Annotated in this window: 105 protein-coding genes and 2 other RNA genes (2 of these 107 only partly in view); 66 read left to right on the top strand and 41 right to left on the bottom strand. The window is 59.0% G+C overall.

Going from position 1 to position 113,289, the window contains the following annotated elements; genetic code table 11:
- The 5 genes from AC5SEO_RS10780 to AC5SEO_RS10760 all read left to right on the top strand — a co-directional run.
- A protein-coding gene (locus AC5SEO_RS10780; RefSeq protein WP_003513312.1) for an iron-containing alcohol dehydrogenase crosses the window boundary here: on the top strand, window positions 1–1,042 show its 3' portion. The gene continues 104 nt to the left of window position 1, outside the view; 1,042 of the gene's 1,146 nt are visible here — the last part of the coding sequence; its start codon lies off the left edge, out of view; the stop codon is at window positions 1,040–1,042.
- Between the two features lie 9 nt (window positions 1,043–1,051).
- Window positions 1,052–1,435 (top strand): hypothetical protein, encoded by a 384-nt coding sequence (locus AC5SEO_RS10775; RefSeq protein ID WP_013636538.1) that lies wholly within the window; start codon window positions 1,052–1,054, stop codon window positions 1,433–1,435.
- 161 nt (window positions 1,436–1,596) lie between these two features.
- Window positions 1,597–2,313: an AAA family ATPase gene (locus AC5SEO_RS10770; protein ID WP_019565260.1), complete on the top strand. Its 717-nt coding sequence runs from the start codon at window positions 1,597–1,599 to the stop codon at window positions 2,311–2,313.
- A gap of 59 nt (window positions 2,314–2,372) precedes the next feature.
- Window positions 2,373–3,020 carry a TetR/AcrR family transcriptional regulator gene (locus AC5SEO_RS10765; protein WP_026330777.1) on the top strand — a complete coding sequence of 216 codons (648 nt, stop codon included), beginning with the start codon at window positions 2,373–2,375 and terminating at the stop codon, window positions 3,018–3,020.
- Window positions 3,021–3,066: 46 nt separating this feature from the next.
- Window positions 3,067–4,272, top strand: coding sequence for an MFS transporter (locus AC5SEO_RS10760; RefSeq protein WP_019565262.1), 1,206 nt, complete (start codon window positions 3,067–3,069; stop codon window positions 4,270–4,272).
- A 70-nt stretch (window positions 4,273–4,342) separates the two neighbouring features.
- Here the strand turns inward: AC5SEO_RS10760 and AC5SEO_RS10755 are convergent, their stop codons facing one another.
- The gene (locus tag AC5SEO_RS10755) at window positions 4,343–5,734 is read right to left on the bottom strand and encodes a L,D-transpeptidase family protein (protein WP_003513302.1); all 1,392 of its coding nucleotides are present in this window, start codon (window positions 5,732–5,734) and stop codon (window positions 4,343–4,345) included.
- A gap of 156 nt (window positions 5,735–5,890) precedes the next feature.
- Here AC5SEO_RS10755 and AC5SEO_RS10750 point away from each other — a divergent pair, with 156 nt between their 5' ends.
- The 3 genes from AC5SEO_RS10750 to AC5SEO_RS10740 all read left to right on the top strand — a co-directional run bounded on the left by AC5SEO_RS10750 (window position 5,891) and on the right by AC5SEO_RS10740 (window position 7,596).
- Window positions 5,891–6,724 carry an aldose 1-epimerase family protein gene (locus AC5SEO_RS10750; RefSeq protein WP_141193313.1) on the top strand — a complete coding sequence of 278 codons (834 nt, stop codon included), beginning with the start codon at window positions 5,891–5,893 and terminating at the stop codon, window positions 6,722–6,724.
- A gap of 142 nt (window positions 6,725–6,866) precedes the next feature.
- Window positions 6,867–7,205, top strand: coding sequence for a protein tyrosine phosphatase family protein (locus tag AC5SEO_RS10745; RefSeq protein ID WP_003513297.1), 339 nt, complete (start codon window positions 6,867–6,869; stop codon window positions 7,203–7,205).
- A 49-nt stretch (window positions 7,206–7,254) separates the two neighbouring features.
- Window positions 7,255–7,596, top strand: coding sequence for a RidA family protein (locus tag AC5SEO_RS10740; protein ID WP_003513295.1), 342 nt, complete (start codon window positions 7,255–7,257; stop codon window positions 7,594–7,596).
- A 210-nt stretch (window positions 7,597–7,806) separates the two neighbouring features.
- Here AC5SEO_RS10740 and AC5SEO_RS10735 read toward each other — a convergent pair whose 3' ends face one another.
- From AC5SEO_RS10735 to AC5SEO_RS10720, 4 genes are all read right to left on the bottom strand, one after another.
- The gene (locus AC5SEO_RS10735) at window positions 7,807–8,571 is read right to left on the bottom strand and encodes a HugZ family pyridoxamine 5'-phosphate oxidase (protein ID WP_174068535.1); all 765 of its coding nucleotides are present in this window, start codon (window positions 8,569–8,571) and stop codon (window positions 7,807–7,809) included.
- Between the two features lie 67 nt (window positions 8,572–8,638).
- Entirely contained in the window at window positions 8,639–10,306 is a 1,668-nt protein-coding gene (locus AC5SEO_RS10730) for a thiamine pyrophosphate-binding protein (RefSeq protein WP_038491656.1), read from the bottom strand.
- Window positions 10,303–11,505 carry a succinate--glutarate CoA-transferase gene (gene caiB / locus AC5SEO_RS10725; RefSeq protein WP_174068534.1) on the bottom strand — a complete coding sequence of 401 codons (1,203 nt, stop codon included), beginning with the start codon at window positions 11,503–11,505 and terminating at the stop codon, window positions 10,303–10,305. Before caiB ends, AC5SEO_RS10730 begins: the two co-directional genes overlap by 4 nt.
- 100 nt (window positions 11,506–11,605) lie before the next feature.
- A complete protein-coding gene (locus AC5SEO_RS10720) occupies window positions 11,606–12,577 on the bottom strand; it encodes an alpha/beta fold hydrolase (RefSeq protein WP_174068632.1) in 972 nt (323 codons plus the stop codon).
- A 127-nt stretch (window positions 12,578–12,704) separates the two neighbouring features.
- Here AC5SEO_RS10720 and ettA point away from each other — a divergent pair, with 127 nt between their 5' ends.
- The 3 genes from ettA to metF all read left to right on the top strand — a co-directional run bounded on the left by ettA (window position 12,705) and on the right by metF (window position 16,438).
- Entirely contained in the window at window positions 12,705–14,354 is a 1,650-nt protein-coding gene (ettA, locus tag AC5SEO_RS10715) for an energy-dependent translational throttle protein EttA (RefSeq protein ID WP_003513287.1), read from the top strand.
- A 163-nt stretch (window positions 14,355–14,517) separates the two neighbouring features.
- Entirely contained in the window at window positions 14,518–15,531 is a 1,014-nt protein-coding gene (locus AC5SEO_RS10710; RefSeq protein WP_019565268.1) for an ArsR/SmtB family transcription factor, read from the top strand.
- A gap of 1 nt (window position 15,532) precedes the next feature.
- Window positions 15,533–16,438 carry a methylenetetrahydrofolate reductase [NAD(P)H] gene (gene metF / locus AC5SEO_RS10705; RefSeq protein WP_065662300.1) on the top strand — a complete coding sequence of 302 codons (906 nt, stop codon included), beginning with the start codon at window positions 15,533–15,535 and terminating at the stop codon, window positions 16,436–16,438.
- 464 nt (window positions 16,439–16,902) lie between these two features.
- On the opposite strand, the gene AC5SEO_RS10700 is transcribed toward metF, so the two are convergent.
- The 7 genes from AC5SEO_RS10700 to AC5SEO_RS10670 form a co-directional block, all read right to left on the bottom strand.
- Window positions 16,903–18,129, bottom strand: a complete 1,227-nt coding sequence (locus AC5SEO_RS10700; protein ID WP_003513276.1) for a lytic murein transglycosylase — start codon at window positions 18,127–18,129, stop codon at window positions 16,903–16,905.
- 122 nt (window positions 18,130–18,251) lie between these two features.
- On the bottom strand, window positions 18,252–19,031 hold the full coding sequence (locus AC5SEO_RS10695) for a glycoside hydrolase family 25 protein (RefSeq protein ID WP_013636525.1): 780 nt from the start codon (window positions 19,029–19,031) through the stop codon (window positions 18,252–18,254).
- A gap of 245 nt (window positions 19,032–19,276) precedes the next feature.
- The gene (locus tag AC5SEO_RS10690; protein ID WP_013636524.1) at window positions 19,277–19,993 is read right to left on the bottom strand and encodes a class I SAM-dependent methyltransferase; all 717 of its coding nucleotides are present in this window, start codon (window positions 19,991–19,993) and stop codon (window positions 19,277–19,279) included.
- The gene (locus AC5SEO_RS10685; protein ID WP_174068533.1) at window positions 19,990–21,240 is read right to left on the bottom strand and encodes a BtaA family protein; all 1,251 of its coding nucleotides are present in this window, start codon (window positions 21,238–21,240) and stop codon (window positions 19,990–19,992) included. The genes AC5SEO_RS10690 and AC5SEO_RS10685 overlap by 4 nt, the downstream gene beginning before the upstream one ends.
- A gap of 294 nt (window positions 21,241–21,534) precedes the next feature.
- Window positions 21,535–22,614, bottom strand: a complete 1,080-nt coding sequence (locus AC5SEO_RS10680; RefSeq protein ID WP_141193310.1) for a lytic transglycosylase domain-containing protein — start codon at window positions 22,612–22,614, stop codon at window positions 21,535–21,537.
- Window positions 22,615–22,739: 125 nt separating this feature from the next.
- A complete protein-coding gene (locus AC5SEO_RS10675; protein ID WP_025594056.1) occupies window positions 22,740–23,375 on the bottom strand; it encodes a LysE family translocator in 636 nt (211 codons plus the stop codon).
- A gap of 51 nt (window positions 23,376–23,426) precedes the next feature.
- Window positions 23,427–24,638, bottom strand: coding sequence for a pyrophosphate--fructose-6-phosphate 1-phosphotransferase (locus AC5SEO_RS10670; protein ID WP_174068532.1), 1,212 nt, complete (start codon window positions 24,636–24,638; stop codon window positions 23,427–23,429).
- Between the two features lie 318 nt (window positions 24,639–24,956).
- Here AC5SEO_RS10670 and AC5SEO_RS10665 point away from each other — a divergent pair, with 318 nt between their 5' ends.
- The 6 genes from AC5SEO_RS10665 to rnpB all read left to right on the top strand — a co-directional run bounded on the left by AC5SEO_RS10665 (window position 24,957) and on the right by rnpB (window position 30,353).
- Complete coding sequence (locus AC5SEO_RS10665) at window positions 24,957–25,697, top strand: J domain-containing protein (protein ID WP_013636520.1); 741 nt, start codon at window positions 24,957–24,959, stop codon at window positions 25,695–25,697.
- Window positions 25,694–26,473: an N-acetylmuramoyl-L-alanine amidase gene (locus AC5SEO_RS10660; protein WP_174068531.1), complete on the top strand. Its 780-nt coding sequence runs from the start codon at window positions 25,694–25,696 to the stop codon at window positions 26,471–26,473. Before AC5SEO_RS10665 ends, AC5SEO_RS10660 begins: the two co-directional genes overlap by 4 nt.
- A 247-nt stretch (window positions 26,474–26,720) precedes the next feature.
- On the top strand, window positions 26,721–27,260 hold the full coding sequence (locus tag AC5SEO_RS10655; protein ID WP_174068530.1) for a lytic transglycosylase domain-containing protein: 540 nt from the start codon (window positions 26,721–26,723) through the stop codon (window positions 27,258–27,260).
- Window positions 27,261–27,446: 186 nt separating this feature from the next.
- Window positions 27,447–28,634, top strand: coding sequence for an NAD(P)/FAD-dependent oxidoreductase (locus AC5SEO_RS10650; RefSeq protein ID WP_174068529.1), 1,188 nt, complete (start codon window positions 27,447–27,449; stop codon window positions 28,632–28,634).
- A gap of 66 nt (window positions 28,635–28,700) precedes the next feature.
- On the top strand, window positions 28,701–29,891 hold the full coding sequence (locus tag AC5SEO_RS10645; RefSeq protein ID WP_003513256.1) for an FAD-dependent oxidoreductase: 1,191 nt from the start codon (window positions 28,701–28,703) through the stop codon (window positions 29,889–29,891).
- 56 nt (window positions 29,892–29,947) lie between these two features.
- Window positions 29,948–30,353: RNase P RNA component class A (gene rnpB, locus AC5SEO_RS10640), an RNA gene on the top strand.
- 26 nt (window positions 30,354–30,379) lie between these two features.
- Here rnpB and AC5SEO_RS10635 read toward each other — a convergent pair.
- From AC5SEO_RS10635 to AC5SEO_RS10625, 3 genes are read right to left on the bottom strand one after another with little or no spacing between them, the layout of a single operon-like run.
- Entirely contained in the window at window positions 30,380–31,537 is a 1,158-nt protein-coding gene (locus AC5SEO_RS10635) for a glutathionylspermidine synthase family protein (protein WP_003513255.1), read from the bottom strand.
- A gap of 1 nt (window position 31,538) precedes the next feature.
- Window positions 31,539–32,135, bottom strand: coding sequence for a DUF1190 domain-containing protein (locus AC5SEO_RS10630; protein WP_174068528.1), 597 nt, complete (start codon window positions 32,133–32,135; stop codon window positions 31,539–31,541).
- Between the two features lie 9 nt (window positions 32,136–32,144).
- Window positions 32,145–32,546 carry a DUF350 domain-containing protein gene (locus AC5SEO_RS10625; RefSeq protein WP_174068527.1) on the bottom strand — a complete coding sequence of 134 codons (402 nt, stop codon included), beginning with the start codon at window positions 32,544–32,546 and terminating at the stop codon, window positions 32,145–32,147.
- A 621-nt stretch (window positions 32,547–33,167) separates the two neighbouring features.
- Between AC5SEO_RS10625 and mraZ the strand changes: the two genes are divergently transcribed.
- From mraZ to AC5SEO_RS10560, 13 genes are all read left to right on the top strand, one after another.
- Complete coding sequence (gene mraZ / locus AC5SEO_RS10620; RefSeq protein WP_003513235.1) at window positions 33,168–33,608, top strand: division/cell wall cluster transcriptional repressor MraZ; 441 nt, start codon at window positions 33,168–33,170, stop codon at window positions 33,606–33,608.
- A 14-nt stretch (window positions 33,609–33,622) separates the two neighbouring features.
- Window positions 33,623–34,648 carry a 16S rRNA (cytosine(1402)-N(4))-methyltransferase RsmH gene (gene rsmH, locus AC5SEO_RS10615; protein ID WP_013636514.1) on the top strand — a complete coding sequence of 342 codons (1,026 nt, stop codon included), beginning with the start codon at window positions 33,623–33,625 and terminating at the stop codon, window positions 34,646–34,648.
- 1 nt (window position 34,649) lies between these two features.
- The gene (gene ftsL / locus AC5SEO_RS10610) at window positions 34,650–35,216 is read left to right on the top strand and encodes a cell division protein FtsL (protein WP_174068526.1); all 567 of its coding nucleotides are present in this window, start codon (window positions 34,650–34,652) and stop codon (window positions 35,214–35,216) included.
- Complete coding sequence (locus AC5SEO_RS10605) at window positions 35,216–36,958, top strand: peptidoglycan D,D-transpeptidase FtsI family protein (protein ID WP_003513230.1); 1,743 nt, start codon at window positions 35,216–35,218, stop codon at window positions 36,956–36,958. The genes ftsL and AC5SEO_RS10605 overlap by 1 nt, the downstream gene beginning before the upstream one ends.
- Window positions 36,959–37,017: 59 nt before the next feature.
- Window positions 37,018–38,478, top strand: a complete 1,461-nt coding sequence (locus AC5SEO_RS10600; protein WP_003513228.1) for a UDP-N-acetylmuramoyl-L-alanyl-D-glutamate--2,6-diaminopimelate ligase — start codon at window positions 37,018–37,020, stop codon at window positions 38,476–38,478.
- Complete coding sequence (locus tag AC5SEO_RS10595) at window positions 38,475–39,908, top strand: UDP-N-acetylmuramoylalanyl-D-glutamyl-2,6-diaminopimelate--D-alanyl-D-alanine ligase (protein WP_026330779.1); 1,434 nt, start codon at window positions 38,475–38,477, stop codon at window positions 39,906–39,908. The genes AC5SEO_RS10600 and AC5SEO_RS10595 overlap by 4 nt, the downstream gene beginning before the upstream one ends.
- Window positions 39,909–39,931: 23 nt before the next feature.
- Window positions 39,932–41,032, top strand: coding sequence for a phospho-N-acetylmuramoyl-pentapeptide-transferase (gene mraY / locus AC5SEO_RS10590; RefSeq protein WP_003513226.1), 1,101 nt, complete (start codon window positions 39,932–39,934; stop codon window positions 41,030–41,032).
- 3 nt (window positions 41,033–41,035) lie between these two features.
- On the top strand, window positions 41,036–42,445 hold the full coding sequence (murD, locus tag AC5SEO_RS10585; RefSeq protein ID WP_174068525.1) for a UDP-N-acetylmuramoyl-L-alanine--D-glutamate ligase: 1,410 nt from the start codon (window positions 41,036–41,038) through the stop codon (window positions 42,443–42,445).
- A 4-nt stretch (window positions 42,446–42,449) separates the two neighbouring features.
- Entirely contained in the window at window positions 42,450–43,604 is a 1,155-nt protein-coding gene (ftsW, locus tag AC5SEO_RS10580) for a putative lipid II flippase FtsW (protein ID WP_003513223.1), read from the top strand.
- 6 nt (window positions 43,605–43,610) lie between these two features.
- Window positions 43,611–44,747: an undecaprenyldiphospho-muramoylpentapeptide beta-N-acetylglucosaminyltransferase gene (murG, locus tag AC5SEO_RS10575; protein WP_026330780.1), complete on the top strand. Its 1,137-nt coding sequence runs from the start codon at window positions 43,611–43,613 to the stop codon at window positions 44,745–44,747.
- Window positions 44,744–46,159: a UDP-N-acetylmuramate--L-alanine ligase gene (gene murC / locus AC5SEO_RS10570; protein WP_019565282.1), complete on the top strand. Its 1,416-nt coding sequence runs from the start codon at window positions 44,744–44,746 to the stop codon at window positions 46,157–46,159. The genes murG and murC overlap by 4 nt, the downstream gene beginning before the upstream one ends.
- Complete coding sequence (murB, locus tag AC5SEO_RS10565) at window positions 46,156–47,121, top strand: UDP-N-acetylmuramate dehydrogenase (protein ID WP_003513214.1); 966 nt, start codon at window positions 46,156–46,158, stop codon at window positions 47,119–47,121. The genes murC and murB overlap by 4 nt, the downstream gene beginning before the upstream one ends.
- A 187-nt stretch (window positions 47,122–47,308) precedes the next feature.
- Window positions 47,309–48,163 (top strand): GGDEF domain-containing protein, encoded by an 855-nt coding sequence (locus AC5SEO_RS10560; RefSeq protein ID WP_236771231.1) that lies wholly within the window; start codon window positions 47,309–47,311, stop codon window positions 48,161–48,163.
- Between the two features lie 68 nt (window positions 48,164–48,231).
- Here AC5SEO_RS10560 and AC5SEO_RS10555 read toward each other — a convergent pair whose 3' ends face one another.
- Window positions 48,232–49,536, bottom strand: coding sequence for an MFS transporter (locus AC5SEO_RS10555; protein ID WP_025594039.1), 1,305 nt, complete (start codon window positions 49,534–49,536; stop codon window positions 48,232–48,234).
- A gap of 542 nt (window positions 49,537–50,078) precedes the next feature.
- Between AC5SEO_RS10555 and AC5SEO_RS10550 the strand changes: the two genes are divergently transcribed.
- The 7 genes from AC5SEO_RS10550 to recN all read left to right on the top strand — a co-directional run bounded on the left by AC5SEO_RS10550 (window position 50,079) and on the right by recN (window position 59,111).
- Window positions 50,079–51,005, top strand: coding sequence for a D-alanine--D-alanine ligase (locus AC5SEO_RS10550; RefSeq protein WP_115062179.1), 927 nt, complete (start codon window positions 50,079–50,081; stop codon window positions 51,003–51,005).
- On the top strand, window positions 50,993–51,925 hold the full coding sequence (locus AC5SEO_RS10545) for a cell division protein FtsQ/DivIB (RefSeq protein WP_003513210.1): 933 nt from the start codon (window positions 50,993–50,995) through the stop codon (window positions 51,923–51,925). The genes AC5SEO_RS10550 and AC5SEO_RS10545 overlap by 13 nt, the downstream gene beginning before the upstream one ends.
- A complete protein-coding gene (gene ftsA / locus AC5SEO_RS10540) occupies window positions 51,922–53,253 on the top strand; it encodes a cell division protein FtsA (RefSeq protein WP_003513208.1) in 1,332 nt (443 codons plus the stop codon). The genes AC5SEO_RS10545 and ftsA overlap by 4 nt, the downstream gene beginning before the upstream one ends.
- Window positions 53,254–53,345: 92 nt before the next feature.
- Complete coding sequence (gene ftsZ, locus AC5SEO_RS10535; RefSeq protein WP_065659193.1) at window positions 53,346–55,091, top strand: cell division protein FtsZ; 1,746 nt, start codon at window positions 53,346–53,348, stop codon at window positions 55,089–55,091.
- Between the two features lie 271 nt (window positions 55,092–55,362).
- On the top strand, window positions 55,363–56,319 hold the full coding sequence (gene lpxC / locus AC5SEO_RS10530; protein WP_003513204.1) for a UDP-3-O-acyl-N-acetylglucosamine deacetylase: 957 nt from the start codon (window positions 55,363–55,365) through the stop codon (window positions 56,317–56,319).
- 236 nt (window positions 56,320–56,555) lie between these two features.
- Window positions 56,556–57,422: an outer membrane protein assembly factor BamD gene (locus tag AC5SEO_RS10525; RefSeq protein WP_003513201.1), complete on the top strand. Its 867-nt coding sequence runs from the start codon at window positions 56,556–56,558 to the stop codon at window positions 57,420–57,422.
- Window positions 57,423–57,437: 15 nt separating this feature from the next.
- The gene (recN, locus tag AC5SEO_RS10520; RefSeq protein WP_174068524.1) at window positions 57,438–59,111 is read left to right on the top strand and encodes a DNA repair protein RecN; all 1,674 of its coding nucleotides are present in this window, start codon (window positions 57,438–57,440) and stop codon (window positions 59,109–59,111) included.
- On the opposite strand, the gene AC5SEO_RS10515 is transcribed toward recN, so the two are convergent.
- On the bottom strand, window positions 59,108–59,722 hold the full coding sequence (locus tag AC5SEO_RS10515) for a LysE family translocator (RefSeq protein ID WP_174068523.1): 615 nt from the start codon (window positions 59,720–59,722) through the stop codon (window positions 59,108–59,110). The two genes, recN and AC5SEO_RS10515, sit on opposite strands and share 4 nt — an antisense overlap.
- 130 nt (window positions 59,723–59,852) lie before the next feature.
- Here AC5SEO_RS10515 and ligA point away from each other — a divergent pair, with 130 nt between their 5' ends.
- Window positions 59,853–62,027, top strand: a complete 2,175-nt coding sequence (ligA, locus tag AC5SEO_RS10510; RefSeq protein ID WP_115062176.1) for an NAD-dependent DNA ligase LigA — start codon at window positions 59,853–59,855, stop codon at window positions 62,025–62,027.
- A gap of 64 nt (window positions 62,028–62,091) precedes the next feature.
- Window positions 62,092–62,985 carry an aminoglycoside phosphotransferase family protein gene (locus AC5SEO_RS10505; RefSeq protein WP_174068522.1) on the top strand — a complete coding sequence of 298 codons (894 nt, stop codon included), beginning with the start codon at window positions 62,092–62,094 and terminating at the stop codon, window positions 62,983–62,985.
- A 4-nt stretch (window positions 62,986–62,989) separates the two neighbouring features.
- Here the strand turns inward: AC5SEO_RS10505 and AC5SEO_RS10500 are convergent, their stop codons facing one another.
- Together AC5SEO_RS10500 and AC5SEO_RS10495 are read right to left on the bottom strand one after the other, a co-directional pair.
- The gene (locus AC5SEO_RS10500) at window positions 62,990–63,520 is read right to left on the bottom strand and encodes a GNAT family N-acetyltransferase (protein WP_162705163.1); all 531 of its coding nucleotides are present in this window, start codon (window positions 63,518–63,520) and stop codon (window positions 62,990–62,992) included.
- A 187-nt stretch (window positions 63,521–63,707) separates the two neighbouring features.
- The gene (locus AC5SEO_RS10495; protein WP_025594031.1) at window positions 63,708–64,640 is read right to left on the bottom strand and encodes a DMT family transporter; all 933 of its coding nucleotides are present in this window, start codon (window positions 64,638–64,640) and stop codon (window positions 63,708–63,710) included.
- 197 nt (window positions 64,641–64,837) lie between these two features.
- Between AC5SEO_RS10495 and gcvA the strand changes: the two genes are divergently transcribed.
- The 3 genes from gcvA to AC5SEO_RS10480 are packed head-to-tail and all read left to right on the top strand — an operon-like array spanning window position 64,838 to window position 66,930.
- Window positions 64,838–65,740 (top strand): transcriptional regulator GcvA, encoded by a 903-nt coding sequence (gene gcvA, locus AC5SEO_RS10490; RefSeq protein WP_174068521.1) that lies wholly within the window; start codon window positions 64,838–64,840, stop codon window positions 65,738–65,740.
- 43 nt (window positions 65,741–65,783) lie between these two features.
- Complete coding sequence (locus AC5SEO_RS10485) at window positions 65,784–66,392, top strand: 3'-5' exonuclease (RefSeq protein ID WP_013636498.1); 609 nt, start codon at window positions 65,784–65,786, stop codon at window positions 66,390–66,392.
- Between the two features lie 46 nt (window positions 66,393–66,438).
- A complete protein-coding gene (locus AC5SEO_RS10480) occupies window positions 66,439–66,930 on the top strand; it encodes a CreA family protein (RefSeq protein WP_003513184.1) in 492 nt (163 codons plus the stop codon).
- A 213-nt stretch (window positions 66,931–67,143) separates the two neighbouring features.
- On the opposite strand, the gene AC5SEO_RS10475 is transcribed toward AC5SEO_RS10480, so the two are convergent.
- Complete coding sequence (locus tag AC5SEO_RS10475) at window positions 67,144–67,611, bottom strand: chemotaxis protein CheW (protein ID WP_003513183.1); 468 nt, start codon at window positions 67,609–67,611, stop codon at window positions 67,144–67,146.
- Between the two features lie 85 nt (window positions 67,612–67,696).
- On the opposite strand from AC5SEO_RS10475, the gene AC5SEO_RS10470 reads away from it, so the two are divergent.
- The 3 genes from AC5SEO_RS10470 (at window position 67,697) to AC5SEO_RS10460 (ending at window position 69,710) form a co-directional block, all read left to right on the top strand.
- Window positions 67,697–67,993 carry a hypothetical protein gene (locus AC5SEO_RS10470; protein WP_236762109.1) on the top strand — a complete coding sequence of 99 codons (297 nt, stop codon included), beginning with the start codon at window positions 67,697–67,699 and terminating at the stop codon, window positions 67,991–67,993.
- A gap of 143 nt (window positions 67,994–68,136) precedes the next feature.
- Entirely contained in the window at window positions 68,137–68,736 is a 600-nt protein-coding gene (sco, locus tag AC5SEO_RS10465) for a cytochrome oxidase assembly protein Sco (protein ID WP_003513179.1), read from the top strand.
- A 95-nt stretch (window positions 68,737–68,831) separates the two neighbouring features.
- On the top strand, window positions 68,832–69,710 hold the full coding sequence (locus AC5SEO_RS10460) for a 50S ribosomal protein L11 methyltransferase (protein WP_174068520.1): 879 nt from the start codon (window positions 68,832–68,834) through the stop codon (window positions 69,708–69,710).
- Window positions 69,711–69,860: 150 nt separating this feature from the next.
- On the opposite strand, the gene AC5SEO_RS10455 is transcribed toward AC5SEO_RS10460, so the two are convergent.
- Window positions 69,861–70,034, bottom strand: coding sequence for a hypothetical protein (locus tag AC5SEO_RS10455; protein WP_003513176.1), 174 nt, complete (start codon window positions 70,032–70,034; stop codon window positions 69,861–69,863).
- Window positions 70,035–70,371: 337 nt separating this feature from the next.
- Between AC5SEO_RS10455 and AC5SEO_RS10450 the strand changes: the two genes are divergently transcribed.
- On the top strand, window positions 70,372–72,213 hold the full coding sequence (locus AC5SEO_RS10450; protein ID WP_174068519.1) for an aminopeptidase P family protein: 1,842 nt from the start codon (window positions 70,372–70,374) through the stop codon (window positions 72,211–72,213).
- Here the strand turns inward: AC5SEO_RS10450 and AC5SEO_RS10445 are convergent.
- Both AC5SEO_RS10445 and AC5SEO_RS10440 read right to left on the bottom strand, forming a co-directional pair.
- On the bottom strand, window positions 72,210–72,524 hold the full coding sequence (locus tag AC5SEO_RS10445; RefSeq protein WP_003513172.1) for an AzlD family protein: 315 nt from the start codon (window positions 72,522–72,524) through the stop codon (window positions 72,210–72,212). The genes AC5SEO_RS10450 and AC5SEO_RS10445 overlap by 4 nt on opposite strands.
- On the bottom strand, window positions 72,521–73,240 hold the full coding sequence (locus AC5SEO_RS10440) for an AzlC family ABC transporter permease (RefSeq protein WP_174068518.1): 720 nt from the start codon (window positions 73,238–73,240) through the stop codon (window positions 72,521–72,523). The genes AC5SEO_RS10445 and AC5SEO_RS10440 overlap by 4 nt, the downstream gene beginning before the upstream one ends.
- Before the next feature lie 181 nt (window positions 73,241–73,421).
- Between AC5SEO_RS10440 and AC5SEO_RS10435 the strand changes: the two genes are divergently transcribed.
- Complete coding sequence (locus AC5SEO_RS10435) at window positions 73,422–73,658, top strand: DUF2164 domain-containing protein (RefSeq protein WP_065687191.1); 237 nt, start codon at window positions 73,422–73,424, stop codon at window positions 73,656–73,658.
- A 7-nt stretch (window positions 73,659–73,665) separates the two neighbouring features.
- Here AC5SEO_RS10435 and pncA read toward each other — a convergent pair whose 3' ends face one another.
- The gene (gene pncA, locus AC5SEO_RS10430) at window positions 73,666–74,292 is read right to left on the bottom strand and encodes a bifunctional nicotinamidase/pyrazinamidase (protein WP_013636493.1); all 627 of its coding nucleotides are present in this window, start codon (window positions 74,290–74,292) and stop codon (window positions 73,666–73,668) included.
- A gap of 456 nt (window positions 74,293–74,748) precedes the next feature.
- Between pncA and AC5SEO_RS10425 the strand changes: the two genes are divergently transcribed.
- Window positions 74,749–76,035 carry a DUF2778 domain-containing protein gene (locus tag AC5SEO_RS10425; protein WP_495363844.1) on the top strand — a complete coding sequence of 429 codons (1,287 nt, stop codon included), beginning with the start codon at window positions 74,749–74,751 and terminating at the stop codon, window positions 76,033–76,035.
- A 52-nt stretch (window positions 76,036–76,087) separates the two neighbouring features.
- Here the strand turns inward: AC5SEO_RS10425 and AC5SEO_RS10420 are convergent, their stop codons facing one another.
- The 4 genes from AC5SEO_RS10420 to choX form a co-directional block, all read right to left on the bottom strand.
- A complete protein-coding gene (locus AC5SEO_RS10420) occupies window positions 76,088–76,513 on the bottom strand; it encodes a DMT family transporter (protein WP_003513163.1) in 426 nt (141 codons plus the stop codon).
- On the bottom strand, window positions 76,510–76,992 hold the full coding sequence (locus tag AC5SEO_RS10415) for a DMT family transporter (protein ID WP_003513161.1): 483 nt from the start codon (window positions 76,990–76,992) through the stop codon (window positions 76,510–76,512). The genes AC5SEO_RS10420 and AC5SEO_RS10415 overlap by 4 nt, the downstream gene beginning before the upstream one ends.
- A 110-nt stretch (window positions 76,993–77,102) precedes the next feature.
- Window positions 77,103–77,933, bottom strand: coding sequence for an alpha/beta fold hydrolase (locus AC5SEO_RS10410; RefSeq protein WP_038491582.1), 831 nt, complete (start codon window positions 77,931–77,933; stop codon window positions 77,103–77,105).
- Window positions 77,930–78,868: a choline ABC transporter substrate-binding protein gene (choX, locus tag AC5SEO_RS10405; protein WP_162736128.1), complete on the bottom strand. Its 939-nt coding sequence runs from the start codon at window positions 78,866–78,868 to the stop codon at window positions 77,930–77,932. Before choX ends, AC5SEO_RS10410 begins: the two co-directional genes overlap by 4 nt.
- A 101-nt stretch (window positions 78,869–78,969) precedes the next feature.
- Between choX and betI the strand changes: the two genes are divergently transcribed.
- Window positions 78,970–79,566, top strand: coding sequence for a choline-binding transcriptional repressor BetI (gene betI, locus AC5SEO_RS10400; protein WP_003513156.1), 597 nt, complete (start codon window positions 78,970–78,972; stop codon window positions 79,564–79,566).
- Between the two features lie 163 nt (window positions 79,567–79,729).
- Here the strand turns inward: betI and AC5SEO_RS10395 are convergent, their stop codons facing one another.
- The 3 genes from AC5SEO_RS10395 to AC5SEO_RS10385 form a co-directional block, all read right to left on the bottom strand.
- Window positions 79,730–80,542 (bottom strand): glycosyltransferase family 25 protein, encoded by an 813-nt coding sequence (locus AC5SEO_RS10395; RefSeq protein WP_174068517.1) that lies wholly within the window; start codon window positions 80,540–80,542, stop codon window positions 79,730–79,732.
- Between the two features lie 103 nt (window positions 80,543–80,645).
- Window positions 80,646–83,120, bottom strand: coding sequence for an ATP-dependent helicase (locus tag AC5SEO_RS10390; protein WP_174068516.1), 2,475 nt, complete (start codon window positions 83,118–83,120; stop codon window positions 80,646–80,648).
- A gap of 101 nt (window positions 83,121–83,221) precedes the next feature.
- Window positions 83,222–83,632: a carboxymuconolactone decarboxylase family protein gene (locus AC5SEO_RS10385; protein ID WP_112290531.1), complete on the bottom strand. Its 411-nt coding sequence runs from the start codon at window positions 83,630–83,632 to the stop codon at window positions 83,222–83,224.
- Between the two features lie 225 nt (window positions 83,633–83,857).
- Here AC5SEO_RS10385 and AC5SEO_RS10380 point away from each other — a divergent pair, with 225 nt between their 5' ends.
- Together AC5SEO_RS10380 and AC5SEO_RS10375 are read left to right on the top strand one after the other, a co-directional pair.
- Window positions 83,858–85,024 carry an efflux RND transporter periplasmic adaptor subunit gene (locus AC5SEO_RS10380; protein WP_174068515.1) on the top strand — a complete coding sequence of 389 codons (1,167 nt, stop codon included), beginning with the start codon at window positions 83,858–83,860 and terminating at the stop codon, window positions 85,022–85,024.
- The gene (locus AC5SEO_RS10375) at window positions 85,021–88,170 is read left to right on the top strand and encodes an efflux RND transporter permease subunit (RefSeq protein WP_112682105.1); all 3,150 of its coding nucleotides are present in this window, start codon (window positions 85,021–85,023) and stop codon (window positions 88,168–88,170) included. Before AC5SEO_RS10380 ends, AC5SEO_RS10375 begins: the two co-directional genes overlap by 4 nt.
- Window positions 88,171–88,224: 54 nt before the next feature.
- Here AC5SEO_RS10375 and AC5SEO_RS10370 read toward each other — a convergent pair whose 3' ends face one another.
- Complete coding sequence (locus AC5SEO_RS10370; RefSeq protein WP_495363841.1) at window positions 88,225–89,127, bottom strand: hypothetical protein; 903 nt, start codon at window positions 89,125–89,127, stop codon at window positions 88,225–88,227.
- Between the two features lie 295 nt (window positions 89,128–89,422).
- Here AC5SEO_RS10370 and AC5SEO_RS10365 point away from each other — a divergent pair, with 295 nt between their 5' ends.
- Both AC5SEO_RS10365 and AC5SEO_RS10360 read left to right on the top strand, forming a co-directional pair.
- A complete protein-coding gene (locus AC5SEO_RS10365) occupies window positions 89,423–90,835 on the top strand; it encodes an FAD-binding oxidoreductase (RefSeq protein ID WP_174068513.1) in 1,413 nt (470 codons plus the stop codon).
- A 91-nt stretch (window positions 90,836–90,926) separates the two neighbouring features.
- On the top strand, window positions 90,927–94,637 hold the full coding sequence (locus tag AC5SEO_RS10360; protein ID WP_174068512.1) for an AsmA family protein: 3,711 nt from the start codon (window positions 90,927–90,929) through the stop codon (window positions 94,635–94,637).
- A gap of 119 nt (window positions 94,638–94,756) precedes the next feature.
- On the opposite strand, the gene AC5SEO_RS10355 is transcribed toward AC5SEO_RS10360, so the two are convergent.
- The 5 genes from AC5SEO_RS10355 to ssrA form a co-directional block, all read right to left on the bottom strand.
- Window positions 94,757–95,086, bottom strand: coding sequence for a hypothetical protein (locus AC5SEO_RS10355; protein ID WP_174068511.1), 330 nt, complete (start codon window positions 95,084–95,086; stop codon window positions 94,757–94,759).
- 236 nt (window positions 95,087–95,322) lie between these two features.
- A complete protein-coding gene (locus tag AC5SEO_RS10350; RefSeq protein ID WP_003513131.1) occupies window positions 95,323–95,532 on the bottom strand; it encodes a ribbon-helix-helix domain-containing protein in 210 nt (69 codons plus the stop codon).
- Window positions 95,533–95,648: 116 nt separating this feature from the next.
- Window positions 95,649–95,852 (bottom strand): DUF4169 family protein, encoded by a 204-nt coding sequence (locus AC5SEO_RS10345; protein WP_112752153.1) that lies wholly within the window; start codon window positions 95,850–95,852, stop codon window positions 95,649–95,651.
- A gap of 44 nt (window positions 95,853–95,896) precedes the next feature.
- Window positions 95,897–96,409: an SspB family protein gene (locus tag AC5SEO_RS10340; protein WP_003513127.1), complete on the bottom strand. Its 513-nt coding sequence runs from the start codon at window positions 96,407–96,409 to the stop codon at window positions 95,897–95,899.
- 229 nt (window positions 96,410–96,638) lie between these two features.
- Window positions 96,639–97,011, bottom strand: a transfer-messenger RNA (tmRNA) gene (gene ssrA / locus AC5SEO_RS10335).
- A 141-nt stretch (window positions 97,012–97,152) separates the two neighbouring features.
- Between ssrA and AC5SEO_RS10330 the strand changes: the two genes are divergently transcribed.
- The 7 genes from AC5SEO_RS10330 (at window position 97,153) to AC5SEO_RS10300 (ending at window position 103,708) form a co-directional block, all read left to right on the top strand.
- On the top strand, window positions 97,153–97,461 hold the full coding sequence (locus tag AC5SEO_RS10330) for a DUF2853 family protein (protein ID WP_003513125.1): 309 nt from the start codon (window positions 97,153–97,155) through the stop codon (window positions 97,459–97,461).
- Between the two features lie 93 nt (window positions 97,462–97,554).
- Window positions 97,555–98,349: a thymidylate synthase gene (locus AC5SEO_RS10325; RefSeq protein WP_013636479.1), complete on the top strand. Its 795-nt coding sequence runs from the start codon at window positions 97,555–97,557 to the stop codon at window positions 98,347–98,349.
- Complete coding sequence (locus AC5SEO_RS10320) at window positions 98,346–98,873, top strand: dihydrofolate reductase (RefSeq protein WP_019565314.1); 528 nt, start codon at window positions 98,346–98,348, stop codon at window positions 98,871–98,873. Before AC5SEO_RS10325 ends, AC5SEO_RS10320 begins: the two co-directional genes overlap by 4 nt.
- Window positions 98,874–99,016: 143 nt before the next feature.
- Window positions 99,017–100,138: an FtsH protease activity modulator HflK gene (hflK, locus tag AC5SEO_RS10315; protein WP_003513120.1), complete on the top strand. Its 1,122-nt coding sequence runs from the start codon at window positions 99,017–99,019 to the stop codon at window positions 100,136–100,138.
- Window position 100,139: 1 nt separating this feature from the next.
- Window positions 100,140–101,063, top strand: coding sequence for a protease modulator HflC (gene hflC / locus AC5SEO_RS10310; protein ID WP_003513118.1), 924 nt, complete (start codon window positions 100,140–100,142; stop codon window positions 101,061–101,063).
- A 261-nt stretch (window positions 101,064–101,324) separates the two neighbouring features.
- Window positions 101,325–102,869, top strand: coding sequence for a Do family serine endopeptidase (locus AC5SEO_RS10305; RefSeq protein ID WP_003513113.1), 1,545 nt, complete (start codon window positions 101,325–101,327; stop codon window positions 102,867–102,869).
- Window positions 102,870–102,958: 89 nt separating this feature from the next.
- Window positions 102,959–103,708, top strand: a complete 750-nt coding sequence (locus tag AC5SEO_RS10300; protein ID WP_174068510.1) for an SDR family oxidoreductase — start codon at window positions 102,959–102,961, stop codon at window positions 103,706–103,708.
- Window positions 103,709–103,732: 24 nt separating this feature from the next.
- On the opposite strand, the gene AC5SEO_RS10295 is transcribed toward AC5SEO_RS10300, so the two are convergent.
- Complete coding sequence (locus AC5SEO_RS10295) at window positions 103,733–104,305, bottom strand: GNAT family N-acetyltransferase (RefSeq protein WP_003513109.1); 573 nt, start codon at window positions 104,303–104,305, stop codon at window positions 103,733–103,735.
- Window positions 104,302–105,192, bottom strand: a complete 891-nt coding sequence (gene serB / locus AC5SEO_RS10290) for a phosphoserine phosphatase SerB (protein WP_495363839.1) — start codon at window positions 105,190–105,192, stop codon at window positions 104,302–104,304. The genes AC5SEO_RS10295 and serB overlap by 4 nt, the downstream gene beginning before the upstream one ends.
- Here serB and miaA point away from each other — a divergent pair.
- Window positions 105,191–106,087, top strand: a complete 897-nt coding sequence (miaA, locus tag AC5SEO_RS10285) for a tRNA (adenosine(37)-N6)-dimethylallyltransferase MiaA (RefSeq protein WP_174068630.1) — start codon at window positions 105,191–105,193, stop codon at window positions 106,085–106,087. The genes serB and miaA overlap by 2 nt on opposite strands.
- Before the next feature lie 9 nt (window positions 106,088–106,096).
- Here the strand turns inward: miaA and AC5SEO_RS10280 are convergent, their stop codons facing one another.
- Window positions 106,097–108,103, bottom strand: coding sequence for an ATP-binding protein (locus tag AC5SEO_RS10280; RefSeq protein ID WP_174068509.1), 2,007 nt, complete (start codon window positions 108,101–108,103; stop codon window positions 106,097–106,099).
- A gap of 381 nt (window positions 108,104–108,484) precedes the next feature.
- Between AC5SEO_RS10280 and AC5SEO_RS10275 the strand changes: the two genes are divergently transcribed.
- From AC5SEO_RS10275 to AC5SEO_RS10260, 4 genes are all read left to right on the top strand, one after another.
- Window positions 108,485–110,278 carry an acetolactate synthase 3 large subunit gene (locus AC5SEO_RS10275; RefSeq protein ID WP_013636474.1) on the top strand — a complete coding sequence of 598 codons (1,794 nt, stop codon included), beginning with the start codon at window positions 108,485–108,487 and terminating at the stop codon, window positions 110,276–110,278.
- Between the two features lie 19 nt (window positions 110,279–110,297).
- Entirely contained in the window at window positions 110,298–110,870 is a 573-nt protein-coding gene (ilvN, locus tag AC5SEO_RS10270; RefSeq protein WP_003513099.1) for an acetolactate synthase small subunit, read from the top strand.
- Between the two features lie 133 nt (window positions 110,871–111,003).
- Window positions 111,004–111,372 carry an ArsR/SmtB family transcription factor gene (locus tag AC5SEO_RS10265; protein WP_003513097.1) on the top strand — a complete coding sequence of 123 codons (369 nt, stop codon included), beginning with the start codon at window positions 111,004–111,006 and terminating at the stop codon, window positions 111,370–111,372.
- A complete protein-coding gene (locus AC5SEO_RS10260) occupies window positions 111,365–111,895 on the top strand; it encodes an SRPBCC family protein (protein ID WP_065659217.1) in 531 nt (176 codons plus the stop codon). The genes AC5SEO_RS10265 and AC5SEO_RS10260 overlap by 8 nt, the downstream gene beginning before the upstream one ends.
- 154 nt (window positions 111,896–112,049) lie before the next feature.
- Here the strand turns inward: AC5SEO_RS10260 and AC5SEO_RS10255 are convergent, their stop codons facing one another.
- A complete protein-coding gene (locus AC5SEO_RS10255) occupies window positions 112,050–112,895 on the bottom strand; it encodes an aldo/keto reductase (protein WP_013636471.1) in 846 nt (281 codons plus the stop codon).
- Window positions 112,896–113,057: 162 nt separating this feature from the next.
- Here AC5SEO_RS10255 and AC5SEO_RS10250 point away from each other — a divergent pair, with 162 nt between their 5' ends.
- A protein-coding gene (locus AC5SEO_RS10250) for a LysE family translocator (RefSeq protein WP_065659219.1) crosses the window boundary here: on the top strand, window positions 113,058–113,289 show its beginning. The gene runs 362 nt beyond the window's last position; the window shows 232 of its 594 coding nt (coding positions 1–232); its start codon is at window positions 113,058–113,060; its stop codon lies off the right edge, out of view.

Below are 113,289 nucleotides of genomic sequence, written 5' to 3'. Positions count from 1 at the left end.
GCTTCTCGTCACGGATCGCGGCCTTGCCAATATGGCGATTACCGCGCATGCGCTCGATGTACTGGAAGAGGCTGGGCTCGGCCGGGCGATCTTCGCCGACGTCGATCCGAACCCCAACGAAATCAACATGGAAGCCGGCGTAAAAGCCTATCGCGATGGCGGCCATGACGGCGTCGTCGCCTTCGGCGGTGGTTCCGGCCTCGATCTTGGCAAGACCATCGCATTCATGGCCGGGCAGACGCGCCCGGTCTGGGATTTCGAGGATATCGGTGACTGGTGGACGCGGGCGGACGCCTCGAAGATTGCGCCCATCGTCGCGGTTCCGACGACGGCGGGCACCGGTTCGGAAGTTGGCCGCGCCAGTGTCATCACCAATTCGCAGACCCATGTGAAGAAGATCATCTTCCATCCAAAGCTTTTGCCCGGCGTCGTCATCTGCGATCCGGAACTGACTGTCGGCATGCCGAAGGTCATCACGGCAGGCACGGGCATGGACGCCTTTGCCCATTGCCTCGAAGCCTATTCGTCGCCGTTCTTCCATCCGATGAGCGCCGGCGTTGCGCTTGAAGGCCTGCGTCTGGTCAAGGAATTCCTGCCACGCGCCTATAAGGACGGCACGGATATCGAAGCGCGCACCAATATGATGGCGGCGGCTGCGATGGGGGCGGTTGCCTTCCAGAAGGGTCTCGGCGCCATTCACTCGCTCTCGCATCCGATCGGCGCTGTCTATAACACCCATCACGGCATGACCAATGCCGTGGTCATGCCTGCCGTCCTGCGTTTCAACCGCCCGGCCATCGAAGACAAGATTGCCCGCGCTGCCGCATATCTAGGCATTTCGGGCGGTTTCGATGGTTTCTATGATTATGTGCTGGAGCTTCGCAAGGAACTCGGCGTGCCTGATAACCTGACCGCCATGGGCATTAAGCCTGACCGCATTGACGAACTGGCGGCAGAAGCGATCAAGGATCCGAGCTGCGGCGGCAATCCGGTGCCGATGACGCTGGAGAATACCAGGAAATTGTTTGAGGACTGCTTTTAAAGGGTAGTTATGGCAGCCATGAGATTTTCAGTTTTTTCGCCATTGCTCGCAGTGGCGTTTCTAAGCCTGCCCCTTGCGGCGCAGGCCGCTTCTTTCAAGGAACTTTCCGGTCAGGGTTACAAAGTCGGAGCTCTGTCGAGCACTAAGGCGGGAATCCGGGGATGGAATTTGTCCAGGGGTTCAGACCGCTATTTCTGTGAAATGCGCGCGACTATGGCGTATTCTGGAAAGAACGGCATGGTGTCCTTCACGAGCGCCGGACGCATGATTACGCTTGATCGTGCAACCGTTGAGAAAAGGCTGGGCAGTTCCCTGAACTTGCCGAAGTACGAGGATCTAAAAGCCGGTCGCCTGCGTGCGGACGATGTGGGTTCCTGCCGAAAGCTGGCGTGATCAATCAGATGGCAAAAGCCCGCGATTTATCGCGGGCTTTTTGTTGTCCACACAAACGATCTTAGTCTTTTCTTAACCATGTTCGTTAAGGTTATGGAAAGCACCATGATTGGTTCGGTGCGTGAATGAGCATGAAACAGCTCTGATCATCAGGGGATATCATGCCTGTCATTACTTTTGCCAACACCAAGGGCGGCGCGGGAAAAACAACTGCCGTATTGCTTCTGGCAACCGAACTTGCCCGCAGCGGCCACCGCGTGACGGTTCTGGATGCCGATCCGCAATTGTGGATTTCCCGCTGGCACGAATTATCAGGCGAGATCGAAAATCTCTCGGTAATTTCGCATGTGACGATGGCGTCTCTCGAGGGGCATATCCGCGAAAACAATGCCAATACCGACTGTTTCATCATCGATCTGCCGGGAGCGAAAAACCCGCTTCTGACCATGGCGCTTGGTATTTCCGATCATGTGCTGATACCGGTGCAGGGCTGCGCCATGGATGCGCGTGGGGCTGCGGAGGTTCTTGACCATATCGAGTTCCTGAACCGCAAGATGGGCAAGGCGATCGCCCACTCCATCGTGCTGACGCGGGTCAACGCCATGGTGGCGACCCGCTCGCTGCTGCTTGTCAAAATGCTGCTGGCCGAGAAGAACGTTTCGGTTCTGAATACGCCGATTGTCGAAAGAGCGGCTTATCGCGATATCTTCGATTATGGCGGAACGCTTCTCTGTCTCGACAAGGACAAGGTCAGCAATATCGACAAGGCGGTGGAGAATGCGAAAGCATTCGCGAGCGAGTTGCTAGGCCTTTTGCCGAAACCCCTGTCGCGGTTGGGCACCCAACCCGCGCGCTTTTTCACCCGCAAGGCGGCTTGAAAACACTCCCAATGCCCGGACTGCTGGAGGTGCGGGCATTATTTTTGCTTGATTTGGAAATGATCATTTCCTATATTGCGATCATGACCGATACCAGCCACACCAATTCCCCGGAACAACGCCATCGCGGCAGGCCGCGCGAGTTCGATATTGACCGCGCGCTTGATGGAGCAATCCGTGTTTTTTCTAGGCGCGGGTATCACGCCACCTCTGTCGGTGATCTTACAGATGCGATGGAACTGGCGCAGGGCAGTCTCTACAAGGCTTTCAAGGACAAGAAATCCATCTTCATCGCGACGATGGAGCGCTACAGGACCTTGCAGACGGAGCGGTTTGAAGCCGCCGTTGCCGGTTATGATACCGGTTACGAGCGTTTGCGAGCCGGCCTGATGTTTTATGCGGAACGGTCGCACGGTGCCACCGGTTCGGATGGATGCCTCGTGGTTGGCGCTGCCGCCGATCTCGCCGCACTGGACGACGATATCGCTGTCGTGGTCGAGCGGGCGGTGAAGGCGAGGGAGCGGATCGTTGCCCGGCTGGTGGCTGAGGGGCAGAGGGATGGTTCCGTGCAGTCGAAGACTGATCCCGATGATCTCGCCAGAGCGATGTTGTGCATGATGTACGGGATGCGGGTGGTGGGAAAGACCGGGCGCAGTCTGGAAGAGATGACGGCCGTGGTGGATATCGCCCTGAAACTTGCCGAATAATTTCGTGGCTATTTAGGAAACATTCGTTTCCATTTTGGAGAAAATGATGACGACGCGTGTAGTTGAAGGGGAGGATGTTTACGAAACATCCATTTCCCCGGCCCTGACTTTTCTGCTGGCTACCGCCTGCGGACTGATTGCGGCTAATCTTTATTATGGCCAGCCCCTTGCCGGCATCATCGGGGCGGAGCTTGGCCTGTCTGCCGGCGCAACCGGTCTGATCGTGACCCTGACGCAGATCGGTTACGGCGTCGGCCTGCTTTTCGTCGTGCCGCTTGGCGATCTGGTCGAGAATCGCAGGCTGGTCGTCAGCACCGTTTCGATGGCGGTGCTTGCGCTCCTCGCGGCGGCTTTTGCCCCGCATGCGGCACCTTTTCTGATTGCGGCCTTTCTGGTCGGTATCAGTTCGGTCGCGGTGCAGGTTATCGTTCCCTATGCGGCGCACATGGCGCCGCACGCTGTTCGAGGGCGGGTGGTCGGCAATGTCATGAGCGGATTGATGGCCGGTATCATGCTGGCGCGCCCGGTTTCCAGCCTCCTGTCGGAAGTCGTCTCCTGGCGCGGTGTGTTCCTGACTTCGGCTGGCGTCATGGCAATTCTCGCCGTTGTGCTCTATCGCCTTTTGCCCGTTCGTGTGCCTGAGGCAAGGCTGGGTTATGGGGCGTTGATGGCCTCCATGGGCAGGCTTGCCGCCCATACGCCTATCCTGCGGCGGCGGGCGATCTATCACGCCTTCCTGTTTGCTGCCTTCAGCCTGTTCTGGACGACGACGCCGCTTTATCTGAGCGGGCCGCATTTCAATCTCAGCCAGGGCCAGATTGCGCTGTTTGCCCTTGCCGGTGCAGCAGGCACCGTCGCCGCGCCGATTGCGGGGCGCATGGCTGACCGGGGCTGGACCTATGCCGCTACTTTTGCCGCGATGGTGGCAGCGGCGCTGTCATTCGCCGTCACGCATCTTGCGCCGGAAGGATCGCATCTGGCACTCGGCATTCTCGTGGTCGCCGCCATCGTTCTCGATTTCGGCGTCACCACCAATCTGGTGCTGGGTCAGCGCGCCATCTTCACGCTCGGCGCCGAATTCCGCAGCCGTCTGAACGGCGTCTACATGGCGACATTTTTCATGGGCGGTGCGATTGGCTCTGCCGTCGGCGGCTGGGCCTATTCCGTTGGGGAATGGGGTGCTGCGTCCTGGGTCGGCTTTGCTCTACCAGCGGCAGCGCTGCTTTACTTCCTGACTGAAAAGCGCGGATAACATTCAGCAACGAAAAAGCCCGGCGGAATGACATCCGCCGGGCTTTTGCAATTCGTCTTCGCGGTCATTCCTATTCCGCGAACTCAACCACGACGCCGGGTCGGACCATTTTTGCCAGCTCCGTCGCATCCCAGTTGGTGAGGCGGATACAGCCGTGGCTGTTGGTCTTGCCGATCTTCGAGGGTTCCGGCGTGCCGTGGATACCGTAGGTCGGTTTGGACAGGGCAATCCAGACTGTGCCAACAGGGCCGTTTGGACCGGGCGGAATTTGCAGGATCTTGTCGTTCTGGCCCTGCCTGAAGTTGATCTTCGGATTGTAGGTGTAACCCGGATTAAGCGCGACGCGCTCGACGGTGTGCGTGCCGCTTGGCGAAGGCGTGTCGGTAGAACCGATGGTGGCGGGATAAGCGGCGATCAGAGCGCCATCCTCTCCATAAGCGAAGACCTGCTTGATGCCCTTATGCGCGACGATGCGGGCCACCTGGCCCTTTTTGGGTTCCCCCGGATTGACGACCTTGATGATGGTGCCGGGTACGGAGAAATCGATGCCGGGGTTCAGTTCTTTCAGATAGGTCTCGTCCATGTGGAAGCGCTCTGCCAACGCCTCCGATGTGGAGGTGAAGGAGAGGGCGGGTAGCTGCGACTTCTCCGCATAGTCATCCGGAATGGAAGCGACATAGGGGCCGGCTGCATCGGCTGCGGTGATCGTATAATCGACGATCGGCATGCCGCCGGAGGCGCGCAGACGCTCGAGAATGTCCTCGGAATTGTTCGGGTCGAGCTTTTCGCCGGTCATGTCCTGCCAGGCGGCAATCGCCTTGTTGACGTTGTCGCCCATCTTGCCATCGATCACGCCGGGCGAGATGCCTTCGCGGTCGAGGAAAGTCTGAAGTGCTACGATCTCCTGGCGGGAGCGGTTGACCGGTGTGGTGACGGGCGTGTGGCGCTCGATCAGGTGCTGCGGCTGCGGAACGGCAGCCGTGGTGCTTTCTTCGGGCATCGGCTGGTTGAGCGGCGCGCTTTCGACAGCGCCCGGGCCGGGAACCGAGCCGGTATAGACATCGTCGCCGGAACCATTGCCGCGATATTCGCGATAATCGCGCACGCTTCCATTATCCTGATAACCGTAATCGCGCTGCGGCTCACGATATTCACCACCGGGGGCCGGGGGATAGTAGGTGGTGTCGCGTTGCTGTACCTGTTGCCGCTGCTGATAGCCTGACGGCATTTCAGTGGCCAGCAGGTTGCCGTACCGGTCATAAAATACCGTGCGGCCCATATTGTCGCGACTGATGACGATGTCGCCACGTTGGGGCACGAAATCGAGAACACGGCCATCCGGCGTCACCAGAACCGGCTGTTCCTGATAGCCATAACGCTGCTGCGCGCCAGCCTGTAGAGGCGCGCAAACCGCCGCCAAGGCAATCGCCAGACCCAGAGCTGCGTTAACAAACTGTTTCACGATTCTGCTATCCCTTACTTCGTTCACCGATAAACACACCGTAATCTTGACCCTATTGTGAAAAAGGTGAATTCACGGTTAAAGCAATCTTAATTTACGTCACGGTTAGTAGCGTTTCCGTGATTATTGCGCTTTTACTGCCACAGGGAGGTTGTCTTGCGTTCGTTTCAGGCCGGCAAATCGCCGCGCATTTTCCTCGATGAAACCTCCGTTTTCGATATTGGCGCCTGTGTTGTCGATGGTATCGACATCGCGCCCGGCCGTGCCATTCCAGATGATGGCGATCCGCGCATCGACCATTCGCTGGAAGGCTTTCTGTTCACCTGCGGTCCCGATCATATCCGCCATCCCGAACCGATCGGCGGTGAGGGCGAGGGGAGTCGATATCCGTTGCATGGGGCCTTCTCCGCGCATCCCGCCAAGATAGTTGCCTTCGACGTTCATGAGTCCAATGCATTGGCGCGTGCCGAGGTTCCCGTGAACCTTGCCGATGGTGGCACGGCCCTTCTCGAGCGGACATGGCGCATCGATGGCGAAAGCGGCGAAGTCAGCCTCGATGACCGGATCGTCAATACGAGTTCGCGGCCGATCCCGGTTTTTCTGATGTACCACATGAATGTCGGCGCGCGGCTGTTTGACGAGGCCGTTCGTCTGGAAGGTGCCATGCTTGATGGCGGTGGTCATGGCTGGCGCTTTGGCGAGGAGCCGGGCACGGTGTTCTGTGTACCTGCCGGTCAGGACGAATGGGCGGAACTAGCTCTCGGTCCGATTGCCGCAATTGGCGGCAAGACGCTGAAAGTACGTTTCGGCACGGAGACGTTGCCCTATCTGCAGATGTGGCGGAACCAGAAGGATCCGGCCAATGTGCTTGGCATCGAACCGGTTTCGCACCGCTGGGTGGGGCGCGGCGAGCTTGAGGCCGCCGGCGAGTTCAATATGCTGCAGCCGGGCGAAAGCCGCTCCTATGGTCTTCGCTTTTCCATCCTCTGAATAGGGGACTGAATGGCGTACCGAATGAAGGCGCCGTATCATTGACGCAAGAGTTTTGAGCCCTTACATCGGATGCGGATTTCAGACAGTGGCGACAGCGTGCCAGCGGCGCCAAGGCGCCGGTTTAAGCGGAGGCATTAATATGGATATCAGGCGCATAGACGACGAATATTCGGTCACGGGACAGATCAGCGTTGCCGATCTCGACGAGGTCAAGGCACTCGGCTTCAAGTCGATCGTCTGCCACCGCCCGGATGGCGAAGAAGAAGGCCAGCCGCTTTTCGCCGATATTGCCGAGCGTGCCGAACAGCTTGGCCTGACCATCGTGCATGTACCGGTTGGCCGCTACGGCGTCGATGCGGATGCGGTTACCGGCATGGTGGATGCGCTTGACGAATTGCAGCGCCCGATGCTCGGCTATTGCCGTTCCGGCGCGCGCTCGACCGCGATCTACGAAAAGACCCACCACCTGCGCGGCTGATTTTCCGCGGATAATTCGATTTTCTAAAGCCAATCAACAGGAGTTTTCCATGACCATCAAGCGTATCGAACCGGGCAAGCGCATGAGCGGCGCCGTCATCCACGGCAACACCGTTTATCTGGCCGGCCAGGTCGGTGAGGGCGTGTCCGTGACCGATCAGAGCAAGTCGGCGCTGGCTGAAGTCGATCGTCTGCTGGCCGCTGCCGGTTCCGACAAGTCGAAGATCCTGCAGACCATCATCTACCTCTCCGACATGTCCACCTTCGGCGAAATGAACGCCGTCTGGGAAGGCTGGATCGACCCGGCAAACCCGCCGGCCCGCGCCACCAGCGAAGCGGCGCTTGCTACTCCGGACTACAAGGTTGAGTTCATCGTTACCGCTGCTCTCTGAGTAACGGTTTGATTTTGAAAAAGGCCGGGTTGCGGAATGCAGCCCGGCCTTTTTTGTTGGGAAAATTCGAAACGCTCGTTTTGTCATCCTCGGGCTTGTTCCTAGGATCCAATCACTTATCGCAAATTGATAGGTAGCAGATGCTAGGGGCAGGCCCGAGCATGACGGAGGAGAGGCGATTGTCCCAGGTTTGTGAATCGCTTGCGCCCATCACTTCACTGGCTGGGCGAGCGCCTTCTCAAGCTGCTTCAACGTCCTCACCCGTTCTGCAAACCACAGCCGTGCCAGGTCGTTGGCTGAGGCGAGGTCGATACCATCAGGGTCTATGGAAGTGATTTTCCAGCGTGCGGTTTTCGCACCCGCAAGAGCGGCCAGCCGTGATGCCTCGCCCTTGATGGCGTTGAGGCGCGCGGCCTCGTCCGCTGCCGCAGCCATCAGCTGTTCCACGCCGGAAAGGTCACTGCGCAGATCGGCAGGTGTGATGTTGCTGGCGTTGCGGGCCGGGCCACCATTGATCTGAACGCCCTCTGTCCGCAGCCGGTAGAGCCTTGTATCGGGAAGAGAGAGGTAGAGTTTTGCCTTGGGATAGCGGTCGATGTAGCGCTGTCTGGCAAGCGGCACTTCTTCCGGATCGATCAGTTCCGCCTTGCCTACCAGTGTCAGCCGCGGCAGCGTCAGCGCGTCGCCCTTGCCGAAGGGGGCAAGTGTCAACGAGATGCGCGGGTCGGCCTCCATGTTGCGGGCATGCAGCGTCAGGCCCGCCGCGAAGAAGAACGGCTTACCATCCGGCTCGATGCCGATATTGGTGGCGGTCGTATAGGGATAACCGCTGACCGGATCGAGGGTCGCGAGCGCCGCCGTGCGGGATGTGTGCAGGACATCGCGTGCCACGCGCACGGCCTCGAATGGCGCACCGGCCGAAGGTTCGATCTTTGCGCCGCGTGGGGTGATGACGGGAGGGGCTGCATCCGGCATGTCGTTTCCTAACCTGTATGTTCTAGTCAGGATTTACACCATGCCGGAGCCATGTCCATGCGCAATATCAGGTCCGGCTTCTGATCTGGGTCAGCGTGCGGGTTGGCGTGATCGCTTCGGCATCCAGCTTCACCTCGATGATGGCGGGCTTGCCGCTTGCCCGGGCGCGTTCGAAGGCGGCGGCGAAGTCTTGCGTCTTTTCGACCGTTTCGCCGTGGCCACCATAGGCCTTGGCGAAGGCCGCGAAATCCGGGTTGACGAGATCGGTGCCGCTGACGCGGCCGGGATATTCCCGCTCCTGATGCATGCGGATCGTGCCGTAGGTACCGTTATTGACCAGCACGGTGATGATAGGCAGTCCATACCGCACGGCGGTGATGAATTCCTGCCCATGCATCATGAAGCAGCCATCACCGGCAAAGCAGATCACCTCGCGCTCGGGAAACAGGTGCTTGGCGGCCACGGCCGCCGGCAGGCCGTACCCCATCGAGCCGGAGGTCGGCGCCGATTGAGTGTTGAAGCGGCGGAAGCGGTGGAAGCGGTGCACCCAGGTGGCATAGTTGCCCGCGCCATTGGTGAAGATGGCATCATCCGGCACGTTGGCCTCGATCCAGTCCATGATCGGACCCATCTGCACCGCGCCCGGACCGGTCTGCGGCGGTGTCGACCAGGTAAGGTAAGCCGAATGCATGGTGGCCGTGCGGTCCGCCCAGGCGGCGTTATCGGGGAGCGTTACGGAAGAAAGGGCGGCGACGAAATCATCCGGTGAGGCGCAGATTGCGAGATCGGGGCGATAGACGCGGCCAAGCTCTTCGGCTTCCGGGTAGATGTGGACAAGTTTCTGCGACGGGTAGGGAATGTCGATCAGCGTGTAGCCGGAGGAAGGCATTTCCGAGAGGCGACCGCCGAGCAGCACCACGAGGTCGGCTTCCTTGATTTCCTTCGCCAAGGCCGGGTTGATGCCAATTCCGACATCGCCCGCGTAAGATGGGCTCAAGTGATCGAACAGCATCTGGCGACGGAAGGAGCAGCCGACGGGCAGTTTGTTCCTTTCGGCAAAAGCCGTGAAGCTTGCGACGCTTTCTTCGGACCAGCGTGTGCCGCCGATGATGAAGATTGGCCGCTTGGCCTCGCCCAGCATTTTTGAGAAAGCGGCGATCTGCGACGGGCCGGGATGCGCTTCGACCGGGGTATAGGGCTTTGCCTTGGGGGCTTCAACCTCTTCAACCAGCATGTCTTCGGGTAGCGTCAGCACCACGGGGCCGGGGCGGCCGGAGGTGGCGACGGCAAAGGCGCGGGTGACGAATTCCGGAATGCGGCGCGCATCGTCGATCTCGCCCACCCATTTGGCGAATTCGGTAAAGGCGCGGCGATATTCCACTTCCTGAAACGCCTCACGCTCGCGGGCTTCGCGCTGTACCTGGCCGATGAACAGGATCATCGGAATGGAATCCTGCCTTGCGATATGCAGGCCGGCCGAGGCGTTGGTTGCGCCGGGACCGCGCGTTACCATGCAGATGCCGGGTTCGCCGGTCAGCCTGCCCCAGGTGTCGGCCATCATGGCAGCGCCGCCTTCCTGGCGGCAGACCACGGTTTCAATGCCGCTTTCATAAAGCGCGTCCAGCACCGCCAGATAGCTTTCACCGGGAACGCAGGAAACGCGGGAGACGCCATTGGCTTTCAGCGCTTCGACGATCAGTTGTCCGCCTGTTCTTTTCATTCCGGTTGCTTTCATGGCGCCGTGGTCCTTTCGATGTTTTCCAGTTCGGCCAGCACTTGCGCCTGATGCTCGCCAAGCTTCGGGCTCGGGCGTTCGTAACGCAGCGGCGTCTGTGACATGATAATCGGTGTCCGCACACTGGGGATGACGGTGCCATCCTGCGCCTCGAGATCAACACGCAGGCCGCGTGCCTGAACCTGTGGATCGGCGAACATTTCCTCGATGGAGTTGATTGGCCCGGCCGGTACGGCGTTCTGCTCGCAAGCGGTCAGAAGATCGCGCTTCTGCCATTTCAGCGTTTCGGTGGAAATGATCTGCCGGACCTCGACCTTGTGCGCCACGCGGGCCTTGTTTGTCGCGTAACGCTCGTCATCGGCAATCGCGCCAATGCCGAGAATATTACAGAGGCGGCGGAACTGGCCGTCATTGCCGACCGCGAGGATCAGGAAACCATCAGCCGTCGGCACCACCTCATAGGGGGAAATATTCGGATGGGCGTTGCCGAGCCTGACGGGGGCATTGCCGGAAATCAGGTAATTCATATTCTGGTTGGCGAGCACGGCCGACTGCACGTCCAGAAGCGCCATGTCGATATGCTGGCCTTCACCTGACCGCATGGCGTGGATCAGCGCGGCCTGAATGGCTGACACGGAATAGATGCCGGTGAAGATATCGGCAACGGCAACGCCCGCCTTCATAGGCTGACCGTCGGGTTCGCCGGTGATCGACATGAAACCGGACATGCCCTGCACGATATAGTCGTATCCGGCGAAATCGGCATAGGGTCCGGTCTGGCCGAAGCCGGTGATGGAGCAATAGATCAGCTTCGGATTGAGAACCCTGAGACTCTCATAGTCGAGGCCATATTTGGCAAGCCCGCCGCGTTTGAAATTCTCGATGACAACATCGGCGGTGCGCACGAGCCGCCGCACCAGCGCACAGCCTTCCACCGTCTTGAGATCGGCGACGATGGAGCGTTTGCCGCGATTAGTGGCATGGTAATAGGCGGCGGAGAGGTTTTCACCATCTGCGCTTTCGACAAAGGGCGGACCCCATGCGCGGGTATCGTCTCCACCTTCAGGGTTCTCGACTTTGATGACATCCGCACCCATATCGGCCAGCATCTGCCCCGCCCAGGGACCGGCCAGAACACGCGCCAGTTCGATGACGCGAATACCTGATAGTGGCGGTTTCCTGTTCGGCGTTTCGGTCATTTGTCCCCCGGTGTTTTCTGCTTGCCGGTTTATAGACGTCTCCCCGCATTGCCGCATGTGATTTTATCTCATGGACTTATTCCGTTTCGGCAAAGGCTCGTCATTTGCCAACGACGCGGCCGCACCAGGCGGCGAAATCCGCAGCCACGGCATGCCAGCCGATCTCGTTCAGGGTTTCGTGGCGCATGCCCCGATAGATCGTGTGTTCGACATGGCCGAAACCCGCTTCGCGGAAGCGTTCGGCAAGCCAGACGATCTCCTTGCCGTCATTGGTCGCGGCATCCTGATCGCCGCTGACAAGCAAAATCGGCAGCGTCTTCGGCAGGCGTTCGATGAGCCTCGGCGCACGATAGGACAATTCAAAGACATCCTGCCACAGGGAGACGCTGGCCTCGAACTGGCAAAGCGGATCCTCCACATAAGCGTCCACCGCTAACCTGTCATGGCTCAGCCAATCCGCATGAGTGCGTTTTTCCGGCATTCTGGCATTCCAGGCACGGAAGGTTGCTTTGGGCAGGATGGCGCTCGGCACATCAGAGCCTTTCAGCATCTTTTCAAGGCGCAGCACGATCTGTGCAAGACGGCCCATGACACCGGGATTGAGGTTGGAATTCCAGATGGACAGACCATCAAAGGCATCCGGATGGCTGACGGCGGTGTTGAGCGCCACAAGGCCGCCCATGGAATGGCCGAACAGGATGACCGGCAGGCCGGGATGTCTTTCGCCGACCATCATGCGCATCGCCATGACATCGGCAACGACCTTGCTGGCTCCGTCCTTCCAGGCGAAGCGGCCAATCGGCGCATCGGCAGCCTTTGTGCGGCCATGGCCACGATGATCGTGGGCATAGACCTCGAAACCCTGCTTTGCCATGACATCGGCAAAACGGCGGTAACGGCCGGCGTGCTCCACCAGGCCGTGGCAGATCATCAGCACGCCGCGCGCCGGAGAAAGGGCAGAGGGCTGGTGGCGAAAGGCGATGGATGCGCCTGATGGAGCGTCGAGCCTCTCAATCCGGCTGAACGTCAAGTCATCCGTCGTCTCATTCATGCTTTCACCCGTGCCTGCCATGGTATCCCTTGTCATAATCATGGGGTCAAAATCGTGCCAGAGGTTGCCCCAAGGTCCTATTTACCCTACATAGCGGCAAATTTCCCGATACGTACTCTTTAAAATCCGATGTGGAGCATTCGCTACAATGGCACGTCAATTCATCTATCACATGGCCGGGCTGAACAAGTCCTATGGCGCGAAGAAGGTTCTTGAGAACGTCCATCTCTCCTTCTACCCCGATGCCAAGATCGGTATCCTCGGTCCGAACGGTGCCGGTAAGTCGACCGTTTTGAAGATCATGGCCGGTCTCGACAAGGAATATACCGGTGAGGCCTGGCTCGCTGAGGGTGCGACGCTCGGTTATCTCGAGCAGGAGCCGAAGCTCGACGAAAACAAGACCGTGATGGAAAACGTCATGGAAGGTGTGGCGAGCAAGACGGCAATCGTCGACCGCTACAACGAGCTGATGATGAACTATTCCGACGAAACGGCGGATGAGGGCGCAAAGCTTCAGGACATCATTGACAGCCAGAACCTGTGGGATCTGGAAAATCAGGTCGAAATGGCCATGGATGCGCTGCGTTGCCCGCCTGGCGACTCGGCAGTAACCGGCCTTTCGGGTGGTGAGCGTCGCCGCGTGGCGCTCTGCAAGCTGCTGCTTTCGCAGCCTGACCTGCTGCTGCTCGACGAACCGACCAACCATCTTGACGCTGAAACCATCGCCTGGCTCGAAAAGCACCTGCGCGACTATCCCGGCGCCGTGATGATGATCACCCACGATCGCTACTTCCTCGACAACGTCACCGGCTGGATTCTCGAACTCGACCGTGGCCGTGGTATTCCCTACGAAGGCAATTATTCCGCCTATCTGCAGGCAAAAGCCAAGCGCATGCAGCAGGAATCCCGCGAAGACGCCTCGCGCCAGAAGGCCATCAGCCGCGAACAGGAGTGGATCGCTTCCAGCCCCAAGGCTCGCCAGACGAAGTCCAAGGCGCGTATCCGCGCTTATGACGAACTGGTGGAAGCCGCTGAAAATCGCCGTCCCGGCGACGCGCAGATCGTCATTCCGGTCGCCGAGCGTCTGGGCCGCGTCGTTATCGAGGCGGAAAACCTCACAAAGTCCTATGGTGACCGGGTTCTGATCGAAAACCTCACCTTCAAGCTGCCTCCGGGCGGCATCGTCGGCGTCATCGGCCCGAACGGTGCTGGTAAAACCACGCTGTTTCGCATGATCACCGGTCAGGAAAAGCCCGATAGCGGTTCGGTGACCATTGGTGAGACCGTGCACCTTGGTTACGTCGACCAGAGCCGCGATACGCTGGCGGGTGACAAAACCGTCTGGGAGGAAATCTCCGGCGGCAACGACATCATCAAGCTCGGCAAGTTCGAAACGAACTCCCGCGCTTATTGCGGCGCCTTCAACTTCAAGGGCGGCGATCAGCAGCAGAAGGTCGGCAACCTCTCCGGTGGTCAGCGTAACCGCGTTCACCTTGCCAAGATGCTGAAGGCAGGCGGCAACGTGCTGCTGCTCGACGAACCGACCAACGACCTTGATACGGAAACGCTGGCAGCGCTCGAAGAAGCGCTGGAAGCCTTCGCCGGTTGCGCCGTTATCATCAGCCACGATCGCATGTTCCTCGACCGTCTGGCCACTCACATCCTCGCCTTCGAGGGTGACAGCCACGTGGAATGGTTCGAAGGCAACTTCGAAGACTATGAAAAGGACAAGGTCCGTCGTCTCGGCCCGGAAAGCATCAAGCCCGGCCGCGTCAGCTACAAGCGCCTGACGCGCTGATCCTGTTCTCGGATCACTTCATAAAGGCCCGCCCAAAAGCGGGCCTTTTTTGATGCAATAAATGGGGCTTGAGGGGAGAGCGTGGCAAATTGCGCTTGCATCTCGCGTGACGCCGACATAAAGATATCTTTATATGTTGATTAGATTGCAAGGTGCGGCAGACGTGGCGTTCGGTTTGGATAAATTGGTGGATCTCTTGAAGGCGGCCGGCGAGCCGACGCGCTTTCGCTTGCTGGCGCTTCTGGCGGCCGGCGATCTGACCGTCACCGATCTCACCGAAATTCTCGGCCAGTCGCAGCCCCGTATTTCCCGTCATCTCAAGCTTTTGACGGAAGAAGGGTTGATCGAGCGCTATCAGGAAGGCGCCTGGGCCTATTTCCGCCTGCGGCAGGATGGCGAGCCCGCCGTTGTTATCAGGCAGCTGCTGGGCGCCGCATCGCCCTCTGACGCCGTTCTCCAGCGCGACAGCGAACGCCTTGCCACCGTCAAGCGGGTAAGGGCGGAGCGGGCGCAGGATTATTTCAGCCGCAATGCCTCCGCCTGGGACGAGCTGCGCCGCCTGCATGTGAGCGACGAGGCCGTGGAAGGGGCATTGCTGAAGCTGGTCGGAACCACCCCGATCGACTCGCTGCTCGATCTCGGTACCGGCACGGGCCGCATCCTGCAGCTTCTGAGCGGTATCTATCGCCGGGCAATCGGTGTCGATGCCAGCCGCGACATGTTGTCGGTGGCGCGCTCCAATCTGGACAAGGCGGGCGTGGTCAATGCATCCGTTCGCCATGGCGATATTCTCAACCTGCCGCTGGAAGGCCAGGATTTCGATCTGATCGTCATCCATCAGGTTCTGCATTTTCTCGACCAGCCGGAGATCGCGCTTTCCGAAGCCGCCCGCATGCTGCGTCCCGGTGGCCGGCTGATCGTCATCGATCTTGCACCCCATTCCTTCGAGCATCTTCGCGACGAGCATGCGCATGTGCGGCTTGGCTTTTCGCATCCGCTTATGGATGAATGGCTGAAAAAGGCCGGGCTCGTGCTCGACCGTGCCGTCGATCTTCATTCTGAACGGGCGTCCGATGAATCCTTGGACGTCACGATATGGGTTGCCCGCGACCAGCGGCTGCTGATGGCAGACGATGTGGTGCAAGAGGCCGTTTTACTTGCTGCCGGGAGGGCATGATATGTTGAGGTCGGAAACCGCGCGCCAGAATGGCGAAATCCGGGGGGATATCCGGTTATCTTTCGAGTTTTTCCCGCCCAAGAACCCCGAGATGGAGAACCAGCTCTGGGAAACGGTTGCCGAGCTGAAGAAATGGGATCCGGATTTCGTCTCCGTCACCTATGGCGCGGGCGGTTCCACCAAGGCGCCGACGCTGGATGCGGTGCGCCGGATGATCGGTGACAGTCATCTGCCGACCGCCGCGCACCTGACCTGCGTTGATGCCAGCCGTGACGACGTGCATCAGGTCGTTGAAGAGTTTCGCAATGCTGGCGTTCGCCATTTCGTGGCGCTGCGCGGCGATCCGTCGACCGGTATCGGCACGGATTACAGGCCGCATCCGCAAGGTTACGAGAATGCCGCCGCCCTGGTGAAGGGGCTACGCGATATCAGCGATTTCGAGGTTTCAGTTTCTGCTTATCCCGAAAAGCACCCGGAGAGCGCCAGCGATGCGGTCGATATCGATATGCTGAAGCGCAAGGCGGACAACGGCGCAACGCGGGCGCTGACGCAGTTCTTCTTCGATAATGACGTGTTCGAGCGCTACATGGAGCGGGTTACGGCTGCGGGCATCACCATTCCGGTCGTTCCGGGTATCATGCCGATCCAGAACCTGACCCAGCTCAAGCGTTTCGCCGGCCGCTGCGGTACCAGTGTGCCCAGTTTTCTGGATGAGCGTTTTGCAGGTTATGATGACGATCTCGAGGGACGCGCCCGCGTTGCGGCGGAAGTTGCTGCCGAGCAGATCGCCGATCTTCAACGGCGCGGTGTCAACGAGTTCCATCTCTACACCATGAACCGTGCGCCGCTGGTCGATGCGGTGCTTGAGAACCTCGGTCTTGAGCGTTTGCGCCGCAGCGCCGCCTGATTTCAGATATTCCATTTACGACAGGAAAAAAGCGCAGGCCCGACAGGACCTGCGCTTTTCAAACTCGTGTCATCTACGGTTCTTTTCTGCGTTTGGTCTTCACGTCTCGTCAGATGAAAAGCATCATCGCTACGAACAAAAACGCCAAACCGACTGCCAAGGCATTGAGAGATTTTGTAAGTCCCATGGGTGCCTCCTGTTGTTGACAGGTTCGATAATATGACCGTTTTGTGGCACTTGAAAAGCGGTTTCTGTGATGCGGTGCAGCATGCTTTGTCGCCGCTAAAAAAAGTAACTTCTGTAATTCATTGAAAATAAAAGATTATTTTCTCATCACGCAGTGCTTCATATCTTTAAAAAAAGTAAATGACCGGGGTGTTATCCCCAGTCATCCGGTCGAGATTAACAGTTTAAGCCTTGATTCCGGCGATAGATTAAAGGCCCGAAGGTGCGATTAACACAGGTTAAAGCGCCTGGAGAAGTGCCTGGGTCGGCCATCCATCCGCAGGGATTCCGAGACGCTGCTGTTCCTTCTGGATGGCGACGCGGGTGCCGGAACCGAGAATTCCGTCCACCTTGCCAACATCGTGGCCGCGCGCTTCAAGCTTTGTCTGCAACTCTTTCATCGTAGCGTCATCGAAGCCCGGATCGGGATTGCCCTTGTTATAAACAGGGGCGCCCATCAGACGGTTGGCGAAATAGGCAGCCGAGGTCGTGTAGATGAACGACTGGTTCCATTCCAGATAGATGTTGAAGTTGGGATAGGTGAGGAAGGTCGGTCCCTTGCGGCCCTGCGGCATGATGAGGGCTGCGGGCAGGGAGGCGAAATTTTTGTTACCGTCGCGCGGGGTCACGCCGAGGGTAAACCAGTCACCGGCGGTAAGCGAACCGCCGAGGCCGGATTTCTCCCAGGGCAGGTTTTCCGGTACGGAAACTTCCTGCATCCAGGGTTCGCCCTTCTTGAAGCCGAGGTGCTGGATGAATTTCGCCGCCGTGAGGATCGCATCCGGTGCGCTGCTCTTGACGTTGACATGGCCATCGCCATCACCATCGATGCCGAAGGCGATGATGTCCTTGGGCAGCATCTGTACCTGGCCGATTTCACCGGCCCATGCACCCGTGTTGGACGTGGGGTCGAGATCGCCGTGCTGGACCATTTCGATGAGGGCCAGCAATTGCGGACGGAAGAGTTCCGGGCGGCGGCAATCGTGCGAGAGGGTCACCAGCGCGTTACGGGTGTTGAAATCGCCCTGGACGGCGCCGAAATCGGTCTCCATGGCCCAGAAGGCAGCAATGACGCCAGCCGGTATGCCGAATTCGTTCTCGGCACGGGCAAAGGTCGATGACAGCTCCTGCAGCTTTTTGCGGCCGATATCGAGACGGGCCTGGCTGACAGTGCGCTGGGAAAATTCGAGGAAGGTCTGGCGGAAGACGCCCTGTGCGCGGTCACGCGAAAGCACTTTGGGGTCTATCTGCGCGCCGGCCAGCGCCTTTTCGATGGCAGCCGCCGGAACACCCTTGGCAGCGGCCTCAGCCTTCACGCCCTCAAGAAATGCGCCTAGATCACCGCCGCACGCAACCTGCTTTGGATCGTCAGGCGAGGCCACAGGCGGTGTGGCAAGGGCGGAGCCGGTGGAGAGAAGCGACAGAGCGGCGGCAAAAATGATGCTGCGCGACCGAAAAGTGGGCATGGGAATTTCCTCGATAGGTTGTTAGCCCGCTTTACCCACATGTTTGCGACAAAAAAACGGGTCCAGCGATCTGCCGGTGCAGAAGAACGCCGATTTTTCGAATGTGTTGCTTCTTGGCCGTATTATTTGGCCGAAGCGATCCATTTCCGCCAGTTTTTCTCACTTCCGGCGAAGACATTGATGTCGGTTGGGCCGTTGACGCCGGGCACGACGCCGGTGGCCGTATATTGCCAGAAGGCCCACTGCCGGTCTTCGTAAATCTTGGCGGGATGCGCGGCGACGGAGCGCACCCAGAAATGGTAATTCTTGAACTGGCCAACGAGGTTGTCGCGGTGGAAGTCGACCGATGTGTAGATGATCGGGCGCTTGCCGTAGTGGGCCTCGAGGCGGTCGAGGAAACGCTGCATCTCGGCACGGACGATGCCAGGGGCCGGGCGCGTCTTGCAGGTGGGGGAGGAGGGGTTCCATTCAACATCGAGAACCGGCGGCAGGGTGACGGCTTCCTTTGGCACGTTGCTGATGAACCAGTCGGCCTGAGCGTCCGCCGTCGAGCAGAAATAATAGAAATGGTATGGCGCGTGCAGGATATCTGCCGCCGCCGCACTGCGCCAATGGTCGCCGAATTTCGGATCGATGCGGTCTGAGCCTTCGGTGGCCTTGATGAAGACGAAGGAAACGCCGGATTTGCGCACGGTCCGCCAGTCGACGTCGCCATTCCATTTGGACACATCGATACCATGCACCTCGTGGCGATGCGGGTTGTTCGTGCCAAAATCCTGTGGGTCGGTATCGGAGAATTTCGGCTTGGAAACAGAAGCCGTTTCAAGCAGGTCATAGCTCGTGGACGTACAGCCGCCGATCAACAACATAGCCGACAAAAGTGCCGATAGACGCAGCCGCATTGGAACCCTGATGAATTATTGTTGCCCATCCACGGCCGCAAAATGGCGCGCCGCGTCTCCCGATTTACCCATAACATGGTAAACAAGCCGTTATGGCAAGGGGCAGTGGCGTTTTTTCGGCTCGCAAGTCGCTGGATTCCAAGAGATTTGCGGTCTTTCAGTCCCAGTGGCGTATACTTGTAGGACCGCTGGCTGGCAGCGTCTCGCCCGCATTTGCAGAGGCGAGGCGCCTTAACCCTTGAGGATCAGGCGTCTGCCAGAATACGGCTGACTTTTGGCTGCACTTCGGCGACCGGAAGCGTGATGATGGCCCGCCAGGCGTAACCCCGGGCAATCTCTTCGAATTCGAGATTACCGTCAAAACGGCCTGCCATGTTGGCCAGAACGTAACGGAGATTGGCGCGGGGCGTGACGTGGAAGCGGGTGAGCCATGCTTGCAAAAGTGCGCGGAACCACTTGGGCAATTGTTCCTGCTGGCCGAAATCGACGATGTGCAGCGAGCCGCCGGGCTTGAGAGCTGTCAGCGCCTGTTCGATCGCCTTTTCCCAGTCCGGTATCATCGAAAGCGCATAGGGGATCATGACTCGGTCGAAACCGTCCGGCTGACCGAATTCTGCGGCGCGGAAAGCGGTGGCGTCGGCCACGCGCAGAACGGGGCGTTCCGTCTTTCCGGTAAAATTCTCGGATGCGGTCAGCAGCATTTCGGCGGAGATATCGAGACCGAACAGTCTTGCTTCCGGAAACTTGCGGCTGGCCAGCAGCAGGTTGCGGCCGGTACCGCAGCCGACTTCAAGCAGCGTGCCACCCTTGGGCACGTCGAGGCCGGAAATGGTCCTGTCGCGGCCCAGAAGGTAATATTTGCGGGTAATATCGTAGATATGCCGCTGGTGGCGATACATGCGGTCCATCAGGCTCGCATGCGCCTCATCCGCAAGGCCGACATTCTCGCCGATGGTTTTCATGCCAGAGCCCTCTGATAGATATGGAAGCCGCCATAGATGGCCGAACGGTCCATGGCGTTGAGCTCATTGGAGCGTTCCTCGAGATAGATCCACTGGTTGCGGATATCTGCCGAGAGACGGCCTTCGATCACGCTGTTTTCGGCAGCGGTGCGGAAGATGACGCGGGCGCCGGGAGCGGCGGTGCGGCTGATCTGCGACCACAATTCGTTGAGCTGCACGTCCGTCATCCAGTCCTGCGCATCGAGCAGAATGTAGCGATCGACGCCGTTTGCCGGCTTTTTGGAAAGCAGCTCGGTATAGGTGGCGTGGTGCACGGCAACGCGGGCGGTGTTGTCGCGGATCGTCTCGTAATATTCCCGCTTGAGATAAGCGGGCAGAGCACCCTCATGCGGCTCGGGATAACGGCGCGCGAAGGCCTGCCAGGCGAAATAATTGTCGCTGAGCGGAAAGTTGCAGGCAAGCTTTTCCAGCCGCTCCTTGAGGACGGAGGCGACTGTGCCGTCGTTGGAAAGGCTTGCCAGCTCGTCATATTGGCGGGGCGGAATGCCAAGGCCGAACAGCGAACTTTTTCGCTTCGTCAGCCAGCGCACCACCGGCTTGTCGAACAGCGGTGCGACCTTGCTGTCGAAGAACCGACGCTGTTCATCCAGCGTGCGGCTATTGGCCATTTCGGTCAGCTTGACGCCATGCAGGCGGGCCATAAGGTGGCCGGCGCCGATGAAACGGCCGAGCAGACCGGTGCGGTATATGTTCCTGTCGAATACCGAGATGCGGCGACGGCCGGACAGGGTGCGCTTCGACCAGTAGGCCTTGGTCGTGTCGTCGAGATGGTCGGCGATGAATCGGTCGTAGCCGTGACTATTGCTGCGCGTATTGGCGCGGCCGAACTGACGAACCACATCCTGATGGGCCGGGAGATGGCGGAAGGCGGCAAGCTTCAGCTTGTTGAGAGCGATGTGATGCGGGTTGAGATCCACCACATCGATGCTGGCAGGGTTGCGGGAGAGGTAGGCCAGCATGTTGCAGCCGCCCGAGCCGATGGTGACGATGCGGTGGCCTTCAGCAAGCTCCATCGCTTCCATATCGATTTCCGGGTCTTCCCAGATTTGCGGATAAACCAGACCGGAAAAGAGAACCCCGAAGAACCGTTCGGAAAAACCGCTTTTCGAGAGCGCCTTGTGCTGGAGCAATGCGGACTTCAGTTTCGTATTCTTGCTGAAGCCGGTCTTGGGTGCCGCACTCGTCATATGTTCACCTCTCAATAGATTGAGAGGCGTCTACAGTCACGACGCTACAGTTTGATGACAGGGGTTGTGGGCCGACGTAACGAATCGAAAAGGCGGTGTGAAACCAACTCAGGTCTCAAGCTTAGATTTGGATGTGACGTCATCCTCGGGCTTGTAACGAGGATCTAAGCACATATCGTAAAATCAAAAGCTTGCAGATCCCAGGGACAAGCCCGAGGATGACAAAAGTGACGTGCTCGACGTTTTTAAGAAAAGCCGCTTTGCCGCATTGCAGTCCCGGCTCTGCTCAAAGGCTTACTTGCGCAGAACGTGCAGCATGCCCTTGCGCTTGGCATCGTAATAATAACCGCGTGCATAAAGCCTGACAGCATTGTCCCGGTTGTTGTCGGCAACAAGCCAGGCGCCGCTCAGATATTTGACGGCATATTTGAGGTTGGTTTCGGCATCGAACAGGCCAGAGGCGGGGCCATCAAAGCCCATGGAGCGGGCCGTGGCGTGCTTGATCTGCATCAGGCCGAAGTGGCCGCCATTATAGGCGCCGGGATTGTATCTGCTTTCACGCTGCACCACGCGATGCACCAGATCTTCCGGCACATTATACATGACAGCGTATTTCGAAATAAGCCCGCTCAGCTTTTCACGTCCGGCCGGCGCGGATTTGTACGGCGCCGTCATCGTTTCGTTCTGCCGGATAGCGGCAAGGGCGGCGTTGGTCGGACCGGCCGCATAGGCCAGAACCGTGCTGTCCGGCTTCGGCAGGGGAATGACTTTCCGTTCCGCGGTCAGTTCGGTACCGATCGACGGCGTTCCGGGCGGCGGCGGTGCGGGCGGGAAGCTGCCCTTGACGGCAACCACCTGCGGCAGGTCGGCGGCAGAGTTGTGGGCCGCCGGTTTCGCGGCGGCACTTGCGGTTTCGATCGCTGCGGCTGCCGGCGTTGCGGCGTGCGGTGCAAGAGCCGCAGCCGTCGTCGGCGCGGCTGTCGTTACCGTTGCCTGCGCGACCTCTGTCTGTTGTTGCTGTGGCTGCATTTGGGTTGGGCTCGCCACTGCCGCTGCAATTTCCGCTGCCGGCGGCAGCGCCACGCGGCCACCCTTGACGGCGGCGACGGTTGGAAGCGATTCGGGCTGGGAAGAGGCTGCCACGTCAGTGGCATGTGCTGCCGGTGCGGCGGTATCAGCCGGGGTACCAGCCGTTTCCGACTGTGCGGAGGCTTGTGCCGGTGCGGTCTGGTTGACTGCGGCTATTTTCGGGCCGTTCGGCCCTTCCTTTGCGGCATATTCTACGCTGGTGCATCCGGCCAAAGCCAGTGCAAGGCCCACCGTGGAAGACAGAAGAAGTGCGCTTCTTCCGCGGAATTTTGCCGAATTTCGCATGTTGCCGCCTTCGTTATGCCTGTCTGTCGATACCCCCGCGTCGAGCGAAGCAGGCAGTGTCCCATCGAGCCTTCATTAACCTATTGTAAGGATAGCGGCAAGCCGGGACGTGGCGTCGCGGTTTTTCAGGCGGCGATGCGGCGGTATCCGGCGCTGACGGCACGGCCAGAAATGAAGTGAGTGCGGTATTTCGGCCGGATTTTTTTGTTGCCGGACATGCGGCGCACCAGTGCCAGCGTGGAGCCGGCGAAGAGTGCCTGCGCTGCCAGAATGCCAAGTGCCAGCAACAGGATTGCGGCCTGCGCTACGGCCAGCGTTTCGACCGCATTGCCGGAGGTGGAAACGAATTGCGGCAACAGTGCCAGGAAGAACATGAAATAGCGCGGACGCAACGCTGCAATGGCGTAGCAATCACGGAAAATGCCGCTGGATGATTTGCCGGGCAGATTGTCATTGTCTGCATTGGCTGCCTGGGCGGCGGGGGTGGCAAAGGTCCATAACAGGAAAAGAATCAGCCAGCCGATACCAGTCCACTGAACGATTTCCACAAAGGCATGCGGCAGATAGGCAAGGCCAGCCGCTGGAATCGCAGATATCGTCATAGCTGTGACGATGCCAAGCGCGCCGCCAGTGACAGAGGCAAACACCGTTTTTCTGCCGCGGATAGCGGCATAGGAGGCGACAGAGAATACAAGTGGAGAGGGAAGTGCGAACACAACGGCACATGCTGCACAAAAAACCAGCCACGCCTGTCCAGACATTCTCTTCCTCCTTGCCCTCCCTGTCGCCGCTTTCTCCAGCCTATCGTAAAATTAGGCCGCTGTGAACGGTTGACCGACGTGTTCCATCACTTCGGTAAACCATTTTGCAGACAGGTCGAAATGCTTTCCGCCCTTGATACGCGGAAACTCGATGGTCCGCAATTTACCCTTTTGGTCTTCGTCGTGGCCGGTGACGCCCGAAACCTTGTTCAGCGCGCTTTCGACGGCAAGATCGACCATGCCCTGGATGAGGCGCAGATCATCGCCATTGGCGGGAGCGGAGCGGGCGAAGTAACCGGATTTCTGGACCATGGAGCGTTCGGCGCCGATGAGGCCGGCGAATTGCTTCTGGAACCAGCCGCCGACATTGATGGTGTCGATCTTCACATGGCCGAAGGCATCGCGCTTGACGGCTTCACCGGCGGCTTCGCGTTCGGCAACGATGGAATCGAGCCCCGCGCCTTCGGAAACGAACAACGTGACGTAGCCGTGTTTGTCCATGATCGCCTTCAGCCGTTCGGCTTCCGCTTCGATGTCGAACGCCATTTCCGGCAGGTAGATGCCGTCTATGTTCTTCATCTGCGTGTTCATCATCAGTCCTTCGACATATTCATTGCCGTTGGTCTTCTGGATGTAGGCGCGGGCGGTCGCAGCCGTCAGCCAGCCGCAATGGCGGCCCATGACTTCGTGGATGACAAAGGTCTTCGGCGCAGCACTCTGCTCGTTGCTGACATTGTCGAAGAAGGAAGCGCCCACTTCGGCCGCGGTCCATGCGCCGAGCGACTGCCTGATCGGAACCACGTCGTTATCCACGGTCTTCGGCAGCCCGACGACGGTCAGATCGTAACCATTGGCGCCGAGATAGGCGGCAAGGTCGGCGGCCGTCGTGTTGGTGTCGTCGCCGCCGATGGTGTGGAGAATGGTGATGCCGTCGGCAGCCAGCCGTTCGGCGGCAACGCGCAGCGGATTTTCACCCTCTTTCACCAGCCCGCGCTTGGTACAATCGGCAGCGTTGGTGAGCTTTACGCGGCTGTTGCCGATCGGTGATCCGCCATAACGGTGCAGCAGATGCGCCTTTTCGCGCATGTCCTTGTTGATCTCGATCCGGTCGCCCAGAAGCACGCCCTGATAGCCGGAACGATAGGCCACAATGTCAATATCAGGCGCGACGTCGCTATAACGCTCGATCAGGCCGCCAACGGCTGAAGAGAGACAGGGAGCAAGGCCACCCGCGGTCAGCATTGCGACTTTCTGTTTGGCCATTGTGGCTCTCCTTTGCTTGGATAGAAAGATATGTCTGGCAAATGGATGCGACAGCCACGTGTAGGTGTAAAGTGAATTTATCACGAAAAATGCCGATTTCTCGCGGTTTTTCAGCAGCTTGGGCAAAGAAGCCGAATATAATCGTTTCAATCGCCTCCAACCTTGCACCAGGCTTCGCCGTCTGTGGAAAACCGTTGCTCTCCCGTTTGCCGCCCCCTTGCTCCTGAAGAAAAACTGTCGCAAAAATGAATAAAAGTTAATGCCGTAGCGGCGCCGCGCATATTGCATTCACGGCGATATGCCGTCATGCTTGGCGTCATGATGTTCGATTTCGCCTGTTTGCATATTTCATCCCTGTGGGAACGGCTGCTCGGCGCGATCGGTGACGCGGCAGGCAGCACGCTCGGTCGCGTGGTAGAGGCGATCCGCACCCTTTTCGAGGGAGATCCGGAGACCCGCCGCAAGGTTTCTTTTTCCGTGGCCATTATCGCGCTGTCGGCAAAGATGGCCAAGGCAGACGGTGTCGTGAACGATGCCGAAGTGCGCGCCTTCCGGCAGATTTTCGATTTTCCTGAAGAAGAAGCCAGAAACGTTGCCCGCCTTTATAATCTCGCACGCCAGGACGTTGCGGGATACGAGGCCTATGCCGAACGTCTTGCCGGTCTTTGCGGCTCCGGCCATGACAATTGCGAGATGCTGGAAAGCGTCATCGATGGCCTGTTCCACATCGCCAAGGCAGACGGCTTGATCCACGAGCGGGAACTGGCGTTTCTCGGCCGTATCGCGGAAATCTTCCATATTACCGAAGATCATTTCGAAACGATCATGGCACGGCACGTTCATATGGATGGGCGCGATCCCTATCGCGTGCTTGGCGTTTCGCCCTCGGACGACTTTCTGGATATTCGCAAGCGTTACCGTTCGCTGGTTGCCGAGCACCACCCGGACAAGCTCATCGCGCGCGGTGTGCCGATGGAATTGCACGCTGCCGCGAATGAGCGTATGGCGGCTCTCAATGCCGCCTATGAGGCCATCGAGAAAGAACGCCGCGTCGCATGAGTGAATTTCTGCCGGATTTCAACCCGGATTTCGGGGGCGCAACCGTTGCGCCTTCTCCCAACCATGGCGAAAGACAGGGCGTGGCGGGCCCGGATATCATTCTCCTGCACTATACCGGCATGACGACCGCCGATGGCGCCCTTTCGTGGCTCTGCAATCCCGAAAGCCAGGTCTCCAGCCACTATTTCGTTTTTGAAGACGGGCGTGTCATGCAGCTTGTTGCGGAAACACGCCGCGCCTGGCATGCGGGCAAAAGCGGCTGGGCGGGGGAGGCGGACATCAATTCCCGCTCCATCGGGATTGAAATCGCCAATCAGGGCCACCCGGGCGGCCTGCCGGAATTTCCGGAAAAACAGGTAGCTGCCGTCATCGAATTGTGTCGCGATTGCGGCCAGCGGTGGTCTATCGCCCCTGAAAGGGTCCTTGCGCATTCCGATGTGGCGCCGATCCGCAAGGTTGATCCGGGTGAAAAATTCCCATGGGACATCCTGTCGCGGCACGGTGTCGGTCATTGGGTAGAGCCAGCGCCGATCCGCGGCGGACGTTTTTTTCAGCGCGGCGATCACGGCCAGCCGGTGGAAGCACTCCAGTCCATGCTATCCATTTACGGATATGGCGTTGAAATAACAGGCGCATATTGCGAAAAAACAGAAGGTGCCGTGGCCGCCTTTCAGCGGCATTTCCGCCCGGCGCTGGTGGATGGTATCGCGGATTTTTCCACGATCGACACGCTGCATCGGCTGATTGCCAGCCTTCCGAAATTTTCGGCCGTTTGAACGCCGTTTCTGGAAAAGCCTTCCCCGTTTCCCGGTCGCGCAAGTCGATTTTTTTGTTGTGCCACAGTTAATCCGCATTGAGGAAGTCTAAGAGCCGCAGTGGACGCGGTGCTGTTCTTCAGGGGAGCTTGCCGTCAATATCAATCAAGGAGACTGGACGGTAGAAGGTCGTAATCGACTTTCCGCGCGCTGGACGTTTTTATCGTTTCATTGTTCCGGTTATCCGATCTGGAGACTATTTCAACAGATGAACAGAGTTTTTGTTGCTGTCGCAGCGGGCGTTGCTATGCTCGTTTCGCAGGGGGGGATTGCTTTTGCCAAAGACGAGGAAGTGAAGACCAAAACCGTGACGCTGGGGACCTTCTTCCGTACGCCCGGTTATCCCGTTCCCGAAAAGAGCCTGCCTTCGTCGCTCAAGAACGACTATTCCGATCTGATCGTCAAATATGCCAAGCGTTACGGCGTCCCCACCAATCTGGCCCATGCCGTCGTTTCTGTAGAAAGCAAGTTCAACCCTAGGGCTCGCGGCAGCGCAGGCGAGGTCGGGCTGATGCAGATAAAGCCGGCAACGGCGCGCATGATGGGCTTTCGCGGCACGACCAAAGCCCTCTTCGACCCCGAGACCAATATTCGCTGGGGCATGCAATATCTGGCAACCGCACACCAGCTTGGTGGCGGTGAGGTTTGCAGCACGATCCTGCGTTACAATGCCGGCCACGGCGCCACCCGCATGAACCCGGTGTCCAAGCGTTATTGCGGCAAGGTCCAGGCGCTTCTGGCCAGCTGAGGTCCTTTGCTCAAGCGTGTCGTGATGTTTAAGATTGGCGATAAGCCTTAAGTCCTTGTTTTATCGCATCTCGTTATTGCAAAACCGCTGCACGCTCTTGCGCGACATGTTTCGGACGTCACGAAAATCGATTCCGGTTTATGCGTGCATGCTGTAGTCAGGAGCAAACCTGATGCGGAGCATGACATGCCGGATTTCAAATATATCGTTGTCGGTGCCGGAATGATGGGTGCGGCGGCAGCGAGGCACCTTTCGGCGCAAACGGATGGCGTGGCGCTGATCGGGCCGGATGAACCCGCCGATCGCAAGACCCATAACGGTGTGTTTTCAAGTCACTATGACGAGGCGCGCATCACCCGTGGTTTCGATGGCGATCCCGTCTGGGCGGAGCTGGCGCAACGCTCCATCCGGCGCTATTCCGAGATCGAAGCAAAAAGCGGCATCCGTTTCTTCATCGAAGCGGGCTGTCTGTTTACCGGAAACGGCAAGGGGCTTGCCGGAGACTACGTTTCGCGAGCCTTGGTCTCGACCGACCGTCTCGGTCTTGGCGTGGAAACGATCGGAAGCGATGCGCTGGCTGGCCGGTTCCCGATGTTTTCCCTGCCGTCGGATCACGACGGTTACTTCGAGGCGCAGAATGCCGGCCACGTCAATCCGCGTGCGCTTGTGAGGGCGCAATGCACGATTGCTACTGCGCAGGGCGCGCGACTGATCCGCGAGACGGCGGTGCATGTTCACGATACCTCCCAAGGTGTGGAAGTTTGCACCAGGGAAGGGGCCGTACACACGGCCGAAAAGGTCATAGTGGCCGCTGGCGGTTTCACCAACATGGCTGATCTTCTGCCTTCCCCGGTCGATATGGCGGCAACGGGCCGCACCATCGTGTTTTTCGAACTCGACGAAGCAAGGCAGGCCCTCTTCGGCTCCATGCCCTCGACCATCGTGCTGGCGGAGACCGAGGACGATATCGTCTATATTCTGCCGCCTGTGCGTTACCCCGACGGCAAGGTCTATCTGAAGATCGGCGGTGAGAGCGAAAAGGGCAGGCTGGAAACGCTGGCCGAAGCAGTCGGCTGGTTTCATTCCGACGGCACGCCGGGCGAAGTGGAATTCCTGACGAAGCGGGCGCTATCGCTCATGCCGGAACTTGCGGGCTGCCCCGTGACCTCTGGTTCCTGCGTCGCATCCATTACCCGTAGCGGTTATCCATATATCGGCTATACGCAATCTTCCAATATCGCGGTTCTGACCGGTGGCAATTTCGTTTCCGCCAAGTCTTCCGACGAAATCGGGCGGCTAGGCGCGGTGCTGCTTCTGCATGGCCAGCTGACCGAGAGTGATTTTGCTGCCGAAATGTCGCCCGTTTTTATCTGACATTCAGCAGCGAAGCGGCTACAAAATCGCGGCTGTATTAGAGCGGGTTGAGGCGAAGAGGGCGGCATGTCGGGACATTTCAAATATATCGTTGTCGGTCGTGGCATGATGGGTGCTGCCGCCGCCCGCCATCTGGCGGAAAACACCGAAGGTGTGGCCCTGATCGGCCCCGGTGAACCTGCCGACATCAAGTCACATCCGGGTGTTTTCGCCAGCCATTACGATGAGGCGCGCATTACCCGCACCATTGATGGTGATGCGGACTGGGCACTGCTCGCCAACCGCTCGATCGCGCGCTACACCGACATCGCGGCAAGGAGCGGCGTGGAATTTTACGCTCCCGTCGGCTGTCTGATGGTTGGGCCTGAACGCGGTGGCGACAATCCCTTTGTCGACAACGTCTGTGAGGCAGCGGCGCGTCTGCGGGTTTCCACGGAAATGCTTGACGATGCAGGTCTGAAAAGCGCCTTTCCCTATTTCTCCTTCGAGCCGGGCTGCGAGGGCGTGTTCGAAAAGGACAACGCCGGTTACGTCAATCCGCGCGCGCTGGTGAAGGCGCAGAGCGTTCTGGCAGACAAAGCCGGCGTTACGCTCATCGACGATATAGTCGTCTCAACGCGGGAAGAGGCTGGCCGTGCACGCGTCGAGACGGCCTCGGGTGCGGTTTATACGGCAGACCGGGTGCTGGTCGCTGCGGGTGGCTTCTCGATCACGAAGGATTTGTTGCCGCAGCCCGTCGCTCTCAATGTTTATGCGCGCACCGTCGCCTTCTTCGAGGTAGACGAGGCGGAGCTGGGACAATATGCGGGCATGCCGTCGCTGATTTACGAGCCGCGCGACACGACGAAACATATCTATCTCCTGCCGCCCGTCCGTTATCCCGATGGCAGGTTCTATCTGAAAATCGGCGGCGATCCCGATGATAAGAAGCTCGATAGCGATCCCGAAATCCGCGCATGGTTCCGTTCCGGCGGGCGCGAAAGCGTTCGCGACCATCTCTCCGCCATCGTCGGGACCTTGGTGCCATCCATCGACCGGTCGCGCATTTCCATGGCCGCCTGCGTGGTGTCCAAAACGCCGGGCGGTTATCCGGCCATCGGCTTTACGACGTCACCGCGCATCGCGGTTCTGACTGGCGGCAACGGTACGGCAGCCAAGAGTTCCGACGAGATCGGGCGGTTAGGCGCCCTGTTGCTGCGGGATGGAAAAATTGGCAACGACGCCTATGCAACGGATTTCAAGCCTGCATTTCTTTGATCTTCCGTTACGCTTTTCGGTGGCTTTCGCCAAAGAACATGGGTATTGACGCCATGCCAGTTGGCTGGGCAGCCGCGCTTTACCAATGTCGAAAGACGGTAAGGTGAGGAAAGTCCGGGCTCCACGGAAATACGGTGCCGGATAACGTCCGGCGGGGGCGACCCCAGGGAAAGTGCCACAGAGAGCAAACCGCCATGCCTGGCATGGTAAGGGTGAAAGGGTGGGGTAAGAGCCCACCGCGCCGCTGGTGACAGTGGTGGCAAGGTAAACCCCACCGGGAGCAAGACCGAATAGGGATGACACGGGGCGCGGGCGAAAGCCTTCGTCTACAGCCGGTTTCCGGGCCCGTCATCCGGGTGGGTTGCGAGAGGCGGCATGCAAATGCCGTCCCAGATGAATGGCTGCCACGTTCCGGGTCAAACCGGGGCCATACAGAACCCGGCTTACAGGCCAACTGGCGATTTTCCTGCCGCTTTTTTCGGTGGCGATCAGCCCTCGATGATATGGGGAACGTAGCGGGAGAGATTTGCGGTGATAGGTGACGCGTCCTCGCGAATCCCGAGCCCGCAGGGCCGATCGGCGACGATCCAGCTTCCTAACACGGCGTATCCGAAATCGCTCTTGAACAATGGTGCGTATGCCTGAAAAACATACCCCTCTTGGCCATAATTGCCGGGGGCCGATAAAATTTCGCGTCGGTTTCGGTAAAGGCTGACATTTTCGCCTTCACGCGAGAGAAGCGGCTTCACCACGTAATCCCGTAATTCATATATTTCAGGATCGTCCGGGAAGAAACTCGGGAGCAGATTCGGGTGATTGGGATGCCGCTGCCAGAGCAAAGGCAGCAGGCCTTTGTTCGACAGCACGGCTTTCCAGGCCGGCTCGATGAAAATATCGCCTTGTGCAGGCAGATGCGTGGCAAAGGATTCTCGTAACATGTATTCCCAGGGATAAAGCTTGAAGCAGCGTTCGATGACGCGACTTTGAAGGTCAGCATAACGCCCGCACGCATCGATGCCGATGTCTCTGATATCGAGGAATTGGGCACGGTGGCCCGCCTGAATGGCGCAGTCCATGAGATAAATCGTCGTGCCGCAATCCTCGGCGTTGTCGCTCACCGCCGCGAAATGGAAAATCCTGTCTCGCGAGAATTGACCGAAGGCCTCAATCAAAGCTTCCTGAACCGAGTTGAACTGGTCGGTTTGCGGCGGGAGTGTTCCAAGGGCGACCTGATCGGTCAGCCAGTTATATTGGAAATATCCCGTTTCGAATACGGAAGTGGGCGTGTCGGCGTTGTATTCCAGCAGCTTTGCAGGGCCATGCCCGTCATAGGCAAGATCGAAGCGGCCATACAGGTGGCGGTCGCACCGCCGCCAAGAATTTCGAATGACATCATGGTGATCGCGGGGGATGGCAAGACGGGTTAAAGCCTCCTCACTGTGTACGATGTCGGCGACGAGATCCATGCACATGTCGTGCAGGATCTGGCTCGGTTCTTCGATGTCGCGCTCGATTTCAGCCAGTCCAAAGCAATAGGCTGCATCGTCCACCCAGTAAGGCTCGCCATGCATTTCATGGAAGGAGAAACCGACAGCATTGGCTTTCTCGCGCCAATCCGGGCGCGGCGGGACTGTGATGCGGCGCATGTCAGCTTCCTGAAAAGGAGTGGCCGCCGAATCCACCACGGCCCTTGACGTTCGTTTTGGCGTTGGACGTCTTCACGTCATTCGCCAGCGCGCCTCCTCCTGACGTGATTCCCCCGCCGCCTTGGTCCTGTTCACTGGCCGTCACATCCGGTATGACGAGGTCGCCGTTGCGTTTTCGATAGGCCGACATCGCACCGTTGGAACCCGACTCGCTGTTTTTCTGCCTGCGGCGATAGTTGCTGTAGTCTGCAAAGTTTTCGATGGACCGAGGCATAACAAAACCGGCGGGTGAGGGTGTGAAGACGCCTATGCCGGTGGAGTTAGTGGAATTGAGATTTTGTTTCAGCTCAAAGCAGTTTCCCGCGCCGTATTCCATTTCACATGCGACCATATTGAGAAATTTAGGTGCAGTGGCGAGATGATGTTGGCCGGCGTCTTCGGATGCCGCTTGGCAAGCCTTGGGATAGACACCGGAGGCAACGCATTTTTCAACTGAGGTATAAAGAACCTCTTCCTCCGATGAAAAAGCCATAAAAAGGCCTATTGCGGCAATCGTACCGAGGGCGAGACGCGGGTGTTCTGTCACGTCCAAATACATGTCTGTTCCTCAATAGGCCATGCAGGCTGCGTTTAAAATCCCGATGACCACAGCGATACCGCCGCTCCAGAGCCCGGCCGCAACGTTATCCTCGGTGATTTTCAGGTGCAGGTCGGTCATGGAGAGTTTGGCGATGTAGAATGCGAGAACCTGTACCAGCAGGCCGATCACTGCCCAGACGATATAGTCGGGGAGGCTGACGGAATTAGCTGCCGCCGAGGCGAGCGGCAGGCTGAAGCCGATCAGTGCCCCCAAAAAAGCGACGACGGCGGCAAAGTTGCCGGCCTTGATCAACTCCCCCTCGCGGTGGGGAGTAAGGCGGGTGTAAATAGCGGAAAAGGTTACCAGGCAGAGCAGGCCGATCAGAAAATAACTTAAGAAGGCAGGTAAGCCTGCCACGCAATTCGGCATTATTGTCTCACAATGAAAAACACAACTTCAGAAATCAAAATCAATTGAAAGTTTAAAAAGTCAAGCGTCGCGGCGTTGTTGTTTGTTGAGAATGACGGTTCTGGCTGAGCGCAACATGCGCATTGCTTCGGCGTCAAATCGAACCTCTGCAACTGGTCTATCGCTAAATCACACAGATAGCCGTAACGCCAACCAAGCTGGCATTCCCGCGGCAGCATCAGAGCGCCTTTTGCGATTTAAGTGGCGCGTGTTTGGAGAAGGTCGCCAAGTGTCTGGTTCGCAAACACAAAATGGGCATATCGACCCAAGTTTTATTTGTTTCCGCTGGCACATGAGTTCGCGAAGTAAACCAATCGTTAAACTTAACGGCTTATGAATTTCCGATGCGGAGTCGGTATCGTGCCGGCTTCTCCCATTGACGCCCATAGTGTCCCATGGTATCCCAAATGCACACCACACTGGGTCGTGTTTTTGACCCGCAATCGCTGAAACGAGTGAGGAGCCTGCAACGGGCTGCTGCAGGGCATGTCGCCCTGACGCTTGGCGATGTGTCGTGCGTACCGGTGTTGTCTGTGGGGCGGATGATTCGCTTTGCGGAATGCGGTTTTGGCGAGTTGAGTAATGGACCGCTTTTTATCGAACGTAACGAACAGGATCGACGCCAAGGGGCGCGTTTCGGTTCCGTCTCCGTTTCGTTCGGTGCTGGCACAGCGTGGGATTCAGGAGCTTTATTGTCTTCAGGATTTCGCGTTTCCGGCAATCAGTGTCGGCGGTCCGGATTTGCTGGAGCGCTACGAGCGGCAGATCGCGTCCATGGATGCCTTCTCGCCGGAGGCGAACGCAATGTCGCTGCTGGTACACGGCGGCGGCGTTTTCATGAAGCTCGATCAGGAAGGTCGGTTGATGGTGACGGATTTCGTCCGGGAATTTACCGGCATATCCACGGATGTCACCTTCGTTGGACGAGCGGATCATTTTCAGCTTTGGCAACCGCAGGCGTTTTTGGCGGCGCAGGCGGCAGCAAGAGCGGGGCGCGGTTTTTCGGCTGCACGCCCCGCATAGGACGGGGACACGGAATGGCGGCGAATTCTGGCGGGCGATCTTCTGATGCCGGTGAGGGACCTCAGCGTCACATCCCGGTCCTGCTTCGCGAAGTGATCGCTGCGCTCGAACCCGCATCCGGTAAGGTCATCCTCGACGGCACTTTCGGCGCCGGCGGCTACACCCAGGCAATTCTCGATCAAGGTGCCAATGTCATCGCGCTTGACCGCGATCCGAACGCGATCGCCGGCGGCCAGGCCATGGTTGCTGCAAATGGCGGCAGGCTTACCCTCATTCAATCGCAATTTTCCGATCTGGCAAGGCACGCGCCGGAAGGCGGTCTTGACGGCGTGGTTCTCGATATCGGCGTTTCCTCCATGCAGATAGACGAGGCAGAGCGCGGTTTTTCCTTCCAGAAGAACGGTCCTCTCGACATGCGCATGTCCAGCTCCGGCGTTTCGGCGGCGGATGTCGTCAATCGCGCCAAGGTCGGCGATCTCATCCGCATCTTCGGTTTTCTCGGCGAGGAAAAGCAGCCGGGCCGCATCGCCCGCGCCATTGAAAAGAGGAGGGCGGAAGAGCCCTTCCGCACCACGCGCGATCTGGCGGGCCTCATTGAAATCGTTACGCCGCGCAAGGCTAAAGACAAGATCCATCCCGCAACACGGGTGTTTCAGGCGCTGCGCGTTTTCGTCAACGACGAACTCGGCGAATTGGCGCAGGCCCTGTTTGCTGCCGAGCGGGCTTTGAAGCCCGGCGGCCGGCTGGTTGTCGTCACGTTCCATTCGCTCGAAGACCGCATCGTCAAGAAATTCTTCTCCGAACGTTCCGGAAAGGCGGCGGGTTCCCGCCATCTGCCGATGGTGGAGGACAAGCCCGCCATTTTCGAAAATATCGGCAAGCCGATGGTCGCTGCAAGCGACGAGGAGGCGGAGATCAATCCGCGGGCCCGTTCGGCCAAGCTGCGCGCCGGCCTGCGCACGGCGGCACCTGCCCGGGCGGCAGATTTTTCGATTTTCGAACTTCCCGATCTCGCCAGCCTTGAAAAGATGGGAGGCTGATATGCTGCGCACATTCGATGTCGTGTTGATGGGGGTCATGGTCGCTGCGGCGGTGGTGACCTATTCGATCAAGCACAAGACCGATCTCAAGCTGGAACAGGTCCGCAAGCTCGAGACCGAAATCAAGCTCGAAAAAGACACGATCGATCTTTTGCGGGCCGACTGGGCACTGCTGACGCAGCCGAACCGCCTTCATCGTCTCGTGAATGCCTATCAGGACGAGCTTGGCCTTTCGCCGACGCTGCCGACACAATTGGCGCAGCCGCGCGAATTGCCGATGCTGCGCTCGCAATTGCCGCAGCCGCCCGAGCCGGAAGGCATGAGCGTTGCGGATGTCATCGCCGCTGCCGTCAACGGCTCCAAGCCGGGCGCTACGCTTGGCGGAGCTGCCAAGAAGAAATCACCGCCCGCCGGCCAGATTGCCGCCAATGGCGCTCCTGTTCCAACACCGCGGGCGCGTGTTTCCCGCCCCACGGCGGCTCCGGCTCCGGCTCCTGCCGTCGCCGCTGTCGCAGGCGATGAAGATGGCGAAATGGATGAAACCATAACTGGATCGGTGGACCGCTGATGTCTTTTCTCTCCCGCGTCATGGTTCTGAAGAGCAAGGCTCACTTTTCCGCCAGCACCACCGGCATTCACACTGACCATGCTGCTTTCGAGGGCGCTCGCAAGAAGAGGGCGGCCCAGGCGAAAAGCCGCGTCGGTCTCATCATTTTCGGCTTCATCGCCTTTTACGGCGTCGTGGGCGGCCGTCTGGTGCAATATGGCCTTGCCGAGCAGGAGACGGTTTCGAGCATTGCCCCTGCCGACCGGCTGATGGCGTCGCGTCCCGATCTTCTTGATCGTAACGGCGAGGTTCTGGCGACCGATATCCGCACCGTGTCGCTGTTTGCGGAGCCGCATCGCATCGTCGATATCGACGAAGCCATCGAGAAGCTGCGCACTGTATTGCCAGATCTCGACCAGCGCGGCACCTATCAGAAGCTTTCCTCCAATTCGCGCTTTCAGTGGCTGCGCCGTCAGTTGACGCCGAAACAGCAGAGCCAGATCCTGGCGCTCGGCATCCCCGGTGTCGGTTTCCGCCCGGAAAAGCGCCGCTTCTACCCTGGCGGGCCAACAGCTGCCCATGTTGTCGGTCACGTCAATATCGACAATCGCGGTGTTGCCGGAATGGAACGTTACGTCGACAGCCAGGGACTGGCCGATCTGACGGCGCTCGGCATGACCAGCGATCAGCCGCTGGAGCCGGTGAAGCTTTCCATCGATCTACGCGTCCAGTCCATCGTGCGTGAAGTCGTGACCTCAGCCATTACCAAGTTCCAGGCGATCGGCGCGGGGGCTGTGGTTCTGGATGTGCATACCGGCGAAGTGCTCGCTATGGCCTCCGTGCCGGATTATGATCCGAACAACCCGGCAGAAGGTGCCAAGGAAGGATGGCTCAACCGCATGTCGAACGGCACGTTCGAAATGGGTTCCACCTTTAAATCCTTCACCATTGCCATGGGTCTCGATTCGGGTCGCGTCCGCCTGGGCGATATGTTCGACGCGCGTTATCCGATCCGCATCGGTGGCTTCACCATCAAGGATTTCCACGGCAAGGGCCGCATGCTCTCGGTGCCGGAAATTTTCCAGTATTCGTCGAACATCGGTACGGCAAAAATCGCCGACACCGTGGGGACCGAAGGACACAAGGAATTCCTGACGCGGCTTGGCCTTCTGACGCGCATGCAGACCGAACTGCCTGAAGTGGCGCTGCCTTCGCAGCCCCGCGAATGGAAGAAGATCAACTCGATCACCATTTCATTCGGCCACGGCGTTTCAACAACGCCGTTGCAGACAGCAGTTGCCGGTGCCGCGCTCGTCAATGGTGGGAAGTTGATCGAGCCGACATTCCTGCCGCGCACGCGCGAACAGGCGGATCAGGTCGCAAAACAGGTGCTGAAGCCCGGCGCCAGCAAGGATATGCGCTTCCTGTTCGAATGGAACGGTGTCAACGGTTCCGGCCGTAATGCGCGCGTCGACGGTTTCAATGTCGGCGGCAAGACCGGTACGGCTGACAAGGTCGTCAATGGCCGTTATGTGCATGACAAGAACTTCAATGCCTTCCTTTCGGCATTCCCGATGGACGACCCGCAATATGTGGTGCTCTCCTTCATCGACGAACCGAAGACGGACAAGGGCAATGGCGCGGCACTTGCAGGCACCTCGGCTGCGCCGATGGTGCACGATATCATCAGCCGCACGGCGGCAGTGCTGGGCGTGAAGCCGAAGTTCGGCAAGGATGGCTCGGCCTTGCTCGTGTCTTATTGATTGTTAGAGCTTATGGTGTTCCGGCGAATCGCGCCGGGGGGACAAGACGGACACAGTCGATGAATTTGCGAGATATATCCGGGACGGCGTTTCCGGAATTGAATGAATTGCTCCTGTCTGAGATAGGGGCAATCGAAATCGGGGGAATTACCGCAGACAGCCGCAAGGCTGCGCCCGGCAGCCTGTTCGTGGCGGTTGCGGGAACCAAGGCGGATGGCGCGGCCTATGTGAAGGACGCGGTCGCCAAGGGTGCGGTCGCCGTCGTTTCCGGGCATGCGGTGGATGCCGATGTGCCGGTCCTCGCTGTCACTGACCCGCGCCTCTACCTTTCGCTCGCCGCTTCCCGTTTTTATGGAAAACAGCCGGAAACCATGGTCGCCGTTACCGGCACCGCGGGAAAGACCTCCGTTGCCTCCTTCGTGCGGCAAATCTGGGCTTTCGCTGGCCATGCCGCCGCCCAGATCGGTACGACGGGTGTCATCGCTCCCGGCCGCGAAGATTATGGCGCGCTTACCACACCGGATCCGGTGACGCTGCATGCGCTTCTCGCCGAGCTTGCTGCCGAAGGCGTGACCCATGCGGCCATGGAAGCTTCGAGCCACGGCCTCGACCAGCGTCGCCTTGATGGCGTGAAGCTCGCTGCGGCCGGTTTCACCAATCTCGGCCGTGATCACATGGATTATCACCCGACAATCGAGGACTATATGGCCGCGAAGATGCGGCTGTTTGACACGCTGATGGAAAAGGGCGCGCCAGCCGTCATTTTTGCCGACGACCCTTGGTCGGATAAGGCCATTCGCGCCGCCGCGGATGCAGGCCTCAATGTGCGCACCGTTGGCCGGAAGGGCGATTATCTAACGCTGAAGCGTGTAGAGCATTTCCGTCACAAGCAGCTGATCGAAGTGCACCATGACGGCGTGATCCACGAAGTCGACATTCCGCTGGCCGGCGATTTTCAGGTAGCCAATGCTCTCGTCGCCGCCGGTCTTGCCATGTCCACCGGCGTTTCCGCCCCAACGGCCATGAAGGCGCTTGAAAAGCTGATCGGTGCTGCCGGTCGCCTGGAACTTGTGGGCCAGACGAAGAACGGCGCGCTTGCCTATGTGGACTATGCCCACAAGCCGGATGCGCTTGAAAATGTTCTGACCTCGGTCAGGCCCTTCACCTCCGGCCGCATCATCACCGTCTTCGGCTGCGGCGGCGACCGTGACAAGGGCAAGCGCCCGATCATGGGCGAAGTGGCGACACGTCTTTCCGACATCGTCATCGTTACCGACGACAATCCGCGCTCGGAAGACGCTGCAACGATCCGTTCCGAAGTCATGGCGGCTGCGCCGGGTGCGTTGGAAATTGGCGATAGGGCAGAGGCGATCCGTCATGCGGTGTCGCTGCTTTCGAACGGCGATACGCTGATCGTCGCGGGCAAGGGGCATGAAGAGGGGCAGATCGTCGGTTCCGTGACGCTGCCGTTTTCCGATCATGAACAGGTGCGTACCGCGCTGGAAGGATTGAAGATTTGAATTGGTTATGGACAGTCGCCGACATGATCGCCATCACGGCAGGGCGTCCCGTCGGGAACCTGCCGACCGGTATCACCGGCATTTCCATCGACAGCCGGACTGTGAAGGCTGGTGAAGCATTTTTCGCCATCAAGGGCGATAGGGTCGACGGCCATGACTATACGAGTTTTGCTGTCGCCAATGGTGCGGGCCTGCTGGTAGTCGCCGAAGGCAAGCTGCCGGCCCTCGGCCGCCTGACCGTGCCCATGATCGTCGTGGAGGATGTCCTCGCGGCGCTTGGCAAGCTGGCCATTGCGGCGCGTGAAAGGACCACGGCGCGGATCATCGCGGTGACCGGTTCTGTCGGCAAGACGACGACGAAGGAAATGTTGCGGCAGGCTCTGGCGCCTTCGGGCCGGGTTCATGCGGCGGTGGCGTCCTTCAACAATCACTGGGGTGTGCCGCTGACGCTGGCGCGCATGCCCGCCGATACTGAATTCGGCGTTTTCGAAATCGGTATGAACCACTCCGGCGAAATCCGTCCGCTGGTCAAGATGGTACGTCCGCATGTCGCGATCATTACCACCATCGCGCCAGCTCATTTGGGCAATTTCAAGAACATAGAAGAGATCGCAAGCGCCAAGGCGGAGATATTCGAAGGGTTGGAGGAGGGCGGCTTCGTCATCCTCAACCGTGACAACGCCCAGTTCGAGCAACTTGAAGAAGCGGCGCAGGACCAGGGTATCGAGCATATCCTGACCTTCGGGCAGCATGCCAAGGCCGATTTCCGGCTGGCCGATTTCGAAAGCACGTCCACGGGCTCGACCATCTGGGCGATCCTGAACGGCGAAACGAGCGAATTGCACCTGAACATTCCCGGCAGGCATATTGCCGACAACGCCATGGCGGTGCTTGGCGCTGTTGCCGTCACTGGCGCCAATCTCGACCGCGCCTTCGAGGTGCTAGGAACGCTCGAGGCAGTCAAGGGGCGCGGACAGCGCCATCGACTGACGATTGAAAGCGGTTCCTTCCTGCTGATCGATGAGAGCTACAACGCCAACCCCGCCTCCATGCGGGCGGCGATTGCCGTGCTTGCGGAAACAGAAACGCAGGGTTATGGCCGTCGCGTTGCCGTTCTCGGCGACATGCTGGAGATGGGTGAATTCTCAGCCCAGCTACACGAGGAACTGGCGGGGCCGCTGCTAGCCGGTGGTATCGAACATGTCTGGCTGGCTGGGGAGGCGATGGCCGCCCTTCGCGATGCGCTTCCGGACAGTGTAACTGTCATCTGGTTCCCGACGACAGCTGAACTTGCCGATTTTGCCCTGCAATGGGTGCAACCGGGCGATGCGCTGATGGTAAAATCGTCACTTGGGCTGGGTTTCGGCAAGATTGTCGCGGCACTGCTTGACAAGTATCCGGCATTCCCCGAGACGGAACGCCAAGTCTGAAATAGCCTTTTGAAAGGGCAATTATGCTGATCTGGCTCGTCGAACTGTCGGATAAAATTCAAGTCTTCAACCTCTTCCGGTACATCACCTTCCGGGCGGGTGCGGCGATGTTCACCTCTGCGTTGATCGTCTTCCTTTTCGGACCGGCGATCATCAATTCGCTGCGCGTGCGCCAGGGCAAGGGCCAGCCAATCCGCGCCGACGGGCCGCAGACGCATTTCAAGAAGGCTGGCACGCCGACCATGGGCGGGCTGATGATCCTTGCCGGTATTCTCGGCGGTTCGCTGCTCTGGGGTGACCTGTCGAACGTCTACGTCGTCGCCGTTCTGATGGTGACGCTCGGCTTCGGGGCTATCGGCTTTTACGACGACTATCTCAAGGTGACGAAGCAGAGCGACAAGGGCTTTTCCGGCAAAGCCCGTCTCGGCATCGAATTCCTGATTGCCGCGATTGCCGTGTTCTTCATGATGAAGGTGGCGCTTGCTTCCGCACCGCATGGCGGCACGCTCGGAAGCTCCATCGCCTTTCCGTTCTTCAAGGAACTCGTGATCAATCTCGGCTATTTCTTCGTGCTGTTCGGTGCTTTCGTGATTGTCGGCGCCGGCAATGCGGTTAACCTGACCGACGGTCTCGATGGTCTCGCCATCGTGCCTGTTATGATTGCAGCCGCCACCTTCGGCGTGATTGCTTATCTCGCCGGTAACGCGGTTTTCGCCAATTACCTGCAGATCAACTTCGTGCCCGGAACGGGTGAGCTCGCTGTCATCGTCGGCGCGGTGGTCGGGGCTGGTCTCGGCTTCCTGTGGTTCAACGCGCCGCCCGCCGCCATCTTCATGGGTGATACGGGTTCGCTGGCGCTCGGCGGCCTCATCGGCTCCATCGCTGTCGCCACCAAGCACGAGATCGTCATGGTCATCGTCGGCGGCCTGTTCGTGATGGAAACGCTCTCGGTCATCATCCAGGTTTTCTGGTTCAAGCGCACCGGCAGGCGCGTTTTTCTGATGGCGCCCATCCACCATCATTTCGAGAAAAAAGGCTGGACGGAAAGCCAGGTGGTCATCCGTTTCTGGATCATTTCCGTCGGTCTGGCGCTGCTCGGCCTCGCTACGCTGAAGCTGAGGTGAGCGATGATCCCGGTCTCGTCGTTCAGAGATAAGAAGGTCGCGCTTTTCGGGCTTGGCGGTTCGGGCCTTGTCACGGCCCGGGCGCTGGTTGCCGGCGGGGCGGATGTCGTTGCTTTCGACGATAATCCCGACAGCGTCGCCAAGGCTGAGGCCGAAGGGATAACGACGGCTGATCTTCGAACGATAGACTGGCATTCCTTTTCGTCTTTCGTGCTCGCACCCGGCGTACCGCTAACGCATCCGAAGCCGCACTGGTCGGTCGATCTTGCCCGGGCGGCGGGTGTAGAGATTATCGGCGATATCGAGCTTTTCATTCGCGAGCGCCGGGCACATGCGCCGGATTGCCCCTTCATCGCCATCACCGGCACGAACGGCAAATCCACGACGACCGCACTGATTGCCCATATCCTCAAGGCTTCGGGCCGCGATACACAACTCGGCGGCAATATTGGCACTGCCGTGCTGAGCCTCGATCCGCCGAAAGCGCAACGTTTCTATGTCGTTGAATGCTCGTCCTACCAGATCGATCTGGCGCCGACGATCAATCCCACGGCCGGCATTCTGCTCAATCTGACGCCCGACCATCTCGACCGGCACGGCACCATGCAGCATTATGCCGATGTCAAGGAACGGCTTGTGGCCGGCAGTGGCACGGCAATTGTCGGCGTTGATGACAGCTATTCCACGCTGATCGCCGACCGCATCGAGCGTGCCGGCGTGAAGGTGGAACGCATTTCCAAGCGCAATGTCGTTTCCGAAGGTCTTTATGCCGAAGGCAGCCGCATCCTGCGGGCGCATGGGGGCAAGTCCTCGCTGCTGGTCGATCTCGACGGCATCCAGACGCTTCGCGGCAGCCACAATGCCCAGAATGCAGCGGCTGCAATTGCCGCATGCCTTGCCGTCGGCGTTTCCGAAGAGGACGTTCGCGCAGGTCTCAAGTCCTTCCCCGGCCTAAAACATCGCATGCAGCCGGTCGGTCGGCGCGGCAATGTCACTTTCGTCAATGACAGCAAGGCCACCAATGCCGATGCAGCAGCACCCGCCTTGTCGAGCTATGAGCGCATCTATTGGATCGCGGGCGGTCTGCCGAAGGCCGGCGGCATTGCCAGCCTTGCGCCCCTGTTTCCGCGCATCGCCAAGGCCTATCTGATCGGCGAGGCGGCGGCGGAATTTGCAGCGACGCTAGGCGAAGCCGTGCCTTATGAAATATCCGGCACGCTGGACAAGGCGGTGCAGCATGCGGCGGCGGATGCGGAAAAAGATGCGACGGCCGGCAATATCGTGATGTTATCCCCGGCTTGCGCAAGCTTCGACCAATATAAGAACTTTGAAATCAGAGGTGATTCGTTCGTCGCGCAGGTTGCGGCGCTCGATGGCGTGACGATGCTCGTTCACTCTGGAAAAGGGGGCTGAGGCCATGGTAAGCCGAGTTGATCGCGGTCCGGTCGCGGAATGGTTCTGGACCATCGACCGTTTCTTTCTGGCGGCGTTCATCGCGCTGATGGGCATCGGCCTGATGCTGTCATTTGCGGCATCGCCGGCGGTTGCCGAACGCATCGGTCTCAACAGCTTCTTCTTCGTGGAACGTCAGGCGATGTTCATGGTGCCTTCGCTGGCGATCATGATCGGTCTTTCCTTCCTGTCGCCGCGTCAGGTCCGGCGCGTGGCGGTGATGATGCTGATCGCGTCGCTGCTGATGATGATTTTCGCGCTGTTCTTCGGTATCGAGGTCAAGGGCGCACGGCGCTGGATTTCCATCGGCAGCTTCTCGATCCAGCCATCGGAATTCATGAAACCCGCCTTCGTCATTGTCTGCGCCTGGCTGTTTGCCGAACGCGCGCGTCACCCCGAAATTCCCGGCAACCTCTTCGCTATCATCACCTTCGGTATCGTGGCGGCACTTCTGATCGCCCAGCCCGACTTTGGCCAGACCATCCTGACATCGGTGGTGTGGGGCGGCATGTTCTTCATGGCCGGTGTTCCGTGGTTCTGGATCATCGTGCTCGGCGGCCTCGGCGTTCTCGGCATCGTCTCCGCCTATCTGCTCCTGCCGCACGTCGCCGGCCGTATCGACCGTTTCTGGACCGGTGAGGGTGATACCTTCCAGGTGGATACGGCGCGCGAGGCGATCATTCGTGGCGACTGGTTCGGTCGCGGCCCGGGTGAGGGCATCGTCAAGCGTATCATTCCCGACAGCCATACCGACTTCATCTTCTCGGTGGCGGCGGAAGAATTCGGCATTGTTTTCTGCATGTTCCTTGTGGCGATCTTCGCCTTCATCGTGTTGCGCGGCCTCTCGCACGCCTTCAGGGAAAAAGACGATTTCTGCCGCTTTGCCGTGGCCGGTCTGGTCCTGCAGATCGGCATGCAGTCAATGATCAATATCGGCGTTAATCTGGAGCTGATGCCCGCCAAGGGCATGACGCTGCCACTGATTTCCTATGGTGGTTCGTCGATGATGGCGATCTGCGTCACGGCAGGCTTCCTTCTGGCGCTGACACGCCACAGGCCGGAAAAGAGGGCGCAGGAGCGCAGCTTCTTCCGCGTCGGTTCCGGCGTTCCTGCGGAGTAAATGATCATGAGCAAGGGTATTGTTCTGCTCGCCGCCGGGGGTACCGGCGGCCATGTCTTTCCAGCCGAGGCCTTGGCGCACACGCTGAAAGCGCGCGGGTATCAGGTGCATCTGGTCACCGACAGCCGTGCCGAGCGTTATGCGGGAAAGTTTCCGGCGGAAGAAATTCACGTCGTTCCATCCGCCACCATTGGTTCGAAAAACCCGATTTCCGTGGCGCGTTCGCTGTGGAAGCTGTGGACAGGGCTGCGTTCAGCGCGCCGGCTGATCTCGAAGCTGAAGCCGGTTGCGGTCGTCGGCTTTGGCGGTTATCCCACCGTGCCGCCGCTGCTTGCCTCGACCGGGCTTGGCGTGCCATCGATCATTCACGAGCAGAATGCGGTGATGGGTCGTGCCAACAAGGCGCTGGCGGCCCGTGTGAAGGCGATTGCCGGCGGTTTTCTGCCGCCCGCCAACGGCCAATATTCCGACAAGACGGTTGCGACCGGCAATCCCGTGCGCCCGGCGGTGCTGGCGGCGTCAGAGATACCCTATACGCCTTCGCAGACCGGCGAGACGTTCCAGCTCGTGGTTTTCGGCGGCAGCCAGGGAGCGCAGTTCTTTTCCAGCGCGGTTCCGGCGGCGATCTGCCTGTTGAAGGACGAGCAGCGCAAGCGCATCGTCGTGACCCAGCAGGCGCGCCCGGAAGACAAGGACAGTGTGATCTCCTCGTATCAGAAGCTGGGCGTGAAGGCGGATGTCTCGCCTTTCTTCGGCGACATGGCCTCCCGCATCGGTGAGGCCGATCTGGTCATCAGCCGTTCGGGTGCATCGACGGTATCGGAGCTTTCGGTCATCGGCCGACCCTCGATCCTCGTGCCTTATCCGCATGCGCTGGATCACGATCAGGCGGCCAATGCGGCAGCGCTTTCGGCAGCCGGCGGTGCAAGCGTTATCAAGCAGGCGGAACTGTCGCCGCAGAAGCTCTCCGGCCTTCTGTCCTCGGCGCTGTCCGAGCCGGATCGGTTGTCCGCAACGGCGGCGGCGGCCAAGGCGACAGGAAAACCGCATGCGGCAGATGTACTGGCCGATCTGGTCGAGGCGATTGCGAGCGGAAAGTCCGTACAGGAATTCAAGAAGAACATTGAAGGAGTTGAGGCATGAAGATGCCGAAAGCCATAGGCCTTGTCCATTTCATCGGCATAGGCGGGATCGGCATGAGCGGCATTGCCGAAGTGCTTCACAATCTCGGTCATCGCGTACAGGGCTCCGACCAGGCCGACAGCGCCAATGTGCAGCGCCTGCGCGACAAGGGCATCGAGGTCTTCGTCGGCCACACGGCGGATAATCTCGGTGATGCCGAGGTCGTGGTCGTTTCCACCGCGATCAAGAAGAACAATCCGGAGTTGATCGCCGCGCGGGAAAAACACCTGCCGATCGTTCGCCGTGCCGAAATGCTGGCTGAACTCATGCGTTTCCGCAACGCCATTGCCATCGGTGGCACGCACGGCAAGACCACGACGACCTCGATGGTCGCGACCCTGCTGGAAGCCGGCAATCTCGACCCGACCGTCATCAACGGCGGTATCATCAACGCCTATGGCACCAACGCCCGCATGGGCGAGGGCGAGTGGATGGTGGTGGAGGCCGATGAATCCGATGGCACATTCCTGAAGCTTCCGGCCGATGTGGCCGTGATCACCAATATCGACCCGGAACATCTTGACCACTACGGCAATTTCGACGCCGTGCGCGCTGCTTTCCGGCAATTCGTGGAGAATGTTCCGTTTTACGGCTTTGGCGTCATGTGTCTCGACCATCCCGAGGTGCAGGCTCTGGTTGGGCGTATCGAAGACCGTAAGGTCATCACCTATGGTGAGAACCCACAGGCCGACGTGCGTTTTTCGAATGTGCGCATCGATGGCACACGGTCTATCTTCGATGTGGAAATTCGCCGGCGCCGCACCGGCAAGATATTCTCCTTCACGGACCTCGTCCTGCCGATGCCCGGTCGCCACAATGTTTCGAACGCAACGGCCGCGATTGCCGTCGCCAATCGTCTCGGTATTTCGGAAGCGGACATCAAGAAGGGCCTTGCCTCCTTTGCCGGCGTCAAGCGTCGTTTCACGCTGACGGGCGAAGCCAATGGCGTGCAAGTCTTCGACGATTACGGCCACCATCCGGTTGAGATCAAGGCTGTGCTCGCGGCTGCGCGCGAAGCCTGCAAGGGCCGCATCATCGCCGTGCACCAGCCGCACCGCTACAGCCGCCTTTCCAGCCTGTTCGATGATTTCGCGCATTGTTTTAACGATGCCGATACGATTATTCTTGCTCCGGTCTATGCAGCGGGCGAAGATCCGATCGAGGGCGCAAGCTCGGAAGCGCTGGTCTCCGCAATCAAGGCTGCCGGCCATCGCGATGCCCGTTTTCTCGAAAAACGGGAAGATCTCGCGTCAGTGGTTGCAGGCATTGCGAATCCGGGCGATTTCGTGGTTCTCTTGGGGGCCGGAAATATCACGCAATGGGCGGCAGTGCTGCCTTCGGAATTGAAGAGCATATCAGGAAAGTCTGAATGAGACAGGTCGATGGGGTTAAATTGCTGGGGAGGCTCGGCGACGGGGTAAAGGAATTGCGGGGACGTCTGACACCGGATGCGCCCATGGACCGCGTGACGTGGTTCAGAGCCGGCGGTCTTGCGGAAGTCATGTTCCAGCCGCACGATACCGACGATCTGGTTACATTCCTGAAAATCCTTCCGGAGGACGTGCCGTTGACCGTGGTCGGTGTCGGCTCGAACCTTCTGGTGCGCGATGGCGGCATTCCAGGTGTCGTCGTCCGTCTTTCCGCCAAAGGTTTCGGCTCGGTGGAGCTTTCGGGTGAAAACCGCATCAAGGCAGGCGCGATCTGCCCGGACAAGCATATTGCCGCGATGGCCATGGATAATGGCATTGGCGGTTTCCATTTCTATTACGGTATTCCCGGCTCCATCGGCGGCGCTCTGCGCATGAATGCGGGCGCCAACGGCGGTGAAACGCGTGAGCGTGTCGTGGAGGTTTATGCGGTGGACCGTCAGGGCAACCAGCATGTGCTCTCCAATGCGGATATGGATTACAGCTATCGCCACTCCGGCGCCGATGCTGGTCTGATCTTCACCGGCGCCCTGTTTGAGGGTTATCCGGAAGACCGCGCGAAGATCCGCGCCGATATGGACGCCGTGCGTCACCACCGCGAAACCGTGCAGCCGATCCGTGAACAGACCGGTGGATCAACCTTCAAGAACCCCGAAGGTCATTCCGCCTGGGAACTGATCGACGAAGCGGGCGGTCGCGGTCTGGTCATCGGCGGTGCGCAGATGTCATCGCTGCATTGCAATTTCATGATCAATACCGGCCATGCGACCGGTTACGATCTGGAATATCTGGGCGAGACCATTCGCAAGCGCGTGTTCGAGAAGTCGGGCATTCGGCTGGAGTGGGAAATCAAACGGCTTGGGCTATTCATGCCGGGTCGTGAAGTGGAGCCCTTCCTCGGCGCCTGAAATTTGCGATGCCTCGCGATTGCCATGAGCAACTGCGTTAGCCGTTTCATATCTCTCCTGGCAGCACCAAGCGGCCAGGAGTTTTTGTTTCATATCACCCTTGGCGACGGGTAACGGTCGATCAATAGTTTTTATCTATAAGCAGTATTTAGATTACGGGAGAGGCAGCGTTGCGCCACTCTACTGCTTGGGTGATATTTATAGCATTTTCATTGCCGATCGCGTAAGCGGACAGCTGTCACGTTTTTTAAGCGAACTCGTCGCGATAACGACATTCACCGTGGCGACACCGGATGGATGGCGTCGGCTTGACCCGGTACAGTCATCATTTCGATTGGCTTGCCTGATCGCTTCCATAGCCGCCGTTATCTGTGTCGTTGCGATCCTGACGATGGCGCAGTTGGACCTGGTCTCGGACTTGAGCAATGGGCTCACAATCGGCCTGGTCCTTAGTACGACAATCTCTTTCACCGTCGGTTTTTTAATTTGCTGGCTCAATGCTAGGCAGATGCAGTTACTGATCCAGTCACACGAGCGTTTTGCGCAGCTCAGCCAGACTGATGCTCTGACAGGTCTTCACAACCGGCTAGGTCTTTATTCGAATTGCGTTCACCTGAGCACGCCGTATTGCGTCGCATTTATCGACATTGATCATTTTAAGTCCGTGAATGACAGGTATGGCCATTTGGCTGGTGACATGGTTATCTCCAGTGTTGCCAAGACAATTCGGGAAGGTTTCGATGAAGCCGCTCATGTGGCGCGGATGGGCGGTGAAGAGTTTGTCGTCGTCCACACCCTTGCCCCGGACCGGTTCCTGGAACTGTGCGAAGGCGTCCGTGAGAAGATCGCGACGACAACGGTTCATTTTCAGGATTTGCAGATCAGTACCACCATCTCGATAGGTGTGGCCTTGCGCGGGAACAGGGAGATTTTCGAGAAGGTCATGCACAGTGCGGATATGGCGCTCTACGAGGCGAAACGTAGCGGGCGTAATCGCATCTGTTCGTCGGGCGCGAAAGGTGGCCGTCAAATTATCGCCTAAGGATCATCACAGACGAAAAAAGGCCGCGAAGGTAATTTCGCGGCCCCGATCTTTTAGTGGCCTGTCGCTCAGACTTCATCCTTGCGGGACAGAAGAATGCAGGCGAGCGTGATGAGGGCGGATACGCAGAGGTAATATCCGACATATCCCATGCCGTAATTCACCTGCAGCCATGTGGCGATGTAGGGTGCCAGCGATGCGCCGAAGATGCCGGCCATGTTGAAGGTGATGGACGAGCCGGTGTAGCGCACCCTTGTCGGGAAGGGGGCGGCAAGCGCCGTTCCAATCAGGCCGTAGGTCATGCCCATCAGCGTCATCGCAAGGGCCGCGAAGATGAAGATCGAGCCTTCGCCGCCTGTCATCAGGGTAGGCAGCAAGAACGAGAACAGGCCGATCAGCACCGTCGTCAGGATCAGGATTTCGCGACGGCCGAAGCGCTCAGCGAGCTTGCCGGCGATCGGGATGAAGATGCCGAAAACGATGGAGCCCATGATCTGCACTTCAAGTGCGTCGAGGAACGGGATTTTCAGAACCTTGACGTTGTAGGACAGCAGGTAGGCGGTACCGATATAGAACAGCACGAAGGTAGCCAGCGCCACGAAAGTGCCGAGCGCGAGGCTGCGCTTGTGGTTGCGGAACAGTTCCACGACCGGCACGGCAACACGTTCTTCCTTTTCGATCGCCTTCTGGAAGGCAGGCGTTTCGGTGATCGACAGACGAACCCACATGCCAACCGCGATCAGGATGATCGAAGCGACGAAGGGAATGCGCCAGCCCCAGCTCAGAAGCGCTTCCTGCGACATGAAATGCAGCAGGATCCAGAAGACGCCGGAGGAGAGGAACAGACCGACGGGCGCGCCGAGCTGCGGAAACATCCCGTACCAGCTGCGCTTGCCGGGAGGAGCGTTTTCCGTGGCCAGCAGGACCGCGCCACCCCATTCTCCGCCAAGACCGAAGCCCTGACCGAAGCGGCAAAGCGCCAGCAACAGAGGTGCCAGAACACCGGCTGTCTCATAGGACGGCAGAAGGCCGATCACGACCGTCGATACGCCCATGGTCAGCAGAGCGGCGACCAGCGTAGCTTTACGGCCGACGCGGTCACCATAATGGCCGAAAACGACGGCGCCGAGCGGGCGGGCGAAAAAGGCGATGGAGAAGGTGGCGAAGGATGCCAGAAGTGCCGTCATCGGATCATTGTTCGGGAAGAACAATGTCGGAAACACGAGCACTGCGGCCGTGGCGTAAACGTAAAAATCGAAAAACTCGATGGTCGTGCCGACCAGGCTGGCAGTGAGAACTCGTGCAGGCGAATTTGTCTTTACAACGTTCGAATTGCCAGCTGTCGGCGATACCTGAGATACCGCGTCAGTCATGGTTTTGGTCCCATTTTTGGATGATTGCATGTCATGCCTTGGGAGGCATTGACTGCGTTAACGCAATTTTTGTTCTTTTGGAATGCTAAAAAAGAAATAATGCGGACAATGTGATCGGCTGGTGCGACAGGCACCGCAGCGTGTGCGAGGACGCAGTCTCAAGATTGAGAGACTGATTCAGGCGAAGGATTTAAAATGCTGAAACGTCAGATAATTTTCGCTGGGGAGAAGCGTCATCCGTTAACGTTTTCGCCTTGTCTTTATCAGGGATAGAAGTGTGCGGCACCCCCGTTCTATTTCCGATCATTGAAAACCTGCATGTTGCAATCCGTCCAACTCTCTGATTCCAAGGAGGTAATTCGGATCGATGCTGATTCTTTAATGGAACTGGCATGTTGGGCGCGGCGGTTAACGAAAGTAAACGATTCATTAACCTTAATGGCGTTTAACTGATCTCAAGGATCATGTGCCAGAATCACCGTTCGTCAAATTCGGTTGGTTCCGGTGCGGATCGTAGCGGAGATTTGGTGTCAGAGGTATCGATGGGCGGCAAGCACGTAGCTGTTCTTTTGGGTGGGTTTTCGTCGGAGCGGCCGGTCAGCCTCTCGTCCGGGAACGCTTGCGCGCTCGCCCTTGAGGGCGAGGGGTACAAGGTCACCCGGGTCGATGTGGGGCGCGATATCGCCGCCGTACTCGGCGAGCTGCGCCCGGATGTCGCCTTCAATGCGCTGCATGGCCCCTTCGGTGAAGACGGCACCATTCAGGGCATTCTCGAATATCTCGCCATTCCCTATACCCATTCCGGCGTGCTCGCTTCTGCACTTGCCATGGACAAGGCGCAGGCCAAGAAAGTGGCTGCGGCTGCTGGCATTCCGGTGGCTGACGAACGCGTCATGAACCGGTTCGAATTCACCAGCGAACATCCGCTTGCGCCGCCCTACGTCGTGAAGCCGGTGCGCGAAGGCTCGAGCTTCGGTGTGGTGATCGTCAAGGAAGACCAGTCGCATCCGCCGCAAATCCTTACCTCGTCCGAATGGCGTTACGGCGATCAGGTCATGGTCGAGCGTTACATCCATGGTCGCGAACTGACCTGCGGCGTGCTCGACGGCGAGGCGCTAGGTGTGACGGAAGTGGTGCCGCTGGGTCACAATTTCTATGATTATGACGCTAAATACGCAGCCGGTGGCTCAAAGCATGTCATTCCAGCAGAAATTTCACCAAAAATTTACCAAAAAATTCAAACACTGGCGGTTATGGCGCATCGGGCGATCGGGTGCCGTGGCGTAAGCCGTTCAGACTTTCGTTACGACGACCGCTTCTCAGAAGATGGCGAAGTTATCTGGCTTGAAGTGAATACGCAGCCGGGCATGACGCCGACCTCCCTGGTGCCGGAAATGGCGGCGCATGCTGGCCGCTCCTTTGGTAACCTTGTCAGCTGGATGGTGGAGGACGCTTCGTGTTTGCGGTGACCGGCAAAAAGTCGACGGCAAAAAAGCGCGAGCAATTCGTGGCGACGGCAAATGCCGACGATCGCAGGGTGCTGCCGCGTCCGCTGCGTCGTTTCGTGCGTTTCGGTGTCAGCCTTGCGACCGGACGCATCCACATTCCCGCCCATACCGGCACGATTTCGGCTGTTGCCTTTTACGCGGTGATCGGGCTTTACGGCATGTCGCTTGGCGGACATACGAATATCGTCACCCAGACCACGACCTCGGCCGCCGGTTTTGCGGTTGAGGACGTCAAGGTATCCGGCAATTTGCAGACATCGGAAATCGAAGTCTTCCAGCTTCTCGGCCTTGACGGCAGCACCTCCCTGATTGCGCTTGATATTGATGCGGCACGCCGCAAGCTCGTCCAGCTTCCCTGGGTCGAAGATGTCGATATCCGCAAGGTCTATCCGAAGACGGTTGAGGTTCGCCTGAAGGAGCGTGAAGCTTTCGGCATCTGGCAGCATGGCACGGAACTGTCGCTGATCGAAAAAAGCGGCAGCGTGATCGCGCCGCTGCGTGACAATAAATTTGCCGCCCTGCCGCTTTTCGTCGGACGTGACGCGGAAACGGGTGCTGCCGGTTTCGTCGCGCAACTGGCCGATTGGCCGGAAATTCGCAACCGCGTTCGCGCCTATGTTCGCATTGCCGGCCGCCGCTGGGATCTGCATCTCGACAACGGCATCGTCGTCAAGCTGCCGGAAGAGAACCTGCCGCAGGCACTGCAATTGCTGGCACGGCTCGATCTCGAGGAAAAGGTTCTGTCGCGTGATGTCGCTGCCGTCGATCTGCGTCTGACGGACCGCACCACGATCCAGTTGACCGAAGGCGCAGCAGAGCGCCGCCAGACGGCGGTAGATGCACGCACGAAGGCACTCAAGAAAGCGGAGAAGAACACATGAGCTTTTTTGGTTCTTCCCATTTCGGCCTGCCTCGCCTGAAGCCGCTGTCTTCCAAGCGCAGCCACATCGTCTCGGTGCTCGACATCGGCTCGACCAAGGTCGTTTGCATGATCGGACGGCTGACGCCGCGCCAGGAAAGCGAAATCCTGCCGGGTCGCACCCACAAGGTGGAAATCATCGGCATTGGTCACCAGCGCTCGCGCGGTGTGAAATCCGGCGTGATCGCCGATCTTGACGCGCTCGAAGGCGTGATCCGTCTTTCGGTGGATGCGGCCGAGCGCATGGCGGGCCTGACCGTCGACAGCCTGATCGTCAATGTTTCCGCCGGCAGGCTGGCAAGCGACATCTATACCGCGAGCATCGATCTCGGCGGACAGGAAGTGGAAGCAAGCGACCTGCGCAAGGTTCTGGTGGCGGCGAGCCAGCAGTCTATGCGTCAGGACCGGGCGATCCTGCATTCGCTGCCGACAGGCTATTCGCTGGATGGCGAGCGCGGCATTCGTGATCCGCTGTCGATGTATGGCGATCTTCTCGGTGTCGACATGCATGTGGTGACTGTCGAACGCACGGCGCTGAAGAACCTCGAGCTTTGCGTCAATCGCGCGCATCTCTCGGTCGAGGGCATGGTGGCAACGCCCTATGCCAGCGGTCTTGCGGCATTGGTCGATGACGAGGTCGAGCTTGGCTGTGCAGCCATCGACATGGGCGGCGGCACCACGACGATCTCGGTTTTCGCCGAAGGCCGTCTCATTCATACCGACGCGATCGGCCTTGGCGGTCATCACGTTACGACAGATCTTGCACGAGGCCTCTCGACACGAATCGAAGATGCGGAGAGACTGAAGGTGGTGCATGGTTCGGCTTTGCTGAATGGCGCGGATGAGCGCGACATGATTTCGATCCCGCCGATTGGCGAAGATGATCGCGATCAACCATCGCAAGTTTCAAGGGCACTTGTTACCCGCATCGTGCGGGCGCGTATCGAAGAGACGCTGGAATTGATCCGTGATCGTATCCAGAAGTCCGGCTTCAGCCCCATCGTCGGCAAACGTGTTGTCCTGACGGGCGGCGCGAGCCAGCTGACGGGGCTGCCGGAAACGGCACGGCGCATTCTTGCCCGCAACGTTCGTATCGGCCGCCCCATGGGGGTTGCGGGTCTTCCGGTTGCGGCAAAGGGACCGGCATTTTCAACCGCATGCGGACTGATGATTTATCCGCAGGTGGCGGACATCGAAATTCATGCGGCGCAAGGCGGAATGTTCTCGCCGTTTGGTACGGGTAGCGGCCGGATAGCCCGGGTAGGGCAATGGCTGAAAGAGAGTTTCTGAGTGGCCTCGTGGCGTGAGCCTGAGGTTTCCAAGTTGAGTTTTCAAGAATCGGCCAGCGGGGCGATGCGGCCAGAGAAAGAAGGAATGGTAAAATGACGATACAGCTGCAAAAGCCTGATATCACCGAGCTGAAGCCACGCATCACTGTTTTCGGTGTCGGCGGCGGTGGCGGTAACGCTGTCAACAACATGATCACGGCTGGCCTCCAGGGTGTCGATTTCGTCGTCGCCAACACGGATGCACAGGCTCTGACCATGACGAAGGCAGACCGGGTCATCCAGCTCGGCGTCAACGTCACCGAGGGTCTCGGTGCCGGTTCCCAGCCGGAAGTCGGACGCGCCGCCGCTGAAGAATGCATCGATGAGATCATCGATCACCTGAACGGCACCCACATGTGCTTCGTCACTGCCGGCATGGGTGGTGGTACAGGCACCGGTGCTGCACCTGTCGTTGCACAGGCTGCCCGCAACAAGGGCATCCTGACGGTCGGCGTCGTTACCAAGCCTTTCCATTTCGAAGGCGGTCGCCGCATGCGTCTTGCCGAACAGGGCATCGAGGAACTGCAGAAGTCCGTCGATACGCTGATCGTCATTCCGAACCAGAACCTCTTCCGCATTGCCAACGACAAGACGACCTTTGCCGATGCCTTCGCCATGGCTGACCAGGTTCTCTATTCCGGCGTTGCCTGCATTACCGATCTGATGGTGAAGGAAGGTCTCATCAACCTCGACTTCGCTGACGTTCGCTCGGTCATGCGTGAAATGGGCCGCGCAATGATGGGTACTGGCGAAGCTTCCGGTCCGGGCCGTGCGATGCAGGCTGCGGAAGCGGCAATCGCCAACCCGCTGCTCGACGAAACCTCGATGAAGGGCGCACAGGGCCTCCTGATCTCCATCACCGGCGGTCGCGATCTTACCCTGTTCGAAGTCGACGAAGCGGCTACCCGTATTCGCGAAGAAGTCGATCCGGATGCGAACATCATCCTCGGCGCAACCTTCGACGAGGCACTTGAAGGTCTCATCCGCGTCTCCGTCGTCGCGACCGGCATCGACCGCGTTGCGGGCGTTGGCGAACAGAACATTGCCGATATGCGCGCCGCAGCCGCCAAGCCGCTTATCCGTCCTTCCGCGGCCGTTGCTCCCGCTCCGGCCGCAGTTCAGCCTGCACAAGCAGTATCGCAGGCACCAAAGACCGTAGACCAGATCGCCCAGACCATCCGTTCGGCGGAAGCCGAAATGGAACGTGAACTTGGTTTCGCAGCACACCAGCAGCCTTCTCAGGATTTCCGTCCGCAGAGCAAGCTGTTTGCATCCGCTCCGGCTGAAGCACCGGCAGCTCTCCGTCCGGCCCAGCCGGTTCAGCAGGCTGCTCCGGCACCTGTTGCCCCGGCACCGGTCTATCACGCGCCGGAACAGGTTGCCGCTCCGCGTCTGCAGCAGCCGCAGGCTCCGGTCTATCAGGAGCAGGCTCCTGTTGCCCGCCAGCCCGAGCCTGTCCGCATGCCGAAGGTCGAGGACTTTCCGCCGGTCGTGAAGGCCGAGATGGATCACCGTGCCCACGCAGCTCCTGCAGCCCAGGAAGAGCGTGGCCCGATGGGTCTTCTGAAGCGCATCACCAACTCGCTTGGCCGACGCGAAGAGGAAGAAGTTCCTTCCGAGATGATGGATGCGCCGAGCATGGCGCCGCAGCAGCGCCGCGCACTTTCGCCGGAAGCCAGCCTCTACGCTCCGCGTCGTGGCCAGCTTGACGATCACGGTCGTGCGACGCCTTCTTCGGCAAGCCACCATGACGACGACCAGCTGGAAATTCCGGCGTTCCTGCGTCGCCAGTCCAACTAACAGCGATTCCGTTCGCCTCTCCAAACGCCCGGGTCACACGACCCGGGCGTTTTGTTTTATTGTGCGTTATTAACAGTAAATTAATTCATCTTTTCAATGGCTTGTGCGTGTAACAATCCGAAACGAACAGTGATTTGTCCTGGCACTTTCATGTGCGTATGTATGAGGCTGGGTAAGGGAAAACATTGACCTTGCCGGTTGTTGAAACCGGCTTGAAAAACTTGAACGGCGCTGAATATACGGCGCGGTTTTCAAAACAAGGCATATACGCATGACTATCGGATTGCTCGGATTTCAGACGACTATCGCAAATGCTGTTCAGCTCAAGGGCATTGGCGTGCATTCCGGCAATCCGGCTTCGATGACGTTCCAGCCCGCAGAAGCAGGAACGGGCATCGTGTTTCAGCGCCTTCATGAAAATGGCAGCGTAACCGAGTTGAAGGCGGTGTCTTCCAACGTCGGCAATACCGATCTGTGCACCGTGCTCGGCCGCTCGCTATCCCAGTCAGTGGCAACGGTCGAGCACGTCATGGCCGCCATCTACGCCATGGGCCTAGATAACCTCGTCGTTGAGGTCGACGGTCCGGAAGTGCCGATCATGGACGGCAGCTCTGCGCCATTTATCGATGCGATCGAATCGGCTGGCATCAAGAACCTTGGTGTGAAGCGCCGCTATATCCGCGTCATCAAGCCGGTGCGCATCGATTCGGGTGCGTCCTGGGCGGAATTCCGCCCTTACGACGGCACGCGGTTCGAGGTCGATATCGATTTCGACACGCCACTGATCGGCAAGCAGTCCTGGAAGGGCGACCTGACGGCGGATACGTTCAAGAACGAGCTTTCGCGCGCCCGCACCTTCGGCTTCATGCGTGACGTGGAGCGCCTGTGGGCTGCTGGTTACGCACTCGGCTCCTCGCTTGAAAACTCTGTTGTCATCTCCGACGACAACAGCGTCATCAACATGGAAGGCCTGCGTTATGCCAAGGACGAATTCGTTCGCCATAAGACGCTGGACGCCGTGGGCGACCTGGCACTTGCCGGTGCGCAGTTCATCGGTTGCTATCGCTCCTATCGCGGCGGCCACAAGGTCAATGCCAACGCGCTGAAGGCTTTGCTGAGCGACCGCTCGGCCTATGAGATCGTGGAGGCTCCGGCCGCCCGCAACCAGGTACGTGCCCGCGAATTCGTCCCGGTCAACATGCCGGAATTTGCACCCTGGTCCGCTTGAGTTTGTTTGCAGGCTATTGATTGACAGGAAAAGCCGCTCCGTTTCGGGGCGGCTTTTTCACGATGAGGGGCGGGATGTTTTGTCATACCGCCTGATATTCATGCGATTGCATGGGCCGATGCCATAAAAATGCGTTAATGCATCATCATTGCGTTGCCCTGCAGATGCTTTTATGGCTAGAAACGCCAGTGCAAAGCCGATGCTTATGTATTTGCGCGGGAAGTGGGAACTGTCGAATGAAGCATGTAGGGTCTGGTGCAATGAAGGGTACGATGCGGGGGATCGCCGTTTCGTTGATGTTGGTCGGTGCGAGTGTTGCCGTCACGGCCTGCCAGTCCGATCCGGATATCGACATTACCAAGCTCGGCGTCGAGACCGATCCGCCAGACGTTCTGTACAAGCAGGGGCTTGCAAACATGAACGCCGGCAACATGACGGAAGCCTCACGCAAGTTCGAGGCGATCGACAAGCAATATCCCTTCACCGAATGGGGCCAGAAGGCGCTTGTGATGCAGACCTTCATCGCCACTCGCACCAACAAGAACGACGTGGCCATCGCGTCGGGCAGCCGCTTCCTGCGCCAGTATCCGCGCTCCAAGGATGCCGCGTACGTTCAGTACATGATCGGTCTTGCCTATTCGAAGCAGATTTCCGACGTGACGCAGGACCAGCGCGCCGCGCAGCGCACGGTCGAGGCGATGAGCAAGGTGGTCAACGACTACCCTGATTCGGAATATGTCGCCGACGCGCAGGCCAAGATCCGTTTCGCCCGCGACCAGCTCGCCGGCCGCGAAATGCAGGTCGGCCGTTATTACCTTGAGCGCAAGGAATATCTCGCCGCCGTTTCGCGTTTCCGTATCGTCGTCGAGCAATACCAGAACACCAACCAGATCGAGGAAGCGCTGGCCCGTCTGACGGAATCCTATTATGCGATGGGTCTTTCCGACGAGGCGCAGACTGCTGCCGCCGTTCTCGGCAACAACTATCCCGACAGCCAATGGTATGCGGATTCCTACAAGCTGCTGAAGGGCGGTGGGTTGGAGCCGCGTGAAAACAAGGGGTCCTGGATTTCGCGCGCCGGCAAGAAGCTTATCGGCGCCTGAGACAGGGCATAGGCCATGCTGGTCCAGCTCTCGATTCGTGACATCGTTCTGATTGAAAGGCTCGACCTCGGCTTTGAGGCGGGCCTTTCCGTGTTGACGGGTGAGACGGGCGCGGGCAAATCCATTCTGCTTGACAGCCTGTCGCTGGCCCTCGGGGGCCGCGGCGATGGCGGTCTGGTGCGCCACGGGGAAGAGAAGGGACAGGTCACTGCCACTTTCGAAGTTCCGAACAGCCACCCCACACGGCATCTCCTGCGCGAAAACGGCCTCGATGACGATGGCGACCTGATTTTCCGCCGGGTTCAATCCGCAGACGGACGCACCAAGGCCTATATCAACGATCAGGCCATCAGCGTGCAGATGATGCGTCAGCTGGGGCAGCTACTGGTCGAAATTCACGGCCAGCACGACGACCGCGCCCTTGTCGATACCGATGCCCACCGTACGCTGCTGGATGCTTTTGCCGGGCTGAGCGACGATGCCCGTGCCGTTCAGGGTTTCTACCGCACATGGAAGGACGCCGAGCGGGCATTGAAAACCCATCGCGCCAAGGTTGAGGCTGCTGCCCGAGAGGCGGACTATCTGCGTTCCTCCGTCGAGGAGCTTGAGGTGCTCTCGCCGCGCGACGGCGAGGAGGAGGAGCTTGCCGAACGTCGGGCGGTGATGCAGAAATCCGAACGTATTGCCGGTGATATCGCCGAAGCGAGCGAGTTCCTGAACGGCAACGCCTCGCCAGTGCCCATGATCGCATCCATGATGCGGCGCCTGGAACGCAAGAGCCACGAGGCGCCGGGATTGCTGGAAGACACCGTGCAATTGCTGGATGCCGCGCTCGACAGCCTTTCCAACGCGCAGATGGAAGTGGAGGCCGCACTTCGCCGCACCGAGTTCGATCCACGCGAGCTGGAGCGGGTGGAGGAACGGCTGTTTGCGCTACGCGCCGCCGGACGCAAATATAATGTCGCGGTGCCTGATCTGCCGGCGCTTGCGGAAAAAATGGTCGCGGATCTTGCCGACCTCGATGCGGGCGAAGAAAAGCTCGGCAAACTTGAAGCCAACCTCGGCGTTGTGAAAGCCGAGTTCGACCACGCGGCCAAATCGCTTTCCGAAAAACGCCACAATGCGGCGAACGCGCTTTCCGAAGCTGTCATGGCGGAGCTTCCGGCGCTCAAGCTGGAGCGGGCACGTTTTACCGTCGAAGTCAGCTCCGACCCGGAGCAAGCGACGGCTGACGGTATCGACATCGTGGAATTCCACGTTCAGACCAATCCTGGAACGCGGCCCGGCCCGATCATGAAAGTCGCTTCTGGTGGCGAATTGTCCCGTTTCCTGCTGGCGCTTAAAGTCGCGCTGGCGGATCGTGGTTCGGCACCGACACTGGTGTTCGACGAAATCGACACGGGCGTTGGCGGCGCTGTGGCAGATGCCATTGGCCAGAGGCTGCGTCGTCTGTCGAAAACCGTGCAGGTTCTGTCCGTCACCCACGCGCCCCAGGTGGCCGCGCGGGCGGCCACACATCTTCTCATTTCCAAAGGCCCCTCCGGCGACGGCACCGAGCGCATCGCCACGCGTGTCGCTACCATGGAGCCGAAACATCGCACCGAAGAAATCGCCCGCATGCTTGCCGGTGCCTCGGTGACCGATGAGGCGAGGGCTGCCGCCGCCCGCCTGCTTGCCGCCAAGGATTAACGGCTGACGGCAACCGCCACGCCGGAGCCGATCATGACGCCGCCCGCAGCCCGGTTCACCCTGCGGACGATTCTTGGCTCACGCAGCAGCTTTCTTGCCCGCACAGCCAGAACCACATGAGCGCCGATCACAACCGCCTCCACCACGACGATGACGGATGCCAGCGCCAGAAGGTGATCGACCGTCAGCGAGGCGCCGACAACGTTCGGTAACAATGCCACGTAAAAGAGCGGCATTTTCGGATTTCCGAGATTGAGCGCGGTTCCCGTGGCGAATATCGAAAGAAGGCTATGTCGGCCATTCAAGGATTGCAGATCGGGAACCACAGGTTCCGCTGTCCAGAGTTTTAAGCCCATCCAGATGAGATAGGCCGCGCCGCCATAGCGCAGCACCGCCATCACCGTTCCCATTTCGGCGGCGAGGATCGACAGGCCGAAGGCTGCAAGCGTGAGGAATATCAATATTCCTGCCACGGTTCCGGCCCCATAGGCGAGGCCGGAGGCGGCACCATGGGTGATTGTGCGGGCGACGATCGTCATATTGTCCGGGCCGGGGCTGGCCGCGAACACGAAGAAGGCTGCTGCAAAGGCAATGAGGGTGGTGAGTTCCATGGGGGCTCCGGCTTCCGTTTCATCCGGATGCTCAGAATAGCGGATTCCCGCCTGTTGAAAAGCGAGGATGGTTTTGCGTTTGCCAATAATTCGCTAAAAGCATTGCAGATTCATCCGTGAGGCTTCTTCCATGTCGAAAGACCAGATTCCCGTCGAAAACCTGACCGAGCTTGAGGCCTCTTCCGAGCTGGCATTTCTGGCAGCCGAGCTTTCCCGCCACGATGCGCTTTATCATGGCAAGGACGCGCCGGAAATTTCGGACGCGGACTACGATGCGCTGAAGCGGCGCAACGATGCCATAGAGGCGGCTTTCCCGGCGCTGGTGCGGGCCGACAGCCCTTCGAAGAAAGTCGGCTTCACGCCGCTTCCCACCTTCGCGCCCATCGTGCATGCGCGGCCGATGCTGTCACTCGACAATACGTTTTCTGAAGGTGATCTGCGCGATTTCGTCAGTTCGGTTTATCGCTTCCTCGGGCACCTGCCGGATGATTCGATTGCCTTTACCGCCGAGCCGAAGATCGACGGACTTTCCATGTCCATCCGCTACGAGAACGGCAAGCTGAAGACGGCAGCAACACGTGGCGACGGCACGACGGGCGAGAACGTCACCGCCAATATCAAGACCATCAAGGAAATTCCGAACGAGCTGCCTGCCGATGTACCCGATGTGGTGGAGGTGCGCGGCGAGGTCTATATGGCCAAGAGCGACTTCATGGCGCTCAATGCCCAGATGGAGGCCGATGGCAAGCAGACCTATGTGAACCCGCGCAACACGGCCTCCGGTTCGCTGCGCCAGCTTGACGCCAAGGTGACGGCGAAACGCAAGCTGCGGTTCTTTGCCTATGCGCTTGGCGAGGTTTCCAATGGCGGGCAGCCGACGCGGATTGCCGACACGCAATATGGTATCGTCGAGAAATTCCGGGAATGGGGTTTCCCGGTCAATCCGCTGATGAAGCGATTCACCTCTGCCGAACAATTGCTTGAACATTATAATGAAATCGGCGTCGCGCGACCCGATCTCGATTATGATATCGACGGCGTGGTCTACAAGGTCGACCGGCTTGACCTTCAGGAACGGCTGGGTTTCCGTTCGCGCAGCCCGCGCTGGGCCACCGCACACAAGTTTCCGGCCGAGCAGGCCTTCACCACGGTCGAGAACATTGAAATCCAGGTAGGGCGCACCGGCGCGCTGACACCGGTTGCGCGCCTCACCCCGATTACCGTCGGCGGCGTCGTCGTCACCAATGCGACGCTACACAATGCCGATTACATCGAGGGTATCGGCAATAGCGGCGAGCGCATTCGGCCCGAGGATCATGATATCCGCATTGGCGATACTGTCATCGTGCAGCGTGCAGGCGATGTCATTCCGCAGGTGCTGGATGTGCTTCTGGAGAAGCGCCCGGCTGAGGCGGTGAAATATGCGTTTCCGGAGAAATGTCCTGTGTGCGGCAGCCATGCGGTGCGGGAGCGCAATGAAAAGACCGGCAAGCTCGATTCGGTCACGCGCTGCACCGGCGGTTTCGTCTGCCGGGCGCAGGCGGTCGAGCATCTGAAACATTTCGTCTCACGCAATGCTTTCGATATCGAGGGGTTGGGTACCAAGCAGATCGATTTCTTCTTCGAAAGCGAGGATCCGGCCCTCTCCATCAAGACCGCGCCTGATATTTTCACGCTGAAGGCGCGTCAGGAGGCATCGCATCTTACCAAGCTCGAAAACATAGATGGCTTCGGCAAGGTCAGCGTCAAGAAACTGTTCGATGCCATCGATGCCCGCCGCGAGATCGATCTGCATCGGCTTATCTTCGCTCTCGGCATTCGTCATGTCGGTGAAACCACGGCGAAGCTTCTGGCGCGTTCCTATGGCACCTATGAGCATTTCGAGGAAGCCATGAAGGCGGCAGCCGACCCGGCGAGCGATGCCTGGGCCGAACTCAACAGTATCGATGGCATCGGCGAGGTCGTGGCGCGCGCCATCATCGAATTCTACAAGGAACCGCGCAATCTCGATGTCATCGACCGGCTGATACGGGAGCTGCGGCCGAAGGAGGCCGAGAAGCCCTCGACCGAAGGCAGCCCGGTAGCGGGCAAGACGGTGGTCTTTACAGGGTCTCTGGAAAAATTCACGCGCGACGAGGCCAAGGCCCGTGCGGAAAGTCTGGGCGCCAAGGTGGCCGGTTCCGTATCGAAGAAGACGGATATTCTGGTGGCCGGGCCGGGGGCAGGTTCCAAGCTTGCCAAGGCGGCGGAGCTGGGCGTTCAAACCATGGACGAGGACGAGTGGCTGGCGCTGATCGGTGGCTGAAGCACCGTCATCGCCTCGTTGTTTTGCGCCGCTATGGGTCTCATCCTGAAACGGGGAACGGGACATGGATGACCGCATCGTTATCTCGGCGCAGCAGGTGCGGGCTCTGATCGCGAGCCAGTTTCCGCAATGGGCGGGGCTTGATGTCAGGCCGGTGGAACTGAGCGGCTGGGATAATCGCAGCTTCCGCCTTGGTGATGATATGCTCGTTCGCCTGCCGAGCGCTGGCCGCTATGTGGCACAGGTGGAGAAGGAGCATCGCTGGCTGCCGAAGCTTGCGCCTCTTTTGCCTCTTCCGATCCCAAAGCCATTGGCGATTGGTGAGCCGGGACAAGATTATCCGTTTCCATGGTCCGTTTATGGCTGGCTTGAAGGCGAGCCTCTCGCCCGGCATCTTGGGCATATAGATCTCGCAACAATAGCCGTCGACGTAGCAGCGTTTTTGAAATCCCTGCAGGGCATCGATGCGACGGATGGTCCGCTTGCGGGCGAGCACAATTTCCACCGCGGTGGGTCGCTTGCGGTCTATGACGGCGAGGCGAGGGCGGCGGCGTTGCGCCTCGCCGATGAGGTCGATCAGAGGCTGGCCACGGAAATATGGCAGCTTGCTCTTTCGAGCAGCTGGCAGGGCCAGGGCGGTTGGGTGCATGGCGATATTGCCGAAGGCAATCTGCTGGTGAGAGATGGCCGCCTCTCAGCCGTCATAGACTTCGGCAGTTCCGGCGTCGGAGACCCATCTTCCGATCTCATTCTGGCATGGAACGTGCTCGACGCCGAAAGCCGGAACGTCTTTCGCCTGGCGATGGATCTCGACAATGCCACATGGCAGCGCGGGCGCGGCTGGGCGCTGTGGAAGGCGTTGATCACGCTTGAGGCTCAACGTGGACGTGATGAGAAACTGGCCGAATGGTCACGTCGGACCATTCGGGAAGTGATTGCCGATCATTTGTCCGCCTGAAACATCAGCGCAGACGCGCCATGACGTAGGCATCCACATATTTGCCGTCGCGATAGGCATCGTTGCGCAAGGTGCCCTCGCGTTCGAAACCGAGTTTCTCATAGAGCCGGAGGGCGGCGAGATTGTCGGTGAAGACATTCAGTTCGATGCGACGGATATCATGCCAGTTATCGGCCGCGTCGATGAGTGCCGTCAGAAGCCTTGAACCGACGCCCTTTCCGACGAAATCGTCGTGAACGGACATCGCAAGATCGGCGACATGGTACTGTCTGCCCGCTCTGCGATATAATCCGGCGTTACCAACGAGTTTTCCGTGCCACTCCGCGACGATGACAATGTCGGTAGGGGCTCGGTTTTCTATCGATTTCCTCGTCTTTTCAATCGTCTGGAAAGGCTGCCGAAGGGTGCCGTGCCGGACGCCGGGAAGGTTGAGCATTTCCGTCAAAGCTTCGACGTCTTCAAGCCGGGTGGCGCGAAGGACAACGTCCTTTAGATCAAATGGCTTGTTTGTAATATCCGCTGGTTTCATGTTCATGCCTGTCTCCTTGTGGCGCGTTCGGAGCAGGCGTGACACCCCTGCTCTTATCGGCAGGGGTGGATGTTGATCGCTCAGTGCGCGGACATGCCTTTCCCTGCCGGTTGACCGGTCATCGTCATATGGCGGGTGGTCGTCGTCTTGATAGCGATCATGATGGCGAGAATGCTTTTACGAACTGTCACTGTCAAGCGGGGGCCTTGCGCAGGAAATCTCTTAGTTTTGCCGGCAGCCTGCCGTCAATCGCGGCAAGGCCGGCGGCAATCATCGCCATTCCAGCGAAGTGCTTGATTTCCAGCTGTTCTCCGAGAATGAGCGAACCGAGAAGGATGGCGCTGACGGGAATGAGGAAGGTGACGAGCGCGAGATTGGTAGCGCCGGCAGTTGCAAGGATGCGAAAGAAGATGAGGTAGGCCAAGGCCGTGGACAAGAGCGCGATACCGATGAGTGCGCCCCAGGTGCCGAGGCTCGGCATGGCAAGCGTCCAAGGCTTGTCAATGAGGAGCGCGGCGGGGATCAGCATCAGTGTCGAGGACGATATCTGGCCGGTGGCGGTCATCAGTGGCGGCACGCCCATGGCCTTGAAGCGGCGGCCGAATATGCCCGCGAAAGAATAGGAGATAGCTGCGCCGAGAATGGCAATCTGACCCCAGAGGCCGGAGATCGCACCGCCAAAGGCTGCCGGGCCGATCATCGTCGCCACGCCGGCAAAACCGATGAGAACACCCGCCAGCTTGTTGCCCGTCATCTTCTCGTCGGCTGTGAGGAAATGGGCGACGATGACGGTAAAGAGCGGCGTCGTCGCATTGAGGATCGAGGCCAACCCGCTGGCAATATGGGTCTGGCCCCAGACGATCAGGCAGAAGGGAATGATGTTGTTGAGCAGGCCCATGCCGAAAAAGGCGCGCCATACGGCCCATTGCCGTGGCAGATGAAGGCCCATGATGCGGCAGACGATCAGCAGTGCCGTGGCAGCGAGGCTGACACGCAGCGTGACGATGGTGACCGGCGGCAGTTCCTTGACGGCAATGCCGATGAAAAAGAACGATCCGCCCCACAGCAGCGAGAGCGCCACAAGCATCCCCCATTCGCTGGCATCCATCTGTTTTTGTATTGCCACCTTCGTCTCTCCCACCGCTGGAAAATTGAAATAGTCACAGAGAACGCCACGTTCAGCCACCCGATATCGGTTGAGTTTACCTCAATCAGTCGTCTGGCAATCTTGGTTCCGTCCGCGCCCGTTGCATCTATTTACTCCTCATATTATGTTGTTTTCAAACGATAGTTTCTCGTCGGATAATTGAGCTCAGCTAAACCATGGTTGCAGAACTCCCTTCCTTGAAAGGATTGCAGGCCTTTGAGGCTGCGGCGCGCTACCGCAGTGTCACGCTTGCCTCCAACGAGTTAAACGTCACCCCCGGCGCGGTCAGCCTGCAAATCCGGGAGCTGGAAGCCCGCCTTGGCGTGCAGCTGTTTGTCCGCAAGCCGCGCAGCATCCAGCTGACGAGGGAAGGGGAGCGGTATTACGGTTCCCTTCGCACCGCATTCCGGATGATGCGCGAGGCGACGGCGGAACTGACGGCGCGATCAGAGATTACGGTCTTAACGTTAAGCTGCACGCCAACTTTTGCGGTGCAATGGCTGATGCCGAGATTGCCCGGCTTTCAGCAACAACATCCGCAAGTGGATGTTCGTATCAGCGTGACGAACCGGCTGGTGGATTTCTCAAGGGACGATGTCGATCTGGCCGTGCGTCACGGTTTTGGTCGCTATGAAGGGTTGGAAAGCATCCGATTCATAGACGACAGCACCTTGCCGGTCTGCTCACCACAACTCTTTGAAAAATATGGCCCGCTTCGGGTGGCCGGTGATCTGAAATGCGTGCCGCTTCTGCACGATGAAAACCGCAACGAGTGGCGGCGCTGGCCGGAAACGGCGGGCGCTACAGAGGTCGATGCTTCCGGGGGCACCGTGTTCATCGACAGCAACGGCGCGCTGGATGCGGCCAAGGCCGGGCATGGTGTTGCGCTGACGCGGCGATCGCTTGTTTCCCGCGAACTTGCCGAGGGAGCGCTGATAGCTCCCTTCGGCACGGACATTGCCAGCACGCTTGCCTATTTCCTGGTTTATCCACGGCGCATGCTTGATAATCCCGATCTTGTGAGGCTGCTTGACTGGATGCTTGCGGAAGCGGGATCTACCGAAGCCGGTTCTCTTTGACGCCAATCCGGTCTATGCCGGAATGAAACAACGGGAATCACTCTTGAAAACCATCGCCATCGATTTCGAGACCGCCAATGAGGAACGGGGTAGCGCCTGCTCCATCGGGCTTGCGTGGATAGAAGACGGTGAGATCGTTCGCGTCGAGGAACGGCTCATCCGGCCGAAGGACATGCGGTTCTCGCCCTTCAATATTGCCGTGCACGGTATTCGCCCTGCCGATGTAGAGGATGCGCCGGAATTCCCTGATGTGATGGAGGAATTCATCGACGATTTCCACGGCGCCACGATGATTGCCCACAATGCCGCCTTCGATTTCAGCGTCATGCGGGCTTCCTTCGATAAATACCGGCAGTCCTATCCTGATCTTTCCTATCTGTGCAGCGTCAAGATTGCCCGCCATGTCTGGCCGCAGCTGGCGTCGCACAAGCTGAATGTGATTGCCCATCACCTTCAGTTGCGTTTCGTGCACCATAACGCCGCCGAAGATGCTGTCGTCTGCGCTGCGGCATCGATTGCGGCGGCCAGGGCGTTGCGCGTTGACCATATCCGCGACCTGCCGGAAAAGATCGGCATGGTTGCCGGCCGTCTCACTTCCACGGGCTATCAGCCTTGCAGCATGAAAAAACGTGTTGTCTCGCGGGTTGCGTAACCGTTCCCCACACCTATGTCTGAAGTAGCATAACGGAGAACATGCGATGACGATGAAAACGCTCTCGGGTTTGTTTGCAGGCTTTCTGGTGTTGTTTCCGGTGACGGTTGCGCATTCGGAGGTCGTCGGTAAGGTCGGTGTCGATTGGATCGGCAACGATATCGTCATCGAGGCGATTGCCGATCCCAAGATCAAGGGCGTGACCTGCCATGTCACTTATTTCGATCGTGGCGTCATCGACCGGCTGAAAAATGGCAATTGGTTTGAGGACCCTTCCAACAACGCCATTTCGTGCAGCCAGACGGGACCGGTCGAAATCGGTGATATCGATCTGTCGAAGGGCGGTGAAGAGGTTTTCCGGCAGGGCATGTCGCTGGTGTGGAAGAAGCTGGTCGTCAGTCGCGTTTACGACAAGGCGAATGACACGCTGATCTATCTGGTCCATGCGCGCGAGCTGAAGGATGGCTCGGCCAAGATGGCGATTTCGACGGTACCGCTCTACAACCAGCAGGTGACGTGGGAAAAGGGCAAGCCTTGAGGCTTTGCCCTTGGTACTGCTGACACCATAATTCACCCGCGACGTCATCCTCGGGCCTGTCCCGAGGATTAAATCACGTATCGTAAAATCGATAGGTTGTAGATGCTCGGGACAGGCCCGAGCATGACGGAGGAGAGGTTTCCGACCCTGCCGTGCCCCTCAGGGCAAGCTGTGGAACCTGCGCGTTATATTATCAAAACCTCACCGGCTCTATTAAGCCGCTTCGCGCGCCAGCTCGTCGGCAATCACGGTGTCGAGGTTGAGGAAGCACACCATGCTCTTTTCCAGCGCCACGATGCCGCGGCAGAAGTTGCGCTGTTCTTCGGGAATGATGTCGGGCGCCGGCTGCAGGTCTTCGGAGCGGATGGTCATCATGTCGGAGACTTGTTCTACCAGAAGTCCGACCAGCTTGCCGCCGATATCGGTGACGATGATGGCGGAGCGCTCGGAAGGTTCGGTCATTTTCATGCCGAGGCGGCCTGCCATGTCGATGACGGGGATGACGGCGCCGCGCAGGTTGATGAGGCCGAGAACATAAGGCGGCGTGTGCGGCATCGGGGTAACCGGCGCCCAGCCTCGGATTTCGCGGATCGCCATGATGTCGATGCAGAATTCCTGACCGCCGAGATGGAAGGAAACGATTTCGAGATATGCGCCGGATTGCTTGATGGCGTTGGACATGACGGCAGGTTTCCTCTGGCGGCTCTTAGGCAGGCCCATGCATGATTGAGCTTTATGCGGTGGCCGGAATGGACCGGGAGACATCATGTCGGAACTTAAAAACCGCTATGGCCATATTGCACAGCAAGATTTTAAACTTTCCCTAACAATTGGCGGTGCCGCGCTCGCAAAACCCAGTATTTTGGCGGTTTTCGTGCCGGTGCAAACAGGTTATAACAGACGCATGAACGCACTCGTTGCCAATCCGCTGAAGTTTATTCTTGCAAGCCTTGCGGTAGCGGCCTCGCTTGCCGTCGTGCTTCTTGCCTTTGATGGCTGGGTGCGACACGGCACGGATATTTTCCTCTCCGCCGTGCAAAGCGGCATCGCCTGGTGTCTGTAATCTGCCGTCCCGTCCCGGCTTTGTGACAAATCAGCGCGGTTTACGCAAATACGCCCAGTTGATTTGCCGTCGCCACCGCTGTTCGTTATCAGACGATGGAGGCCCACGTCATGCGGCCGGCCTTCGGGGGTAGGATTAGGACAATGAGAAATATTCGCATCGTATTGTGGGCCGTGGTGGTCGTTCTTGTCGGCGTCGTCAGCTGGTTGACGCTCGAAATGACGAAGACCCGTGAGGAAATGGTGGAAACGGCCTATGGCGTGCCGTTCGAACTCACGGCGCAGAACGGTCAGCCGATCACCGAAAAGGCGTTTCAGGGCAAGCCCACAGCGCTCTTTTTCGGTTTCACCCATTGCCCGGAAGTCTGCCCAACGACGTTGTTCGAGCTGAACGGCTGGATGGAGAAGGTAGACCCAGCCGGCGACAAGCTGCAGGCCTATTTCGTATCCGTAGACCCCGAGCGCGATACGCCTGAGCTCATGCAGCAATATGTCTCCAACGTCTCGAAACGGATCACCGGCATCACCGGTCCGGCCGACAAGATTGCCGAAACGCTGAAAGGCTATCGCATCTATGCCAAGAAGGTGCCGGTCGATGACAAGGATCCGAATGGTGACTACACCATGGATCACACGGCTTCCGTCATCCTGCTTGACGCCAATGGTCGTTTTTCCGGCACCATCGCCTATGGCGAGAACCCCGATGTTGCCGAGCAGAAGCTCCAGAATCTGCTGAAGGGGTGAACGAGACGGCATAATTGTGCCTGGCTTATTGGACTGGCGGAGGTTTTGTGGCAAATGCAAGCCTTAAGAACCTTAGCTAGAGAAAGCAGCCTGCCGTGAGCGAAATCCGACTTTACGTCACCACGACCGAAATCAAGGCCGGTGAAATCCTCGATCTCATGTCGGACTATTTCGGCGAGGAGGATGTCGCGATCGCCACCACCGAGGTGGATGAGAAACGCGACATCTGGGAAGCTTCGGTTTACCTGATGGCCGAGCATGAAGACGAATTCCGCGAGCGCATCGACACCTTGCTGGCTCCCGCCTTTCCCGGCCTCGCCATCGAAAAGGAGATCGTTCCCGACATCGACTGGATCGCCAAGTCGCTCGAGGGGCTGAAACCGGTACGGGCAGGGCGCTTCATCGTTCACGGCGCGCATGATCGCGATAAGATCAAGCCCAACGATCTGGCCATCGAGATCGAGGCCGGTCAGGCTTTCGGCACCGGCCATCATGGCACGACAGCGGGCTGCCTTGAGATGATCGAGGATGTTCTGCGGGCGCGGACCGTGCGCAATGCGCTCGATCTCGGCACCGGCAGCGGTGTATTGGCAATTGCCGTGCGCAAGATGCGCCATATTCCGGTACTCGCAACGGACATTGACCCCATCGCGGTGCGCGTGGCCAGAGAGAATGTGCGGCTGAACGGCATCGTCTCCGGGCTGGCACTTGAAACCGCTCCGGGTTTCCACTCCGACGCTTTCCGCAAATACGGCCCGTTCGATCTCATCATCGCCAATATTCTGGCGCGGCCGCTCATCAAGATGGCGCCGCAGCTTGTCACGCATCTGGCGCCCGGCGGCACCGTCATCCTGTCGGGAATTCTCGCATCGCAGCGCTGGAAGGTGCTTGCGGCCTATAATGGCGCGCGGCTCTCCCACGTCCGCACCATCTGGCGCAATGGCTGGGTCACGCTGCATCTGCGCAAGGACTGACGCTTTAGCAGCATCCGTTTCCGGACAAAGAAAAGGCGGCGCTTTCGCGCCGCCTGAAAACCCGCGAGCATATTGGAGGAGAATCGCTCAAGCGGGTCGACGTATTCCTGTTCCTGCGCGGTGGAGGGAGGATCGCCGCGCCCGAAGTGATCAGAATACGTAGCTGGACTTTGCGGTGCGGCGAAGTTCGGCGCGGTTCATGCCGAGCGCTTCGAGCGACTTGTCGTCGAGGTTGAGCAGGGCTGCGTTGACATGACGGCTGACCTGACGCTCGCGTGCTTCAATGACGCGATCGAAAGCGGTGCGGAGGAAAGATTTTGCCATTGCTTCAAATCCTTGTTTGCCAGGAGAGTGTGTCTCTCGCTGTGTTGGCTTGAAGATAAGCGATGTGTTTTTGTTTGGTTAGGGGTCTTGCTTCAAGGTAGATATGCGTTTTTCGCATGTCTGCGGCTTTTCAATATTACTTATTTTGGGAAAATTGCTCAATTTAGCGGCGTCTTGTCTCAGCCTTTGGGGTAAATGGCAGCGCGCGTGCCTGTCGTAATGGTTGATGGCACATATGGCTTGAAACCGGGTTTGCCGGCATGGCATTGTCGTTGCGCGCCAATGATTTGACGGCGTTACCGACCGCTTTCCTCATGACAGTTCCCGAAAGATGCCCATGTTCCAGACCTTCGAAAACAAATCCGCGCCGCAATTCGGCAAGGCCCGCGTCGAGGCGCTGCGTGCCAGTTTCGACGCCCTTGGTATCGATGGTTTCCTGGTGCCGCGTGCCGATGAATATCAGGGCGAATATGTACCTGAATCATCTGAGCGTCTGTCATGGCTGACCGGATTTACCGGCTCTGCCGGCATTGCGCTGGTAACGCGCGCAGAGGCGGTGGTGTTTGTCGATGGTCGCTATACCACGCAGTTGAAGTCGCAGGTCGATCAATCGGTGTTCAGCGGTGGTGATCTGGTCGGTGCCCCGCCTTCCGTCTGGTTGTCGGAGCACGGGGCTGCGGGCTTTCGGCTCGGGATCGATCCATGGCTGCATACCGGCGCTGAATTGAAGCGGCTGGAAAAGGCGCTTGCGGGGAAGGGCGGTTCCGTCGTCCTGCTCGAAAACAACCCGCTCGATGCGCTGTGGCGCGACCGCCCGTCAGAACCGTTGGAGCCCGTCGTCATTCAGCCGGAAGCCTTCACCGGCAAGCTGGCGAAGGAAAAGATCGCCTCGCTGGCAGAGACGGTGTCGGCAAAGGGAGCCGATGCCCTGCTGGTGACAGATCCGTCTTCCATTGCCTGGATTTTCAATATTCGCGGCAACGATGTGCCGCACACGCCGCATCCGCTTGCCCGCGCCATCATCTATGCGGATGGCAAGGCTGATATTTTTCTCGACAAACGCAAGACCGGTATCGAGGCCGAGGCCTATCTGGCACAGCTGGCGACGCAATTGCCGCCATCGAATATCGCCGATCGTCTGCACGCCATTGCCAGCGCCAAGGGCCGCGTTATGGTGGACGCCGATCTGACGCCTGTGGCGCTGACAGGGGCGATTACGGCGGCGGGTGGCGCCTTGATCGAGGAGGCCGATCCCGTCCGCTTGCCGCGCGCGTGCAAGAACGCGGCGGAGCTTGCCGGCTCGGCAGCGGCACATGTGCAGGACGGCGCGGCTATGGTTGAATATCTGTGCTGGCTGGATCGTCAGCAACCGGGCAGCGTTACCGAAATCGCGGCCGTGAAGGCGCTGGAGGCTGCGCGCGCCAAGGTGGGGCAGTCTCTCCAGAATCCTCTGAAGGACGTGTCTTTCGATACGATTTCGGGCGCGGGCGAACATGCCGCCATCATCCATTATCGCGTCACCACCGATACGGACCGGACACTTGGCGATGGTGAGATGTTCCTCGTCGATTCCGGCGCGCAATATGTCAACGGCACCACTGACATCACCCGCACCGTGGCAATCGGCAATGTCCCGGAAGATCAGCGGCGTTTCTTCACGCTGGTGCTGAAGGGCGTGATCGCCATCAGCGACGCACGGTTTCCCAAGGGAACGCGTGGTTGCGATCTCGATCCCCTGGCGCGTATCGCGCTGTGGAAGGCCGGTGCGGATTATGCTCATGGCACCGGCCACGGCGTCGGCTCCTATCTTTCGGTGCATGAGGGGCCGCAGCGTATTTCTCGGCTTTCGACGCAGGAACTTCTGCCGGGCATGATTCTGTCGAATGAGCCCGGTTATTACCGCCCCGGCGCTTTTGGCATCCGCATCGAAAACCTGATCTATGTGCGCGAGGCGGCGGAAGTCGCGGGCGGAGATCAGCCGATGTTATCCTTCGAGACCCTGACCTGGTGCCCTATCGATCGCAGGCTGGTCGTCACGGCACTTTTGACCGACGACGAACTGGACTGGCTGAATGCCTATCACGCCGGCGTTCTGGAAAAGCTCTCGCCTTTGATCGCGGATGAAGAGGTGAAGGCGTGGCTTGTTGCCGCCACGCAGCCTCTGGAGCGGAGCGCTTAAAGGATAGAAAAGTGCCTGATGGCGACGACGATGGCCCAGCCAATGGCCAGCATCGTCAGGCCGGGGAAACGCAGGCAGACCAGAAGAGCGGCCACCATGGCGATCTTCACTTCGTATCCGCCTTCAAAAAAGGCGGGTGCGACAAGGGTCGTCAAAACCGCTACGGGAACGGCGTTCAATCCCGCCTCCATGCGCGGCGGGATGGATTTCATCCGCGTCATCAGAACATAACCGCCGATGCGGGTAAGATAGGTGGCGACGGTGGCGAGCGCGATCAGGATCAGCGTGTCGGCGTGCAGCAGATCGCTCATGGCGTTTCCACCTTGCTTCTAGAATTGGCCTCGCCGGTTGGTTTCGGCGGATAGACGACTGCGACGAGAATGCCGGCAAGCGCGCCGAGGCTGACATGCCAGGGCGAGCCGACGATGTGATAGGCAACGGTTGCGCCAAGAGCGCTTGCCAGCATCACCGGGTAAAAATTCTCCCGCTGGCGGAAGCTCAAAACCATGCCCATGAAATAGATCGGCAACAGCACATCAAGGCCGATGGCTTTCGGGTCGCCGACGAGATTGCCGAGCGATGCGCCGACAATGGTCATCACCAGCCACAGAATATAGATCGGCGTGGCGAAGCCCATGTACCAGGCAAAACCGACCACGCCAGTGTTTTCGTATTTCCTGACCGACTCGGCGAATTGTGGATCCACCAGTACGAAGAACCCGATGGCCTTTTGCAGGAAAGTCCAGTTGGTGATCATTCTGGCAATGGCGGCCGAATAGAGAATATGGCGAAAATTGACGGCAAAGACCGATAGAACGATCAGCCAGGGGGCTACTTTCTGGCCGAATAATTCGATGCCGACCAGCTGGCTGGCACCGGCATAGACGGTGCCGCTCATGATCGTCGCTTCGGCGACGCTCAGCCCGTTATCGACCGCGACCGCGCCGAACAGCGCGCCGAAGGGAGCGGCGGAAAGGGCGATCGGAAAGCCGCTTTTGAGGCCTTCGCGGAAATCTGCATTGGACATTGTTCAGGAACTCCTTGCCCGCCGCTCTATCGCCGTCCCGGCCGGCTGGCAAACAAATTGCATGAATGGATCGATTGATTCCCTTGAAGCTTCCGTTACGGTAACGCCGATACGCGACGTCGGACGGAAGGCCTCACCCGGTTTTTGCTCCCCGCCCAAACGATTGAATAATGGAGGATCAATGCTGGAGAAGCAGGACAGGGCAGTGCTGGCCACGCGTGTTCGGGAGTATCTGGCCCGGGAGACCGAAACCGAGATCGGCTTGCTGCAGGCGGAAATCTTCGTCGACTTTCTGGCCGAAGAAGTCGGATATGTCTTTTACAATCAGGGGCTCAAGGATGCGCATGCCGCGATCCTGCGGCGCCTGGAGGATGCGGCAGGCGATATCGACGTGCTGGAGAAGCCGAGGCTGCGATGACCGGCCCTCAGTCGCGCAAAATGTCGCGGCTTTTGAGGATGGTGGCGCCTTTTTCCCGCATGGCCGCAATCGACGCCTGTATACCTTGGGGATCGATGCCGCGGCTGGCATCCTCGATGAAACGGACCTTGACGCCAGGCAGCATGTCGAGGGCATCGAGCACCGAGAAACTGACGCAATAATCGGTGGCGAGCCCGCATATGTCGAGCTGGGTTACGCCTTGGCGCGTCAGATAATCGGCAAGACCTGTCGTTGCCCCCTGATCATTGTCACGAAAGGCGGAATAGCTGTCGACGGCGGGATTTTCGCCTTTCTGCTGGATATAGTCGAAAGCCTCCGTCTTGAGGTCGGGATGGAATTCCGCATCCGGCGTGCCCTGCACGCAATGGTCCGGCCACATCATCTGCGGTTTGCCGGAGAGTTCACCCATATCGAACGGCTTCTTGCCGACATGCTGCGAGGCAAAGCTGCCGTGATTTTCCGGGTGCCAATCCTGCGAGGCGACGATCAGATCGTAACCGCCATTGTCGATCAGGGCATTGGCGACGGGCACGATTCGGTCGCCATCGGCGACAGCCAGATTGCCGCCCGGACAAAAGCCGTTCTGGATATCGATGAGCAGCAGCGCCTTCATGATTTGCCTCCCTTATTTCCGGCAGGATGCCAAGCCGGCAGCAACGGATCAAGTGCCCTTACCAGCTTTGTATGTGCTTGACGGCTGATGGCATAGATTTGCTCCGTCGCAGTCCTGCCGCATTTACAGCAAATTTCCGGCAAAGTCGGAATTTACCTGACGATGTGGCGACGTAAACTTTAAAGGCCGATGACGCCCTGCGGGGGTATTTTCCGGGAAAAGGCGATGCAGATGTATGGCCAGCCCGCGCAAGTCATTGTTTTGCCTTCGCCCGATAATGCGCAGACCTTAACGAATTATTTTTGCAGGGACTCGTAAACACTTTGGTTACCATAATTCGTCATGCTTCGAACCAGTCAGTTCCGAAATCGGCCGGGTGTCCACCCGCTGTTCGGATGCCCCAAAATCCCTCCGGCTTTGCCCGGGTGTGCGTGAACGGTTCGAGTAACGAGTATCATGGCGTATTCTGCTGCGGCTTATAATGGCGCCGGTCTTGCCGGTTCGTCTTGCCTCAAGAGAGGCAAATCCTTTTCTCTTGGCCGAATGTCCGCTCTGCTTGGCGGTGGTGCCTTTGCCGGTCTGTTCGCCTTCGCTGCCTTCGCCTCGCTTCACACGATGGCGGCCGCATCGCATGGTGTCGGGCATTTTGAGAAGACGCTGGTGGCGAGGCTGGAGTCTGGCGAGGCTGCGATTTCCGGCGCAGCCGCACGCGATATTCACGTCCGCAAATTTTCCCGTCTGAGCGACCACAGCCATGGCCCGCAGAAGGCGGTTCGCCTTGCCGGCATCATGCCCGAAATCGGCGAGAAGGAGTTCCGCGAGCGTTTTGGCGCGGCTGCGAACGCGAAGGGGCAGGCGACAGTCAAGGAACTTGCAGCGCTGCGGCCCTCCGCCATCGTCGATTCGGCGCTTGGACGCACCACAGAGGTCGCCTATCAGAGCGCCGCATCGCAACATCCGGCATTTGAAGTGGCATTAGGGCGCCCGCAGATCGAGGAAGAGGCGAGCAGCCTGCTTCCGGACGACGTCCCTTTGCCAAGCTTCCGGCCCGAGGTTGCGGCTGCCGAAACGGTGGAGCCATCACCCCGCCCCGCCGTTCTAGCGAAGACCGATGAACACCCGGCAGCCGTTGCTTCCGCACCTGCTTTCGATGCGCCGGTGCCTGCGCGTGCACCCCAGCAGCCGCGGCAGGGCACGGCCGGCATGCTCGCCTTTGCAAAACCTGATAATCCGGTGCGCGAGCCGAGCAAGATGGATGCGGTTCCGTGGCCGGATCGCGGCAACGGCACGGCGATCTACGATATTTCCTCCGGCCTGGTTCATATGCCGAACGGCGAAAAGCTCGAGGCACATTCGGGCATCGGCAAGATGCGCGACAACCCGGACTATGTTCATGTGAGAATGCGCGGCTCGACGCCGCCCTCCAGCTATCGTCTGACGATGCGCGAGGCGCGGTTCCATGGCGTCGAAGCAATCCGTCTGACGCCGGAAAATGGCGTCAATCCGCATGGCCGCGACGGTCTTCTCGCCCACACCTACATGCTGGCGAAACGCGGTGAATCGAATGGCTGCGTTGTGTTCCGGGATTACTCCCGGTTCCTTGCGGCCTTCAAACGTGGCGAAGTCAAACGCATGGTCGTGGTGCCGAAGCTGAATGGTGGTCGCCCGACGCTCGCAAGCAGCGGTGGCAAGAGTGGCGGCAAGACCCTGCTCAGCATGTTCTCACGCGATAGCGATACCTGATTTACGCTTTCCCGGACGTAAAACCGCTGCACATTTTTACTGGAGAAATGCCCTAGCGGCCGCGTCGCTGGGTCAGCACCATGCCGGCGAGAATCAGCAGAATGCCGAGTGCGCTCGCCCAGAGTTTCGGCGGCTGATCGCTGAAAAAGTCGAGCACGACGCTTGAGACCATCTGGCCGCTGATGACGAGAAGTGCGGTATTGACCGCGCCGATGCGGGGGATGAGCCAGCTTCCCGAAGCGATGAAGACAACACCGATGGGGCCACCGATGAAGGCAAGCCACGGCGCGTCGGCCGCGCCCGGCGGAATGAGGCCGCCGACGATGAGGCCGATGACGGTCAATACCCCGAAACCGACGATATGGTTCCAGAACGAGGCAATCAGCGGTGAGTTCGACAGGCTGAGGCGGCCGTTGACCTGACGGCTCAGTGCCACGAAGACGCCGCCGGTAAACGCCATGGCTATCCAGACGATCATGCCGTTCTCCCGACAAGGATAATAAGTGCGCTGCCACAGAGAATCAGCGCCACCGCCGCCATGTCACGCAAATCCGGCCGCCGTTTGGGCAGGCCAAACAGGCCGAAGAAATCGGCCAGAAGGCTGAAGATCACCTGTCCGCCCAACCCGAGCGCGATGGTGCCGGAGAGGGCAAGCGGCGAATTGACGGCGGTGGAGGTGAGGATGACGATGGCCGCACCAATCACCCCACCGCAATAGGCCCAGAGCGGCGCCTTCGGTTTGGCCAGCGCACCCGCCTCCGTCTTCGGGCGCATGATCGCGAGATAGATCAGCGCCGCCACCGTGCCGGTGCCGTGTGCAGTCCAGGAGGAGAAAAGTGCGTTTCCGTAATGCGCAAGCTGGCCGTTGAAATGCACCATCAATGTCAGAAGACAGCCGCTTGCGAAGGCGGCGGCAAGGTGCAACGGGTTCAGGCGGGGATGGGTCGTTTCTGTCATGGCCAGCCAAAATATGATTATTCAGCGAAGCGTTACAACATCGGCACCTGAATCGAAATCGATTTGTCAGTTGTTTCCAGAAACATGTGCAACCAGCGCACTCCATCTTCTCACTTAGCGCAGTCTGACATAACATCCGCGAAAAAATCGGCGATCAGCGTGGATACGCCCTTCGGGTTTTCCCAATGCGGATTGTGGCCATGCCCATCGAGCGTAACGGTTTGAGCCTCGGGAAAGGCGGCGGCCAATTTTCGACGATGCGACGCGCCGAAAAGGGGGTCTTCGAAACCGGCGAGGCATAGTACCGGTTTTTTTATTCTGGACGCGCTGTGATGCAGGTTTGTATCCGCAAAGCGCTCAACGACGCCATGCCAGATGGCGGCCGGCATGTTGGCGGCATCCTGTTTCATTTTCGACAAAAAATCATCGTCGACTGGCTGACTGCACGAATACCAGCCGCGCAGAAAGCCGCTATTGGGTCCGATCGGGTCCCGAAGTGCGAGAATATCTCTGGTCAACTGGCTTTCCGCGCCAAAATCCGGCTCAAGCGTTGCCGAGATGAGGGCAAGAGCCCGGATCGTGTCGCCTCGCCGGGCGGCAAGTTCGATAGTGGTCATCGCACCCATGGAGTGGCCGAGCAGAAACAGCCGTGAAATACCCAGGAGCGTTAGAAACCGATCGACCGTTTCGGCGAAATCAGCGACATGCAGGCTCTGTCCTGCCGAGGAAACACCGTGTCCGGGCAGGTCAGGGACGATGAGCCTGTATTCGCTGAAAAAAGGCTCAAGCATGGAGAAGCTGCGGCTGGTGTCCGAAAAACCATGCAGCATCAGCAGGACTGGGCCCGGACCGCCGGTGTCGATGAAAGCCAGCTGGCGACCGCGGGGCAATTCTACATATTGCTTCCGCTTCTCCCAATCATCCTGCAATATTGCTGTCACAGGCCGATCCCCGCCTTTACGGCAGTGAGACCATCCTGCTCGTCGAACGTCGATACGCCCTTCAGCCAGGCGTCCAGTCTTTGCGGCTCATCCTTGATCGCCTGCCTTGCCGCGTCTTCCGGGGACATTCCACCGTTCATGATATAGTCCATGCCCTTGTTCTCGTACTCCACGTCGAATGCGAGATTGTCGAGCAGCTTCGCCACATTCGGGCATTCCTGCAGGTAGCCTTTGCGTACCTGCGTATCGACTGTTGCAGCGCCGAAGTCGGGCCCGTAAAATTTATCGCCGCCCGTCAGGTACTTGATGTCGAATTTGCTGTTCATCGGGTGCGGCGCCCACCCCTGGAAAACAATGAAGGACTTGTTGCGGGCGAAACGGGTTACCTGCGAAAGCATGCCCTGTTCGCTGGACTCGACCACTTCCCAATTGTGCAGTCCCAGTGCCGGATCGTTGACGGCATCCAGCATCAACTGGTTGGAGCCCGGTTCGATGCCGTAGAGCTTGCTGTCGAACTTGTCCGCGAATTTTTGCAGGTCGGAGAAATCCCTGACACCGGCATCCCAGACATAGGTCGGAACCGCGAAAGTGTATTTGGCGCCTACAAGATTGGTTCGGACTTTTTCGACCGATCCGTCTTCCTTGTAAGGCTTGTAGTAGTTCACCATTGCCGGGTTCCAATAGCCCAGAAAGACGTCGAGATCCTTGCTCTTCAGGCTCGTGTAGATGACGTCGATCCCGAGTAGCTGGCTTTGCGGCTCATATCCCAGTGATTTCAACAGCGACATGGCGATGCCGGTGGTGAAAGCAAGATCGTTCCAGCCCGGCTCGGCCAGTCGCACAACCTTGCAAGTTTCAGCATCCGATGCGAGCGCGGAATTGCCGACGGTCGTCAAAACCATCGCGGCCGAAAAAACACCTGCCCATTTTTTCATTGTTCCACCTTTTTTGTCTATTGGGTCATTATACTGACCGGTGGGACAATAATTGATCTTCGCGGAAAATTTGTCAATATTGCTCACGCAAGGAGACAAAGATGCGACTGACCAAGATAAGCGATATTCGCCGGGCGGAGCTGAGGCGGGCTGCATTCGAAGTTCTTCAGCGTGAGGGAATGGCGGGTGCCACGCTTGAAAGGGTGGCGGCGCAGGCAGGCGCCTCAAAAGGCATCGTGCTGCATTATTTCGCCAACAAGCAGGAACTGTTCGAGCACGCGATGCGTGAAGCCAATGTGAAGCTGAAGGAGGCCGTGGTGGCGCGCCTCAATCGGGCGGTCAGTCCGCGTGAACGGCTCGATGCGATTATCGAGGCGAATTTCGACGAGAGCTTCTTTCAGCCCTCGATCTGCCACGCCTGGCTGTCGCTTTGCGCCGAGGTTCCGCGCGAGCCGCAGCTCGCCAGGATTCAGAAGGTGATCCATGCGCGGATGCGCTCCAATCTTTTGTCGGCTTTGGCGCATCTCGTGCCGAGGCAAGACTGCGCAACTGTCGCGCTCGGGATCACTTCGCTTATCGACGGCCTCTGGTTGCGCTCAGGATTGCAGTCCGGTGGTTTGACGCGCGAGGAGGCAATGGAGCAAATGCGGGATTACCTGTCTCACAGGTTACCGCACGCAAAAGCTGGCAATCCGTAGGGAACCAGTACGCGCGCTTCGCATTATTCCACCATGAAGAAAACGACGCGCAAACCCTTGAACCGGATGACGATTTTCGTCATTTCGATTTTCACTCTCGCAGCTGTGATCGCCGCGGTCTATCTGGTTGGGTTCACGCCCGGCGAAGTGTAGGCCAGCGCAGTCAATTGCCGGTGGGAACGGTCTTGCCCTTGCCGCGCTCCAGCGCAACGGTCAGCTTGGCAACGCCAAAGCGGAGGCTGCGCATGAGGAAACGGCTGGTTTCCAGAAAAGTGCGGTAGGGCAGTACGGTGAAGTAGCGCCAGCGGGGCAGACGGTATATCCGCAGATTGTTCTGGATCTGGCTTTCCCCGTCCGCATCCTGCGTGGCGCAGAGTGGGTAGATGAAGGCTGCCTTCAGGCCAGCGAGGTATTCCAGGTCGAAGGCAATATCGTAGGCAAGCCGCATGGGGATCAGCTTCGAGATCCATTTGCCGGCGCGGCGGTTGACGAGATATGCGCCCGAACCCTTTTCCCGCGTCAACGCAATTGCGAGTGAGCGTCCGCCAACGAGCTTGCGGAACGGAAACTTGCGACCGTTGCTGACCGTGGTCAGCCGAAGCAGATCCCAGTCGCTCCCGTTCACTATCGCCTCGTCGATTGCTTCCAGGAAATCCTTTTCGAAGACGACATCGTCTTCAAGAATGAGCGCGATATCGGCATCGCTGCCCATGAACCTGTTGGCACAGGCGACATGGCTGAGATAGCAGCCGATTTCCGGCGGCGAGGTGCGGCGGCCATGCATGAGCATGTAGGAAAGCTCGCTGAATTCCGGGATAGGATAATTCAGTTCGCGGCCATTGACGCCCTGGACCCGCTCTGCCTTCAGCCCGATGGCGTCGAGGCGTGCGTTCATGTCCTCGAGGCGCTTGGTGGCGCTGTCCATATTGATCAGGAAAACGGCAAGCTTGCGCCCGCTTTTCGGTAAAATATGCAAAGCAGTCCTCGCCCGGTTTCTGCACCCTGTTGCAACTCCTTTATTGCAACGGCGTGACGCGGGCTACGGAAAAAGCCGCGTTCATGCACTCATAGTTGTCGAATCAAACCTTTTCCACAAATCCATCCAGCACACGCTTTTGTCCGGCGCGGTCAAAATCGATGGTCAATTTGTTACCCTCGATGGCGGAGATGTTGCCATTGCCGAATTTGATATGAAAAACGCGGTCTCCGACCACGAATTTCGACGGTGTGTCGGCAACCGATTTGGCCACCAGTTCGCCGTCGATCGTGCGGGCGCGGGGCCCGCTTTCGCCATAACCAATCCGCTCGACCGCATGGCCGGAGCGTGTGCCCCAGTTATCGCGGGTCGCGTCGGACTTGTTGGCCTGGGCACGTTTCCAGCCGGGGGTGGAGTAGTTGTTGGCGAAGGGCTCCGCCTTGTCGAAACGGGACTGGCCATAACCGCCGCGTCCGCCGTAACCACCGTAATTGCTGTCGGATGCCGCGACATCCACGTGCGCTGGCGGCAGTTCATCGAGAAAACGCGAGGGCAGGGTGGATTGCCACAGACCATGGATACGCCGGTTCGATACGAACCAGATATGGCATAGCTTCTTGGCGCGGGTGATGCCGACATAGGCGAGACGACGTTCTTCCTCCAGACCGGAGCGGCCGCCTTCGTCCAGCGCCCGCTGGTGCGGGAACAGACCTTCTTCCCAACCGGGAAGGAAGACGGTGTCGAATTCCAGCCCCTTGGCGGAATGCAGCGTCATGATGGAGACGGCATCTAGATTTTCGTTCTGCTCGGCATCCATGACGAGCGCGACATGCTCGAGGAAACCGCGCAGGCTCTCGAAGGCCTCCATCGAGCGGATGAGTTCCTTCAGGTTTTCCAGCCGACCGGGTGCTTCCGCCGTCTTGTCGGCCTGCCACATGGCAGTATAGCCGCTTTCGTCCAGGATCTGCTCGGCAAGCGTGGTGTGTTCGGTGTTTTCCAGAAGCCCCTGCCAGCGGCGGAAATCCTGCACCACGTCGAACAGCGCCTTGCGCGCTTTCGGTTTCAGCTCGTCGGTCTCGATGATGTCGGTCGCTGCCGCCAGCATCGGAATGTCGCGGGCGCGGGCGTAATCATGCAGATTGCGGATGGTCGTGTCGCCCAGGCCGCGCTTGGGGGTGTTGACGATGCGCTCGAAGGCCAGATCGTCGGCCGGCTGGCAGACAAGGCGGAAATAGGCCATGGCATCGCGGATTTCGAGACGCTCATAGAAGCGCGGACCGCCGATCACGCGGTAATTGAGGCCAAGCGTGACGAAACGGTCTTCGAACTCGCGCATCTGGAAGGAGGCGCGAACGAGAATGGCCATGTCGTTCAGCTTGTGGTTCTTGCGCTGAAGCTGTTCGATTTCTTCACCGACGGCGCGGGCTTCCTCTTCGGAATCCCAGGCGGCATGCACCACGACCTTCTCATCGTCGGGGCTGCTGCGCTCGGTGAACAGGGTCTTGCCGAGACGCCCTTCATTATGGGCGATCAGATGGCCGGCGGTGCCGAGAATATGCTCGGTGGAGCGGTAGTTGCGCTCCAGCTTGATGACCTTGGCACCGGGAAAATCCTTGTCGAAGCGCAGGATGTTGTCCACTTCGGCGCCGCGCCAGCCATAGATCGACTGGTCGTCGTCGCCGACGCAGCAGACGTTTTGCGGCTCGCCTTTGGGGCGCTGGGCAAGAAGCCTGAGCCACATATATTGCGCCGTATTGGTGTCCTGATACTCGTCCACCAGAATGTAGCGGAATTTCTGGTGGTACTCCTTCAGAATATCGGGATTGCGGCGGAAGATGCTGATGGGGTGCAGCAGAAGATCGCCGAAATCGCAGGCGTTCAGCGTTTTCAGCCGGTTCTGATAGGTCGTGTAAAGTTCGCGGCCCTTGCCATTGGCAAAGGCGCGGGAATCGCCCTCGGGAATATCCGGCGGCGTCAGCCCCTTGTTCTTCCAGCCGTCAATCATTCCGGCGAATTGTTTGGCCGGCCAGCGCTTGTCATCAAGACCTTCGGCCTGGATAAGCTGTTTGATCAGCCGCACCACATCGTCGGTGTCGAGAATGGTGAAATCAGACTTCAGGCCGATGAGTTCGGCATGGCGACGCAAGAGCTTGACACCGATGGAGTGGAAAGTGCCGAGCCAAGGCATGCCCTCAACCGCGCCGCCGACCAGAACGCCAATGCGTTCCTTCATCTCGCGGGCGGCCTTGTTGGTGAAGGTCACGGCCAGAATCTGGCTGGGATAGGCGCGTCCGGTCGCCAGAATATGGGCGATGCGGGTGGTCAGAACGCGGGTCTTGCCGGTGCCGGCGCCCGCAAGCACCAGAACAGCGCCGTCCAGTGTCTCCACGGCCTCGCGCTGCTCCGGGTTGAGGCCGGAAAGATAGTCGGGCGTGGGCCGGGCCTGATCGCGTGCCGCCATGGCGCGCGCGGCAATGCCAAGCCCGCCGGCGTTGCCTGCATCGGCATTGTTCGTCGCCTTGCGAGGCGCCTCAGGTTCTTCGTCGAAGAACGGCATATCGTCAAAACTGTTGCTCATGCGGCCCAATGTAGTGATTCGGGATATAAAGGCTAGAACCGTGTTCTGCTTTTATTCCGGTATCATCCGTCAAAACGCCTATTCCAAGACGTTTTTTCATGTCAGGCCCGCCTGTCGGCATCAAAAGCCGCGTCCACCGGCAATTGCAGCGCCACGGCCAGTTGGTTGGTCTTGGCGGCAAGCGCGATGACCCGCATGAGATCGGCATGCTGTTCGCCCGTCATGCCCTTGGCTTTTGCAGCCGCGGTATGGGAGTGGGCGCAGTAGGAGCAGCCATTGGTGACGGAAACGGCGATATAAAGCATTTCCTTCACCAGCGGATCGAGCGCTGAAGGTGTGGCCATCACCGCCTTGACCTCGGCCCAGGTCTTTTCCAGAAGATCGGGGTCGAAGGCGAGGTAGAGCCACATATTGTTGATGAAATCCGATTTCCGCGTTGTGCGGATATCGTCGAACACAGCCTTGACGCGCGGGTTGGCTTCGGCATTTTCGGCTTTCGTTACGGTGCTCATGCATTCCTCCGGTCATGGCTATTTCAGCTGCAGATTACCGTATTGGCGAATGTTTGCGACAGAAATGGCCGTCAGTGCGCTTTCGACGACAATTCATCACAAATTACAATTATGTAAGGAACGGATTTGTGCGTTGCCTTCGTTAGGGCATGCGGGAATACTTCTACCGTTCCGAAAAGCTCTTTTCGGGGCGGGTTTATGCTGTGCGGATAATCGGAGAATTGTATGCGGGTGTGGAAACAGGTGGGTGTCAGTCTTGCTGTAGCGGGAGCAGGACTCTGTCTTTGGGGGTTTTATTCACCCGAAGCGCGGAATCTGCTCGCGGGTATCGGCATCGGCAAAACACCTGTTGGCGCGGTCGAGGTTGCCGCATCCGGTGCCAGAACACCCGGTTCGTCATCCGGCCAAAATGCCGGCGCCGCACGCCGCGATGGCAATGCGACCCTGGTGGCGATGGCCCCGGTCAAGAAGGGCACGGTCAATGACAGGCTGAACGCCATCGGCAGTGGCGAGGCCATCCAGTCGGTCGTCGTCATGCCGCAGACATCAGGCACGCTTTCGGAAATCCGCATTTCATCCGGCGCCCGCGTCGTAAAGGGGCAGGTGCTCGCGCGGCTCGATGACGAGGAGCAGGTGATCGAGCGGGACAAGGCGCAGGTTGCGCTACGCAGCGCCGTCGAAAAATCGAGTTCCTACAGTAACCTGAAATCCGTATCCCGCCTTGATGTGCTGGACGCGCAGATTGCCGAGGAAGCCGCCAAGCTTGCACTGAGCACCGCCGAGCTGAACCTCAGGCGCCGCGACATCGTCGCACCGATTGAGGGTGTTGTCGGGATCGTGGCCGCCAATATCGGCGACAATGTCACCACGCAATCAACAATCGTCGGCATTGATGACCGTTCTCAAATTCTGGTCAATTTCTGGGCGCCGGAACGGTTCGTAACTGCAATTACCGTCGGAATGCCTGTAGAGGCCACCTCGATTTCACGCCCCGGCGAGACGTTCAAAGGTGAGGTCGAGGCCGTCGACAACCGTGTCGACGCCGCAAGCCGTACCATCCGCATCCGGGCACGGTTTGCTAACGACAAGGATGAGCTTCGGGCCGGTATGTCCTTCGGCGTCACCATGCGTTTTGCCGGAGAGACCTATGCCTCCGTCGATCCGCTGGCCGTGCAGTGGGATGCCGAAGGTTCCTATGTCTGGCGCGTGACCGACAATAAATCGGCCAAGGTGCGGGTGCAGATCGTGCAGCGTAACCCCGATGCCGTTCTCGTGAAAGCGGAACTGGCGGAAGGCGATCAGGTCGTGACCGAAGGATTGCAGCGGGTGCGGGAGGGTGGTGCCGTCCGTGTCGCAAGCCAGCCGAAGCCCGAGGAGGTTGCCAGCCAATGACGACTCAGCCGCCTTCGGGTCAGGATTCCAAGCTCGCCTTCACCGCACTGTTCGTTCGCCGGCCCATTCTGGCAGCGGTTCTCAATACGTTGCTTGTGGTTGCCGGCCTTGCCGCGCTGGTTGGCGTTGAGGTGCGCGAGTTGCCGGATGTGGACCGGCCGTCCATCAGCGTCAGGACGACCTATGAAGGTGCGGCGCCCGAAACCATCGATCAGGAAGTGACGCAGACCATTGAGGGGGCTGTTGCGCGCGTCAGTGGCGTCAAGTCCATCTCCTCCAATTCGCAATTCGGCACCAGCCGCGTAACGATGGAATTCGGCGACAATGTCGATATGGCCGTTGCCGCAAACGATGTGCGCGATGCCATTGGCCGCGTAACCAACCAGTTGCCTGATGATGCTGACGAGCCGCAGATCATCAAGGCGGATTCCGACAGCCAGCCGATCATGCGTCTTGCCGTCACTTCGTCCACGCTCAGCATGGAAGATCTGACCAAGCTGGTGGATGACGAAGTCATCGACCGCCTTGCCGCCGTCGATGGCGTGGCGGATGTGGAGCTTTACGGCGATCAGGAAAAAGTCTTCCGCGTCGATCTCAATCAGGCCGCACTTGCCAGCCGTGGTCTGACGGTGACGGATATTTCCACCGCGCTGGCCAGTGCCGCGCTTGATGTGCCGGCGGGATCGCTGAAAAGTTCGACGCAGGACATCGTCGTGCGCGCGACCGCGAGCCTCACGAAGCCTGAGGATTTTTCCAACCTTCTGATCAAGGACAATATCCGCCTGCGCGATGTGGCAACCGTGATGCTGGGTGCGGATGACGAATCCACCTCGCTGCGGTCCAATGGTGTGCAGGGCGTGGGTCTCGGCGTCATCCGGCAGGCGCAGTCCAATACGCTCAATATCTCCACCGGCGTGAAGGCTGCCGTCGAGGCCATGTCGGCCAACCTGCCGCAGGGTACGCGCATCGTGGTGACCAGTGACGACGCCGTCTTCATCGAAGGCGCGTTGCACGAGGTGGAACTGGCGCTTGGTCTTTCCGCGCTGATCGTGGTTGTGGTGCTCTACCTGTTCCTGCGTGACTGGCGGGCAACACTCATTCCGGCGATCACCATGCCGGTGGCTTTGATCGGCACGATCATCGCCATCTACATGGTCGGATTCTCGATTAACATCCTTACGCTGCTCGCCATCGTTCTGGCGACGGGTCTGGTGGTCGATGATGCGATCGTGGTGCTGGAAAATATCGTGCGCCGCCGTGCCGAGGGCATGGGGCCGCGCGCTGCCGCTGTTCTCGGCACGCAGGAAGTGTTCTTCGCGGTGATTGCGACGACGGCGACCCTTGCCGCAGTGTTCATTCCGCTCTCCTTCCTGCCGGGCCAGCTGGGTGGCCTTTTCCGTGAATTCGGTTTCGTTCTCGCCTTCGCTGTCGGTCTTTCCTCCATCGTGGCCCTGACGCTTTGTCCGATGCTCGCTTCGCGGATGCTGAAAGACGGATTGAAGGAACCCACGGGACCGCTGGCGTGGTTCGGCAATGTCTTTGCCTCCACCTACAAGAAGACGCTTTCCGCCTGCCTCAACAACCCGCTCATCGTCATCATCGTTGCGCTCGTCTTTTCGGGCCTGTCTTGGATTGCCTTCGGCATGATCCAGAACGAACTGACGCCGCGCGAGGACCGCGCCTCGGTGATGATGCGTGTGACAGCGCCGCAGGGTGTCAGCCTCGACTATACGCGCGACCAGTTGCAGCGGATCGAGGAAAATCTCCAGCCACTGCGCGATAGCGGTGAAATCCGCAATATTTACTCTATCACCGGTATGAACGGTTCCTCCAACACCGGTTTTCTGGTGCTGACGCTGGCGCCGTGGGCTGATCGCGACCGCACGCAGAACCAGATTGCCGCCGATGTTACCGCTGCCGCCAACAAGGTGCCGGCGCTGCGCGGCAACGCCATGCAGCCGAACAGCCTGCGCATTCGCGGTGCGGGCAACGGCCTGCAGATGGCAATGGTCGGCAGCAATTATCAGGCACTGACAGCTGCGACGCAGAAACTACTGCTTTCCATGGAGGAAAGCGGCCTGTTCGAAACGCCGCGTTTGGACAACGAGCCCAACCAGGCGCAGCTATCCGTCTCCATCGACCGTGAGCGCGCCTCCGATCTAGGCATTGATATCACCGGCCTGTCACGCGCCATGCAATCGCTGCTGGAAGGACGTTCGGTTGTCGACGTCTTCGTGGATGGGGATGCAATCCCGGTCCGGCTGCTGTCCTCCACCCGGCCGATCAATGACCCGACCGATCTGGAAAACGTCTTCCTGAAAACGGGTGACGGCAAGATCGTGCCGATGTCGGTCATTGCCACCCTGAAGGAAAATGCGGTGGCGCCGCAGCTGAACCGCGAGCAGCAGCTTCCCTCCGTCGGCTTTACCGCCAATCTCAAGGACGGCGTTTCGCTCGGTCAGGCTTTGGAAAAGGTGAACGAGCTCTCACAATCCCTCCTGCCGCCCGGCGCCCGCCTTCTGCCGCTCGGCGAGGCGGCGACGCTTGAGGAGAATTCGAGCGGCATGCTGCTGACCTTCGGTTTTGCCATCGCCATCATCTTCCTCGTCCTGGCCGCGCAGTTCGAAAGTGTCCTGAGCTCGATCATCATCATGTCGACAGTGCCGCTCGGTCTTGCCTGCGCCGTCATCGCGCTGCTCGTCACCGGATCGAGCCTCAACGTTTATAGCCAGATCGGCCTTGTGCTTCTGGTGGGCGTGATGGCGAAGAACGGCATTCTCATCGTGGAATTCGCCAACCATCTGCGTGACCAGGGCGCCACCGTGCGCGAAGCCATCGAAAAAGCCACCAGCATTCGCCTGCGCCCGGTGATGATGACAATGATCGCGACCATTTTGGGCGGCGTGCCGCTGGTGCTGGCACAGGGAGCAGGGGCGGAAGCACGCATCGCGCTCGGCTGGGTCATCGTCGGCGGTCTGGGTTTTGCGACGCTGGTGACGCTTTACATCACCCCGGTCTCCTACCTGCTGATTGCCCGTTTCGCCAAACCGCAAGCCGATGAGGAAATCCGCCTCCACCGCGAACTGGAACTTGCCGCGCGTCGGAAGGCGCTGGAGGAGGACAAGCAGCTGCTTGCGGCGGAATAAAAATTTATGGGCAAGCCCGAGAGCGCGACGCGCTAAGCAGATCGTGGCAGCTGATTAACTCCTGTTCGTGCTATAAATCTGGACGCCTTTATACGATAGTTCAAAGGTTCCAACGCTTACCCTGCCGTTCGCGTCCGTCTCAATCAGGTTTCCTGTTCTGTCATAACTATTGAACAGGCTGGAAATCGTCTGGTCGAGTTGATCTTTGGCGCGCTTTTTCCAGTAGTTATTGGTGTCTTCGAACATTTTAAGAACTACCCGCTGTTTCTCGGTCAGGGTTTTCGGATCGACTCCTTTGGCTTCGATTTTGTGTGTGCTGTTATAAAAATCGATCGCATTCTGTAAGGACTGTATGCTTCCCGGAATGCCCATGGCGGCATAGCCGGGGCTATCAAAATTAGCCCAGTAGGTATCATAGTCGATACCAGCGAGTGCCCAACTCTCTCTCTGTTCTCGCACGGAAGCATTGTGGTATGCTTTACTTAGCTCAGCCTGATATGCCTCTGGCGTTAGATCATGCACGCTTTCTTTCGTCATGCCCTCGGGAACGAAATTGCGAACAATGTCTTCAGGCCGCACACCTGGGGTATGCATGGCGCGGTTGAAGCGTAATTCCTCTCCCCACACATCCCGTTTGCTTGAGGCCGGGGAAAGATTGAGGCTGGTGGTTCGGATAATCTCTTCCATCCAGTCTCTATCCGCCACTGGATCCGCATTGTTCTTTGCTTCTTCAGCATCGTTATTATCTCTCTCCGGCCTCCCGTCGATCCTGCCTCTCATGTCGTAGGTAAGGTCGCCCGTTTCGTCGTCCGCGCTGGAGGCAATCAGTGCGGTCAGAGGGTCAACACCATTCGTGGCGCCGGAAGGGCTACTTGCCCGGTTTTTTTCGGGAATGTTCTCGGTCATCAGTCGAAAATAATTCGATCCTGCAAAGGGCTGACTTATAATTGCAGTCATGTTGAAACCCTGATGTTTGAATACGGACCCGTTTCTAGCCCGGCTCCGCATTCCGGTTGTAATTTATATGCATTTATGAGCATCAATGAAGAAATTCACGTATAAGATGTATACGAGCTGGAGCTTGCTCAGGGCTGGCAGTATGTGCATGCGGAAGGCCATATGAGAGGAGGTTGTTCCTACCGTCCGGGCGGCTGACCGGCTGGACAAAGCCTTAACCTTATCCCATACCACCCAACGGAATTTCGTAACGGATCGAGTCCGTTACGGCGGTATCTTGCGGTGGAGATGGACGATGGCGCTGAAAGATGTGGTCGCGGGAAAACGCAACGAGGAAGGCATCGCGTCGGTGCTTGCAGCGCTGAAGCAGCAGCTGGGTGATAAGCTCCAGACTGGGCAGGCGTTTCGCGAGCAGCATGGCCATACCACCACCTATCTGACCTTGCAGGCGCCTGATGGTGTCGTCTTTGCCGAAAACGCAGATGATGTGAAAGCTGTGGTGAAGGCTTGTGCGCAGTATAAGGTGCCGGTCATTCCCTTCGGAACTGGCTCTTCACTGGAAGGGCAGGTCAATGCGCCTGATGGCGGAATATGCATCGATTTCAGCCGGATGAATCGCATCATTGAGGTAAACGCCGAAGATCTTGACGTGACGGTGGAGCCGGGTGTGACGCGCGAGGACCTTAACGTCTATCTGCGTGATACCGGCCTGTTCTTTCCGATCGATCCGGGTGCCAATGCCTCTATCGGCGGCATGGCCTCGACGCGGGCGTCGGGCACCAATGCCGTGCGTTACGGCACGATGAAGGACAATGTGCTGGCCGTTACCGCCGTTGTTGCCAATGGTGAGGAAATCCGCACTGCTCGCCGTGCCCGCAAGTCGTCGGCCGGTTACGATCTGACGCGGCTTTTCGTCGGTGCCGAGGGCACGCTTGGGGTTCTGACCTCGGTTACGCTGCGGTTGCAGGGCATCCCGGAAAAGATCGCCGGTGGCGTCTGCACCTTCGACAGTATTCAGGCGGCCTGTGACGCCGTTATCATGACGATCCAGATGGGTATTCCGGTTGCGCGCATCGAACTGCTTGATGAAGTACAGGTGCGGGCCTGCAATGCCTATTCCGGCCTGAACTACGCGGAAAAACCGACGCTGTTCGTGGAGTTCCACGGCACCGAAGAGACGGCAGTCCTGCAATCGCAGCAATTTGCAGAGATCGCGGCGGAATGCGGCAGCGTCGATTTCCGCTGGACCAGCGATGCGGCCGAGCGCAACAAGCTGTGGAAGGCCCGACATGACGCTTATTGGGCCTCGCGGGCGCTCGCGCCGCATCTCGACGGTTTGTCCACCGATGTCTGCGTGCCGATTTCGCGGCTGGCGGACTGCGTGGTGGAAACGCAACGGGATATCAAGGAAAACGGCTTTCTGGCGCCGATCGTCGGTCATGCCGGCGACGGCAATTTCCATGTACTCATCCTGTTCGATGGCAAGGATGCCGAAAGTGTCGCCAAAACCGAAGCTTTCGTTGCGCGTCTCAATCGCCGGGCCATCGCCATGGACGGCACCTGCACCGGAGAACACGGCATCGGCCAGGGCAAGATGAGTTTTCTGGCCGAAGAGGCGGGAAATGCGCTGGATGTGATGCGCGCCATCAAAACGTCGCTCGACCCCGATAATATCTTCAATCCAGGCAAACTGTTCCGTCTTGTCTGATCATTCTCACAATTGATTGGTACAAAAGGCTGCTTGCCGTTAAGGCAAATAAGAATAGGTTTGCAGCGTTCGCGAAGGGAGAAGCAGTTCAGTGCTCGGGCGTATTCTGGTTTTTCTGGGCGGACTGCTGGCCGTGGTGCTGTTTTCAGCGCTGCTCATTCCCTATTTCGTTGACTGGACGGATTTCCGCCGCGATTTCGAAGATCAGGCAAGCCGCATTCTGGGCAAGAAGGTGGTGGTGCACGGTCGCGTCGAAGCCCGGCTCCTGCCTTTCCCTTCGGTGACGCTGCATGACGTGCGCGCCGGAACGGATGCGGACGGATCGCCGCTCATTCAGGTGGCGCGTTTTTCCATGGATGCCGAGCTGGCGCCTTTCCTTTCCGGTGAAGCGCGTATCTTCGACATGCGCATCGAGGAACCCAAGGCCAAGATCCGGCTTTTGAAAGACGGCACTCTGGACTGGATGCGCGGCAGCCGGGCGGAAATTCCAGCCCGCACCGTGGTTCTGGAAAGTGTGCAGATCGAAGGCGGGCAGATCGAATTCATCGACGAGCAATCCGGCCGCAACCGTGTTGTGACGGGTCTTAACGCCGACATGTCCGCCAATTCGCTGGCCGGACCATGGAAGGCGGAAGGGCGCGCTGCCGTTGACGGGCATCCAGGCTCGTTCTCGCTGTCGAGCAGCGAGCCGGATTACGCCAATGGGCGCATGGGCCTGCGGATTCGTGTGGTGCCGGATGAACATCCGGTTGAGGTCGATCTGGACGGTGCGATTGCCGCGACTGCGGGAAAGCCCGCCTATAGCGGTTCCTTCGCCTTCAGTTTCCGTGAAGACCAAAAACAGAAGCAGCAGGGCGGGCAATCGCTGTTCTCGTCGCCACGTACCCGCGGCAGCTTCGAACTGACGAATGAAAGCGTGCGCATACCGAGCTACCGCATGGAGCTCGGTGGCAACGAAAATCCTTACGTTGTGACCGGCGAGGCAACGCTGGATACCGGGGCCAAGCCGGAATTTCTGCTCACGGCGGATGGCCAGCAGATCGACGTCAATCGTTTCGCACCGCCCGTCGTGCAGACCGGCAAGACCTCGCGCCAGCCCACCGCCTCCGTGCGCCAGCGCATCGAGGCATTTGCCGCCATGGTCGCCCGCATTCCGGTTCCGCCGGTCCCGGGCAAGGCCAGCATCAGCCTACCGGCGCTGGTTTCCGACGACACCACCATTCGTGACATCCGGCTGGACGTGCGCCCTGATGGCAGCGGCTGGCAGGTGGTTAACGCCGTGGCAACGCTGCCCGGCAGGACGCAGCTGGAAGCCAAAGGTTCCCTGACGCTGCTGGATGGTCCCGCTTTCAACGGCAATCTGCTCGTTGCCTCCAACCAGCCATCCGGGCTGGCAAACTGGCTTTCCGGTTCTGTCGATCCGGCGATCCGCCAGCTCAATGCAGCCGGTTTTTCCGCCGACGTCTCGCTGACGACGCTGAACCAGCGTTTCGACAATCTCGAGCTTGCCATTGGCGACGCCTCTCTGAAGGGGAAGCTGGAACGGCGCTCTGACGGCAAGGCCTCCAATCTTTCGATCGATCTTGCCGGTAACGAGATCGATCTCGACGCCCTGAAGGCGCTTGGCAGCCTGGCGCTCGGCGATCAGGTCGGAAGTTCTGTTCTCGACCATCGCATCGACGCCAAGTTCAAGGCCGACCGGTTCAACATGGCCGGTGTGACTGCAAATCATGTGGAAACTGCCTTCACCATGGCGGGCGGCGTTCTCTCGCTTGAAAAGATGACGGCTGGCGATATCGCCGGTGCCGAAGTCAAGGCGAAAGGGCAGTTGCAGGGGTCGTTGCTGAAATATGCGGGCAAGGGCACGGTGAACCTGCATGCGACGGACATGCAGCCGTTCTTCGCCATGCTGCAGCAGAAATTGCCTGGTCATCCGTTCCTCAGCCGTCTGGCGGCGAGTTCGCCGTGGTACGCCAATTCCGACCTTGCCATGGATGTTTCGGTCAACAGCGAAAATGGCGGCGCGAATGTCGCCGTTTCCGGCACAGTCAACGGCAGCCGTCTGTCGGCCGTGGCCAAGATGCCGGATTTCCTGTCCATCACCGATGATACGGCGATGTCGCTGGAAGGGGTTTTGAAAAACCAGTCGACGGCGATCCTGTTCGGGCAGGCAGGGCTTGATCCCCTGCCGTTCGATGCCGATGGGGAAGGGCTGCTTTCCGTGAAGCTCAACGGCACGCTCGGTTCTCCCGTCCAGACCGATATCCGTTTCTCGACGGAGCGCACGCATTTCTCGATGATCGGGTCCTTTGCCGTTGCCGCCGCCAATTTCGGCGAGGGTAGTGCGGATCTGGCGCTCGAAAGCGCTGATATAGAGCCCTATCTCATCATGAACGCGGTTGGCCTGCCGCAGCTTGGTGGTGGCATGGCGCTGAAGGCGAACGGAAAAATGGCGGTGGATGCGCAGAAGATTGCGTTTTCGGCCCTCGGCGGGCAGGCGGGCGGCAACCCTTTCTCGGGCAGTCTGGCGTTCCAGCGCGCGGCCCCACATTCCGTCACCGGTGATCTTGCCCTTCGGACCGTCGATCTTGCCTGGCTCGGAGATGCGATCTACGGACCGGTGATCGACCCGGAAACGGGCACGCTCAACGCCAAGCCGCTGGCCATGCCGGCTTTCCCGCAACTCAAGGCCGCGCTGTCGCTGAAAGCGGAAAGTTTCGAGGCCGGTCCTTTCGGCACGGTCACGGGTCTGTCGACCAAGGTCACGCATGATGATGGCAATCTCGCGCTTGATGATATCGCCGGCACCTTCATGGGCGGAAAGCTGACCGGGCGGCTTGCCATGTCCACAGGCGAGGGAGCGGGCATTTTCCGCACCAAGATTGCGGTGAACGACGCCAATCCCGAGTCGATATTGTGGGCGAACGCCAACGGCCAGGTCGCGACGGGCCGGGTGGCGATCGATCTGACCGCCGAATCGACGGGCAAAAGCGTTGGTGAAATTTTGAAATCGGCAGGTGGCTCGGGGGAAGTGCGCGCCAGCGGGCTTGTGCTCAAAGGGCTTAATCCCGGTGCCTTTCCGCCGATCCTGCAGGCGGCGGAAGGCTTACAGCAGCCGATCGACGCGCCAAAGGTTCGGCCGCTGGTGGATCAGAGCCTGTGGCAGGGCGAAATACCGCTCGGCAACGTAGCCCTGCCATTCACCCTGAATGGCGGCGCGCTGCACTTCCAGAATTTGCGCGCCGGGATCGATCCAGTGACGCTTACCGGAGAAGCGACGGTCGATATTGCAGCATCGACCGTGAATGGCGATCTTGATCTTATCTTCAATCCCGGCACCGAAGTGGTTGCTGGCGCCGAACCGTCGCTGCGTCTCAACTATAACGGTCCGCTCGCCGCACCGGCTTTGACGACCGATGTTTCGGCGCTCGGCAATTATCTGGCACTCCGGGCTTTCGAAAAGGAACGCCGTCGCGTCGAGGCCATGCAGGCCAGCGTTCTCGAAAAGCAGCGCCTGCGTCGTGAAACGGCGCTTTATCGTTCTCAGGCGGCTGAACGTCAGGCTGAAAAGGAACGGGTGGAGGCGGAAGCCAAGGCCAAGGCCGAAGAGGAGGCGCGCCTTAAGGCGGCGGCAGAGGAGCGTCTGCGGCAGGAAAAGGAACAGCAGGAGCGGTTGCAGCAACAGCAGCAGCAGCAGCAGCAACCTGTTCCCGAGCGGCAATCAACGCCGGCCTTGACGGTGCCTCCAACGGAAGATGCGATCAGGCAACTGGCGCCCGAAAACGCTCCGGCCAATCCGTAAGTTTGCCGCGACGACGGCGCGTTTTGGGGAGAGGTTAGAGCCCGTGTCTCAGGGCGAATTTTGACGCGGTCCGGACAGCTGCCGCTTCGACCACTTTGCCAAAATTATCCGTTAGCCTGTTAAATCCAGGCTTCACGCTCGCCGAAGGGCGTGTCGGCATCAAAATTCTTGGTACCGATCCTGCTGCTTTCCCCCGACAGGCTGGGCTTGTCCGCGCTGTTGCTTGAGGAAGCCGATTTGTCGGAGCTGTTTTCGATTGCCTCGAGCTGCGCTTGCAGCGATGCAATAGTACTCTTCAGTTCTTCCTGTGCTTTCGCTTCGGAGGTCTGGGCGAGTTCTGACTGCTTTTCGGCAATCTGCGATTTCAGTTCGGCAACGCTTGAAGACGAGGTGGATGAAGAGGAGAGGACGGAAACAGCGATGCTCGTTCCCGAAGCGGCGGAAACCATGGGTCGCCTCGTGGCGTGCGGATGAAAAGGAAAAGCTTGAAATACAAATCTGGAAGCAAGGCTACGCAGTACTGAAGCGCCTTGCAGTACAAATTAGCGCGCTAATGTTTAATGAATGCTTTCACGACATTATGAGTTTTCGGCAAGAATGTTTGTAGTTGGAGAATGGATGGATATGAGCCGGCGCATATGCGCGCCGCTGCAGTGTCATCTTTCGATGCCACCTTGCAGCAAGCTCACCTGCTCTTCAGCCAATTCAGTACATGGACCCGAAGGGATGAGGACAGATTGCTGTCGGCTGGCCGGTTGTCGTCTATTTCCGCAAGCAGGGCGGCGAAACTGATCTTGCGCTTTTCGGCGATGATTTTCAGCTCGTCCCAGAAGGCATCCTCGAGTGAAATGCTGGTGCGGTGGCCGTGCAATGTCGTGGAGTGCTTGCGGATCATCAGATCAATCTCTCCGGCTGGTCCGGTTGGGAATCTGAATCATGTCGTGCCTGCAAGCCTCTGTTTGGCGGTGTTTTTTCTGGTCTTCCGAAAGCTTGCCCGGGCAGGCCGGCTCTTCAATCCCTGTCGGTCCTGTCATCGTCTTTTTCAAGCCGCCCCTGATCGAGCACCTTTGCGGCTTTTTCGTTAAGGGCCGATGTGAGGTTTTTTTCCGCCTTGGTGCGACCGAAGGACAGGCGGTTCTGATCCGCCTGTTTTTCTTTTTCGCTACGGGCTTTCTGCTTCCGGAACTGACGCAGATTGACGATATCGGCGGCCATGCGGATATGTCTCCTTGAGCTTCGCGCGATCGGGCTAAAAGCCGTTATTGCTTCTTGCGGAAGGCATCCAGAGAAACGACGGAGCCTTCCTTCTTTTCCTCGCCGGACTTGGGCGTCTCCGACGTTGTAGCCGGCTTTGCCTCATGGGAAACGGGATAGGCGGTGATTTCGGCCTCTTCCAGCTCTTCCTCGTCTGCCAGGGGCACATCGAACTCAAGCTCGAAATTGACGGAGGGATCGTAGAAACCTCTGATGGCGTTATAGGGAACAACCAGCTTTTCCGGCGTATCCGAGAAGGACAGGCCGATTTCAAAGCCGATCTCCGTCACTTTCAGGTCCCAGAACTGATGCTGGATGACGATGGTCATCTGCTCGGCATATTTGGACTTGAGATGCTGCGAAATCCGCACACCGGGCGCGCCGGTCAGAAATGTTATGAAGAAATGGTGGTCGCCGGGCAGGCGGCCGGTTGCCGCCACTTCACCCAAAACTTTGCGAATAACGCCGCGAAGGGCATCCTGTGCGAGAATGTCGTAACGGATATGATCCTGCCCCATGCGGTCCTGTCTTTCCCTTATTCGAACGTCTTTTAAAGCGCTGCGCACCAAGTGCGCCAAGGACGCTGTAACACTTTGAATCTTTGCGTAATCCGCAAGCCGGTATCAATTTCGATCCTGGCGGCTACGCATTACCCAAGTATACGCAATGTCCTGAACGGCAGCAACGGAAAAGCCGATGCTGTGTGCAAGTCAGCTATCATATAACCAATTCAGGCAAAATGGAGAAGGTGGAGGTTTCTGTTGCCAGGTACCTCCGAACCCCGCCTCACGGGGCTAACCGTGAGGACTTTAGAGCGGAATTCCCGCACCGCCATTAGGCAGCGAGAGCGTATTCCTTAGCGTTGTTGTCATTTGCAACTACACTTGTGACCCGATAACGGCGGTATCATGCCGAGCAAAAGTTCGATCTTTACGCCCTTGTCGATCCTATTTCGCCCCCATCAAAAGCCGGCCTTCATCTTCAAAAGCCGCCGGTTTTTGGTGGAGGCGCCGGGTACCGCCCCCGGGTCCAATAGGTTTATTACACCGACCGTTTATCGCCATAGCCGGGTTGCCCCGGCAAGTTTCATATAGGCGTTTCCCTTGGCCGAGAAAAGGGGCCGATGACAATTCCATGAAAAGATTTCGTGTTTGCCGCCCACAATTTAGACAATTCTTGACGACGAGGGATTGCTGACACATTCTCCCTACAACCGGTCACCACAAGCAACACCGGGCCGGGGACACACGAAGGAGTGGACATGACTGACTATCTCGCAGATGTGAAGAAATACGACGCAGCAGCCGACGAAGCGATTGTCGGCAAGATCGTCAAACATCTCGGCATTGCCCTGCGCAACCGGGATTCATCGCTGGTGTCCGCTTCCGATCCGGAAGAGCTTGCGCGTGTGAAGGCGAACTGGTGCGGCAAGAAGCTTGGCGTGACCGATGACAGCGCCGACAAGGCGATCGATGCAACCGCCAAGGCCATGGCCGCAGACCGCTCCAAGTCGCGTGTGACGTTTTATTATCTGGTGGCCAAGGAACTGGGCAAACTCCAGTCGCTCTGATTTTTTCGCGGGGATAAGCGACCCGCTGGTGATTGGTTCTGTCGCCCTGTGTTATTATATTCCCTTGATATCAGGGAATCGGCGGCAGAACACATGAAACAATATCTCGATCTTCTCCGGCATGTGATGGACACCGGCTCCGACCGCGGAGATCGCACCGGCACGGGTACGCGTTCGGTCTTCGGTTACCAGATGCGTTTCGATCTTGCGGAAGGTTTTCCGGTTCTCACCACCAAAAAGCTGCATCTGCGCTCGATCATCCATGAACTCCTGTGGTTCCTGAAGGGCGACACCAATATCGCCTATCTCAAGGAAAACGGCGTTTCCATATGGGACGAATGGGCCGATGAAAATGGTGATCTGGGTCCGGTTTACGGAGCACAGTGGCGTTCCTGGCCGGCGCCCGACGGCCGCCACATCGACCAGATCGCGCTTTTGATCGAGGCCCTCAAAACCAATCCCAATTCCCGCCGCCACATCGTTTCGGCCTGGAACCCGGCGCTGGTGGACGAGATGGCGCTGCCGCCCTGCCATTGCCTGTTCCAGTTCTATGTTTCGGATGGAAAGCTGTCCTGCCAGCTTTACCAGCGCTCGGCCGATATTTTCCTCGGCGTGCCTTTCAATATTGCTTCCTACGCACTTCTGACGCTGATGGTGGCGCAGGTCACGGGGCTGAAGCCCGGCGATTTCGTCCATACGCTTGGTGACGCGCATATCTACGCCAACCATTTCGAGCAGGCGAAATTGCAGATGACGCGGACCCCCAAGGCCCTGCCGACGATGCGCCTCAACCCGGATGTGCGAGACCTCTTCTCCTTTAAGTTCGAAGACTTTACGCTGGAGAACTACGAGGCGGATTCAACCATCAAGGCACCGATCGCGGTATGAGCGAGCCGCGCATCACCATCATCGTCGCGGTGTCGGAAAACGGCGTTATCGGCCGCGACCTCGATATGCCTTGGAAGCTTTCCACTGACCTCAAGCGCTTCAAGGCGATGACGATGGGCAAACCGCTCATCATGGGGAGGAAGACATTTCTCTCGGTGGGCGAGCGTCCTTTGCCGGGCCGGCCGCACATAATCGTCAGCCGCAATGCCGATTACAGGCCTGATGGCGTGGATGTCGTGTCGTCGCTTGAAGACGCCCTCGCGCTTGGCAAAAGCAAGGCTGCGGAACTGGGTGTGGACGAGGTTTTCGTGGCCGGTGGCGGGGAAATCTACCGTCAGGCCATGCCGTTTGCCGATCAACTTTCCGTCACCCATGTGGCCGTAAAGCTTGATGGCGACACTTTTTTTCCGGAAATCGATCCCGCCGTGTTTGAAAAAATCGAGGAAAATGCCGTTCCCGCCGGGGAAAAGGACAATTATCCGGTTCTGTTCACCACTTATTTGCGCAGAGCCGCGTCAAAGTGAACTATTTACCCTGATTGGGTATTTAGTTACCACCTCTGCGTTGAAACGCGCGCTTCTCCTTCTTATAACGGGTCCATATTCCCGCCGCACGCGAGCAATCGCTTTCGAACGGGATCGGGAGAGGCTTTTATAAAGAGGTATTGATGCCCTGGAGCAATCAGAATGGCGGCGGCGGCCCTTGGGGCGGCGGCGGTGGTGGCGGAAACAACCAGGGCGGCGGTGGCGGCCCATGGGGGCAAGGACCTAACCGGCCTCGCGGCGGTGGCGGCGGCAATGGCGGCCCGCCCGATCTGGAAGAGATCATCCGGCGCAGCCAGGACCGCTTCAAGAATGTCCTGCCGGGCGGGTTCAATGGCGGCGCGATTGCGATCGTCGCTCTCGTCGTTCTGGTTTTCCTCGGCATTCAGTCCATCTACACCGTCCAGCCGGACGAGCGCGGCGTGGAGCTGCGTTTCGGGCGTCCGAAGGATGAGATTTCGATGCCCGGCCTGCATTTCCATCTGTGGCCGATCGAGACGGTTGAAATCGTCAAGGTGACCGAACAGCAGCAGAATATCGGTTCGCGCGCTTCGTCTTCCTCCGCGAACGGCGTGATGCTGACCGGTGACCAGAACATCGTCAACGTGCAGTTCTCGGTGCTCTATACGGTTTCCGATCCGAAATCCTACCTGTTTAACGTCGACAGCCCGGCTGAGACCTTGCAGCAGGTTTCCGAAAGCGCGATGCGCGAAATCGTCGGCCGTCGTCCCGCACAGGACATTTTCCGTGATAACCGTCAGGCGATCGCGGCGGATGTGCGCACCATCATCCAGTCCACCATGGACGGATACGGGGCCGGCATCTCCATCAATGCTGTCGCCATCGAAGACGCGGCGCCGCCGCGCGAAGTGGCCGACGCCTTCGACGAAGTGCAGCGTGCCGAGCAGGACGAGGACCGCTTCGTGCAGGAAGCCAACCAGTACGCCAACCAGAAGCTGGGTGCCGCACGTGGTCAGGCAGCACAGATCATCGAAGAAGCGAACGCCTACAAATCTCGTGTCGTCAACGAGGCAGAGGGTGAGGCACAGCGCTTCATTTCTATCTACGATCAATATCGCACGGCACCTGACGTGACCCGCCAGCGCATGTTCCTGGAAACGATGGAACAGGTCCTGAAGGGTTCCAACAAGGTCATCATCGACGAAAAACAGGGTGTGGTGCCTTATCTGCCTCTGAACGAGATCATGCGCGGCAATCCGGGCGCGGCACAGCAGGGAGGCAACTGATATGAGCAACCGTCTTACGGCCGTTCTCGTCGGTCTCGCCGCCGTGCTTTTCCTGGCCTATTCGTCGATCTTCGTCGTCACCGAGCGCCAGCAGGCCATCGTTGTGCGCTTCGGTCAGATCCAGGACGTGAAAACGGCGCCGGGCCTCTACTTCAAGCTGCCCTTCGCCTTCATGGATGCCGATCGGGTGCAATATATCGAGAACCGGGCGCTGCGCTTCGATCACGACAACATCCGTGTTCAGGTTTCCGGCGGCAAGTTCTACGAGGTTGATGCCTTCGTGGTCTATCGCATCACGGATGCCCGCCGCTTCCGGCAGACGGTCTCCGGTGACCAGATGTCGGCGGAATCGCGTCTACGCACTCGTCTCGACGCATCGTTGCGCCGGGTCTACGGTCTTCGCGGCTTCGAATCGGCGCTTTCGGATGCGCGTGCATCGATGATGCAGGAAGTACGCGACGATCTGCGTCCCGATGCGGAATCGCTTGGCGTCAGCATCGTGGATGTCCGTATCCGCCGCACCGATCTCACGCAGGAAGTCTCGCAGCAGACCTTCGAGCGTATGAAGTCGGAACGTCTGGCCGAAGCCGAACTGATCCGCGCCCGCGGTAACGAGGCGGCACAGCGTCGTCGCGCTATTGCCGACCGTCAGGTCGTGGAATTCGAATCCGATGCCCAGCGTCAGTCCGAAGTCCTGCGCGGTGAAGGCGATGCGGAGCGTAACCGGGTCTTCGGCGAAGCTTTCCAGCGCGACCCGAGCTTCTTCGAGTTCTATCGTTCCATGGCGGCCTATTCCAGCGCGCTGTCTGGAACCGGCACTACGCTGGTCCTGTCTCCCGACTCGACCTTCTTCCGTTATTTCAACGACATCAACGGTGCTCCATCCACGGCTCCGGCCGCACCTGCCGCACCGCCGGCAAATTGATAACGGATCGAATGATTTTGGAGGGGCCGGTTTTAACCGGCCCTTTCTTTTGAGCGAATGGCTGGGTGGCAGCAAAACGGAAAGGGGACAAAATCCTGTTGTCTCGCGCCCGGAAAGGGATATCCGTTTTCGCGCCGATGCTGTAGGCAGTGAGCAAGGCAGCCGGTGCTGTTCACGAAAAGGTATTTTTACACTTCATCATTCCGCCTTATGCTTTGACGATATATGCAGGGAATGACGATTTGAAACGCGAGGACGCTTATGGCCGTGACCCTTCTTTCGCCTTTTCGCAGCAGCATTGCCGCAGTCGCGGGCTTCGCACTTGTGGCGGGTAGCCTTTCGGCACCGGTTGCGGCATGGGCGCAGAGCCATGGGCCGGCATCGGTCGCCGATCTTGCCGCACCGCTTCTTGATGCGGTGGTGAATATTTCGACGTCGCAGAACGTCAAGACCGAGGGCAAGGGGCCTGTGCCGCCGAAACTGCCGGAAGGTTCGCCTTTCCAGGAGTTCTTCAAGGATTATTTCGACAACCAGAAACCGGAAGGCGGCGACAAGGTCAGTTCGCTGGGATCCGGCTTCGTTATCGATCCGGCTGGCTACATCGTCACCAACAATCACGTCATTGAGGGCGCAGACGCCATCGAGGTGATTTTCCCGAATGGTTCGAAGCTGAAGGCAACGCTGGTCGGCACTGATACCAAGACCGATCTTTCCGTTTTGAAGGTAGAGCCGAAGGCTCCGCTGAAGGCAGTCAAGTTCGGCGATTCGCGCAGCATGCGCATCGGTGACTGGGTCATGGCCGTTGGCAATCCCTTCGGCCTTGGTGGATCGCTGACCGTCGGCGTCGTTTCCGCGCGCGGGCGCAACATCAATGCCGGTCCCTATGACAACTTCATCCAGACGGATGCGGCAATCAACAAGGGTAATTCCGGCGGTCCGCTCTTCAACATGAAGGGTGAGGTGATCGGCATCAATACGGCGATCATTTCGCCGAGCGGCGGTTCGATTGGCATCGGTTTCGCGGTTCCGACGGAACTCGCCCAGAATATCGTCGAGCAGCTCATCCAATTCGGCGAAACCCGCCGTGGCTGGCTCGGCGTGCGCGTCCAGCCGGTTACCGACGACGTGGCCGCAAGCCTTGGCATGGAAGCGGCAAAGGGTGCCTTGATTTCCGGCGTGGCCAAAGGTGGCCCGGTGGAAAACGGCCCGATCCAGGCCGGCGATATCGTACTGAAATTCGACGGCAAGGATATTCACGAGATGCGTGACCTCTTGAGGATCGTGGCGGAAAGCCCGGTCGGCAAGGAAGTCGATGTCGTGGTCTTCCGTGACGGCAAGGAAGAGACCGTCAAGGTAAAGCTTGGCCAGTTGCAGGATGCGCCTGATGAAAAGGCCGCAACCGACGATCCGCAGGCCGAGGACGGTGACGGCGGCATGGTCGTGCCTGATGACAAGGGCGGTTCCGACGATCAGGCGCAGGACCAGACGCCGGAGGTGCGCGAAGCGCCGCAGCGCGTGCTCGGCATGAACCTCGTAGTGCTGAGCAACGAGTTGCGGACGGAGAAGGGCATTGCCGAAAGCGTCGAAGGCGTGCTTGTCGCCAGTGTTGATCAGGGTTCGCCGGCCGAACAGAAGGGCATGAAGGCGGGTGATGTCATCGTCGAGGTTGGACAGGACTTCATGGAGGTTCCGGGCGACGTGCTTGTGCGTGTCAACGGCCTGAAATCCGAGGGTCGCAAGAATGCGCATATGATGGTTGCCGATGCACAGGGCAATCTGCGCGTCGTGGCGCTGCCGCTGGAGTAAAGCTTCTTTCGCCCGGTTCGGCAGGAATCGGGTGGCTGTGGTTCGGCTTGCTCTCTATTCCTCGGTCTCCGCCAAAGGAGGCCAAGGACATGAAATTATTAGAAAACAAGGTTGCGATCATCACTGGCGCGTCATCCGGCATCGGCCGGGCGACGGCAAGGCTGTTTGCCGAACAGGGCGCGGCCGTCATTATCAACGCGCGTGGTGCCGAGTCACTCGAGGACGTGGCTTCCGCCATTCGCCAGGCCGGCGGTCGCGTTCACCCTGTCGTGGGTGACGTCACAGTTGCGGAAACCCATGCCCGTCTGACGGATGCGGCCATGACCGTCTTTGGCGGTCTCGATATCGCCGTCAACAATGCCGGTGCCGTTGGGGCAACAAAACCGCTTGCGGAGATTTCGGTAGAGGAATGGGATCACGTGATCACCGCCAACCTCACTTCCGCATTTCTCGGCGTGCGCAGCCAGATCCCTGCGATGTTGAAGCGGGGAGGAGGTTCGGTCGTCTTCATCTCCAGCTTCGTCGGCACCAGCGCCGGCATACCCGGCATGGCAGCCTATGGCACCGCCAAGGCGGCGCTGATGGGGCTGGTGAAGGGCATTACTGCCGACTACGCCTTCAAGGGAATTCGCGCCAATGCGCTGCTTCCCGGCGGAGTCGATACGCCGATGGCGGGAGATGCGGCCCAGAAGGAGTGGGCTGCAGGGCTGCATGCGATGAAGCGCATTGCGGAACCGGAGGAACTGGCGCAGGCCGCCCTTTTCCTCTCCAGCCCGATGTCGAGCTTCGTTGCCGGATCGGCCCTGTTTGCCGACGGCGGAAATGCGGCGGTGAAGTAATTGCCGAACTGGCGGGCGAGGGCGCTACTGTGCCCGTCGTTCCCGCCACTCCGCGAGCGTCAGCGCATAGGTCACATGCGGGCGCAGATGCGGATGGGTGTCTTCCGGGACGCGCGGGTGGTCGAAGTCTCGTGACGGGTCACGCTTGAGGCCGATACGTTCCATCACCCGCGTCGAACGCTGGTTGTCATGGACGGCAAAGGAGACGATTTCCGGCGTTTCCTTTTCGTCAAAAGCCATGACGAGCAGCGATTGCGCGGCCTCGGTGACATATCCGTGACCCCAGAAGCGGGTGGCGAGCCGCCAGCCGATTTCCATGGTTCCGAGCGGGAAGGGCGGATCGAGGTTCATGACCGGCGATATGCCGCAAAATCCCATAACCTCACCGGTTTCGCGCAGTTCCATGGCGTAGAAGCCGTAACCGCTGCCGCGGATCATGCCATTGATGGTTTCGAGAACCGCATCCGCTTCCGCATGGCTGCGGCGGAAGGGAAAAAATTCCATGACCTTTTCGTCGGCGTTGATTTCGCGGAACAGATTGCGGTCGCTCTCCTTCCACTCGCGCAGAATGAGCCTTGATGTTTCGCGGATGATCATGGAACGACAAAATCCGTCTTGCGGTAACCCTGAATGTAAAGGAGTGCGGTCAGGTCGCCATGGTCGATGCGCATCTGCGCCTCGGCGGCGACGGCGGGCTTGGCGTGCAGGGCAACGCCCGCGCCGGCCAGATGCAGCATGCCGAGATCGTTGGCGCCATCGCCGACCGCCATTGCCTCGTCCGGCGAGATGCCGAGCTTTGCGGCGATATCGTTCAGCGCATCCACCTTGGCCTGTTTGCCGAGGATCGGTTCGGCAACGGTGCCATCCAACTGGCCATCGGCCTCGCCGAGAAGATTCGCGCGGTTCTCATCAAACCCCAGCATCGCAGCCACCCGGCCGGTGAAGACCGTGAAACCGCCGGAAACGAGGGCGGTATAGTAGCGTTTAGCCTTCATGGTGGCGATCAGCTCCTTGCCGCCTGATGTCAGCGTGATGCGCTTTTCAATGACGTCATCGATGACGGAGACCGGCAGGCCCTTCAGCAGCGCCACGCGCTCGCGGAGCGCCGGCTCAAAAGCGATTTCGCCATTCATGGCGCGAGCGGTAATCGTGGAAACCTTGTCCTTCAATCCCACTTCGGCGGCTAACTCGTCGATGCATTCCTGACCGATCATGGTCGAATCCATATCGGCGATCAGAAGCTTCTTGCGGCGCTTGTCCTGTTCCTGAACGACGATATCGATCGGCTGGCCCGAAAGCACGTCGGCAATCGCGTCACGTGCCTGTTCGGCATCGGTGCCAGAGGGCAGGGCAATATCGCAGGCGATGCCATCGGCCAGCCAGTAGAGACCGGATGCGTTTACGGCATTGGCGGCCGCTTCGCCGAGGGCCGGTGTCAGAACAGGATTTGACGGATTGGCGATAAGCGTGGCAACGAAAGCCATGATGAAAAACCTTGATGAGAATTTTGATGCGATCCTGATAACCGGCCCGACGGCAAGCGGCAAGTCCGCGCTTGCGCTTCGTATGGCGCGGGAGCGGAACGGTGTCGTGATCAATGCCGACAGCATGCAGGTTTATGACACGCTGCGGGTGCTGACCGCCCGGCCATCCGAGGAAGAAATGGCAGGCGTGCCACATCTGCTATACGGCCATGTGCCGGCAAGCAGTTCCTATTCAACGGGTGAATGGCTGCGAGACATTTCCGCCCTGCTTGTGGAATTGCGCAGGCAGCAGCGTTTTCCGGTCATCGTTGGCGGTACGGGGCTTTATTTCAAGGCACTGACGGGCGGCTTGTCCGATATGCCCGCCATTCCTGACGACATACGCGAGAGGCTGCGCGCCCGGCTGATCGAAGAGGGGTCAACGGTCCTGCACGCGGAACTGTCGCGGTGCGATCCCTTGATGGCGCAGGGGCTTCAGCCGGGGGACGGCCAGCGGATCGTTCGGGCGCTGGAGGTCATGGAGGCGACCGGAAAGTCGATCATGGAGTTCCAAAAAGCCAGTGGTCCAATGATAGTTGATCCGGACCGAGCGGAGAAATTCGTGGTCCTGCCGGAACGGCCCGTGCTGCACGACCGCATCAATCGGCGGTTCGAAACCATGATGGAGAGTGGTGCTGTGGAAGAGGTGAAAGCTCTTCTCGCCCTGAACCTTGCGCCTGATGCCACAGCGATGAAGGCGATCGGCGTTTCCCAGATCGCCGATATGCTGGCTGGCGGTATGAGTGAGGCAGAGGTCATCGAAAAATCGGCGGCCGCGACCCGCCAATATGCTAAGCGGCAAATGACCTGGTTCCGCAACCAGATGGGGCCGGACTGGGCACGTATCCAGCCGTAGGGGCCGCGCTCAGTCCTTGCGGTAAAGGCTGCCTAGCGGCTTTTTCATCAGGCTCTCCCGCAGCGAAGGACGTGTCTCTGATGGAGGCGGGCCACTCTGTGCCTGCATCTGGAAGCCGACTTTGCGCAATTCGTTGACAGCGCTGGTATCCGTTGCCGTTGCGGGCGACTGTGGCGCGAGGGTTGTGCGTCCGGGCAGCATGTCGGGGCGGTAAGGTTCGTATCCCTCTGTCGCCGCCGTCCCCAGTTCGCGTTTCCAGCGATCGACGTCGTCCGCTTCTCTAGGGGCTGACATCGGTTCCTGCATATCGGAGAAGGCCGCTTCGACGCTTTGCTGGAAGCCTGTGATGACCGGTTTGGCTACCGCGCGCATGCGGCTGACGATGGTGTTCAGATCGACTGTATCGGGCGTTTCGTGGGGCGTATGGCTGACTGCGCCGTTCGCCTTCGGCAATTTTGCCGTGGAGACGCGGTCGAAGCGCATGCGCATCGGTACGCCCACCGCCTCGCCAAAGGCGATTGCCTCGCCATTGCCGATGGACGAGAGGAAACTGGTGGTCGAGGTTGAGGCGTTCGGTACGGCGGACAGAATGATCTTCTGGTCGATCTCGTTCGTCAGCCGCATGGCAAAAACGGTCGAGCATTGTGACAGGATGGTCTGGTCCAGCTCACTCGGACGCTGGCTGATGACGCCAAGCGAAATACCGTATTTGCGGCCTTCCTTGGCGATCTGCGCGATCGCCTGCCGGGTCGGGAAAAATCCGCGCTCAGGGTCGGCGGGAACGTAACGGTGCGCTTCTTCGCAGACGACAAGCATATGCAGCGAGCCGCGCGCCAGCACCGCGAGTTCGAAGGACATGCGGCAGAGGACGGAGACGACCGAGTTCACCACTTCCGAGGGGATACCGGACAGCTGGAAAACCGAAATCGGCTTGCCTTCTCCTGGAATACGGAAGATATGCGCCACCGTTTCCAGAATGGTGTCGCTGATCGTATTGCTGGAGAACATGAAGTTATAGCGCGTATCGTTGATGGCCGAGAGGATGCGGCCCTTGAGGGATCGCAGGGTCGGCTTTTCGCCGCGCCCTTCCAGCCGCCCGATGCGCTCGTCGATGAGGGCGAGAATATCGGCCATGCGGTAAGGCACCGGCGTGTCGGGCGTGATCGCGCTCTTGTCGGACGTGCGGCGAACGGCGGAGCCATCTGTGCCGCGAAATGCCTTTTTCGCTTCCGGAATGATGTCGCGAAGGACATCCATCTCTTCCGGTACGGGCTTGCGTCCGCGGAAAATCACTTCCGCGAATTCTTCAAGGCGCATCAGCCAGAAGGGAAGGTCGAGCGTGTCGGTGTCGATGACGACAGAATGATCGGGAAAGGCGGCCGCAAATTCATTGTGCGGATCGAGAATGAGGACACGCAGCTTCGGGTCCGTCTCGATCGCTTTGTTCAGAAGAAGGGAGACGGCGGTGGTTTTGCCCACGCCCGTCGAGCCGACGACGGCGAAATGTTTCGCCAGCATCTGCTGGATGTTGATGGCCGCGCCAATCGTGTCGTCCTGCGTCAGCTTACCAATGACGCATGTGTCTCGCTTGCCGCTGTCATAGATCTTGGAAAGGTCTCCCGTGCGGATGCGATGCGCGACCGCGCCCAGGTAGGGGTAACGGGAAATGCCGGTGGAAAAACGTTCGCTGCCATCTTCGGTGCGGAAGACTTCGCCAACGAGTTCCACGTCGATCAGCAGCCTGTTCGGCTTGTCCGACGACCAGTGTTCTTCGCCCGTGCGCATGGCATATACCAGTGCGGCGACACGGCTCGTTCCCATTTCGATCGAGATCAGGCGTCCGACGGACCAGAGCTGCGCGACATCGGTTGAGCCGATTTCCGTTTCTGCGGCGATTGTCGCATGTGCGCCATCACAGGCGATGACGCGGCCGAGCATGCGGTTAGCCGGCTGCTGGCCGGATCGCCGTTCGTTTTCGTCCATGCGGGACGCTCTATGAAACTCGTCACTATTCACGTCTTATCCCGGTACATGCGGATGATCGCGGTGGTTCGGGCATTATCTGCATTCTTGATTGTAAAAGATTATATTTAACAACCTGTGTATCTGTTGCGTTCGAAAATTTCGTCCATGGCGCCTTACGGGTAATAAAAGAAGCCGACGCCGATTTTTTCCGCAATATGCGTTGACGACTGGCGCTTTTCTGGCTAACACTCCGGCCCATGAAAAATCTTAACGTACTTATCGTGGTGGGACGGCGCATGGGCAGGATGGTGTAACCATCCGGCGAAAGCACCCATGCGCAGAACGAGGCTCCTCTAGGGGCCTTTTTTTATGTCTTCAAACAGGCCCTCGGGCTCCTCGATATCCAAAGCCAAAGCGGGATGGAAACAGGCAATGACGGATAAGGATAATACGGAAAACAGCAATAGCATGACAGGTGCGGAGATTGTTCTGAAGGCGCTGAAGGACAACGGCGTCGAGCACATCTTCGGTTATCCTGGTGGTGCCGTGCTTCCGATCTACGACGAGATTTTCCAGCAGGAAGACATTCAGCATATTCTCGTACGTCACGAGCAGGGTGCCGGTCATGCTGCCGAAGGTTATGCCCGCTCCACCGGCAAGGTCGGTGTCATGCTCGTTACCTCCGGCCCCGGCGCCACCAATGCGGTCACCCCGCTGCAGGATGCGCTGATGGATTCCATTCCGCTCGTCTGCCTCTCCGGCCAGGTTCCGACATCGCTGATCGGCTCCGACGCATTTCAGGAATGCGATACCGTCGGCATTACGCGCCCCTGCACCAAGCACAACTGGCTGGTAAAGGACGTCAACGAACTGGCGGGCATTATCCATGAGGCCTTCCGCATCGCACAGACTGGTCGTCCCGGCCCCGTCGTCGTAGATATTCCGAAGGACATCCAGTTCGCCACCGGCACCTATACGCCGCCTTCCGCTGCCATTCAGCAGAAGAGCTACAAGCCGAAGGTTCAGGGCGATCTCAACGCCATTCACGCGGCCATCGAATTGATGTCTAAGGCAAAGAAGCCGGTTTTCTACACCGGTGGTGGCGTCATCAACTCCGGCCCGGAAGCGACACGGCTGCTGCGCGAACTGGTAGAGCTGACCGGTTTCCCGATCACCTCGACGCTGATGGGTCTCGGCGCCTATCCGGCTTCCGGCAAGAACTGGCTCGGCATGTTGGGCATGCACGGTTCATACGAAGCCAATATGACAATGCATGATTGCGACGTGCTGGTCTGCATCGGCGCACGTTTCGACGACCGTATTACCGGGCGCCTGAATGCGTTTTCGCCGAACTCCAAGAAGATTCACGTCGATATCGATCCGTCCTCGATCAACAAGACCGTGCGCGTCGACGTTCCGATCATTGGCGACGTCAGCCATGTTCTGGAAGATATGGTTCGCCTGTGGCGCGCTTTGCCGAAGAAGCCGGAAAAAGCGCAGACCGCGGACTGGTGGCTGCAGATCGAGCGCTGGCGCGCCCGCAACTCCTTTGCCTACAAGAATTCCAATGATGTCATCATGCCGCAATATGCATTGCAGCGTCTTTACGAGGCATCGAAGGGGCGGGAGACTTTCATCACCACCGAAGTTGGTCAGCACCAGATGTGGGCGGCGCAGTTCTTCGGCTTCGAGGAGCCGAACCACTGGATGACTTCGGGCGGTCTCGGTACCATGGGATACGGCCTGCCGGCAGCTATCGGCGTTCAGGTCGCGCATCCGGAAGCGCTGGTTATCGACATTGCCGGTGATGCCTCGATCCAGATGTGCATTCAGGAAATGTCCTGCGCCATCCAGTACGGTCTGCCCGTGAAGATTTTCATCCTCAACAACCAGTATATGGGCATGGTGCGGCAGTGGCAGCAGTTGCTGCACGGCAACCGCCTGTCCAACTCCTATACCGAAGCCATGCCTGACTTCGTCAAACTGGCGGAAGCCTATGGCGCGGTTGGCATGTATTGCGACGATCCGAAGGAGCTGGACGACAAGATCGCCGAGATGATTGCGGTCAACAGGCCGGTCATCTTCGATTGCCGCGTTGCCAATCTCGCCAATTGCTTCCCGATGATCCCATCTGGTAAAGCCCATAACGAGATGCTGTTGCCGGACGAGGCGACGGATGAAGCTGTTGCCAACGCCATCGATGCCAAGGGCCGTCAGCTAGTCTGAGCCGGGAGAGGAAAAGGACATGAACGCACACCTACAACCCACCGGCTCCGCCTATTTCATCCAGAAGGAAACGGCTGCCGTCGAAAATCACACGCTGTCGGTTCTCGTCAGCAACGAGCCGGGCGTTCTCGCCCGGGTCATCGGCCTGTTTTCCGGCCGGGGTTACAACATCGAAAGCCTGACGGTTTCGGAAACCGAGCATGAGGCGCATCTGTCGCGCATCACGATCGTGACGCGCGGCACGCCGATCGTGCTGGAGCAGATCAAGGCGCAGCTGGAACGCATCGTTCCTGTGCACCGGGTGCTCGATCTTACCGTTCGCGCCCGCGAACTCGGTCAGGAACGGCCGATCGAGCGTGAAGTAGCGCTGATCAAGGTCGCCGGTTCGGGTGAAGCCCGCGCCGAGACGCTTCGTCTTGCGGATGCGTTTCAGGCCAAGGTGGTGGACGCGACAGTCGAGCATTTCATCTTCGAAATCACCGGCAAGTCGTCCAAGATCGACCAGTTCGTGGCCATCATCAAACCGCTCGGCCTGATCGAGATCTGCCGCACGGGTATCGCAGCCATGAACCGCGGTTCGCAGGGGATGTGATCCTCCGACTTTCGAATATCCTTGTAATACCAAGCCCGCGGTTCGCCGCGGGTTTTTTTATGGGCTTTGCTCCGGTGAATTGATATTCAACCATATGGTTGACTTTCTAGTCTGGCGGCCTATATTCAACAACATGGTTGAATTATCTGTTCCACATCTCGACACTGTCTTTCATGCCCTTGGCGATGCGACGCGGCGCACGATGCTGCGCGATCTATCCCGTGGCGAGCGAACGGTGAGCCAGTTGGCCGAGCCGTTCGACATATCGCTGGCTGCGGCATCCAAGCACATCAAGGCGCTGGAAAACGCCGGGCTTATCCGCCGTGAGGTAAGGGGGCGCACCCATGTCTGCCGCCTTGCGCCGGAACGGTTGGCAGAGGCGCATGAATGGCTGGATTTCTACCGGCAGTTCTGGAACAGCCGCCTCGATATTCTTGAGCAGATGCTCAGGGAGGATGATCAGGGAAAATCCCCTGCAGATGGAGGAAATGACAATGGCTGATATTGCAATGCCTGACGCCTATGGCCGGCTCGTCGAGCCGACAACCCTGAAGATAGAACGGCTCCTGCCGGGACCAATCGAGCGGGTCTGGGCCTATCTGACACAGAGCGAACTTCGCCGCCGGTGGCTGGCGTCCGGCGAGATGCGGCTCGCGCCCGACGCACCATTTGAACTCGTCTGGCGCAACGACGAGCTTTCCGACCCGCCGGGCAGCCGCCCGGAAGGTTTTTCCGAAGAGAACAGGATGACCTCACGCATCATCACTGTCGTTGCGCCGCACCGCCTCGTCTTCACCTGGGGTGAGAGCGCAGAGGTGTCTATCGAGCTTCAGGCTCTGGGTAAGGAAGTGCTTCTGACACTGGTTCACCGCCGGCTTGCGGATCGCACGACCAAGCTCAATGTCAGCGCTGGCTGGCATGCGCATCTCGACATTCTCGCCGCCCGTCTTCAGGAAAAGGAACCGGGGCCTTTCTGGGATAGCTGGCTGGGGCTGAAAGAGGAATATGAGCGCCGCATACCATAACTCGGTGTAGCTTGTCTGGTAGACTGACGGCGCGGTTCGCTGCGCCGTTATTGAATTGAAATGTTGCAGCCCAAAGCATCAGTTCGCGGGGCTCACACTTCGATTCAATTGCTTGAGTGCCTGATTCCGAAAAACATCTTAATGCTTTGTTAAATCACAGCATTTCCAACGCCGTCTTGCGTGTCGGTGGAGGGAAGGCGGCATCCAGTGCGGCCCAGTCCTCATCGGTGATTTCGAGATCGGTGGCACCTCGGTTCTCCTCCACGCGTGCGGCGCTGGCGGATTTTGGAATGGCGATGACGCCTTCTCTTTCCAGAAGAAAGGCCAGTGCCAGTTGCGCAGGCGTAGCCTGATAGGCCTTGGCGATGCGGATGAGTTCGTGGTTGTTGAGGATGCGCCCCTGTTCGATTGGTGAATAGGCCATCAGCGGCACGCTGTGCCACTGACACCAGGGCAGAAGCGAAAATTCCGGTCCACGCCGGGAGAGATTGTAGAGCACCTGATTGGCGGCGCAATTCTTACCGTCGGGAACAGCGAAAAGCTCCTCCATGTCGTCGGTGTCGAAATTCGAGACGCCCCAGTCGCCGATCTTGCCGGCTTTTTTCAGCTTTTCGAAAGCGGCCACCGTTTCTTCCAGCGGGTGATCACCACGCCAATGCAGCAGATAGAGATCGAGCCGGTCGGTGCCGAGCCTTGCGAGGCTGCGCTCGCAGGCCTCAATCGTGCCTCGGGCGCTGGCGTTCCAGGGATAGACCTTGCTGACCAGAAACACCTCGTCGCGCCGGCCGGCAATCGCCGTGCCCACCACCTCTTCGGATCGGCCGTCTGCATACATTTCGGCCGTGTCGATCAGCGTCATGCCGAGATCGATCGCCTTGCGAATGCTCTCGACTTCCTGCGGAGCCGATGATCTCATCTCGCCCATGTTCCAGGTGCCGAGGCCAAGGGCTGGTATCTCTTTTCCGGATGGCAGGGTGACGGAAGGAATGTCGTCATACATCGGTTCGCTCCAGCGGTTGTTGACGGAGAATAGCCCTTTGTTCCGACTTCTCAAACCCGGCATGGAAAGGATCGATCCATCAAAAAATTTGACTACGCCTATCGGTTGATCGGACTGGTTTGATGGTGGTTCGGCGGATAGGGTCTTTTCACAGGAGAGATCATGACTGTCGAAACCCTCGTTGCGCTGGTGCTGTTTGCCTTCACAACCTCCATCACGCCCGGCCCGAACAATATGATGCTTTTTGCCTCCGGCGTGAATTTCGGTTTCCGCCGCACGATCCCGCATATGCTGGGCATCGGGGCGGGGTTCCTGTCATTGCTGATCGGCGTCGGATTTGGGCTTGGCGCGCTGCTGCACTCCGTGCCCTTGCTCTATACCGTGCTGAAATTCG

The sequence above is a fragment of the Agrobacterium sp. K11 genome, from assembly GCF_059429395.1.
This window is presented reverse-complemented; position numbering and strand designations above follow the sequence as displayed.

What these genes read in the sequence shown, in the direction of transcription:
- AC5SEO_RS10330 (WP_003513125.1), top strand. Translation starts at nt 97,153, where the DNA reads ATGACTGACTATCTCGCAGATGTGAAGAAATACGACGCAGCAGCCGAC.
- AC5SEO_RS10625 (WP_174068527.1), bottom strand. Translation starts at nt 32,546, where the DNA reads ATGCCGAATTGCGTGGCAGGCTTACCTGCCTTCTTAAGTTATTTTCTG.
- AC5SEO_RS10295 (WP_003513109.1), bottom strand. Translation starts at nt 104,305, where the DNA reads ATGATCATCCGCGAAACATCAAGGCTCATTCTGCGCGAGTGGAAGGAG.
- AC5SEO_RS10350 (WP_003513131.1), bottom strand. Translation starts at nt 95,532, where the DNA reads ATGATCCGCAAGCACTCCACGACATTGCACGGCCACCGCACCAGCATT.
- AC5SEO_RS10515 (WP_174068523.1), bottom strand. Translation starts at nt 59,722, where the DNA reads ATGGAACTCACCACCCTCATTGCCTTTGCAGCAGCCTTCTTCGTGTTC.
- caiB (WP_174068534.1), bottom strand. Translation starts at nt 11,505, where the DNA reads ATGACCGAAACGCCGAACAGGAAACCGCCACTATCAGGTATTCGCGTC.
- ftsA (WP_003513208.1), top strand. Translation starts at nt 51,922, where the DNA reads ATGAGCTTTTTTGGTTCTTCCCATTTCGGCCTGCCTCGCCTGAAGCCG.
- AC5SEO_RS10445 (WP_003513172.1), bottom strand. Translation starts at nt 72,524, where the DNA reads ATGAGCGATCTGCTGCACGCCGACACGCTGATCCTGATCGCGCTCGCC.
- AC5SEO_RS10685 (WP_174068533.1), bottom strand. Translation starts at nt 21,240, where the DNA reads ATGACGAGTGCGGCACCCAAGACCGGCTTCAGCAAGAATACGAAACTG.
- AC5SEO_RS10735 (WP_174068535.1), bottom strand. Translation starts at nt 8,571, where the DNA reads ATGCCGGATGCAGCCCCTCCCGTCATCACCCCACGCGGCGCAAAGATC.
- gcvA (WP_174068521.1), top strand. Translation starts at nt 64,838, where the DNA reads ATGGTTGCAGAACTCCCTTCCTTGAAAGGATTGCAGGCCTTTGAGGCT.
- miaA (WP_174068630.1), top strand. Translation starts at nt 105,191, where the DNA reads ATGATGAAAAACCTTGATGAGAATTTTGATGCGATCCTGATAACCGGC.
- AC5SEO_RS10525 (WP_003513201.1), top strand. Translation starts at nt 56,556, where the DNA reads ATGAAGCATGTAGGGTCTGGTGCAATGAAGGGTACGATGCGGGGGATC.
- AC5SEO_RS10740 (WP_003513295.1), top strand. Translation starts at nt 7,255, where the DNA reads ATGACCATCAAGCGTATCGAACCGGGCAAGCGCATGAGCGGCGCCGTC.
- AC5SEO_RS10660 (WP_174068531.1), top strand. Translation starts at nt 25,694, where the DNA reads ATGAGTGAATTTCTGCCGGATTTCAACCCGGATTTCGGGGGCGCAACC.
- AC5SEO_RS10650 (WP_174068529.1), top strand. Translation starts at nt 27,447, where the DNA reads ATGCCGGATTTCAAATATATCGTTGTCGGTGCCGGAATGATGGGTGCG.
- AC5SEO_RS10470 (WP_236762109.1), top strand. Translation starts at nt 67,697, where the DNA reads ATGTCGGAACTTAAAAACCGCTATGGCCATATTGCACAGCAAGATTTT.
- hflK (WP_003513120.1), top strand. Translation starts at nt 99,017, where the DNA reads ATGCCCTGGAGCAATCAGAATGGCGGCGGCGGCCCTTGGGGCGGCGGC.
- AC5SEO_RS10655 (WP_174068530.1), top strand. Translation starts at nt 26,721, where the DNA reads ATGAACAGAGTTTTTGTTGCTGTCGCAGCGGGCGTTGCTATGCTCGTT.
- AC5SEO_RS10635 (WP_003513255.1), bottom strand. Translation starts at nt 31,537, where the DNA reads ATGCGCCGCATCACAGTCCCGCCGCGCCCGGATTGGCGCGAGAAAGCC.
- AC5SEO_RS10425 (WP_495363844.1), top strand. Translation starts at nt 74,749, where the DNA reads ATGGCGTATTCTGCTGCGGCTTATAATGGCGCCGGTCTTGCCGGTTCG.
- AC5SEO_RS10675 (WP_025594056.1), bottom strand. Translation starts at nt 23,375, where the DNA reads ATGTCTGGACAGGCGTGGCTGGTTTTTTGTGCAGCATGTGCCGTTGTG.
- AC5SEO_RS10265 (WP_003513097.1), top strand. Translation starts at nt 111,004, where the DNA reads ATGGTTGAATTATCTGTTCCACATCTCGACACTGTCTTTCATGCCCTT.
- AC5SEO_RS10690 (WP_013636524.1), bottom strand. Translation starts at nt 19,993, where the DNA reads ATGAAAACCATCGGCGAGAATGTCGGCCTTGCGGATGAGGCGCATGCG.
- murB (WP_003513214.1), top strand. Translation starts at nt 46,156, where the DNA reads ATGAGACAGGTCGATGGGGTTAAATTGCTGGGGAGGCTCGGCGACGGG.
- pncA (WP_013636493.1), bottom strand. Translation starts at nt 74,292, where the DNA reads ATGAAGGCGCTGCTGCTCATCGATATCCAGAACGGCTTTTGTCCGGGC.
- AC5SEO_RS10760 (WP_019565262.1), top strand. Translation starts at nt 3,067, where the DNA reads ATGACGACGCGTGTAGTTGAAGGGGAGGATGTTTACGAAACATCCATT.
- AC5SEO_RS10275 (WP_013636474.1), top strand. Translation starts at nt 108,485, where the DNA reads ATGACGGATAAGGATAATACGGAAAACAGCAATAGCATGACAGGTGCG.
- AC5SEO_RS10345 (WP_112752153.1), bottom strand. Translation starts at nt 95,852, where the DNA reads ATGGCCGCCGATATCGTCAATCTGCGTCAGTTCCGGAAGCAGAAAGCC.
- AC5SEO_RS10305 (WP_003513113.1), top strand. Translation starts at nt 101,325, where the DNA reads ATGGCCGTGACCCTTCTTTCGCCTTTTCGCAGCAGCATTGCCGCAGTC.
- AC5SEO_RS10665 (WP_013636520.1), top strand. Translation starts at nt 24,957, where the DNA reads ATGATGTTCGATTTCGCCTGTTTGCATATTTCATCCCTGTGGGAACGG.
- AC5SEO_RS10475 (WP_003513183.1), bottom strand. Translation starts at nt 67,611, where the DNA reads ATGTCCAACGCCATCAAGCAATCCGGCGCATATCTCGAAATCGTTTCC.
- AC5SEO_RS10390 (WP_174068516.1), bottom strand. Translation starts at nt 83,120, where the DNA reads ATGAGCAACAGTTTTGACGATATGCCGTTCTTCGACGAAGAACCTGAG.
- AC5SEO_RS10420 (WP_003513163.1), bottom strand. Translation starts at nt 76,513, where the DNA reads ATGATCGTCTGGATAGCCATGGCGTTTACCGGCGGCGTCTTCGTGGCA.
- murC (WP_019565282.1), top strand. Translation starts at nt 44,744, where the DNA reads ATGAAGATGCCGAAAGCCATAGGCCTTGTCCATTTCATCGGCATAGGC.
- AC5SEO_RS10385 (WP_112290531.1), bottom strand. Translation starts at nt 83,632, where the DNA reads ATGAGCACCGTAACGAAAGCCGAAAATGCCGAAGCCAACCCGCGCGTC.
- AC5SEO_RS10500 (WP_162705163.1), bottom strand. Translation starts at nt 63,520, where the DNA reads ATGAACATGAAACCAGCGGATATTACAAACAAGCCATTTGATCTAAAG.
- recN (WP_174068524.1), top strand. Translation starts at nt 57,438, where the DNA reads ATGCTGGTCCAGCTCTCGATTCGTGACATCGTTCTGATTGAAAGGCTC.
- murD (WP_174068525.1), top strand. Translation starts at nt 41,036, where the DNA reads ATGATCCCGGTCTCGTCGTTCAGAGATAAGAAGGTCGCGCTTTTCGGG.
- rsmH (WP_013636514.1), top strand. Translation starts at nt 33,623, where the DNA reads ATGGCGGCGAATTCTGGCGGGCGATCTTCTGATGCCGGTGAGGGACCT.
- AC5SEO_RS10320 (WP_019565314.1), top strand. Translation starts at nt 98,346, where the DNA reads ATGAGCGAGCCGCGCATCACCATCATCGTCGCGGTGTCGGAAAACGGC.
- AC5SEO_RS10300 (WP_174068510.1), top strand. Translation starts at nt 102,959, where the DNA reads ATGAAATTATTAGAAAACAAGGTTGCGATCATCACTGGCGCGTCATCC.
- serB (WP_495363839.1), bottom strand. Translation starts at nt 105,192, where the DNA reads ATGGCTTTCGTTGCCACGCTTATCGCCAATCCGTCAAATCCTGTTCTG.
- AC5SEO_RS10440 (WP_174068518.1), bottom strand. Translation starts at nt 73,240, where the DNA reads ATGTCCAATGCAGATTTCCGCGAAGGCCTCAAAAGCGGCTTTCCGATC.
- AC5SEO_RS10340 (WP_003513127.1), bottom strand. Translation starts at nt 96,409, where the DNA reads ATGGGGCAGGATCATATCCGTTACGACATTCTCGCACAGGATGCCCTT.
- AC5SEO_RS10355 (WP_174068511.1), bottom strand. Translation starts at nt 95,086, where the DNA reads ATGGTTTCCGCCGCTTCGGGAACGAGCATCGCTGTTTCCGTCCTCTCC.
- AC5SEO_RS10365 (WP_174068513.1), top strand. Translation starts at nt 89,423, where the DNA reads ATGGCGCTGAAAGATGTGGTCGCGGGAAAACGCAACGAGGAAGGCATC.
- AC5SEO_RS10260 (WP_065659217.1), top strand. Translation starts at nt 111,365, where the DNA reads ATGGCTGATATTGCAATGCCTGACGCCTATGGCCGGCTCGTCGAGCCG.
- AC5SEO_RS10415 (WP_003513161.1), bottom strand. Translation starts at nt 76,992, where the DNA reads ATGACAGAAACGACCCATCCCCGCCTGAACCCGTTGCACCTTGCCGCC.
- AC5SEO_RS10370 (WP_495363841.1), bottom strand. Translation starts at nt 89,127, where the DNA reads ATGACTGCAATTATAAGTCAGCCCTTTGCAGGATCGAATTATTTTCGA.
- AC5SEO_RS10680 (WP_141193310.1), bottom strand. Translation starts at nt 22,614, where the DNA reads ATGCGAAATTCGGCAAAATTCCGCGGAAGAAGCGCACTTCTTCTGTCT.
- AC5SEO_RS10555 (WP_025594039.1), bottom strand. Translation starts at nt 49,536, where the DNA reads ATGACTGACGCGGTATCTCAGGTATCGCCGACAGCTGGCAATTCGAAC.
- AC5SEO_RS10695 (WP_013636525.1), bottom strand. Translation starts at nt 19,031, where the DNA reads ATGCGGCTGCGTCTATCGGCACTTTTGTCGGCTATGTTGTTGATCGGC.
- metF (WP_065662300.1), top strand. Translation starts at nt 15,533, where the DNA reads ATGTTGAGGTCGGAAACCGCGCGCCAGAATGGCGAAATCCGGGGGGAT.
- AC5SEO_RS10480 (WP_003513184.1), top strand. Translation starts at nt 66,439, where the DNA reads ATGACGATGAAAACGCTCTCGGGTTTGTTTGCAGGCTTTCTGGTGTTG.
- AC5SEO_RS10550 (WP_115062179.1), top strand. Translation starts at nt 50,079, where the DNA reads ATGGGCGGCAAGCACGTAGCTGTTCTTTTGGGTGGGTTTTCGTCGGAG.
- AC5SEO_RS10645 (WP_003513256.1), top strand. Translation starts at nt 28,701, where the DNA reads ATGTCGGGACATTTCAAATATATCGTTGTCGGTCGTGGCATGATGGGT.
- sco (WP_003513179.1), top strand. Translation starts at nt 68,137, where the DNA reads ATGAGAAATATTCGCATCGTATTGTGGGCCGTGGTGGTCGTTCTTGTC.
- murG (WP_026330780.1), top strand. Translation starts at nt 43,611, where the DNA reads ATGAGCAAGGGTATTGTTCTGCTCGCCGCCGGGGGTACCGGCGGCCAT.
- hflC (WP_003513118.1), top strand. Translation starts at nt 100,140, where the DNA reads ATGAGCAACCGTCTTACGGCCGTTCTCGTCGGTCTCGCCGCCGTGCTT.
- AC5SEO_RS10450 (WP_174068519.1), top strand. Translation starts at nt 70,372, where the DNA reads ATGTTCCAGACCTTCGAAAACAAATCCGCGCCGCAATTCGGCAAGGCC.
- ettA (WP_003513287.1), top strand. Translation starts at nt 12,705, where the DNA reads ATGGCACGTCAATTCATCTATCACATGGCCGGGCTGAACAAGTCCTAT.
- AC5SEO_RS10770 (WP_019565260.1), top strand. Translation starts at nt 1,597, where the DNA reads ATGCCTGTCATTACTTTTGCCAACACCAAGGGCGGCGCGGGAAAAACA.
- mraY (WP_003513226.1), top strand. Translation starts at nt 39,932, where the DNA reads ATGCTGATCTGGCTCGTCGAACTGTCGGATAAAATTCAAGTCTTCAAC.
- AC5SEO_RS10670 (WP_174068532.1), bottom strand. Translation starts at nt 24,638, where the DNA reads ATGGCCAAACAGAAAGTCGCAATGCTGACCGCGGGTGGCCTTGCTCCC.
- AC5SEO_RS10375 (WP_112682105.1), top strand. Translation starts at nt 85,021, where the DNA reads ATGACGACTCAGCCGCCTTCGGGTCAGGATTCCAAGCTCGCCTTCACC.
- lpxC (WP_003513204.1), top strand. Translation starts at nt 55,363, where the DNA reads ATGACTATCGGATTGCTCGGATTTCAGACGACTATCGCAAATGCTGTT.
- AC5SEO_RS10630 (WP_174068528.1), bottom strand. Translation starts at nt 32,135, where the DNA reads ATGTATTTGGACGTGACAGAACACCCGCGTCTCGCCCTCGGTACGATT.
- mraZ (WP_003513235.1), top strand. Translation starts at nt 33,168, where the DNA reads ATGGACCGCTTTTTATCGAACGTAACGAACAGGATCGACGCCAAGGGG.
- choX (WP_162736128.1), bottom strand. Translation starts at nt 78,868, where the DNA reads ATGAAAAAATGGGCAGGTGTTTTTTCGGCCGCGATGGTTTTGACGACC.
- AC5SEO_RS10435 (WP_065687191.1), top strand. Translation starts at nt 73,422, where the DNA reads ATGCTGGAGAAGCAGGACAGGGCAGTGCTGGCCACGCGTGTTCGGGAG.
- ftsZ (WP_065659193.1), top strand. Translation starts at nt 53,346, where the DNA reads ATGACGATACAGCTGCAAAAGCCTGATATCACCGAGCTGAAGCCACGC.
- AC5SEO_RS10505 (WP_174068522.1), top strand. Translation starts at nt 62,092, where the DNA reads ATGGATGACCGCATCGTTATCTCGGCGCAGCAGGTGCGGGCTCTGATC.
- AC5SEO_RS10255 (WP_013636471.1), bottom strand. Translation starts at nt 112,895, where the DNA reads ATGTATGACGACATTCCTTCCGTCACCCTGCCATCCGGAAAAGAGATA.
- AC5SEO_RS10455 (WP_003513176.1), bottom strand. Translation starts at nt 70,034, where the DNA reads ATGGCAAAATCTTTCCTCCGCACCGCTTTCGATCGCGTCATTGAAGCA.
- betI (WP_003513156.1), top strand. Translation starts at nt 78,970, where the DNA reads ATGCGACTGACCAAGATAAGCGATATTCGCCGGGCGGAGCTGAGGCGG.
- AC5SEO_RS10600 (WP_003513228.1), top strand. Translation starts at nt 37,018, where the DNA reads ATGAATTTGCGAGATATATCCGGGACGGCGTTTCCGGAATTGAATGAA.
- ilvN (WP_003513099.1), top strand. Translation starts at nt 110,298, where the DNA reads ATGAACGCACACCTACAACCCACCGGCTCCGCCTATTTCATCCAGAAG.
- AC5SEO_RS10775 (WP_013636538.1), top strand. Translation starts at nt 1,052, where the DNA reads ATGGCAGCCATGAGATTTTCAGTTTTTTCGCCATTGCTCGCAGTGGCG.
- AC5SEO_RS10720 (WP_174068632.1), bottom strand. Translation starts at nt 12,577, where the DNA reads ATGGCAGGCACGGGTGAAAGCATGAATGAGACGACGGATGACTTGACG.
- AC5SEO_RS10380 (WP_174068515.1), top strand. Translation starts at nt 83,858, where the DNA reads ATGCGGGTGTGGAAACAGGTGGGTGTCAGTCTTGCTGTAGCGGGAGCA.
- AC5SEO_RS10745 (WP_003513297.1), top strand. Translation starts at nt 6,867, where the DNA reads ATGGATATCAGGCGCATAGACGACGAATATTCGGTCACGGGACAGATC.
- AC5SEO_RS10700 (WP_003513276.1), bottom strand. Translation starts at nt 18,129, where the DNA reads ATGCCCACTTTTCGGTCGCGCAGCATCATTTTTGCCGCCGCTCTGTCG.
- AC5SEO_RS10325 (WP_013636479.1), top strand. Translation starts at nt 97,555, where the DNA reads ATGAAACAATATCTCGATCTTCTCCGGCATGTGATGGACACCGGCTCC.
- AC5SEO_RS10765 (WP_026330777.1), top strand. Translation starts at nt 2,373, where the DNA reads ATGATCATTTCCTATATTGCGATCATGACCGATACCAGCCACACCAAT.
- ftsL (WP_174068526.1), top strand. Translation starts at nt 34,650, where the DNA reads ATGCTGCGCACATTCGATGTCGTGTTGATGGGGGTCATGGTCGCTGCG.
- AC5SEO_RS10730 (WP_038491656.1), bottom strand. Translation starts at nt 10,306, where the DNA reads ATGAAAGCAACCGGAATGAAAAGAACAGGCGGACAACTGATCGTCGAA.
- ligA (WP_115062176.1), top strand. Translation starts at nt 59,853, where the DNA reads ATGTCGAAAGACCAGATTCCCGTCGAAAACCTGACCGAGCTTGAGGCC.
- AC5SEO_RS10605 (WP_003513230.1), top strand. Translation starts at nt 35,216, where the DNA reads ATGTCTTTTCTCTCCCGCGTCATGGTTCTGAAGAGCAAGGCTCACTTT.
- ftsW (WP_003513223.1), top strand. Translation starts at nt 42,450, where the DNA reads ATGGTAAGCCGAGTTGATCGCGGTCCGGTCGCGGAATGGTTCTGGACC.